Source organism: Micromonospora sp. NPDC051925 (assembly GCF_044548625.1).
Taxonomy (GTDB): Bacteria; Actinomycetota; Actinomycetes; order Mycobacteriales; family Micromonosporaceae; genus Micromonospora.
This window is the reverse complement of record NZ_JBIUCH010000003.1, coordinates 55,913-171,255: the sequence shown is the minus strand read 5'-3', so window position 1 is coordinate 171,255 and position 115,343 is coordinate 55,913. Positions and strand designations below refer to the sequence as shown.

98 protein-coding genes and 5 pseudogenes (2 of these 103 running past the window's edge) are annotated in these 115,343 nt (G+C 71.3%); 55 read left to right on the top strand and 48 right to left on the bottom strand.

The genetic code is table 11. The features are described from left to right. The 7 genes and pseudogenes from ACIG87_RS05385 to ACIG87_RS05355 all read right to left on the bottom strand — a co-directional run. Window positions 1-219, bottom strand: partial view of a succinate dehydrogenase/fumarate reductase iron-sulfur subunit gene (locus ACIG87_RS05385; protein WP_396848431.1) — the 5' portion only. It extends 849 nt beyond the left edge of the window; 219 of the gene's 1,068 nt are visible here — the first part of the coding sequence; its start codon is at window positions 217-219; the stop codon falls past the left edge of the window. Continuing rightward, window positions 219-2,135: a fumarate reductase/succinate dehydrogenase flavoprotein subunit gene (locus ACIG87_RS05380; RefSeq protein ID WP_396848430.1), complete on the bottom strand. Its 1,917-nt coding sequence runs from the start codon at window positions 2,133-2,135 to the stop codon at window positions 219-221. Before ACIG87_RS05380 ends, ACIG87_RS05385 begins: the two co-directional genes overlap by 1 nt. Window positions 2,136-2,148: 13 nt before the next feature. Then, entirely contained in the window at window positions 2,149-2,955 is an 807-nt protein-coding gene (locus ACIG87_RS05375; protein WP_396848429.1) for a hypothetical protein, read from the bottom strand. A gap of 409 nt (window positions 2,956-3,364) precedes the next feature. Next, window positions 3,365-3,703: pseudogene (locus ACIG87_RS05370) on the bottom strand (metallopeptidase TldD-related protein); the annotation flags it as partial. 210 nt (window positions 3,704-3,913) lie between these two features. Then, window positions 3,914-4,936 (bottom strand): annotated as a pseudogene (locus ACIG87_RS05365) (metallopeptidase TldD-related protein); the annotation flags it as partial. 20 nt (window positions 4,937-4,956) lie between these two features. Beyond that, a complete protein-coding gene (locus ACIG87_RS05360; protein ID WP_396848427.1) occupies window positions 4,957-6,393 on the bottom strand; it encodes a TldD/PmbA family protein in 1,437 nt (478 codons plus the stop codon). A 32-nt stretch (window positions 6,394-6,425) separates the two neighbouring features. Then, window positions 6,426-6,974 carry a Uma2 family endonuclease gene (locus ACIG87_RS05355; RefSeq protein ID WP_396848426.1) on the bottom strand — a complete coding sequence of 183 codons (549 nt, stop codon included), beginning with the start codon at window positions 6,972-6,974 and terminating at the stop codon, window positions 6,426-6,428. Window positions 6,975-7,203: 229 nt separating this feature from the next. Between ACIG87_RS05355 and ACIG87_RS05350 the strand changes: the two genes are divergently transcribed. The 6 genes from ACIG87_RS05350 (at window position 7,204) to ACIG87_RS05325 (ending at window position 15,872) form a co-directional block, all read left to right on the top strand. Beyond that, window positions 7,204-8,247 (top strand): ABC transporter ATP-binding protein, encoded by a 1,044-nt coding sequence (locus ACIG87_RS05350; protein ID WP_396848425.1) that lies wholly within the window; start codon window positions 7,204-7,206, stop codon window positions 8,245-8,247. Between the two features lie 53 nt (window positions 8,248-8,300). Further along, on the top strand, window positions 8,301-9,308 hold the full coding sequence (locus ACIG87_RS05345) for an ABC transporter ATP-binding protein (RefSeq protein ID WP_396848423.1): 1,008 nt from the start codon (window positions 8,301-8,303) through the stop codon (window positions 9,306-9,308). Further along, a complete protein-coding gene (locus ACIG87_RS05340) occupies window positions 9,305-10,309 on the top strand; it encodes an ABC transporter permease (RefSeq protein WP_396848422.1) in 1,005 nt (334 codons plus the stop codon). Before ACIG87_RS05345 ends, ACIG87_RS05340 begins: the two co-directional genes overlap by 4 nt. Window positions 10,310-10,321: 12 nt before the next feature. Continuing rightward, window positions 10,322-11,308 (top strand): ABC transporter permease, encoded by a 987-nt coding sequence (locus ACIG87_RS05335; RefSeq protein ID WP_396848421.1) that lies wholly within the window; start codon window positions 10,322-10,324, stop codon window positions 11,306-11,308. Window positions 11,309-11,438: 130 nt separating this feature from the next. Beyond that, window positions 11,439-13,181, top strand: coding sequence for an ABC transporter substrate-binding protein (locus ACIG87_RS05330; RefSeq protein ID WP_396848419.1), 1,743 nt, complete (start codon window positions 11,439-11,441; stop codon window positions 13,179-13,181). A gap of 219 nt (window positions 13,182-13,400) precedes the next feature. Then, the gene (locus tag ACIG87_RS05325; RefSeq protein ID WP_396848417.1) at window positions 13,401-15,872 is read left to right on the top strand and encodes an ABC transporter permease; all 2,472 of its coding nucleotides are present in this window, start codon (window positions 13,401-13,403) and stop codon (window positions 15,870-15,872) included. A gap of 136 nt (window positions 15,873-16,008) precedes the next feature. On the opposite strand, the pseudogene ACIG87_RS05320 reads toward ACIG87_RS05325, so the two are convergent. Continuing rightward, a pseudogene (locus tag ACIG87_RS05320) lies at window positions 16,009-16,637 on the bottom strand (XRE family transcriptional regulator). 196 nt (window positions 16,638-16,833) lie between these two features. Between ACIG87_RS05320 and ACIG87_RS05315 the strand changes: the two are divergent. The 4 genes from ACIG87_RS05315 to ACIG87_RS05300 all read left to right on the top strand — a co-directional run bounded on the left by ACIG87_RS05315 (window position 16,834) and on the right by ACIG87_RS05300 (window position 20,025). Next, entirely contained in the window at window positions 16,834-17,049 is a 216-nt protein-coding gene (locus ACIG87_RS05315; protein WP_396848415.1) for a helix-turn-helix domain-containing protein, read from the top strand. A 190-nt stretch (window positions 17,050-17,239) separates the two neighbouring features. Then, the gene (locus ACIG87_RS05310) at window positions 17,240-18,469 is read left to right on the top strand and encodes a helix-turn-helix domain-containing protein (RefSeq protein ID WP_396848414.1); all 1,230 of its coding nucleotides are present in this window, start codon (window positions 17,240-17,242) and stop codon (window positions 18,467-18,469) included. A gap of 217 nt (window positions 18,470-18,686) precedes the next feature. Further along, window positions 18,687-18,845, top strand: a complete 159-nt coding sequence (locus ACIG87_RS05305) for a hypothetical protein (protein ID WP_396848412.1) — start codon at window positions 18,687-18,689, stop codon at window positions 18,843-18,845. A 4-nt stretch (window positions 18,846-18,849) separates the two neighbouring features. After that, window positions 18,850-20,025 carry a helix-turn-helix domain-containing protein gene (locus ACIG87_RS05300; protein ID WP_396848410.1) on the top strand — a complete coding sequence of 392 codons (1,176 nt, stop codon included), beginning with the start codon at window positions 18,850-18,852 and terminating at the stop codon, window positions 20,023-20,025. Between the two features lie 161 nt (window positions 20,026-20,186). Here the strand turns inward: ACIG87_RS05300 and ACIG87_RS05295 are convergent, their stop codons facing one another. Then, window positions 20,187-20,627, bottom strand: coding sequence for a DUF5980 family protein (locus tag ACIG87_RS05295; protein ID WP_396848408.1), 441 nt, complete (start codon window positions 20,625-20,627; stop codon window positions 20,187-20,189). A gap of 176 nt (window positions 20,628-20,803) precedes the next feature. Then, window positions 20,804-21,262: a MarR family winged helix-turn-helix transcriptional regulator gene (locus ACIG87_RS05290; protein ID WP_396848406.1), complete on the bottom strand. Its 459-nt coding sequence runs from the start codon at window positions 21,260-21,262 to the stop codon at window positions 20,804-20,806. Window positions 21,263-21,325: 63 nt separating this feature from the next. Between ACIG87_RS05290 and ACIG87_RS05285 the strand changes: the two genes are divergently transcribed. Continuing rightward, entirely contained in the window at window positions 21,326-21,694 is a 369-nt protein-coding gene (locus tag ACIG87_RS05285; RefSeq protein WP_396848404.1) for a VOC family protein, read from the top strand. A 325-nt stretch (window positions 21,695-22,019) separates the two neighbouring features. On the opposite strand, the gene ACIG87_RS05280 is transcribed toward ACIG87_RS05285, so the two are convergent. Beyond that, entirely contained in the window at window positions 22,020-22,469 is a 450-nt protein-coding gene (locus ACIG87_RS05280; RefSeq protein WP_396848402.1) for a hypothetical protein, read from the bottom strand. Window positions 22,470-22,667: 198 nt separating this feature from the next. Next, on the bottom strand, window positions 22,668-24,812 hold the full coding sequence (locus ACIG87_RS05275; protein ID WP_396848400.1) for a prolyl oligopeptidase family serine peptidase: 2,145 nt from the start codon (window positions 24,810-24,812) through the stop codon (window positions 22,668-22,670). Between the two features lie 86 nt (window positions 24,813-24,898). On the opposite strand from ACIG87_RS05275, the gene mshB reads away from it, so the two are divergent. From mshB to ACIG87_RS05260, 3 genes are all read left to right on the top strand, one after another. Beyond that, a complete protein-coding gene (gene mshB / locus ACIG87_RS05270; protein WP_396848399.1) occupies window positions 24,899-25,822 on the top strand; it encodes an N-acetyl-1-D-myo-inositol-2-amino-2-deoxy-alpha-D-glucopyranoside deacetylase in 924 nt (307 codons plus the stop codon). Window positions 25,823-25,839: 17 nt separating this feature from the next. Continuing rightward, the gene (locus ACIG87_RS05265) at window positions 25,840-26,283 is read left to right on the top strand and encodes a hypothetical protein (protein ID WP_396848743.1); all 444 of its coding nucleotides are present in this window, start codon (window positions 25,840-25,842) and stop codon (window positions 26,281-26,283) included. A gap of 82 nt (window positions 26,284-26,365) precedes the next feature. After that, window positions 26,366-26,830 (top strand): hypothetical protein, encoded by a 465-nt coding sequence (locus ACIG87_RS05260; protein ID WP_396848397.1) that lies wholly within the window; start codon window positions 26,366-26,368, stop codon window positions 26,828-26,830. Between the two features lie 106 nt (window positions 26,831-26,936). On the opposite strand, the gene ACIG87_RS05255 is transcribed toward ACIG87_RS05260, so the two are convergent. Beyond that, the gene (locus ACIG87_RS05255; RefSeq protein ID WP_396848396.1) at window positions 26,937-27,971 is read right to left on the bottom strand and encodes a GNAT family N-acetyltransferase; all 1,035 of its coding nucleotides are present in this window, start codon (window positions 27,969-27,971) and stop codon (window positions 26,937-26,939) included. Window positions 27,972-28,050: 79 nt separating this feature from the next. Here ACIG87_RS05255 and fdxA point away from each other — a divergent pair, with 79 nt between their 5' ends. The 5 genes from fdxA (at window position 28,051) to ACIG87_RS05230 (ending at window position 32,027) form a co-directional block, all read left to right on the top strand. Next, a complete protein-coding gene (gene fdxA / locus ACIG87_RS05250; protein ID WP_396848394.1) occupies window positions 28,051-28,377 on the top strand; it encodes a ferredoxin in 327 nt (108 codons plus the stop codon). Window positions 28,378-28,484: 107 nt separating this feature from the next. Next, window positions 28,485-29,582 (top strand): succinyldiaminopimelate transaminase, encoded by a 1,098-nt coding sequence (gene dapC / locus ACIG87_RS05245; protein WP_396848392.1) that lies wholly within the window; start codon window positions 28,485-28,487, stop codon window positions 29,580-29,582. Between the two features lie 11 nt (window positions 29,583-29,593). Continuing rightward, a complete protein-coding gene (locus ACIG87_RS05240) occupies window positions 29,594-30,616 on the top strand; it encodes a prephenate dehydrogenase (protein WP_396848389.1) in 1,023 nt (340 codons plus the stop codon). A gap of 125 nt (window positions 30,617-30,741) precedes the next feature. After that, a complete protein-coding gene (locus tag ACIG87_RS05235) occupies window positions 30,742-31,386 on the top strand; it encodes an SIMPL domain-containing protein (protein ID WP_396848387.1) in 645 nt (214 codons plus the stop codon). Further along, window positions 31,386-32,027 (top strand): nucleoside/nucleotide kinase family protein, encoded by a 642-nt coding sequence (locus ACIG87_RS05230; protein WP_396848386.1) that lies wholly within the window; start codon window positions 31,386-31,388, stop codon window positions 32,025-32,027. Before ACIG87_RS05235 ends, ACIG87_RS05230 begins: the two co-directional genes overlap by 1 nt. On the opposite strand, the gene ACIG87_RS05225 is transcribed toward ACIG87_RS05230, so the two are convergent. Further along, on the bottom strand, window positions 32,010-34,589 hold the full coding sequence (locus ACIG87_RS05225) for a hypothetical protein (protein ID WP_396848384.1): 2,580 nt from the start codon (window positions 34,587-34,589) through the stop codon (window positions 32,010-32,012). The genes ACIG87_RS05230 and ACIG87_RS05225 overlap by 18 nt on opposite strands. Window positions 34,590-34,681: 92 nt before the next feature. Further along, window positions 34,682-35,239, bottom strand: a complete 558-nt coding sequence (locus tag ACIG87_RS05220; RefSeq protein WP_396848382.1) for a sugar O-acetyltransferase — start codon at window positions 35,237-35,239, stop codon at window positions 34,682-34,684. Between the two features lie 140 nt (window positions 35,240-35,379). On the opposite strand from ACIG87_RS05220, the gene ACIG87_RS05215 reads away from it, so the two are divergent. Continuing rightward, complete coding sequence (locus ACIG87_RS05215) at window positions 35,380-38,745, top strand: S8 family serine peptidase (RefSeq protein WP_396848381.1); 3,366 nt, start codon at window positions 35,380-35,382, stop codon at window positions 38,743-38,745. Window positions 38,746-38,895: 150 nt separating this feature from the next. On the opposite strand, the gene dapD is transcribed toward ACIG87_RS05215, so the two are convergent. Beyond that, window positions 38,896-39,852: a 2,3,4,5-tetrahydropyridine-2,6-dicarboxylate N-succinyltransferase gene (dapD, locus tag ACIG87_RS05210; protein ID WP_396848379.1), complete on the bottom strand. Its 957-nt coding sequence runs from the start codon at window positions 39,850-39,852 to the stop codon at window positions 38,896-38,898. Window positions 39,853-39,934: 82 nt separating this feature from the next. On the opposite strand from dapD, the gene dapE reads away from it, so the two are divergent. Further along, the gene (gene dapE, locus ACIG87_RS05205; protein ID WP_396848377.1) at window positions 39,935-41,008 is read left to right on the top strand and encodes a succinyl-diaminopimelate desuccinylase; all 1,074 of its coding nucleotides are present in this window, start codon (window positions 39,935-39,937) and stop codon (window positions 41,006-41,008) included. 458 nt (window positions 41,009-41,466) lie between these two features. On the opposite strand, the gene ACIG87_RS05200 is transcribed toward dapE, so the two are convergent. After that, window positions 41,467-41,634 carry a hypothetical protein gene (locus ACIG87_RS05200; RefSeq protein ID WP_396848376.1) on the bottom strand — a complete coding sequence of 56 codons (168 nt, stop codon included), beginning with the start codon at window positions 41,632-41,634 and terminating at the stop codon, window positions 41,467-41,469. Window positions 41,635-41,789: 155 nt separating this feature from the next. On the opposite strand from ACIG87_RS05200, the pseudogene ACIG87_RS05195 reads away from it, so the two are divergent. From ACIG87_RS05195 to ACIG87_RS05165, 7 genes and pseudogenes are all read left to right on the top strand, one after another. After that, window positions 41,790-42,611, top strand: a pseudogene (locus ACIG87_RS05195) (TIGR00730 family Rossman fold protein); the annotation flags it as partial. Window positions 42,612-42,822: 211 nt separating this feature from the next. Beyond that, entirely contained in the window at window positions 42,823-43,368 is a 546-nt protein-coding gene (locus ACIG87_RS05190; RefSeq protein ID WP_396848741.1) for a TIGR00730 family Rossman fold protein, read from the top strand. A gap of 694 nt (window positions 43,369-44,062) precedes the next feature. Beyond that, entirely contained in the window at window positions 44,063-47,407 is a 3,345-nt protein-coding gene (locus ACIG87_RS05185; RefSeq protein WP_396848374.1) for an ATP-dependent helicase, read from the top strand. Continuing rightward, a complete protein-coding gene (locus ACIG87_RS05180; RefSeq protein ID WP_396848373.1) occupies window positions 47,404-50,949 on the top strand; it encodes an ATP-dependent helicase in 3,546 nt (1,181 codons plus the stop codon). The genes ACIG87_RS05185 and ACIG87_RS05180 overlap by 4 nt, the downstream gene beginning before the upstream one ends. A 200-nt stretch (window positions 50,950-51,149) precedes the next feature. Next, window positions 51,150-51,353: a cold-shock protein gene (locus ACIG87_RS05175; protein WP_007464836.1), complete on the top strand. Its 204-nt coding sequence runs from the start codon at window positions 51,150-51,152 to the stop codon at window positions 51,351-51,353. A 220-nt stretch (window positions 51,354-51,573) separates the two neighbouring features. Beyond that, on the top strand, window positions 51,574-52,890 hold the full coding sequence (locus tag ACIG87_RS05170) for a DEAD/DEAH box helicase (protein WP_396848371.1): 1,317 nt from the start codon (window positions 51,574-51,576) through the stop codon (window positions 52,888-52,890). Between the two features lie 387 nt (window positions 52,891-53,277). Continuing rightward, window positions 53,278-53,478, top strand: coding sequence for a hypothetical protein (locus ACIG87_RS05165; protein ID WP_396848370.1), 201 nt, complete (start codon window positions 53,278-53,280; stop codon window positions 53,476-53,478). A 182-nt stretch (window positions 53,479-53,660) separates the two neighbouring features. Here ACIG87_RS05165 and ACIG87_RS05160 read toward each other — a convergent pair whose 3' ends face one another. From ACIG87_RS05160 to ACIG87_RS05140, 5 genes are all read right to left on the bottom strand, one after another. Continuing rightward, window positions 53,661-54,128 carry an RrF2 family transcriptional regulator gene (locus ACIG87_RS05160; protein ID WP_396848739.1) on the bottom strand — a complete coding sequence of 156 codons (468 nt, stop codon included), beginning with the start codon at window positions 54,126-54,128 and terminating at the stop codon, window positions 53,661-53,663. 124 nt (window positions 54,129-54,252) lie between these two features. Next, complete coding sequence (locus ACIG87_RS05155; protein ID WP_396848368.1) at window positions 54,253-55,137, bottom strand: ABC transporter permease; 885 nt, start codon at window positions 55,135-55,137, stop codon at window positions 54,253-54,255. Beyond that, complete coding sequence (locus ACIG87_RS05150; RefSeq protein ID WP_396848366.1) at window positions 55,127-55,906, bottom strand: ABC transporter ATP-binding protein; 780 nt, start codon at window positions 55,904-55,906, stop codon at window positions 55,127-55,129. The genes ACIG87_RS05155 and ACIG87_RS05150 overlap by 11 nt, the downstream gene beginning before the upstream one ends. Continuing rightward, window positions 55,903-56,967, bottom strand: coding sequence for an ABC transporter substrate-binding protein (locus ACIG87_RS05145; RefSeq protein ID WP_396848738.1), 1,065 nt, complete (start codon window positions 56,965-56,967; stop codon window positions 55,903-55,905). Before ACIG87_RS05145 ends, ACIG87_RS05150 begins: the two co-directional genes overlap by 4 nt. 1,322 nt (window positions 56,968-58,289) lie before the next feature. After that, window positions 58,290-58,649, bottom strand: a complete 360-nt coding sequence (locus ACIG87_RS05140) for a group II intron maturase-specific domain-containing protein (RefSeq protein WP_396848736.1) — start codon at window positions 58,647-58,649, stop codon at window positions 58,290-58,292. A 325-nt stretch (window positions 58,650-58,974) separates the two neighbouring features. Here ACIG87_RS05140 and ACIG87_RS05135 point away from each other — a divergent pair. The 5 genes and pseudogenes from ACIG87_RS05135 to nudC form a co-directional block, all read left to right on the top strand. After that, window positions 58,975-59,472 (top strand): annotated as a pseudogene (locus tag ACIG87_RS05135) (LLM class flavin-dependent oxidoreductase); the annotation flags it as partial. A gap of 97 nt (window positions 59,473-59,569) precedes the next feature. Beyond that, entirely contained in the window at window positions 59,570-60,061 is a 492-nt protein-coding gene (locus ACIG87_RS05130; RefSeq protein ID WP_396848364.1) for an LLM class flavin-dependent oxidoreductase, read from the top strand. Window positions 60,062-60,116: 55 nt separating this feature from the next. Beyond that, window positions 60,117-61,427 carry a M16 family metallopeptidase gene (locus ACIG87_RS05125; protein WP_396848362.1) on the top strand — a complete coding sequence of 437 codons (1,311 nt, stop codon included), beginning with the start codon at window positions 60,117-60,119 and terminating at the stop codon, window positions 61,425-61,427. Between the two features lie 115 nt (window positions 61,428-61,542). Beyond that, window positions 61,543-62,868 (top strand): M16 family metallopeptidase, encoded by a 1,326-nt coding sequence (locus ACIG87_RS05120; RefSeq protein WP_396848361.1) that lies wholly within the window; start codon window positions 61,543-61,545, stop codon window positions 62,866-62,868. Then, complete coding sequence (gene nudC, locus ACIG87_RS05115; RefSeq protein ID WP_396848359.1) at window positions 62,865-63,815, top strand: NAD(+) diphosphatase; 951 nt, start codon at window positions 62,865-62,867, stop codon at window positions 63,813-63,815. The genes ACIG87_RS05120 and nudC overlap by 4 nt, the downstream gene beginning before the upstream one ends. A gap of 105 nt (window positions 63,816-63,920) precedes the next feature. Here nudC and ACIG87_RS05110 read toward each other — a convergent pair whose 3' ends face one another. Beyond that, complete coding sequence (locus ACIG87_RS05110) at window positions 63,921-64,142, bottom strand: DUF397 domain-containing protein (RefSeq protein ID WP_396848357.1); 222 nt, start codon at window positions 64,140-64,142, stop codon at window positions 63,921-63,923. 76 nt (window positions 64,143-64,218) lie between these two features. Beyond that, on the bottom strand, window positions 64,219-65,190 hold the full coding sequence (locus ACIG87_RS05105; RefSeq protein WP_396848356.1) for a helix-turn-helix domain-containing protein: 972 nt from the start codon (window positions 65,188-65,190) through the stop codon (window positions 64,219-64,221). A 235-nt stretch (window positions 65,191-65,425) separates the two neighbouring features. Here ACIG87_RS05105 and ACIG87_RS05100 point away from each other — a divergent pair, with 235 nt between their 5' ends. Then, window positions 65,426-66,715, top strand: a complete 1,290-nt coding sequence (locus tag ACIG87_RS05100) for an MFS transporter (RefSeq protein WP_396848355.1) — start codon at window positions 65,426-65,428, stop codon at window positions 66,713-66,715. A 61-nt stretch (window positions 66,716-66,776) separates the two neighbouring features. Here ACIG87_RS05100 and ACIG87_RS05095 read toward each other — a convergent pair whose 3' ends face one another. Beyond that, window positions 66,777-67,019 carry a mycoredoxin gene (locus ACIG87_RS05095; RefSeq protein WP_396848353.1) on the bottom strand — a complete coding sequence of 81 codons (243 nt, stop codon included), beginning with the start codon at window positions 67,017-67,019 and terminating at the stop codon, window positions 66,777-66,779. Between the two features lie 89 nt (window positions 67,020-67,108). Between ACIG87_RS05095 and ACIG87_RS05090 the strand changes: the two genes are divergently transcribed. The 3 genes from ACIG87_RS05090 to ACIG87_RS05080 all read left to right on the top strand — a co-directional run bounded on the left by ACIG87_RS05090 (window position 67,109) and on the right by ACIG87_RS05080 (window position 70,169). Next, complete coding sequence (locus ACIG87_RS05090) at window positions 67,109-69,289, top strand: ATP-dependent DNA helicase UvrD2 (RefSeq protein ID WP_396848352.1); 2,181 nt, start codon at window positions 67,109-67,111, stop codon at window positions 69,287-69,289. Window positions 69,290-69,413: 124 nt separating this feature from the next. Then, window positions 69,414-69,671, top strand: coding sequence for a hypothetical protein (locus tag ACIG87_RS05085; RefSeq protein ID WP_396848350.1), 258 nt, complete (start codon window positions 69,414-69,416; stop codon window positions 69,669-69,671). A 132-nt stretch (window positions 69,672-69,803) separates the two neighbouring features. Beyond that, window positions 69,804-70,169 carry a WhiB family transcriptional regulator gene (locus ACIG87_RS05080; RefSeq protein ID WP_396848348.1) on the top strand — a complete coding sequence of 122 codons (366 nt, stop codon included), beginning with the start codon at window positions 69,804-69,806 and terminating at the stop codon, window positions 70,167-70,169. Between the two features lie 300 nt (window positions 70,170-70,469). On the opposite strand, the gene ACIG87_RS05075 is transcribed toward ACIG87_RS05080, so the two are convergent. From ACIG87_RS05075 to ACIG87_RS05065, 3 genes are all read right to left on the bottom strand, one after another. Further along, the gene (locus ACIG87_RS05075) at window positions 70,470-71,801 is read right to left on the bottom strand and encodes an ABC1 kinase family protein (RefSeq protein WP_396848347.1); all 1,332 of its coding nucleotides are present in this window, start codon (window positions 71,799-71,801) and stop codon (window positions 70,470-70,472) included. A 140-nt stretch (window positions 71,802-71,941) separates the two neighbouring features. Further along, window positions 71,942-73,021: a ThiF family adenylyltransferase gene (locus tag ACIG87_RS05070; RefSeq protein ID WP_396848345.1), complete on the bottom strand. Its 1,080-nt coding sequence runs from the start codon at window positions 73,019-73,021 to the stop codon at window positions 71,942-71,944. A gap of 279 nt (window positions 73,022-73,300) precedes the next feature. Beyond that, on the bottom strand, window positions 73,301-73,468 hold the full coding sequence (locus tag ACIG87_RS05065; RefSeq protein WP_007464795.1) for a DUF5679 domain-containing protein: 168 nt from the start codon (window positions 73,466-73,468) through the stop codon (window positions 73,301-73,303). Window positions 73,469-73,980: 512 nt separating this feature from the next. Here ACIG87_RS05065 and ACIG87_RS05060 point away from each other — a divergent pair. Together ACIG87_RS05060 and yidD are read left to right on the top strand one after the other, a co-directional pair. Further along, a complete protein-coding gene (locus ACIG87_RS05060; RefSeq protein ID WP_396848343.1) occupies window positions 73,981-74,511 on the top strand; it encodes a M48 family metallopeptidase in 531 nt (176 codons plus the stop codon). A 202-nt stretch (window positions 74,512-74,713) separates the two neighbouring features. Next, entirely contained in the window at window positions 74,714-75,097 is a 384-nt protein-coding gene (gene yidD / locus ACIG87_RS05055; protein WP_396848341.1) for a membrane protein insertion efficiency factor YidD, read from the top strand. A gap of 113 nt (window positions 75,098-75,210) precedes the next feature. Here yidD and ACIG87_RS05050 read toward each other — a convergent pair whose 3' ends face one another. Further along, entirely contained in the window at window positions 75,211-75,429 is a 219-nt protein-coding gene (locus ACIG87_RS05050) for a hypothetical protein (RefSeq protein ID WP_396848734.1), read from the bottom strand. A 152-nt stretch (window positions 75,430-75,581) separates the two neighbouring features. On the opposite strand from ACIG87_RS05050, the gene ACIG87_RS05045 reads away from it, so the two are divergent. The 4 genes from ACIG87_RS05045 (at window position 75,582) to ACIG87_RS05030 (ending at window position 82,662) form a co-directional block, all read left to right on the top strand. Continuing rightward, window positions 75,582-76,307, top strand: a complete 726-nt coding sequence (locus tag ACIG87_RS05045; protein WP_396848339.1) for a TetR/AcrR family transcriptional regulator C-terminal domain-containing protein — start codon at window positions 75,582-75,584, stop codon at window positions 76,305-76,307. 633 nt (window positions 76,308-76,940) lie between these two features. After that, the gene (locus tag ACIG87_RS05040) at window positions 76,941-77,558 is read left to right on the top strand and encodes a phosphotransferase family protein (RefSeq protein ID WP_396848338.1); all 618 of its coding nucleotides are present in this window, start codon (window positions 76,941-76,943) and stop codon (window positions 77,556-77,558) included. 173 nt (window positions 77,559-77,731) lie between these two features. Beyond that, window positions 77,732-82,069 (top strand): AAA domain-containing protein, encoded by a 4,338-nt coding sequence (locus ACIG87_RS05035; protein WP_396848336.1) that lies wholly within the window; start codon window positions 77,732-77,734, stop codon window positions 82,067-82,069. Between the two features lie 35 nt (window positions 82,070-82,104). After that, window positions 82,105-82,662, top strand: coding sequence for a class IV adenylate cyclase (locus tag ACIG87_RS05030; protein ID WP_396848334.1), 558 nt, complete (start codon window positions 82,105-82,107; stop codon window positions 82,660-82,662). Here the strand turns inward: ACIG87_RS05030 and tmk are convergent. From tmk to ACIG87_RS05015, 3 genes are read right to left on the bottom strand one after another with little or no spacing between them, the layout of a single operon-like run. After that, complete coding sequence (gene tmk / locus ACIG87_RS05025; RefSeq protein ID WP_396848332.1) at window positions 82,620-83,276, bottom strand: dTMP kinase; 657 nt, start codon at window positions 83,274-83,276, stop codon at window positions 82,620-82,622. The genes ACIG87_RS05030 and tmk overlap by 43 nt on opposite strands. Then, window positions 83,273-84,787, bottom strand: coding sequence for a B12-binding domain-containing radical SAM protein (locus ACIG87_RS05020; protein WP_396848330.1), 1,515 nt, complete (start codon window positions 84,785-84,787; stop codon window positions 83,273-83,275). Before ACIG87_RS05020 ends, tmk begins: the two co-directional genes overlap by 4 nt. Continuing rightward, entirely contained in the window at window positions 84,720-85,523 is an 804-nt protein-coding gene (locus ACIG87_RS05015) for a hypothetical protein (protein WP_396848328.1), read from the bottom strand. The genes ACIG87_RS05020 and ACIG87_RS05015 overlap by 68 nt, the downstream gene beginning before the upstream one ends. 256 nt (window positions 85,524-85,779) lie before the next feature. On the opposite strand from ACIG87_RS05015, the gene ACIG87_RS05010 reads away from it, so the two are divergent. Next, entirely contained in the window at window positions 85,780-86,781 is a 1,002-nt protein-coding gene (locus ACIG87_RS05010; protein ID WP_396848326.1) for a hypothetical protein, read from the top strand. Window positions 86,782-86,795: 14 nt separating this feature from the next. Here ACIG87_RS05010 and ACIG87_RS05005 read toward each other — a convergent pair whose 3' ends face one another. Beyond that, a complete protein-coding gene (locus ACIG87_RS05005; protein ID WP_396848324.1) occupies window positions 86,796-89,858 on the bottom strand; it encodes a DUF3427 domain-containing protein in 3,063 nt (1,020 codons plus the stop codon). A gap of 533 nt (window positions 89,859-90,391) precedes the next feature. Here ACIG87_RS05005 and ACIG87_RS05000 point away from each other — a divergent pair. The 3 genes from ACIG87_RS05000 to ACIG87_RS04990 are packed head-to-tail and all read left to right on the top strand — an operon-like array spanning window position 90,392 to window position 93,927. Continuing rightward, entirely contained in the window at window positions 90,392-90,673 is a 282-nt protein-coding gene (locus ACIG87_RS05000) for a CU044_2847 family protein (protein ID WP_396848732.1), read from the top strand. Then, entirely contained in the window at window positions 90,670-93,249 is a 2,580-nt protein-coding gene (locus tag ACIG87_RS04995; RefSeq protein WP_396848322.1) for a serine protease, read from the top strand. Before ACIG87_RS05000 ends, ACIG87_RS04995 begins: the two co-directional genes overlap by 4 nt. Before the next feature lie 54 nt (window positions 93,250-93,303). Further along, window positions 93,304-93,927, top strand: coding sequence for a hypothetical protein (locus ACIG87_RS04990; RefSeq protein WP_396848320.1), 624 nt, complete (start codon window positions 93,304-93,306; stop codon window positions 93,925-93,927). Window positions 93,928-94,039: 112 nt separating this feature from the next. Here ACIG87_RS04990 and ACIG87_RS04985 read toward each other — a convergent pair whose 3' ends face one another. The 3 genes from ACIG87_RS04985 to ACIG87_RS04975 form a co-directional block, all read right to left on the bottom strand. Then, window positions 94,040-94,891 carry an inositol monophosphatase family protein gene (locus ACIG87_RS04985; protein ID WP_396848318.1) on the bottom strand — a complete coding sequence of 284 codons (852 nt, stop codon included), beginning with the start codon at window positions 94,889-94,891 and terminating at the stop codon, window positions 94,040-94,042. Between the two features lie 85 nt (window positions 94,892-94,976). Beyond that, a complete protein-coding gene (locus tag ACIG87_RS04980; protein WP_396848317.1) occupies window positions 94,977-95,903 on the bottom strand; it encodes a phosphotransferase in 927 nt (308 codons plus the stop codon). After that, complete coding sequence (locus ACIG87_RS04975; protein WP_396848315.1) at window positions 95,900-97,396, bottom strand: helix-turn-helix domain-containing protein; 1,497 nt, start codon at window positions 97,394-97,396, stop codon at window positions 95,900-95,902. Before ACIG87_RS04975 ends, ACIG87_RS04980 begins: the two co-directional genes overlap by 4 nt. 516 nt (window positions 97,397-97,912) lie before the next feature. Here ACIG87_RS04975 and ACIG87_RS04970 point away from each other — a divergent pair. From ACIG87_RS04970 to ACIG87_RS04960, 3 genes are read left to right on the top strand one after another with little or no spacing between them, the layout of a single operon-like run. Continuing rightward, window positions 97,913-98,191, top strand: a complete 279-nt coding sequence (locus tag ACIG87_RS04970; RefSeq protein ID WP_396848314.1) for a hypothetical protein — start codon at window positions 97,913-97,915, stop codon at window positions 98,189-98,191. Continuing rightward, complete coding sequence (locus tag ACIG87_RS04965) at window positions 98,188-99,003, top strand: FAD-binding oxidoreductase (protein ID WP_396848312.1); 816 nt, start codon at window positions 98,188-98,190, stop codon at window positions 99,001-99,003. Before ACIG87_RS04970 ends, ACIG87_RS04965 begins: the two co-directional genes overlap by 4 nt. Beyond that, on the top strand, window positions 99,003-99,245 hold the full coding sequence (locus ACIG87_RS04960) for a hypothetical protein (protein ID WP_396848311.1): 243 nt from the start codon (window positions 99,003-99,005) through the stop codon (window positions 99,243-99,245). Before ACIG87_RS04965 ends, ACIG87_RS04960 begins: the two co-directional genes overlap by 1 nt. A 71-nt stretch (window positions 99,246-99,316) precedes the next feature. On the opposite strand, the gene ACIG87_RS04955 is transcribed toward ACIG87_RS04960, so the two are convergent. Continuing rightward, window positions 99,317-99,817, bottom strand: coding sequence for a macro domain-containing protein (locus ACIG87_RS04955; RefSeq protein ID WP_396848309.1), 501 nt, complete (start codon window positions 99,815-99,817; stop codon window positions 99,317-99,319). Window positions 99,818-99,924: 107 nt separating this feature from the next. On the opposite strand from ACIG87_RS04955, the gene ACIG87_RS04950 reads away from it, so the two are divergent. Further along, complete coding sequence (locus tag ACIG87_RS04950; protein WP_396848307.1) at window positions 99,925-101,235, top strand: AAA family ATPase; 1,311 nt, start codon at window positions 99,925-99,927, stop codon at window positions 101,233-101,235. A 284-nt stretch (window positions 101,236-101,519) separates the two neighbouring features. Continuing rightward, window positions 101,520-102,029, top strand: a complete 510-nt coding sequence (locus tag ACIG87_RS04945) for a hypothetical protein (RefSeq protein WP_396848305.1) — start codon at window positions 101,520-101,522, stop codon at window positions 102,027-102,029. A gap of 22 nt (window positions 102,030-102,051) precedes the next feature. On the opposite strand, the gene ACIG87_RS04940 is transcribed toward ACIG87_RS04945, so the two are convergent. Next, window positions 102,052-104,481: a hypothetical protein gene (locus ACIG87_RS04940; RefSeq protein WP_396848303.1), complete on the bottom strand. Its 2,430-nt coding sequence runs from the start codon at window positions 104,479-104,481 to the stop codon at window positions 102,052-102,054. 247 nt (window positions 104,482-104,728) lie between these two features. On the opposite strand from ACIG87_RS04940, the gene ACIG87_RS04935 reads away from it, so the two are divergent. Together ACIG87_RS04935 and ACIG87_RS04930 are read left to right on the top strand one after the other, a co-directional pair. Then, complete coding sequence (locus tag ACIG87_RS04935; protein WP_396848302.1) at window positions 104,729-105,655, top strand: S-4TM family putative pore-forming effector; 927 nt, start codon at window positions 104,729-104,731, stop codon at window positions 105,653-105,655. 69 nt (window positions 105,656-105,724) lie between these two features. Next, complete coding sequence (locus ACIG87_RS04930) at window positions 105,725-106,099, top strand: globin (protein WP_396848300.1); 375 nt, start codon at window positions 105,725-105,727, stop codon at window positions 106,097-106,099. Window positions 106,100-106,104: 5 nt separating this feature from the next. Here the strand turns inward: ACIG87_RS04930 and ACIG87_RS04925 are convergent, their stop codons facing one another. The 6 genes from ACIG87_RS04925 to ACIG87_RS04900 all read right to left on the bottom strand — a co-directional run bounded on the left by ACIG87_RS04925 (window position 106,105) and on the right by ACIG87_RS04900 (window position 111,433). Next, window positions 106,105-106,989 (bottom strand): cellulose binding domain-containing protein, encoded by an 885-nt coding sequence (locus tag ACIG87_RS04925; protein ID WP_396848299.1) that lies wholly within the window; start codon window positions 106,987-106,989, stop codon window positions 106,105-106,107. A 199-nt stretch (window positions 106,990-107,188) separates the two neighbouring features. Further along, entirely contained in the window at window positions 107,189-108,040 is an 852-nt protein-coding gene (locus ACIG87_RS04920; protein ID WP_396848297.1) for an aldo/keto reductase, read from the bottom strand. 178 nt (window positions 108,041-108,218) lie between these two features. Beyond that, complete coding sequence (locus ACIG87_RS04915) at window positions 108,219-109,415, bottom strand: endonuclease (protein ID WP_396848296.1); 1,197 nt, start codon at window positions 109,413-109,415, stop codon at window positions 108,219-108,221. A gap of 160 nt (window positions 109,416-109,575) precedes the next feature. After that, window positions 109,576-109,797 (bottom strand): TM2 domain-containing protein, encoded by a 222-nt coding sequence (locus tag ACIG87_RS04910; protein ID WP_396848295.1) that lies wholly within the window; start codon window positions 109,795-109,797, stop codon window positions 109,576-109,578. A 248-nt stretch (window positions 109,798-110,045) separates the two neighbouring features. Next, the gene (locus ACIG87_RS04905; protein WP_396848293.1) at window positions 110,046-110,504 is read right to left on the bottom strand and encodes a Rho termination factor N-terminal domain-containing protein; all 459 of its coding nucleotides are present in this window, start codon (window positions 110,502-110,504) and stop codon (window positions 110,046-110,048) included. Beyond that, window positions 110,501-111,433 carry a ParA family protein gene (locus tag ACIG87_RS04900; protein WP_396848291.1) on the bottom strand — a complete coding sequence of 311 codons (933 nt, stop codon included), beginning with the start codon at window positions 111,431-111,433 and terminating at the stop codon, window positions 110,501-110,503. Before ACIG87_RS04900 ends, ACIG87_RS04905 begins: the two co-directional genes overlap by 4 nt. A gap of 56 nt (window positions 111,434-111,489) precedes the next feature. On the opposite strand from ACIG87_RS04900, the gene ACIG87_RS04895 reads away from it, so the two are divergent. After that, window positions 111,490-112,374, top strand: a complete 885-nt coding sequence (locus ACIG87_RS04895; RefSeq protein ID WP_396848289.1) for a hypothetical protein — start codon at window positions 111,490-111,492, stop codon at window positions 112,372-112,374. Here the strand turns inward: ACIG87_RS04895 and ACIG87_RS04890 are convergent. The 4 genes from ACIG87_RS04890 to ACIG87_RS04875 all read right to left on the bottom strand — a co-directional run. Continuing rightward, a complete protein-coding gene (locus ACIG87_RS04890; protein ID WP_396848287.1) occupies window positions 112,320-113,747 on the bottom strand; it encodes an amino acid permease in 1,428 nt (475 codons plus the stop codon). The two genes, ACIG87_RS04895 and ACIG87_RS04890, sit on opposite strands and share 55 nt — an antisense overlap. Before the next feature lie 104 nt (window positions 113,748-113,851). Beyond that, window positions 113,852-114,415 carry an SOUL family heme-binding protein gene (locus tag ACIG87_RS04885; protein WP_396848285.1) on the bottom strand — a complete coding sequence of 188 codons (564 nt, stop codon included), beginning with the start codon at window positions 114,413-114,415 and terminating at the stop codon, window positions 113,852-113,854. A gap of 40 nt (window positions 114,416-114,455) precedes the next feature. After that, entirely contained in the window at window positions 114,456-115,175 is a 720-nt protein-coding gene (locus ACIG87_RS04880; protein ID WP_396848284.1) for a hypothetical protein, read from the bottom strand. Between the two features lie 2 nt (window positions 115,176-115,177). Continuing rightward, window positions 115,178-115,343, bottom strand: the final stretch of a protein-coding gene (locus ACIG87_RS04875; protein WP_396848730.1) for an ABC transporter permease. Its footprint extends 572 nt past the window's final position; 166 of the gene's 738 nt are visible here — the last part of the coding sequence; the start codon falls outside the window, past its right edge; it ends in the stop codon at window positions 115,178-115,180.

Sequence of the window (115,343 nt, the reverse complement as noted above, 5' to 3'; positions counted from 1 at the left end):
ACAGCTCAACCGGGGCTTGCCGTTGATCTCCATCGAGCAGGAGCCGCACTTGCCGGCCTTGCAGTTCCACCGGCAGGCCAGGTCCGGCGCCTCGGTCGCCTGGAGCCGGTGGATGACGTCGAGGACGACCTCGCCCTCGTTCACCTCGACCGTGTAGTCCTGCAGGTCACCGCCGGTCTCGTCGCCCCGCCAGATGCGGAACTCCCTCTTGTTTCCCATCAGTTGCTCGCCTCCTCGGTGAGGGCGTCGAAGTCGGCCAGCTCCTCGTCGGTCAGGTACTTGGCCAGCTCGGTGCGGTCGAAGAGGCCGATCAGCTCGGCCCGCATCTTCGGCAGCGGCTTGTGCTCCAGGCGTACGGTGTCGGCGTCCAGCGCGCAGACCAGGTTGACCCGACGCCACCGGGGGTCCATCGTCGGGAAGTCCTCCCGGGTGTGCCCGCCGCGCGACTCCTGCCGCTCCAGCGCCGCCTTCGCGGTGCACTCCGAGACGACAAGCATGTTGCGCAGGTCCAGGGCCAGGTGCCAGCCCGGGTTGTAGCGCCGGCCGCCGGCCGCGCTCACCTTCGCCACCCGCTCGCGCAGCTCGGTCAGCCTGCTGAGCGCGTCCTCAAGCTCGCCGTGACGGCGGATGATTCCTACTAGATCTCCCATGACCGCCTGGAGGTCCTGCTGGAGGGTGTACGGGTTCTCCCCGGTGTCCCGCTGCAACGGCGCCAACGCCGTCTCCACGGCGGTCTCCACCGCGCCCATCGGCACCTTCGGCCGGGAGACCAACTGATCGGTGTACGACGCCGCGTGCCCGCCGGCCCGCTTGCCGAAGACCAGCAGGTCGGACAGGGAGTTGCCGCCGAGCCGGTTGGAGCCGTGCATGCCACCGGAGACCTCACCGGCGGCGAACAGCCCGCGCACCGTGCCGTGCGCGGCCCCGGAGTCCGGGTCCACCTCGACGCCGCCCATCACGTAGTGGCAGGTCGGCCCGACCTCCATCGGCTCGGCCGTGATGTCGACGTCCGCCAGTTCCTTGAACTGGTGGTACATCGACGGCAGCCGGCGACGGATCTCCTCCGCCGAGCGCCGGGAGGCGATGTCCAGGTAGACGCCGCCGGCCGGCGTACCCCGACCGGCCTTGACCTCGCTGTTGATCGCGCGGGCGACCTCGTCGCGGGGGAGCAGCTCCGGCGGACGTCGGTTGTTGTCCGGGTCGGTGTACCAGCGGTCCGCCTCCTCCTCGGTCTCCGCGTACTGCTTGCGGAAGACGTCGGGGACGTAGTCGAACATGAACCGTTTGCCGTCGGAGTTCTTCAGCACGCCGCCGTCGCCGCGCACCGACTCGGTGACCAGGATGCCCTTCACCGAGGGCGGCCAGACCATGCCGGTCGGGTGGAACTGGAGGAACTCCATGTTGATCAGGGTCGCTCCGGCCCGCAGGGCCAGCGCGTGCCCGTCCCCGGTGTACTCCCACGAGTTCGAGGTGACCTTGTAGGACCGGCCCACGCCGCCGGTGGCCAGCACCACGGCCGGGGCCTCGAACAGGATGAACTCGCCGGACTCCCGGTAGTAGCCGAACGCCCCGGCCACCCGGTCCCCGTCGAGCAGCAGCTCGGTGATGGTGGTCTCGGAGAACACCTTGATCCGGGCCTCGTAGTCGCCGAGGTCGCGCTTGTCCTCCTGCTGGAGGGAGACGATCTTCTGCTGGAGGGTGCGGATCAGCTCCAGGCCGGTCCGGTCACCGACGTGCGCCAACCGGGGGTACTCGTGCCCGCCGAAGTTGCGCTGGGAGATCTTCCCGTCCTTGGTCCGGTCGAAGAGCGCCCCGTACGTCTCCAGCTCCCAGATCCGCTGCGGCGACTCCTTCGCGTGCAGCTCGGCCATCCGGAAGTTGTTGAGGAACTTGCCGCCGCGCATGGTGTCGCGGAAGTGCACCTGCCAGTTGTCCCGGCTGTTCACGTTCCCCATCGCGGCTGCCGCGCCGCCCTCGGCCATCACGGTGTGCGCCTTGCCGAAGAGCGACTTGGAGATGATCGCGGTCTTCTTGCCGGCGAGCCGGGCCTCGATCGCCGCGCGCAGGCCGGCGCCGCCGGCCCCGATCACGACGACGTCGTAGTGGTGTCGTTCGATGCGAGTGGTAGTGGTCATGTCGCCGCGCCCTCTAGTTGATGAACCGCAGGTCGGTGAACCAGCCGGCGGCGATGGCCATCACGTAGAAGTCGGTGAAGGCCAGCGTGCCGAGGGTGATCCAGGCGAGCTGCATGTGCCGGGTGTTCAGCTTGGACACGAACGTCCAGGCCCGGTACCGCACCGGGTGCGCGGAGAAGTGCTTCAGCCGCCCGCCGATGATGTGCCGGCAGGAGTGGCAGGAGATGGTGTACGCCCAGAGCATCACCACGTTGCCCAGCAGGATGATGTTGCCCAGCCCGAAGCCGAAGCCCTCCGGCGAGTGGAAGGCCAGCACCGCGTCCCAGGTGTTGATCAGCGAGATGATCGCGGCGGCGTAGAAGAAGTAGCGGTGCAGGTTCTGCCCGAGCAGCGGGAACCGGGTCTCCCCCGAGTAGGTCTTGTGCCCGTCCGGCACCGCGCAGGCCGGCGGCGACAGCCAGAACGACCGGTAGTACGCCTTGCGGTAGTAGTAGCAGGTCAACCGGAACAGCAGCAGGAACGGCAGGGTCAGCGCCGCGTCCGGGATGATCCACCAGCCGGGCAGGAAGCTGCCGAAGTGCGAGGAGCCCTCGACGCACCGGTCGGTCACACAGGGGGAGTAGAACGGGGTCAGGTAGTGGTACTGGTCCACCCAGTACCACTTGTGCATGAACACCCGGACGGTCGCGTACGCCACCCAGGCGCTGAGCCCGACGACGGTGATCAGTGGGGCGAACCACCAGCGGTCGGTTCGCAACGTCTTCGCCGTGATGGCGGCGCGCGCCCGCGCCCCCCGCGGCTTCGTTGCCGTTGATGTCATTCGAGTCGTCTTCCTGACGGGACGGGCCCTCGCGGGCGGCGGTTCACGTTCCGTGCCGGTCAGCGGACCGGCCGGACCGTGTCCACTGCCACGTCTTGCGCACGCAGCGACCGCGCCGGGACATCGGCGCAGCTAAGTGACACACGTTACGCCGATCATCACGGCCGGGCCGCGCAACGCAGTGTCCCGTGTGTCCCGCACCTTGGAAAGACCCGAACCATGATCAGTATTTGGCCGGTCGGGCCGCAGGTCGGTCCGGGCAGCATCGGTGCCGGGCGGTTGATTGTGCTGCGGTGCCCGGTCTGGCTGCGGTGTCCGCGAGCCGGCGGTCCGTGCCTGCGAGCGTTCGTGCCGGCGATGTTGCCGGCATCGGCCATGGTCCCGCGTATCCGCAGGGGCCGGGGATCGGTCAGCCCGACGCGCCGCCGGTGAAGTTCCAGGAGGCCAGCCGGAGTGGCGGTGCTTCCCACCAGCCACCGTCGATCCGGTCCGGCTGGCGGACCGGCCGTCGGCCCACGCCGAGCACCGCGCCCGGCCCCAACGCCCGGGGGTACGCCTCGGTGAAGCGGAAGTTCCGCACCGCCCGAACCGGCACGCCGTCCTCCACCAGCCACACCCCGTTGCGGGTCAGCCCGGTGATCACCAGGCTCTTCGGGTCGAGCACCCGGGTGTACCAGAAGTCGCTGACCAGCAGCCCTCGGGTCATCGGCGCGACCAGCTCGGCGGTGTCCGCATCCGCCACCCCGCCACGTGCCGCTGGGCCATGCGCCACCCCGCCACGTGCCGCTGGGCCATCCGCCACCCCGCCACGTGCCGCTGGGCCACGTGCCACCTCGCCGCTCGCCAGGGATCCGGGGGGCACGGCCTCCCCGCCCGCTGAGGCGCTGCCGGCCCGGGTGCCGCCCAGAGCCGCGCAGCCGGGAACATCCCCGCCGGTCGGGGCGTGAGCGGTCACCGCGCTGCCCGCCTCAGCCGCTCCGAGCAGGCGGACGTTGTGCGGGATCGGGCCGAAGGTGGACCCGCCGGGCATCCCGTGACCGGTCGACGTCGTACCCGCCCCGGCGGCGCTGCGCCGATCGTGGGCCACCGCGCGGGTGGTGCCCGCCTCGACCAGGGTGAGCGACTGGCGTGGGGTGCCCTCCAGGTCGAACGGCATCGTGGCGCCGTACGTGGGATCGTCGACCAGGGTCACCGCCGGGTCGAACTGGGCGGTGCCGGGGCGGGCGAACGACTGGCGTTCGGCGTGCCGCTTGCCGTTGAAGCCGTACCAGGCGAGATTCTGCAACAGGTCGGCCACGGCGGCCGGTTCGAGGACCACCTGGTACCGGCCCGGTGGCAGTTCGACCGGATCGGCGGCGGCCCGTGCCTTCGCCGCCGCACGGGCACCGAGGGCCGCGCCGTCCAGCCCGTCGAGGCGGCCGGCGCAGAGCCGGGCCACCCCGTCCGCGCCGTCGGCTCGGGCGATGCCGTCCATCGCCGCCTCGGTGGTCCGCCCCTGCGCCGACTGGCCGGCCGAGTTGGCGAACGCCCCCGACCGGTACGAGGTACGGCAGTAGCCGGCCGCCTCCAGCCCGCCCACCGCGTCGACGAAGGCGCGGACCCGGTCGGCTCGGGCCGCCGGCTCGGCGTACGCGGTGGCCTCGTCGAGCAGGCCGTTGGAGTGCACCGACGACGGTGGGGTCAACCCCGGCCAGGCCGGGTCGGGCGGGCAGAGCCGGGCCGCGGTGAGGGTCCGCCCGACCAGGGCACGCAGCCCGTCCGGGTCGACCAGGCTGCCGCCACCGGCGGCCGTCCGGCCGTCGACGTGCACCCGCAGCCGGACCGTCACCCCGGACTCGGCGACGTTCTGGTGGATGAACGAGTTGGCGAACCGGGTCAGCGCCAGGTCGTGCCGGACGACCGTGACCTCGGCCTCGGCGGCCGGCCCGGCGATCTCGTGGACCAGCTCCACCACCCGGGCGGCGACGTCCAACTCGGTCATCCCGGCGCCCCGCAGGTCGCTCATGCGCGTACCCCCACCCGGACGCCGCGGAACCGGGCCGGGGCCGCCGGATGACCGGTGTGGCCGATCTGGCCGGGCTGGCCCTTGCCGCAGTTCGGGGTGCCCCACGGGACGATCTCGGCGGAGAGCATGTCCATCGACCGCCAGAACAGCGGCCCGATGCCGGTGTACGTGGGGTTGCGCAGCATCCGCCCGCGTCGGCCGTTGCGCACCTCCCAGCCGATCTCGCAGCCGAACTGGAAGTTGAGCCGCCTGTCGTCGATCGACCAGGACCGGTTGATGTCCATCAGCACCCCGTCGTCGGTGGCCGCGATGATCTCGTCGAGGGTGTGCGGGCCGGGCTCCAGGCCCACGTTGGTCATCCGCACCATCGGCAGCCGGGCCCACCCGTCGGCCCGTACGCTGCCGCCGTAGCCGAGACCGGCGACGGCGGCCGAGTCGCGGCCGGCGAGCACACCGACCCAGCGCCCCTCGCGTACCGCGTCGCGCTTGACCGCCGGGGAGCCCTCGTCGTCGAAGCCGAAGCTGCCCAGCGCGCCGGGGATCGTCGGGTCGATGGTGACGTTCATCAGCTCGGAGCCGTACCGCAGCGACCCGAGCTGGGCCAGGTCGAGCCAGGAGGTGCCGGCGAAGGCTGCCTCCCAGCCGAGGATCCGGTCCAGCTCGATGGCGTGCCCGACCGACTCGTGGATCTGCAACGCGAGCTGCTCGCCGCCGAGGATCAGGTCGGTCTCGCCGGCCGGGCACTCGGGCGCGGTGAGCAGCGCCCGGGACTCGTCGGCGATCCGGGCGGCGTGCGCGGCGAGATCCAGCGACTCGACCAGCTCCCACCCGGTGGTGCCGTACTGGCCCCGGTAGCTCGGCCAGGAGCGGCGCTGGGTCTCGTGCTCGCCGATCGAGGTGGCCGAGATGCCGCCGCCGCACTCGCGGACGTGCTGGTCGATGCGGTGCCCCTCGCTGGAGACGAACCACTTGCGGGTGTCCCAGATCTGGTAGAGCCCCTCGGCCAGGTCGGCCCCGTGCGCACGGGCTGTCTCGGTGGCCCGGACCAGCAGGTCGCCCTTGTCGGACAGTGCCACGCCGAGCGGGTCGACCACGCAGCCGGAGGCCCAGCTCGCCACCGCCGGCTCGGCCGGGGTCAGCTCGATCGGTGGGCCGGGCACCCGGGCGCTCGCGGCAGCGACCGCCGCCGCCCGCCGGCCGGCTCCGCGCGCCGCCACGTCGGACAGCTCGGGTACGGCGTGGAAGCCCCAACCCGAACCCACCAGCGCGCGAACCCCCAGGCCGATGCTCTCGTCCTGGGTCAGTTCCTCGATCGCGCCGTTGCGGGCGGACATCGACTCGTAGCGGCGGTGCATCACCCGGGCGTCCGCATACCGGGCGCCTGCGTCGAGGGCGGCCTGCACGGCGGCGGCAGCCGCGTCGAACTCGGTCATGGACCGACCCTAGGCGAGCCCACCGACATCCGTCAGGGCACCAGATCCTCGGGGCGGATCGTGGCCCGCACCGGCTCAAGCAGGTGCAGCGTCCCTCCGCGTTTGGTTGCGGAGTGTTCCGTGTAGTGGCGGCCCCGCCGTCGGTAGAGGCGTAGTGCGCCGGTCTTCTGCTCCACCAGCAGATACCACTCGATGCCGGCTGCGGCGTAGTAGTGCATCTTCAGGACCTTGTCGGTGGACGCGTTGCTCGGCGAGATGATCTCGCAGATGAGGTGCACCTCATCTGCCTCGATCATGAGCTCGTCCAGATTCACCGGGTCGGTGATGATGAGGTCGGGGATGGGGATGCGGCCAGGCCGGAGTCGAACGTTCACCGCCTCGAGCAGTTCCAGGCCGGCCTTCTCGGCCGCTGGTTCGAGTATGTTGCCCAGTTTGCGCGAGATGCGCTGGTGGCGGGGGGTGGGGGCTGGGGTCACGTGGAGGCTCCCGTCGAAGAGTTCGACGCGTTGAGACGTCTCATCGAGGGCGAGGTACTCCTCTTCGGTCCACGGTCCGTCGTGGCCGAACACCGCTGCGGTCATGGTCGGTCACCCCCACCTCGTGTCGCCGGGCATCCTCCGCTGGTCACCCCGTTCATGGTCGCACCCCGGGTGCGATCGGCAGGTACGGACAGCAGCCCGGCGGGTCGTCGCGGGCGCACGGCGGGTGGGCTGACTCGTTACGCTGGGACCGCTGACAGCTCCTGCCCCGTAGCTTATTTTCAGCCTCGTTTCTTTGTTGTAGGTTCCCTACAACCTGAGGGAGGCGGCCGTGGACAGTCCGCAAGCTGGTGACGACCCGTACCTGCGGGTGGACGACCTGCGGGTCCAGTTCGCCACCACCGACGGCGTGGTGCGCGCGGTCGACGGGGTGTCCTTCGCGGTGCGGCGCGGCCGGACCCTCGGCATCGTCGGTGAGTCGGGCTCCGGCAAGAGCGTCACCTCGCTGGCCGTCCTCGGCCTGCACGATCCCCGGCGCAGCACCGTCAGCGGCGGGATCACCGTGGGCGGCCGGCAACTCGTCGGCCTCCCCGAGGAGCAGGTACGCCGACTGCGCGGCCGGGACCTCGCGATGATCTTCCAGGACCCGCTCTCCGCGCTGCACCCGTACTACACCGTCGGGCGGCAGATCGCCGAGGCGTACCGGGTGCACCATCGGAGGGTGGGCAGGCGGGCGGCCCGAGCCCGCGCGGTGGAGATGCTGGACCGGGTGGGCATCCCGCAGCCGGCCCGCCGCTACGACCAGTACCCGCACGAGTTCTCCGGCGGCATGCGGCAACGCGCGATGATCGCGATGGCGCTGGTCAACGACCCGGCGTTGGTCATCGCCGACGAGCCGACCACCGCGCTGGACGTGACGGTGCAGGCGCAGATCCTCGACCTGCTCGCCGACCTGCAGGCCGAGTTCCGCACCGCGATCGTCCTGATCACCCACGATCTCGGCGTGGTCGCCCAGGTCGCCGACGACGTGCTGGTCATGTACGGCGGCCGGGTGGTCGAGCAGGGCAGCGTGGCGCAGGTGCTCCGCCGGCCGCAGCATCCGTACACCTGGGGGTTGCTCTCCAGCGTGCCGTCGTTGCACGGCGACGCGGACGCGGACCTGCTGCCCATCCCGGGCAACCCGCCCTCGTTGATCAACCTGCCGCCCGGCTGCGCGTTCCACCCGCGCTGCCGGTACGCCAGCGACCGCTCGCGCACCGAGATCCCGCAGCTCGGCCCGGCCGGCGACGACGGCCACCTGGTCGCCTGCCACCTACCCCCCGACGATCGCGCGCAGCGGAGTCCCGCTGTCGCGAGTGGAGGGTCGGCTCGGTGAGCGCGAGGAATGTAGCGCAGCGGAGTCCCGCAGTCGCGAACGACGGTGGCCCCGTGAGCGGTGAGCCGTTGTTGCGGGTGCGGGGGTTGACCAAGCACTTCCCGGTGCGGACCGGCTTCCGGTCGAAGGGGCTGGTGCGGGCGGTCGACGGGCTCGACTTCGAGGTGCGGCCCGGCGAGACGTTGGGGCTGGTGGGGGAGTCCGGCTGCGGCAAGACGACCACCGGGCGGATGCTGGTGCGGCTGCTGGAGCCGACCGCCGGGACGATCGAGTTCGCCGGGCGGGACATCACCCACGCCCGTCGCCGTGAGCTGCGCCCGCTGCGGCAGGACCTCCAGATCATCTTCCAGGACCCGTACGCCTCGCTGAACCCCCGGCACACGGTCGGGCGGATCGTGGCGATGCCGTTGCAGGTCAACGGGATCGACCCGCCCGGCGGGGTGAAACAGCGGGTACGGGAGCTGTTGGAGCTGGTCGGGCTCAACCCGGAGCACTACAACCGTTACCCGCACGAGTTCTCCGGTGGGCAGCGGCAGCGGATCGGCATCGCCCGCGCGTTGGCCCTGCGGCCCCGGCTGATCGTCGCCGACGAGCCGGTCTCCGCGCTGGACGTCTCGATCCAGGCGCAGGTGGTGAACCTGCTGCGGGACCTGCAACGCGACCTCGGCCTGGCGTTCGTGTTCATCGCCCACGACCTGGCCGTGGTGCGGCACTTCTGCCAGCGGGTCGCGGTGATGTACCTGGGCCGGATCGTGGAGATCGGCGACCGGGACGACATCTACCAACGGCCCCAGCACCCGTACACCCGGGCGCTGCTGTCGGCGATCCCGGACGTGACCACGCTCGGCCCGGTCGGGCGGATCCGGCTGACCGGGGACGTGCCGACGCCGCTGGACCCGCCGTCGGGCTGCCGGTTCCGTACCCGGTGCGGGAAGGCCCGGGACGTCTGCGCCACCGAGGAACCGGCGCTGGTCTCCCGCGACGGCGGCCGGCAGGCCACCGCCTGTCACTTTCCGGAGGCCGGGCCGGTGGACGCGGGCGTCGAGGAGGTGGCGACATGAGTGTGTCCCCGGTCGATCCGGCGACGCTGGCCGAGGCCGAGACCGGCGGGGACCGGCCCGAGGCGGGCAGGGGGTTCGTCGGGCGTTCGCCCGGCCAGCTCGCCTGGGCCCGGCTGCGGCGCGACCGTACGGCCGTGGTCAGCGGCGGCATGCTGGTCTTCTTCGTGGTGGTGGCGCTCGCCGTACCGCTGATCGAGTGGGCGTACGGGATCGGCCCGCGCGAGCAGTTCCAGTCCCGGCTGGACGGCTTCGGCATGCCGCTCGGGTACGCGGGCGGGGTGACCGGGGAGCACTGGTTCGGGCTGGAGCCGGGGCTGGGCCGGGACATCTTCGTCCGGATGGCGCACGGGCTGCGTACCTCGTTGTTCATCGCCTTCGCGGCGGCGGTGACCACGGCGGTGATCGGCGTCGTGCTGGGCACCGTCGCCGGATACCTGGGCGGCTGGGTGGACGCGGTGATCAACTGGGTCACCGACCTCACCCTGGCCATGCCGTTCCTGATCATCGCGCTGGCGTTGACCCCGACCATCGCGCTGCGCTTCTACGGCCAGCGGGAGGAGGTGCCGGCGGCGTTCCAGATCGGCGTGCTCATCGCGATCTTCGCGCTGTTCGGCTGGACGAGCACCGCCCGGCTGGTCCGGGGTCAGGTGATCGCGCTGCGCGAGCGGGAGTTCGTGGAGGCGGCGCGGGCCAGCGGCGCGGGGCTGGGGCACATGCTGTTCCGGCAGTTGCTGCCGAACATCTGGGCACCCATCCTGGTGTCGTTCTCGCTGGCGGTGCCGGCGTACATCACCGGCGAGGCGGCGCTGTCGTTCATCGGGGTCGGGCTGACCGACGCCACCCCGAGCTTCGGCCGGATGATCTACCGCAGCCTGGACTACCTCCAGACCGACCCGGCGTACGTCTTCTTCCCCGGCATCACGATCTTCGCGCTCGTGTTCGCCTTCAACCTCTTCGGCGACGCGTTGCGGGACGCGCTCGACCCGAAGTCGTCCCGGTAGGAGGGTGCGGCGGTGGCGCGGTTCCTGGTCAAGCGGCTGTTCTCCGCGACGCTGACGCTCTTCGCGGTCAGTGTGCTGAGTTTCCTGATGTTCTTCGCCCTGCCCCGCGACCCGGTGACCGGCATGTGCCCGAAGAACTGCAACCCGGAACGGTTGGAGCGGGTCCGCCAGGAGCTGGGCCTGCGCGACCCGCTGATCAGCCAGTACGCCGGCTACATGAAGGGCATCGTCACCGGGCGGGACCTGGGCAGCGCCCAGGGTGGCCGGTGCGACGCGCCCTGCCTGGGCTGGTCGTACGTGTCCAACGAGGCGGTCTCGGACACCATCGCCCGGGTGCTGCCGGTGACGTTGAGCATCGTCGTCCCGGCGGCGGTGCTCTGGCTGCTGCTCGGCGTCGGCCTGGGCATGGTCTCGGCGCTGCGCCGGGGCACCTGGCTGGACCGGGCAGCGATCGGCTTCTCGCTGGCCGGGGCCTCGTTGCAGCTCTACTTCGTGGGCGCGGTGCTGCTGCTGGTCTTCGTCTACACGCTGCGCTGGCTGCCGGTGCCGAGCTACACCCCGTTGCTCGACGACCCGGTCAGGTGGGCCAGTGGCCTGGTGCTGGCCTGGCTGGCGCTGGCGTTCCTGTTCTCGGCCATCTACGCCCGGCTGTCCCGGGCGCAGATGCTCGAGACGCTGTCGGAGGACTTCGTCCGGACCGCGCGGGCCAAGGGCCTGTCCAAACCCACGGTGTACGGCCGGCACGCGCTGCGCGCCGCGATCACCCCGGTGGTGACCATCGCCGGGCTGGACGTCGGCGGCGCGCTGGGCGGCACGGTGATCACCGAGACGACCTTCGGCCTCAACGGCATGGGGCGGACGGCGGTCGACGCGGTCCGCTCCGGCGACCTGCCCACCATCATGGCGACCGTGCTGATCGCCGCGGTCTTCGTGGTGCTGGCGAACGTGCTGGTGGACCTGTTGTACGCGGCCATCGACCCCCGGGTGCGGCTGCGCTGACCCGGGCCGGGGGACCGCGCTGCTGACAGAATCTATCGACAACTGTTATAGAACCCGAAGTTTTTCTTCTTTACGATCCTCGGGACGTCGGCGTTCCCGCCCGACGGCAGCGGGGTGGAGGAGGTAGGAGATGCGACCACGCGCAGCAGCCGCCGCAGGCGGCGCGATCGCCCTGGTGGTGGCGTTGGGGGCCTGCTCGGAGAACACGGGCGAGGGCACCACCGTGGACACCGACCGGCAGCAGACCGGGGTGATCGCGACGGACCCGAAGGACTCGCAGGGCCCGGCGGCGGAGGTGGCCGGGGCGGCGAAGGGCGGCACCTTCACCATCATCCGGGAGACGCCCATCTCCCACCTGGACCCGCAGCGGACGTACTCGTTCGCCGGTCTGATGGCCAACCCGTTGTTCGCCCGCTACCTGACCACCTGGAAGGACGACGGCAAGGGTGGCCTGGTCCTGGTCGGCGACCTGGCCGAGACCCCCGGCACCAACGTCACCAACGACTGCAAGGTGTGGGAGTTCAAGGTCAAGGACGGGGTGAAGTTCGAGGACGGCAGCCCGATCACCTCGAAGGAGATCGCCTACGGCATCGCCCGCTCCTTCGACCCAGACCTGACCGGTGGCCCCACCTACCTCCAGGAGTGGCTCGCCGACAGCCCGCAGTACGACACCAAGTGGGACTTCAAGAAGAACAAGGCCGGGTTGCCACCGGGGCTGACCACGCCGGACGCGAAGACGCTGCGGTTCGAGTTCGCCAAGCCCCGCTGTGACCTGCCGTTCGCGGTCTCGCTGCCGACCACCGCGCCGCTCAAGCCCGAGCAGGACACCGGCGTCAACCTGGACCAGCGGCCGTTCTCGTCCGGGCCGTACAAGATCGCCAAGAACCAGGCCGGCGTGCAGCTCACCCTGGACCGCAACCCCCACTGGGACGCCGGGACCGACCCGGTCCGGCACCAGTACCCGGACCAGTTCGTCTGGGCCTTCGGGCCGACCGCCGACGCGGCCGTCAACCGGGTGATCGCCGACAACGGCGCCGACCAGAGCGCGCTGGCCTGGAACTTCGTGCCGGCCTCGCTGGTCGCCCGGGTCGCCCAGGACGCGGCGCTGAAGTCGCGGACCATCCTGTCGCCGACGCCGAGCGCCAACCAGCTCGTCATCAACAACCAGCGGGTGACCGACCTGAAGATCCGTCAGGCGCTCAACTACGCCATCGACCGGGACGGCCTGGTCAAGGCGCTTGGCGGGCAGACCGTCGCCCAGCCGATGACCACGCTGATGCCCTCGTCCACCATCGGCTACCAGGCGTACGACGCCTACCCTGCCGGTGCCAACGGCGACATCGACAAGGCCAAGGAACTGCTCGGCGGGAAGACCCCGGAGCTGGTCCTCGGCGTGGCCGACAGCACCACCGAGCAGCAGATCGGCACCCAGCTCAAGGGCAACCTGGAACGGGCCGGCTTCAAGATCACCCTGCGGAACATCCCGGACGACGCGAAGCTCGACGAGATCAAGAAGAAGAACAACCCGTGGGACCTCTACATCGGCAACTGGGCGGCGGACTGGCCCAGCGGCGCGTCGATCCTGCCGGTGCTCTTCGACGGTCGGACCATCAAGGCCGAGGGCAACAGCAACCAGGCGTACTTCAACGATCCGGCGGTCAACGCCGAGATCGACCGGATTCTGGCCCTGCCCCCGGCCGACCAGGGCCCGGAGTGGGGCAAGCTCGACCAGCGGATCATGACCGAGCAGGCTCCGGTGGTGCCGCTCTTCGTGGACGTGGCCTACAGCGTGCACGGCTCCAAGGTCGGCGGGGTGTTCATCTCCAGCGTCTTCGGCTACCCGTCCTTCGTCAACGCCCACGTCAAGCAGTGATTCCGTACTGACACCCCTGCCGGCAGGCGAGCGGGTTCCCCTCCCCGGCCACGCGGTCGAGGAGGGGGAACCGTCCTTCCCGGTACCGCATGCGCCATCAGACAACCGGCATGACGCTCCGACCCTGAGGCGTGCTCCGGGAAATCCCCCGGCCGCGCCCCCACCGATCTACGACCCAGGGTGGACGCGGGCACGGGTGCGGCCGGTGACGATGACCAGGTGCTGCGTATGTCGATCAAAGGAACGTTCTCCCGCTGGCAGCGGCTGGTCCTGTCCGGGCTGGCTGTCGTGCTTGGAGTCATGTTCGTGTCCGGCGCGCTGGTGCTCACCGCGACGCTCGGCGGCTCGTACACCGACACCGCCCGCCGCGCCCACGCCGGCACCGACGTGGCGGTGAGTTCCGCCGACACGATTTCCGCCGCCGGCGCGCCCGCGGCGCTCGTCGAACGGCTGGCAGGAGTCGATGGCGTGGCCCGGGCGACCGGTGTCGTGTCCGCCGACGGCGCCCGGCTGGTCGACGCCCGCGGCAAGGTCGTGCCGTCGCCCGATCTGCCCCGCCTCGGGGTGAGCTGGCCGGGCCAGGCCGGGTCCGTGCAGCTGCGTGCCGGGCGGGGTCCGCAGCGCGACGACGAGGTCGCGATCAGCACCATGCTCGCCTCGGCGGCCGGTGTCCGGGTCGGCGACCGGGTAGCGGTGCTCACGCTGCGGCCGAAGCAGACGTTCACGCTCGTCGGCACCTTCGCCTACGCCGACCCGGAGCAGCAGGTCGTCGCGTTCACCGAGCCCGTCGCGCAGGCGCTGATGCTGGGCACGCCCGGCGCGTTCACCTCGGTCGCGGTCACGGCCCGTCCGGGCGTCAGCCCCGCGCAGTTGCGCGAGCGGATCACCACCGCGCTCGGCCCCGGCTACCGGATCCGCACCGGCGAGCAGCTCGCCCGGGCCGAGGCCGCCACGCGTGGCCGGTCGCTGGGCCTGACCGGCGACCTGCTCCTCGGCTTCGCCGGTGTGGCGCTGCTCGTCGGCGCGTTCCTGATCCTCAACACGTTCTCGATGCTGGTCGCGCAGCGCACCCGCGAACTGGCCTTGCTGCGGGCCGTCGGAGCCGGCCGCCGCCAGATCGTCGGGTCGGTGCTGACCGAGGCGGCCGTGGTCGGGCTCGGCGGCTCGGTCGCCGGCCTGGCGGCCGGGGTGGCCGTGGGCGCGCTCGTCGCCCGCGAGCGGGTGGTCGTGCCGGCGGACGCGGTGGTCACCGCATTCGCCGTCGGGCTGCTCGTCACGACGGCCGCCGCGCTGCTGCCCGCGTTGCGCGCCGCGCGAGTGCCGCCGGTGGCGGCGCTGCGCGACGCCGCCGCACCCGAGCGGCCACTGACCCGACTCACCGTCGTCGGTGCCGTCGTGCTCGCCGCCGGCCTCGGGCTGGTCGGCTTCGGCCTCGCCGCCAGCGACCAGGGCGCCGCCCCGCTGATCCTGAGCGGTGTGCCGGTGGCGTTCACCGGTGTCACGCTGCTGACGCCGGCGCTCGCACGCCCCGCCGCCGGGCTGCTCGGCCGGGCCTTCGCGTGGTCGGTGTCCGGCCGCCTGGCCCGGCTCAACGCCGGCCGCAACCCGCGCCGCACTGCGGCGACGGCCGCCGCGCTCATGGTCGGCGTGGCGCTGCTCGCCGGCATCTCCACCGTCTTCGCCTCGGCCACGACGAGCGTGGGCCGCCTCGTCACCGACCGGTTCAAGGCCGACCTGATCGTCAGCGGCGACGCCAACGGCTCGAGCCGTACCGGCTTCGACCCGGCCGTGCTCACCCGGGCCGCGGCGCTGCCCGGCGTGCTGGCCGTCACCGGCGTGGGCGAGGGCGGCGCGGTCATCGACGGGCAGCCGGCCTACGTGGAGACCGTCACCGACGTGCCGGCCCTGCGCGACATGCTGAGCCTGACCCCGGCCGAGGGAACGATCGGCGCGCTGGCCGACGACCAGATCCTGGTCGACCAGCGGGCCGTCACCCCGGCGGGACCGCACGTCGGCGACCGGGTCACGGTGCGACTGCCCCGCGGTGAGCCGCGCCAGTTCACCCTGGCGGGCATCTACACCGACACCGACCTGCTCACCGGCTGGCTGCTGCCCGCGTCGGCGGCCAGCGGCCTCAAGCAGCCGCTGCCGAGCCGCGCCTTCGTGCGGCTGGCACCCGGCACCGACGTTGCCGCCGCCCGCGGCCGGCTCGACAGGCTGCTCGCTGACAGCCCCGAGGTGGGGGTGAGCGACCGCGCCGAGTACACCGCCCAGGAGAACGCCAAGGCCGACCGCCTCCTGCGGACCGTGCAGGTGCTGCTCGGCCTGGCCATGGTCATCGCCGTGCTGGGCATCGCCAACACCGTCACCCTGTCGGTGCTGGAGCGTACCCGCGAGCTGGGCCTACTGCGCGCCGTGGGCCTGCGCCGGTTCCAGACCATGATGATGACCGCCGCCGAAGCCACCGTGATCTCCGTCTTCGGCGCACTGCTGGGCGTGGCGGTCGGCGTGGCTCTGGGCGCTGCTACGGTCCGCGCCCTGCAGACCCAGGGGGTGACCGAGCTGTCGGTGCCGATCGACCAACTGCTGGTCTACCTGGGCCTGGCCGCGCTGGCCGGGACCCTGGCCGCGATACCCCCGGCGGCCCGCGCCGCCCGTCTGAACATCCTGACCGCCATCGCCCACGATTAGCAGTACGTGGCCAGGTGGGCGGCTCCGACGACCATCATCCCGATCCCGCTGACCGAGCTGCGCGGCGAGGGGGGCCGGTGACTACACCGACCTATGTGCGTCACGGGCCACGGTGGTGGCATCTGCTCGGCTGTGCCTACCCGGGCGGGGTGTTGTAGTGGTCGAGCGTCGCCTTAAAGGTCGAAGCGTCCTGGAAGGTCAGTTCCCAGGGGCCGGTGTTGACGTCCATGTCCTGCCGAACCCGACCCACTTTCCGGCCATCCGCCGGCCGGTCGGCTCCACCATCAACTGGATCGCGCCGTGGTACCGGGCACCCCGGTAGTAGCCGGCGGGGTCGGTCTGCTCCACCCATGTTCCGGTGACGACGGCACCGTCCACGGTGAGATCCAGCGACAGCGACGAGGCCGCCGAGCCGGGCAGGCTGCGCGCGGTCAGCCGGTCGCCGTGCTGGAGCACGACCACGAAGTGCTGCCCGGCGAACGACTCTCCCCGGCCGCTGGAATGGTACTGGTACCGGCTGAGCCAGACCCCTTCGTAGGACCCGTGAACGGCGGCGGGCCTGGGTGTCGGTGCCGGTGTGGCCAGGTTGGACATGGGTGAGGTCAGGTCGTGGCCGCCGTGCTGATCGTCGACGACGTGACCGTCGTCGGGCTCACCGATGCGGTGGCCGGCGGCCTGGCTCGCACCCGCGACGTCGTCCTGGCTCATGCGCATCCCGGTACGGACGACGCGCAGGGCGGTGTTCGGTGCGGTCATGCACGCCACGTTAACGATCGTGCCGCCCCGCTGTCGCCGCTGAAGGAGATAGTTCGTCACCATTTGCCATGCAGGACCGGCGAGACCCGAAGGTCATGGAGATGTCACGTGGCGGAGCTGCCGCCGGTGTCGTTCGACGTACTGTCCGTAGTAGTGGTCCATCGATCCGGTCTGGTTCTGCTGGCCAGAACCTGGGGGCATCGTCGTGTCGCATGTCGATCCGCGTTTCGCCGCCCAGCTGCGCGCGCTTCGGACCGAGCGTCGGCTGTCCCTGCGGGCCCTCGGCCAGCTCGCCCATCGGGGTAAGAGCCATCTGCACGATCTGGAGACCGGCGCGAGGCATACCGGCCGGCTGCTGCACAGCGGACAGCGCACGCGCCAGCGGACTCCGCAGTCCTTCGGTGACGGTATGGGCTCTTGACCCGATCATGCTGCCGTGCCCCTGCCAGCGGAGGCGAGCGAGCGGCAAGCACGACTGATGGCAATCACTAGAAGCTCTGGCTCGGACTCTCAGCGTCACTGTCTGAGGGGCGATTCGGTGTACCGTCCGAAGTGGTGGCCCGTCGGACGGCCGGCGTGGCCGGGCTGATTCCGCTACCTGGGAGGCTGCCATGCCCTCGACCATCGGTGATCACCTGCGCAAGCTGCGGACCGAATCCACCTTGACACAGGAGCGGTTGGCCGAGCGCGCGAGCGTGAGCGTCGAGACGATCCGCAAGCTGGAGCAGAACGAGCGGACCAGTGCCCGTATGTCAACCCTGAACAAGTTGGCTACTGCGCTAGGGGTGCCCACGTCGGCGCTGATGGGGTCTGCCGCTCACGCTCAGGCGATGCGGGAGCCTGACGCCGAACCGCTCGGCCTGGTCGATGTCCGTCGTGCCCTGACTCCGGTCTCCGGTCTTGACGGGCGTTCCGTGGTTGACGATCTGGAGATCGGGCCGCCGACCGCCACCGACGTCCGCCGTTCGATCCGAGCGGCGAACACGATCTACCACGCCAACGACTATGCCGCCGCCCTCACGTTGATCCCCGGCCTGCTCGACGAGGCCCGGACTTTTGTCGAGGTCGCCGACGGTGACGAGCGGTTGGGCGCGCACGCGCTCGCGTCCCGGGCCTACCAGTTGGCTGGCCGGCTCCTTATTCAGCTTCGCAGCGTTGACCTTGCGCACGTAGCCCTGACTGCGGCCCTCGATCATGCCCGCCGTAGTGGTGATCAACTGGTGGGTGCCGCAGCGGTCGCGCCGATGTGCTGGCTGTTGTTGCGGCAGGCCCGGTTTGCCGAGGCCGAAGTCCTCGCGGTGCGCACTGCCGACCATGTGGAGCCGAGGCTGTCCACGGCGTCACCGGCCGACCTTGCCGCGTGGGGATTCTTGCTGATCAAGGGGGCGTCGGCGGCGGTCCGGGATGCCCGGCACGACGATGCCCGCGACATGCTCGACCTGGCGGCGGCCGGCGCGCACCGGCTGGGCGACCGGCCGAGCCCGGACGCCGACCTCACGGGCAACGACTACTCCGTCGAGGGTGTGCACCTGATGCGCGTGGAGGCGGCGGTGATCGCCGGCCGCCCCGACGAGGCGCTGGCCCTGGCGCAGCAGGCGCAGCGGTCTCCGCAGGTGAGCCCGTCGTCCCGACAGCGGCATCGTCTGGACGTCGCGTTCTCCCATGCGCAGACCGGCGCGTACGCCGAAGCCACCGGTGTGCTGCTCGACCTGCGAGACCAGGCGCCGGCTTGGTTGCGGCAGCAGCGGTACGCCCGCGACATCGTCCAGTCGATCTCCGAGCGGCGTCGGCGGGCGATGACCAAGGAGTTGGCAGAGCTGGCGTCTCTGGTCGGCGCGTAGTCACCCGGGACGTACGACCTTTCCCGGAAGGCATTTGGCCTGGTCTGTCGCGTACCTGGCTGCTGTGATCCCAAGGCGTGAGCATTGGATCACCGGGTGTGATCGAAGGGTGGAGCGGCTACCCGTTCTGCCGCGAGTTGCGACCCTCAGCCGGCGCGGCGGCCATCCTCCCAGAGCACCGCCGCCGCGCCTTCCAAGAGGGTTGCAGGTGGACGAGATGCAGCACGAGCCGATACAGAGCCGAGGCGAGCAGATCGAGCAGGCGGAGCGGGAGGCCGTGCGGCAGCGGATTCTCGCCCAGGCCGAGGCGAAGCGGATACCGGTGGAGGAGACGACCCGGGCGGTACCGGATCGGCGGTGGCGTGGTGGGCGGTGATCCGATGCCGATCGGTCGGCGGGTGGCGTACCTGCGGGCGCGGCGGAGGCTGTCGCAGCAGTCGTTCGCCGACCGGTTGGGCAAGTCGAAGAGCTGGGTGGACGAGGTCGAGCGCGGGGTCCGTTCCCTGGAGAAGGCGTCGACCATCCGGGACGTCGCGGTGGTGCTCCAGGTCGATACCGCGACCCTGCTCGGTCGGGACGTCCAGCCCGCCGGGGTGGCCGAGCGCGGGGAGGGTGTCGCGCGGATTCGGGCGGCGCTGTCGACGTACGAGATGGCTCTTGGCCGACCGGCGGCGGGCCGGGTGGTGATGTCGGCGGATCGGTTGGCTCGGGAGGTGGGGCATGCGTGGACGACGTACCAGCATGCCCGGTATCCGCGCCTGGTGGAGCTGTTGCCGGGGTTGTTGACCGAGGTGCATCGTGCCCACGTGCAGGACCCGGAGGCGGGTCGGGTGGCGGTGGTGCAGGCGTACCGGGTGACGGCGGCGCTGCTGGTGAAGCTGGACGAGGGGAGTCTGGCGTGGTTGGCCGCTGATCGGGCGATATCCGCCGCTGCCGGTGACCGGGTGTTGCTGGCGGGCGCGGCGGTGCAGGTCGGTCAGGTGTTGCGGGCGGCGGCGCGGGCGCGATCGGTGATGCTGGCCGCCGCGTACCAGATCGCCCCGGCCGATCTCGACGCCGGTGCGCCGCAGGAGTTGTCGCTGTGCGGGTCGTTGCTGGTGCAGGCCGCTCTGATCGCGGCGCGGGCGGGTGACGATCGGGCGGCCGGTGACCTGTTGGACGAGGCCGCCGAGATGGCCGCCCGGGTGGGTGACGGTCAGGATCATCATCGGACCGGGTTCGGGCCGGCGGCCGTCGAGGTGGGGCGGGTCGCCGCCGCCGTGGAGTCGGGCGACGGCCCGCAGGCCGTCAAGCGGCACGAGGATTTGATCGGGTGGGACGGGTGGCGGTGGCTGCCGGTCGAACACCGCGCCGCGCACCTGGTCGACGCCGCTCGCGCGTACCTGCGGACCGACGACCCGGTCAGCGCGGCCCGGGTTCTGATCCGGGCCGACGGCATCGCGCCCGCCGAGGTCCGGCACCGCCCGGTGGTGCGGGAGGTGGTCGCCCAGGTCGCCCGCGACCCGGACGCCCCCACCACGATCATCCAACTCGCCATCAGCCTCGGGCTGCTCTGAGCAGGAGCGGCAGGTGGTGTCCGGCGTACCACCCCGGCCGGCTGAGTCGTTGACGTCATCAGGTCCAAAGGGTCCGCATGCCCCATGTGTGTGTCTGCCGGCAGTTGCCCCGCCGAGCCGGCGGGACCACTGCCATCAGGCCCGGGGTCACTCGTGCCGCCTCAGCAGGACGACTGGATGTCGAGGGTGACCGGGACGCTCTGCGTGACGGTGCCGTCCGTGGCCTGGAGTTGGGGGACATAGTGGCCGACTGGGGCACCGTGCAGCCGGAACGCGGCCAGGATCTGCACGACGTGACCATTCCCCGAACCGGGCGGTGTGGTCTGCGGGCTGTAGACCTCGGTTCCGGCCGGCATGCCGGTGTAGCTGGCGGTGATCGTCGTCGACCACGTCCCGTCGAGGACGACGAAGTAGTACAGGGCGCGCGGGTCGTTGGGGGTGGCGCAGATCCGCTGCGGCAGGTCGACGAGCGTCCAGGTCGCCGTGGTGCCCCTGGCCGTCGTGGTGGGCGCAGCCGATACCGGCGTGCCGCCGACGAGAGCGAGCAGCGTCGCCGCCAGTGTGGTGGCGGCGATCCGTCGGGCGGTGGGGGAGAGCTTCACATCGACTCCTTGCCTCTCTGGCGTTACTCGGGTACTGGCCAGATTGGCAGGTCGATCTCAGTGGGTTCTGAGAAGAAGCTCGGGCCAGTCGATCCGCCGGCAGACCTCGTGGCCCGGCCGGCCCCGCACGGCTGCACCTGTGTCCGGGCGCGGCGGGACGTGGGCCGAGGAAGGAGCTAGGCGCCTTCGTTACCATCGCGCAGAGAACGGATCATGCTCTGCAGGATCCGGAACGCGTCTGACTGCTCGGCCTCGGTCATGCCGGCCAGCATTCTCACCTCGACGGACCGGACCGCCACGGTCGCCTTCTCCAGGCTTCGTTGGCCGCGCGGCGTGAGTCGCGCGGGAAGAACCTTCCCGGTGGGCGCCTCCGCAGGTCTGGTCACGTAGCCCTCTCGTTCCAGGGCTTGGAGCAGCACGTTCATCGACTGTCGTGTCACGAACGCGCCCCGCGCGAGCTCGGAGTTCGACAAGCCCGGCCGTTGAGCCAGCAGCTCCAGGCAGGCGTAGCGCGTCACGCTCATCCCGAGCGGCCGCAGCACCTCCTCCATGGCTGCGCGCAGGACGCTCGACGTCTCTTTCAGCAGGTAGCCAAGTGACTTGTTCAGTTCGACCCCGGCGCCGTCTTGACTCATGTCAGAATTCTGACATACATTGTTCTGTGTCAGGAAGCTGACACGAAGAGAAGGAGCATCACCATGCCCGTCACCGGCCCCGACTTCATCTCGCTCCAGGCGCGCGACCTCGACGCGTCGCGGACGTTCTATGAGCGGTACCTCGGCCTCGTCCGCTCGCAGGCCGGACCTCCGCACGCCGTCGTCTTCGAGACGAAGCCGATCGCGTTCGCACTCCGTGACGTCGTCCCCGGCACCGATCTGGCATCCGTCGCCCAGCCCGGCATCGGTGCCGCGATCTGGCTACACGCCACCGACGTCCAGGCCATTCACGATGCTCTCGTCGCGGACGGTCACACCATCGTCTCCGCACCGATCGACGGCCCATTCGGCCGGACATTCACCTTCGCCGACCCCGACGGCTACCAGGTCACTCTCCACGACCGCGCCTGACAAGCCACACGCCACCGGACGATCACCGTTCCCCGAGGGCGCCGGCCGGCGTCGGCGGTCGACACCGGAGAGGTCGGTCAGGAGGGGAGCGCGGGCACAAGAGCTATGACCTTGTCGGCGAGGGTCGACGGCGAATGCCTGCCGGAGTCGAGGAAGATCGTCTCTGGTGGCAGTAGCGGCGGCGCGGCAAGACAGCGGGCCATCTGAGCGACAGCAGGTGGCAGGGACGACGGCAACCGCCAGCAGTCGGGCGAGGGTGGCTGGCCCCAAAACGGCACGAGCCGCCCCCGCCCACGAGAGGGCTGGGAGCGGCGCGTTCGAGGGGCTAACAGGCGACGAGATGGCGCACAGCTTCCCGCGCCTTCTTGAAGTCTGCTCTCCTGCTGGCCGGTAGGCCCTCGTCAATGGCAAGTTGGAGAGCTGCCGTGACATCCTCGATAAGAGAATGGACGATCTGGCCGTGCTTTGCTTCAACCGGAATGATCCACTCGCGTTCGAACAGGAGCCGGTAGTAGTTGGCGACGCCGACGGTCACGTAGCGCTGCCTCGGCGAGTGGTAGACGATCTCCTCCAGAGGGCCGGGGCCTTCGTCGTCTTCCAGGGTCTCCTCATCTCCGTCTGACAGCGGAACATAGAGCCAGAGAGAGATGTCGCCGGTGTAGCCAAGCGCGCGCCAGAACAGATGAGACTGGCTGCCCGTTCTGAAAACGCCCAATGAAGGCACGCCGTTGTGGCGGTCGAAGATCTCGACCTCCTCTACCGAGGTGACCGGCACACATGCCAGGTTTCCCAGCGTTGGGACAACGGACTTACTCACGAGTGCTGGACCTCGGCTTTGCTGTCTTTCCACCGGACACTCCGGTCCACCTGTGGTAACTTCACCGGCCACGGTTGCTAGAAGTTACCAAAAGCGCACCGCAGGTAGTGTCGGAAATCCGATATTCTGTGTGCGATAGATCGTTCGCGCCTTCGTTCAGCCCAGGTGGGTACGGAGGAAGTCGAGTTCCAGGCGGAGCAGGCGTTCGGACAGCCCACCGGCTGCCATGTGGGTGGCCCCGGTCAGCGGCAGCACCGCGTGCGGCCGGCCGGTGGACAGCAGCGCCGCCGACAGCCGCAGGGTGTGCGCCGCCACCACGTTGTCGTCGACCATCCCGTGCACCAGCAGCAGCGGTCGGGCCGGCTCCCCGGGATACAGCGGCTCCGCCGCCAGCTCCACCAGCGAATGGTGCCCGTACACGTCGATGCCGTCGTCGGGCAGGCCGAGGTAGCGCTCGGTGTAGGCGGTGTCGTACAGCGCCCAGTCGGTGACCGGGGCGCCGGCGATGCCGCACCGGAACAGCTCCGGGTGCCGCAGCACCGCCAAGCCGGCCAGCCAGCCGCCGAACGACCAACCCCGGATCGCCACCCGCTCCAGGTCGAGGTCGGGGTGTTTGCCGGCGAGCGCGGTGAGCGCGTCCACCTGGTCGGTCAGGATCACGTCGGCCACCCGCCGGTGGATCGCCTTCTCGAACGAGGGTGCCACGCCCGGCGTACCCCGGTTGTCGATGGTGACCACGGCGAACCCGTTGTCGGCCCACCACTGCCGTTCCAGCCAGGCCGACCGGGCGGCGACCACCTCCTGGTGGCCGGGGCCGCCGTAGACGTCCAGCAGCACCGGCAGGCGGGTGCCCTTGACGTGTTCGGTCGGGTACAGCACCGCCGTCGGCAGCCGCCGGTCGGTCACCCGGACCAGCATCGGCCGGGGCGCGTACGACGGGGTGGCCGCCAGCGACCGCAGCCGCGCCACCTCCCGGTCGCCGCGCCACACCGACCAGCTCGTCCCCGCGTCGTCCAGCGAGGCGGTGCCGACCACCAGCGTGTCCCCGCCGACCACCGCGGTGTGCCAGCCCGGGGCGCTGCTCATCCGGCGGGCGTCCACCCCACCGCCGATGACGGTGCGGACCCGGTAGAGGTGCCGCTGGCTCGGTTCGCCCTCGCTCGCCTCGACCAGCAGGTCGGCCGGGCCGGGACCGGTGGGCAGCCGGCCCACCACCCGACGGACGTACAGCGAGGGCGGGGTGAGCAGGGTGCCGTCGGCGAACAGGCAGCGGGCGTCGTACCCGTCGTGGGCCAGCTCGCCGCCGACCAGCACCCGGCCGTCCGGCAGGTGGGCCGGGGTGCCCGGGATCGGCTCCACCCAGCGCGGGTCGGCCAGCTCCGCGTGCACCTGGGTCTCCCCGGTCCGTGGGTCCACCGCCAGGACCAGGCCGTGCTGCTGCGACCGGCGCAGCACCGTGACCAGCGGGTTGCCGTCGGCCCAGTCGACCGAGGCCAGGTACGGGTAGGTCTCCCGGTCCCAGTGCACGTCCACCCAGCCGTCGTCCAGGTCGAGCAGGTGCAGGCTGACCTCGGCGTTCGGGCCACCCGCCCGGGGGTACGCGATGGTGGTCGGCGGGGTCGCCGGGTCCGCCGGGTCGTGCAGGTGCCAGCGGGGCAGCCGCGACTCGTCGACCCGGGCGGCGAGCATCGACCGCCCGTCCGGGGCCCACCAGTAACCCCGGAACCGGCCGAACTCCTCCGCCGCGACGTGCTCGGCCAGACCCCAGGTCACTCCGCCGTCCTCGCCGGCCAGCAGGGTGTCGGTGCCGTCCGGGTCGACCACCCGCAGCTCGCCCCGGCGTATCCCGTCGGCGGTGTCGGTGACGTACGCCAGCCGCTGCCCGGTGGGGTCCGGTCGTGGGTCGATCACCGGGCCGACGGTGGTCACCTCGACCACGTCGCCGTGCACCAGGTCGGCCCGGAACAGCCGGCCGGCCAGCGCGAACACGGCCACCCGCCCGGCGCTGTCCAGGGCGTACGAGCCGATACCGGCAGTGCTGAGCCGGCGTCGTTCGCGCAGCGCCCGCTCGCCCGGGGCGAGCACCACCGGGTGGGCGTCGCCGCCGAGCAGCACGGCCGGATCGGCGATCAGCCGTTCCTCGCCGGAGGTGGTCTCCACCGCCCAGAGCGCGTCGGCCGGGTCCTCCGGCCCGCCCGAGCGGAGGAAGACCACCCGGGAGCCGTCGTCGGCCACGGAAACGGCGCGCGGCGCCCCGTGGCTGAACCGACGGGTACGGGCGGCCAGCTCGGGAAAGTCCACAACCCGGATCGTAGAGCGGTGTCGGGCGTGATGTGGTCGACCTGCCTGGACGCGTCCGCCTCGGGGGCGACGGACCGCCGGTTAGAGTGACGGTCGTGACGACGCTGCCCGACCGACGCCTTCTACTGGTCCACGCGCATCCCGACGACGAGTCCATCGGCACCGGGTCGACGATGGCGCACTACGCCGCCGCCGGTGCCCACGTCACGCTGGTGACCTGCACCCTGGGCGAGGAGGGCGAGATCCACCTGCCGGAGCTGGCGCAGCTCGCCGCCGCCGAGGCCGACCAGCTCGGTGGCTACCGGATCGGCGAGCTGACCGCCGCCTGCGCCGCGCTCGGCGTCACCGACCACCGCTTCCTCGGCGGCGCGGGCCGCTACCGGGACTCCGGCATGATGGGGATGCCCACCAACGAGCACCCTCGGGCGTTCTGGCAGGCCGACCTCGACGAGGCCGCCCGCCAGTTGCTGGACGTCATCCGCGAGATCCGCCCCCAGGTCCTCGTCACGTACGACCCGAACGGCTTCTACGGGCACCCGGACCACATCCAGGCGCACCGGGTGGCGATGCGGGCGCACGAGTTGGCCGACGCGGAGGGCATCGCCCCGGCCAAGGTCTACTGGACGGCGCTGCCGCGTAGCGTCCTGGCGGCCGGGATGAGCCACTTCACCGAGTCGTCGGACAACCCGTTCGACGGCATCGACGGCATCGACGACCTGCCCTTCGGCACCCCGGACGACCAGATCGCCGCCCGGGTCGACGGCACCGAGCAGGCCGCCGCCAAGGAGGCGGCGATGCGGGCGCACGCCACCCAGATCCCGGCCAACTCCTGGTTGTACGCGATCGCCGGCAACTTCGGCGCCGAGTTCATGGGCGTGGAGTACTTCACCCTGGCGGTGGGGGAGAAGGGCCCGGGTGGCGGCCCGAACGGCTGGGAGAACGACCTCTTCGCCGGAATCGACGCCCCCAGGTCGGAGCGGGCCGCCGCGGCGACGGCCGGACTCCGGTGACCCTGCCGGCCACGCCGATGCCGGTCGTCGAGGAGGAGGCCACCGCCGTCCCGCCACCACCCGGCCGGACGGTACGACTGCTCGACGTCGCGTTGCGGGTGGTCGGCGGGCTGGTCGCCGTGGTCGGTGGGGTGCTCACCGCACTGATCGGCCTGCTGCTGTCCACCGTCCGGGTCGGCGGGCAGCTGATCGGGGTGTCGGTGCTGTTCACCATCCTGGCGGCGATCGCGGTGAGCTGGTTCGCGTACGCCACGGTCGGCCGGAAGTGGGCGGTGGCGCTGCCGGCGCTGCCGTGGTTCGTGCTGATGGCGGTGGCAGCGGTCCGCACCGCCGAGGGCGACCTGCTGGTCGCCGGGGACAACTGGGTCGGGTTGGCGATGATCACCACCGGGGCGATGACCTTCGCGGTGATGGCGTTCCGGCAGATCCTCAGCCCGCAGCCGCGCAGCCTCGACGGTTGATGACGACACACAGCAAGCGGTGGTAGATATTCCTGCCAGGATTCCCGTCGAGGCGGCGGGGCGGTACGGCGGGAGGCGTGTGATGAGAGATCGGTGGCGGGCGGTCGGCCTGCTCGCGGCGGCACTGTTCGCGGTCAACGTGGTGGCCCGGGTGATCATCAAGCTCGGCTTCGACGGGACCGACACCGCCGCCGACCGGGTCTCGCTGGGCATGTTCCTCGTGGTCGGGCTGGTCCTGGCCGGGGTGGTGTTCGCCTGGGGTCGGGTCGTCCCGGCCGCGCGGTGGGGAGCCGACGTGGCCGCCGCGGTGGCCGTGGCGCTGTTGCTGACCGTGCTCGTCGGCCCGTTGCTGGTCGGGAACAACCCGTTCGCCGGTGGTGCCGGGCTCTTCTTCGCCCAGATCTGGCTCTACCTCGCCGCCGCCGCAGCCGGCGTGGCGATCGGCTACCTGGTGCTCATCGCGCTCGGCCGCGATTACCGCTCGCAACAGCTCAAGCGGTACGCCGAGCGCAACGCGGCCAAGCCCCGCCGAGTCGTCCGCCGCTGACCTCTCACCCACCCCCACCCGGCCCTGGCCCGGCTTGATCAACCTGCGGTATCCGCCCGGCGGGACACCGACCTCGGCCCAGGGGAGTCGATCAAGGCGATCCGGGTCAGGTCGGCGGGGCGACCCGGGTGAGGTAGGTGTGGTGGGTGGTGAAGCCGAGCTTGCGGTAGAGCGACACCGCCTCGGTGTTGCGCTGCTCCACCTGGAGGAAGGCGTGCGTGGCGCCCTCGGCCGCGCCCCAGTCGACCAGTGCCCGGATCACCCGGACGGCCAACCCCTGCCGGCGTGCCTGCGGGGCCACCTCGATCAGGCTGAGCCCCAGCCATCGGCCCTGCCCGGTGACCGTGCCCCGACCCGTCGCCACCAGCACGCCGTCGGCGCACACCTGGGCGAAGCGGACCCGGTCCACGGCGGTGAGGATGTGCCGGGCGGAGTCCGGCAGGCCGCCCTTGCGGCCGGCGGCGACCGCGAGCCACTCCTCGGACGGCGCGACGGCCAGGGTGACCGGCGGGCCGGCGATCGAGCTGGTCCGGTCCGCGTGAGCCCCGTTCGGCGGGTTGGCGGCCGGTCCGGCCCGGTCCGCGTCGGGCGTCTCGGCCGGCTCTGCCGGTGGCAGCGCGGCCAACGCGATGGTCTGGACCAGGGTGAGCGGTCGGGCGCTCCAGCCCCGGGCGTCCAGTTCGGCGCCGACCGGCACGGCCAGGGGCAGCGGAGTGTTGACCATCGCGGGCTGGCCGCGCTCGGCGTACCAGCGTTCGATCGCGTCCACGGCCGCCGGCAGGGGCCGGTCCGGGTCGCCGACCGGCAGCGCCGAGTTGGCTCGTCCGGTCCAACCGTCTGCGGAGCGCAGCAGCCAGTCGCCGAGCCGACCGCGTACCGGCGCGGGCCACGCCTCGTCCGCCGCCAGTTCCAGCTCGACCACGGCGGTGGCGGTGGGCCGCCGGGTGGGCGGCACCCGTTTGGCCCGGTGCACCTCGGCCACCGGCACCCGGACCCGGCCCTGGGCGGTGGCGATGGTGAGATGCGTCTCGCTCAGCTCGACCAGCTCACCGAGGGCGTCCGAGAAGAGGGGCCGGCCCTCGCGAATCCCCACAATGCGGCGGACCACGATCCGGTGTCCCACATCCTGCTGTCGGAGCACGATCGACCTCCTCCCCGGCGAGATACTAGGCTCTTAGCGTCGCGGGTGATCGCGGCGAGTCTTGCGGAGGAGAAGACCGGTGACCTACATCATCGCCGAGCCGTGCGTGGATGTGCTCGACAAGGCATGCATCGAGGAATGCCCGGTCGACTGCATTTACGAGGGCAATCGGATGCTCTACATCCACCCCGACGAGTGCGTCGACTGTGGTGCCTGTGAGCCGGTCTGCCCGGTGGAGGCCATCTTCTACGAGGACGACGTCCCGGAGCAGTGGAAGGACTACACCGGGGCCAACTACGAGTTCTTCGAGGACCTGGGCTCGCCGGGTGGCGCGTCGAAGGTCGGCAAGGTGGAGAAGGACGCGACGTTCGTCGCCGGCCAGCCGCCGCGCGGCGAGGGCAGCTGAACCGGCCGACAGCGCCGCGGCGCGGGCCACTGAACCGGCCCGCCGCCGCGGCGCAGGGGTCACCGGCCCGGCCCGCGCCGGGGTCGGGGCCGGTCGGGTCCGGGCCGGTGTCGGCCCGGTTGCCCGAGTTCACCTGGGACACGCTGGACGCCGCGGCCACCCTGGCCGCGGCGCACCCGGACGGCCTGATCAACCTCTCCATGGGTACGCCGGTCGACCCGGTGCCCCCGCTGATCCGGCAGGCGCTGGCGGACGCGTCCGACGCGCCGGGCTACCCGCTGACGGCGGGCACCCCGGCGCTGCGGGACGCCATCGCCGGCTGGGTGGCCCGTGCCTGCGGAGCGGGCGTCGACGGGCTCGGGGTGCTGCCGACGATCGGGTCCAAGGAGCTGGTCGCCTGGCTGCCCACCCTGCTCGGGGTCGGCCCCGGCGACGTGGTCGTGGTGCCGTCGATCGCCTATCCGACGTATTCCGACGGGGCCCGGCTGGCCGGTGCCACCGTCGTCCGCGCCGACTCGCTGACCGCCCTCGGCCCCACCCCCCGGGTCCGCCTGGTCTGGGTCAACTCGCCCGGCAACCCGACCGGTCAGGTGCTGCCCGCCGCCCACCTGCGCAAGGTGGTCGACTGGGCCCGCGAGCGCGGTGCCGTGGTGGCCAGCGACGAGTGCTACCTGCCGCTGGGCTGGACGGCCGACGCCGCGCCGGTGTCGGTGCTCTCGCCGGAGGTCTGCGGCGGGTCGTACGACTCGGTGCTGGCGGTGCACTCGCTGTCCAAGCGGTCCAACCTGGCCGGCTACCGGGCCGGGTTCGTCGCCGGTGACCCGGCGCTGGTCGCCGAGCTGCTGAAGATCCGCAAGCACGCCGGCATGATCGTCCCGGCCCCGGTGCAGGCCGCGATGGTGGCCGCGCTCGGTGACCAGGGGCACGCCGACGAGCAGCGGGAACGCTACCGGGCCCGGCGGGAGACGTTGCTCGCCGCGTTCACCGGGGCGGGGTTCACGGTCGAGCATTCCGAGGCGGGTCTCTACCTCTGGCTGACCCGCGACGAGGACTGCTGGGACACCGTCGACTGGCTGGCCAGGCGGGGCATCCTGGTCGCCGCCGGGGCCTTCTACGGCCCTGCCGGGCAGCGGCACGTCCGGGTGGCGCTGACCGGGTCCGACGCGCACGTCGCGGCGGTCGCGCAGCGGCTCGCCCAGCCGTAGGGGCGGGTGCAATGGCTGACGACGTCGACCGGCCCCGGGTCGCCGTGGTGGGCACCGGCCTGATCGGCGGTTCGATCCTGCTGCGGCTGCACGAGGCCGGTACGGAGGTGACCGGCTGGGATCCCGACCCGGCGACCCGGGTCGAGGGCCGACGCCGGGGCCTGGCCTTCCCCGACGAGTTGGCCGACGCGGTCCGTGACCGGGACGTCGTCTTCCTCGGTGGCCCACTGCCCAGCCTGCCGGAGACCCTGCTCGCCGTGGCCGGGCTGACCGACGACCGGTGTGTCGTCACCGACGTGGGCAGCACCAAGGCGGCCGTCGCCGAGTTCGCCGCGGCGCACGGGTTGACCGGCCGGTTCGTCCCCGGTCACCCGATGGCCGGCGCGGAGCGGGCCGGCCTCACCTCCGCGCTGGCCGGGCTCTTCGTCGACGCGGCCTGGGTGCTCTGCCCGAGCGCCGACGGGCTGGGGCCGTTCCGGTCGCTGGTCGGGCTCATCGTCGACGTCTTCCACGCGCACGTCGTGCCGATGTCGCCGGCCGTGCACGACTCCGTCGTCGCGCTCTCCTCGCACGTACCCCACCTGCTGGCCGGCAGCCTGGCCGGGGCCGCCGCCGACTCGGCGGTGCGGGACGCGGTGATCAAGCTCGCGGCGGGCAGCTTCCGCGACGGCACCCGGGTCGCGACGACCCCGGCCCGCCGCACCGCCGACATGCTGCTGTCGAACCGGGAGCAGGTGCTCCGGCAGTTGGCCGAGGTCCGGGCCGCGCTCGACGGGCTGGCCGAGGCGGTACGCGCCGACGACCTGCCCGCGCTGGTGGCCCGGTACGAACGGGCCCGGACGGTACGGCTGACCGGGCCGGACCGCGCGCAACCCGTCCGACGGCAGTTCGACGTCGGCGGCGACCCCGCCGACGAACTGGTGTTCGTCCGGTCGGTCGGCGAGTCCGGCGGACACCTCACCGGGTGCACGGTGGCGCAGGGAACGGTGACGTACACCGGCCGGCGACCCGCCGACGCCCCCGGCCCGGCCTGACCGTCGAGGACGCCGCCGGCCCGTGCCGGCCGTCGGAGGACGCCATCGGGCCGTGCCGGCCGTCGGAGGAACGCGCTGCCCGGGGGAAGCCGGCGGTGCGCCGGCTGCGCCGCTAGGGTGGGTGCGTGGCGGACGGACCGGTGGTGGCGGTACGCGGTGAGGCGTACCGGGAGGTGGCACCCGAGCTGGCCCGCTTCGAGGTGACCGCGACAGCCCGGGAACGGGACCGCCAGGTCGCCCTGGCCCGGCTCGCCGAGCGGGCCGCCGCCGTCCGGGTGCTGCTCGACGAGCACGAGCCGGCGGTGGACCGTCGGGAGGCCGGGGAGCTGCGGGTACGCCCCGAGACGAACCGGTCCGGTGAGCGGGTGGTCGGCTACCTGGGCAGCGTCTCCACCACGGTTACCGTCACCGACTTCAGCACCCTCGCCGAGCTGATGCTGCGCCTGGCCGAGCAGGACCACGTCGAGGTGGCCGGCCCCTGGTGGTCGCTGCGCCCGGACAGCCCGGCCCACCGGGAGGCCCGGCACGCGGCGATCGCCGACGCGTTGCGCCGGGCCCGGGAGTACGCCGAGGCGCTCGGTGCCCGGGTGACCGGGCTGCTGGAGCTGGCCGACACCGACGAGGGCTTCGGCGGCGCGGGCGGCGGGGCGATGTACGCCCGCCAGGCCCGGCAGGCCGGCCCGCCGGAGCTGGAACTCGACCCCCGCCCGCAGCCGGTGCACGCGGTGGTGCGGGCCCGGTTCACCATCAGCGAGCCGGTCCTGGCCTGATGCCCGAGGCGCGTCCGTTCTCCCTCGACGACCTGGTGGCGCGGGCCCGGTCGCTGGCCGACGCCGGCCCCCGCCAGCTGCTGGGGATCGCCGGTGCGCCCGGGGCGGGCAAGTCCACCCTGGCCGAGCGGATCGTCGCGGCGGTCGGCCCGACCGCCCGGTTGGTGCCGATGGACGGCTTCCACCTCGCCCAGGCGGAGCTGGTACGGCTGGGCCGGGCGGACCGCAAGGGCGCGGTGGACACCTTCGACGCCAACGGGTACGTGTCGTTGCTGCGCCGGTTGCGCCGGCTGGAGCCGACCGCCGTGTACGCGCCGCTGTTCCGCCGCGATCTGGAGGAGCCGGTGGCCGGGGCGGTGGAGGTGCCGCCCTCGGTGCGGCTGGTGGTGACCGAGGGCAACTATCTGCTGCTCGACCACCCACCCTGGGACGAGGTGCGGCAGCTGCTGCACGAGGCGTGGTTCCTGGACCTGGACGCGGAGCTGCGGCTGCGCCGGTTGGTGCAGCGGCACATGGCGTACGGGCGGTCCGCGGAGGCGGCGGAGACCTGGGCGTACGGCAGCGACGAGGCGAACACCGCCGTGGTGGTGGGCACCGCCGACCGGGCCGACCTGGTGATCCGGTCAACCGACCCGGGGTGACGGTACGGCGCGGCGCAACAGCCGGGCCACCAGGGCCCGTTCCCGCTGGAACTCCAGCGCCTCCGGGTAGCCGCTGTGGTTGCGGATCGGCGGGTCGGCGACCTCGCCCCCGCTGGGATGCAGTGCCTCCGGGTCGCTCACCGGCACGTCCCGTTCCCCGGCGTTGACCGGCCAGCCGAGCGGGTCGGTGTCGCGCCAGAAGTTGGTCCACGCGACGTAGCCGGAGGGCCAGGTCAGGGTGTCGGCGAGCACCCGGAGCCGGAACGGTCCGAAGTAGGCCGGGAAGACCCGTCCGTAGAGCCGGGTGAACTGGCAGCCGTACGAGAGGAACCAGATCCGCCGTCGCCACCGGGTCGGCAGTTGGAACAGCATCGCCGCGCAGATGACCGTGCCCTGGCTGTGCCCGGAGAGGATCACCCCGTCCATCCGGCGCGGGTCGTGCTCGGTCAGCGCCAGGATCCCGGCGACCCGGGTCTGCAACTCGGGGACGGCCCGTTCCGCGTAGCTGGGCGGGGCGAGCGGATGCGCGGCGCGGGGCCAGAAGGTGCCGACGTCCCAGAGCACCCCGACGCTGCGCCGGACGGTGTCGTTGCGGTAGACCAGCAGCCCGAGGCCGGCGACCACCAGGGGCAGCCAGCCCAGCATGGTGTCGCCGAGGTCGGCGGCGGTGTGCACCAGCCCCGGCCAGCCCGATGCGCCCGCCGGTGCCGGGCGGGTACGGGTGAGCGCCGCCGCGCAGGCGAAGGTCACCAGCACCGCCGTGACGGTGGCGTAGCAGCCGATCAGCCGTACCGCGTGCTCGCCGACCAGGCGGTGCAGCGCACGGAACGTGCTGACGTCCCGGCAGCGGCGCAGGTCGTGCGCGGAGCGCGCCTGCCCGCCGGCGGTGAGCCGGGTGTACTCGGCGTGGCGCAACCGGCGGAAGAGCACCCCGGCGCGAATCAGCGTGCCGACCAGGGCGGCCGTGGCGATGGTGAAGGCCAGTCCGGCCCAGATCACCGGCAGCGGCGGCACGATCGGCGAGAACCCGCTGGGGGAGGTCGGACCGTCGAGCCGGTCGGTGATCCAGTAGAGCAGGCCGGCGCTGTAGGAGATGGCCATCATCCAGCCGAAGCCGGCGAGCACCGCGGCCCCCCGACCGCCCCAGGCCACGTCGCTGTGCGCGCCGAGCGGTTGTTGGCCCGCGTCGCCGTCGGTGCGGGGCAGCAGCAGCCCGATCGCGGCGACGGCGATGGCCGGTGCGACGAGCATCCAGATCCGCAGCCCGCCGGGGGCGGCGGGGACGCCGGGCAGCCGGCCGTCGAGCCAGGCCATCCCGAGGGGCAGCAGCACGCCGGCGGTGGCGGGAGCGAGCAGGGCGCGTCGTCCGGACCGGGCGACCGTGCCGATGGCGACCAGCAGTAGCACCTGGTAGGTGGCGAGCCAGGCGACGATGCCGTCGTACCCGGGCAGGGAGTGGTCGGAGCGGCAGCCGGCGAGAGCCGGATCACGGATGCAGCCGACCGGTGGGCGGAAGTGTGCGAGCGGGGTGCCGGCGGGGCCGTCCGGCAGCAGCAGGAGCGTGAAGGCACCGGCCAGCGCGAGGCCGGTGAGCACCCCGACGGCGATGCTCCACCGCCCGAGCGGGGTGGCCCCACTGCGTCGGGTCAGCCAGGGGCGGCCCACCGCCACCACCGCGATCACCACCACCGCGACCAGGGCGGCGATGGTCGGGGCGGCGACCATGGCCCGGATGCCCCGGGGCGGGTCCATCGTCAGCACCGCGCCGACCGGCACCGCGGCGGCGAGCACCGCGCCGACGCACAGGTGCAGGACGGCGGCGCGGCGCAGCTGGCCCTCACCGCACCAGAAGGTGCGGTCCTGCAACGGGTTGGCCAGGGTGGGAGCTTCCTCGGCGGGGTGTTCCCCGTCGTCCGCCGGGGAGCGGTGCGGGCGGGGTTCGGCGGGCATCTCGGCCTCGTACTGGTAGGTGCGCCAGGCGACGATGCCGAGCACCGACAGCATGGCCAGCGGTAGCAGCAGGCCGACGGCGAGCGCGTGGGCGTCCGCGTGCCACCAGCCCCGGCCGAGGAACTCCCACGGGCCGGGCAGCTGCCGCAGGCACTCCTGGTCGACGCACTGCCAGGCGACCAGGTCGACCCCGACGCCGGTGGCGGCGAGCACCAGGGTGCCGGTGAGGCTGAGACAGAACAGCCGGATCAGCCAGGCGGTGATGCCGGAGCGGCTGCCCCAGCGTTCGGTGTCCGGGTCGGACGGGATGTCGGGTCGGGCGTACAGGGCGACGTTGGCCAGGGTGAACGGCAGCAGCAACGTCCACAGGGCCCGTTCGACGTCCCGCGCGGTCCGCGCCCCCGACGTCAACTGCCCCCAGCTGTACGCCTCCACGACGAGGGGATCGTCCGGGGCGGACGTGCTGGCGCGGTAGAAGCCGGTGACGTCGCCGCCGGAGACGAGCCGGGGCTGCGGACCGTCACCGGCCGGGTCGGTGCGCAGTCCGAGGATCTGATCGGGCGGGGTGTTGGACACGCCGTGCACCCGAAGTTCGAGTACCCGCTCGGCCATCGGTGCCCCCTGGTGACGTCGTCACTACCCAGAGTGCATCGGATTTCACGATTCGCCCACCGGTCCGACCGAGGTTTTCGCAGCTCAAGCTGTTATTCCAGGGTACGTATCACCCGTGCGGGGTTACCCACGGCGATTACGTTGGGCGGTAGGTCGCGGGTGACCACCGCGCCTGCGCCGACCACCGTGTTCTCCCCGATGCTCACCCCGGCGAGGACGATCACCCCGCCGCCGAGCCAGACGTTGTCGCCGATCGTGATCGGCTGGGCGGCCTCCCACTTGGCGCGGCGTGGATCGGGCTCGACAGGGTGGGTGGCGGTGAGCAGTTGCACGTTCGGTCCGATCTGGACGTCCGCGCCGATGGTGATCCGCGCGACGTCGAGGAAGACGGCGTTGAAGTTGACGAAGCTGCGTGGGCCGATGTGGGTCTGCCAGCCGTAGTCGCAGTACAGCGGCGGGCGCACCCAGGCGTCCTCGCCGACGGTGCCGAGCAGTTCGCGCAGGGCGGCGAGTCGGCCCTCGGGGTCGTCGGCGGAACTGCGGTTGAAGCGTTCGGTGCGCCGGGCGGCGCGGTCCAGGTCGGCGAGGATCTCGGGTTCGTTCGCGATGTACGGCTCGCCGGCGAGCATGCGTTCCCTCATGGACGTCACCAGGTGATCGTCGCTGATCGGCTGCCCCGGTGCCCGCCGCCGGGTCGGTCGTGTCTCGGCAATGTGGCTAGACGGTCATCTTCCGGACTTCTTTTTGCATACCGAGTATGCAATTCTGGGACGTCGATGTGACTCCTGTCATGAAGACGCTCCCCAAGGAGGATCCGTTGCACCGAAGCAGAAGAACCGCAGCCGGTGGGCTGGTGCTCGCCCTGGCCCTCGGCCTACCGGCGACGGGCGCGAGCGCCGCGCCCGCCGCCCGGACCACGCCCCGGCCCGCCGCGCCGGCCGTGGGCTCCACCACGGTCACCCTGATCACCGGGGACCAGGTAACCGTCACCCGCACCGGTGACGCCGCCGTCCGCCCCGGCGTCGGCCGCGAACACCAACAGTTCGTGGTACGCCGCGAGCGCGGTCACCTCTCCGTGGTGCCCCGCGACGCGGTGCCGCTGCTCCGCTCGGGGCAGGTCGACCGCCGCCTGTTCGACGTCACCGCGCTGATCGCCGCCCGCTACGACGACGCCCACCGCGACAACCTGCCGCTGCTGGTGTCGTACCGCTCGGCGCAGGCCCGGCGCGGCGCGACCGCGCTGCCCGGCACCCGGGTGACCCGCGACCTGCCGGCGATCCAGGGCGCGGCCCTGACCGCCGGCAAGTCCTCGGCCGGCGCGGTCTGGTCGACGCTCACCGGCGGCCCCACCGGGGCCCGGCTCGACGCGGCAGGGGGCGTCGAGCGGATCTGGTTGGACGGTCGCCGGGCGGTCGCCCTCGACCACAGCGTGCCCCAGATCGGCGCACCCACCGCCTGGTCGGCCGGATACACCGGCAAGGGGGTGACCGTCGCGGTGCTGGACACCGGCATCGACGCCACCCACCCGGACCTGGCCGGCACGGTGACCGAGGCGCACAACTTCAGCGACGCGCCGGACCAGCGGGACACCGTCGGGCACGGCACCCACGTCGCGTCCACCATCGCCGGCAGCGGCGCGGCCTCCGGCGGCAAGTACAAGGGCGTCGCGCCGGACGCGAAGCTGCTCGACGGCAAGGTCTGCGAGGACTTCGGCTGTGCCGAGTCGGCGATCCTGGCCGGCATGCAGTGGGCCACGGTCGACAAGAAGGCCGCCGTGGTCAACCTGAGCCTCGGCGGCGGCGACACCCCGGAGGTCGACCCGCTGGAGGAGGCCGTCCAGACGCTGACCGCCCAGACCGGCAGCCTCTTCGTCATCGCCGCCGGCAACGACGGCGTGGACGGCTCGGTCGGCTCCCCGTCCACCGCCGACGCCGCGCTCTCCGTCGGCGCGGTCGACCGGGACGACGAGCTGGCAGAGTTCTCCAGCCGGGGCCCCCGCGTCGGTGACGACGCGATCAAGCCCGACATCACCGCCCCCGGCGTCGACATCGTCGCCGCGCGGTCCGTCGACGGCCAGATCGGCGACCCGGTGGGGACGAAGTACGTCACGCTCTCCGGCACCTCGATGGCCACCCCGCACGTCGCCGGTTCGGTGGCGCTGCTCGCCCAGCAGCATCCCGGCTGGAAGGCCGGGCAGCTCAAGGCGACCCTGATGGCCGCCGCGAAGCCGCACCCGACGCAGACCGCCTACGAGCAGGGCGCCGGTCGGGTGGACCTGACCCGGGCGATCACCGAGCAGGTCACCACCGACCCGGTGAGCGTCTCCTTCGGCCGTGCCCTCTGGCCGCACGGCGACGACGCGCCGATCATCCGGACGGTCGCCTGGCAGAACAGCGGGACCGCCCCGGTCACCCTCGATCTGACCGTCGAGGCGACGGGGCCGGGCGGGAAGGCCGCGCCGGCCGGCATGTTCACCCTCGGCGTCAACCGGCTCACCGTCCCGGCCGGCGGTCGGGCCGAGACCACCGTCACCACCAACACCCGGCTCGGTGTCGACGGCTACTGGACGGGCCGGGTCGTGGCCCGCTCCGGCGGCACCGTCGCGGTGACCCCGCTGGCGGTGCACCGGGAGGTGGAGAGCTACACCGTCACGCTCACCCACCTCGGCCGCGACGGCAAGCCCTACGGCGACGTCTCCACCACCCTGAACAGCCTCGCCAGCTTCGACCTGCGGGACGTCTTCGACCCCGACGGCGTCGCCCAGGTCCGGCTCCCCAAGGGCCGGTACGGCCTGAGTAGCGTCTTCTTCGAGGAGGGCCCGGACGAGGAGTCGGGCGGGCTGGCCATGCTCGCCCAGCCGGAGCTGGTGGTCGACGGCGACAAGGCGGTCACCATCGACCTGCGTCGGGCCAAGCCGGTACGGATGACCGTCCCGCAGGCCGACGCGAAGCTCGCCCTGGCCGACATCAGCGCCAACTTCTTCTCCGCCGACGGCGGCAGCTACGGTTTCGGCATCGTCTCCTTCTACACCTTCGACGGGCTGTCCACCGGGCAACTCGGCAGCCCGGTGTCGGACGAGCAGTTCGTCTCCACCTTCAGCAGCCAATGGGCCGACCTCGACGCCGCGTACAGCCCCTACCTGTACGCGCTGAGCGAGGCCGTGCCGGGCAAGCTGCCCAGCGGCTTCGTCCGCGACTACGGCCGACGTGACCTGGCCACCGTGGTGCACAAGTTCCGTGACCCGTACCCGGGGACGGAGGCCGAGCGGATGATCTTCCCGGACGCCGGCTACAACACCGGCGGCTGGGCGGTCGTGCTCCCCACCGACGTGCCCGGCCAGCGTACCGAGCACTACAGCACCAAGGGTGTGCGCTGGGAGTCCGAGCTGGGCTTCGGCACCCGCGACCCGGAGGGCTGGCTGAACACCGAGGCGATCCTCCAGGGGTCACCGACCGCCTACCGGGCCAATCGGAAGGTCACCGAGACCTGGGGGGCCGCACCGCTCGGGCCGTCCCTGCCCACCCCCCGCTGGCCGGAGCAGAACGTCACCCGGATCGGGGACACCATCATGGTCGGCGTGCCGCTGCACAGCGACGCCGCCGGGCACTCCGGCGCGTCCCTCAACGACAGCTCCCGAACCGCGCTGTGGCGCAACGGGACGCTGGTGGAGGAGACCGACAACCCGGGGTACGGCGATTTCACCGTGCCGGAGGCGGCCGGTGACTACCGGCTGACCGTCGGGGCCAGCCGCAGCCTCACCGACCTCAGTACCGAGGTCGAGGCGAGCTGGACGTTCCGCTCCGGGCACGTGGCAGGTGACACGCCGAAGCGGCTGCCGCTGTCGGAGATCCGGTTCACCCCGCAGCTGGCCACCGACAACAGCGCCCCGGCCGGGCGGGTCTTCGCCATCCCGGTCCAGGTGCGGCGGCAGGCGGGTGCCGGCACCGCCAAGGTGGCGAAGCTGAGCGTCGACGTGTCGTACGACGGCGGGAAGACCTGGCGGCGGGCGACCGTGGTGAAGGTGCCGGGCCAGGGCACGGTGGCCCTGGTCACGCACCCGGCGGGCACCGGGTACGCGTCCCTGCGGGCCACCGCCCGGGACACCGACGGCAACACCGCGAGCACCCGGATCATCCAGGCGTACCGCCTGAAGTGAGCCGGCGTCCGGGCCCGCGGCGGGGTACGCCGCGGGCCCGGACCGCCGTTCGTCGAGATCGGCCGCGCGATGCCGAGCAGTGCCGTTCGCGCGTGCCGAGCCCTTCAGCCGTCGGCGTGCGGAGCCCGCAGCCGTTGGCGTGCCGAGCTCTCAGTCGTTGGCGTGCAGGGCGGCGTTCAGCTCGATGCCCCGGCCGGTGCGCGGCTTCGCCTCCAGCGCCCCGGTGACCGAGTTGCGCCAGAACAGCAGGCCGTCGACGCCGGACAGCTCGCGGGCCTTGACCACCCGGCCGTCCGGCAAAGTGATCTTCGAGGCGGCGGTGAGGTAACAGCCCGCCTCCACCACGCAGTCGTCGCCGAGCGAGATGCCGACCCCGGCGTTCGCGCCGACCAGGCTCCGCTCACCGATGCGGATCCGGTCGGTGCCGCCGCCGGAGAGGGTACCCATGATCGACGCGCCGCCGCCGATGTCCGAGCCGTCCCCGACCACCACGCCCTGCACGATCCGACCCTCGACCATCGAGGTGCCCAACGTGCCGGCGTTGAAGTTGACGAAGCCCTCGTGCATCACGGTAGTGCCGGTGGCCAGGTGGGCGCCGAGCCGGACCCGGTCCGCGTCGGCGATCCGCACCCCGGCGGGGACCACGTAGTCGGTCATCCGGGGGAACTTGTCCACCCCGTACACGGCCAGGTGGCGGCCGGCGGCCCGCTCGATCACCCGTAGCTCGTCCACCCGCTCCGGCGGGCACGGCCCGGCCGAGGTCCAGGCCACGTTCGCCAGTTGGGCGAAGATGCCGTCGAGGTTCAGCTCGTTGGGCCGCACCAGGCGGTGGGAGAGCAGGTGCAGCCGCAGGTACGCGTCGGCGGCGTCCTTGATCGGCTCGTCCAGCGCGCCGATCACGGTGACCACCTGCACCGTACGCAGACCGGGCAGGGACCGCTCGCCGATCGCGCCGGGCGGCAGGTCGAGCACGTCGGCCTGGTCCTCGCCGGGGACCAGGGGCAGCTCGCCGAGCCCCAGCTTGCCGGTCGGGTACCAGGTGTCGAGCACCTGCTCGGCACCGGTGACGGTGGCCAGGCCGATACCCCAGGCGGATTGGGACGTCACTGTTCTACCCTCTCGTTCGCGGCTGCGGGCCTGCGTGGGCTCACCCCTCGCGCCCACCGTTCAGGACGGTACCGTGCGAACCATGGAGAACCCGCTGACCCCCGAGGTCCTGGCCGATCCGGTGGCGCTGACCCGTGCGCTGGTCGACATAGAGTCCGTCTCCCTCGACGAGAAGGCCATCGCCGACTGCGTCGAGGACGTCCTGCGCCGGGTGCCGCACCTGAGCACCTTCCGGCACGGCAATACCGTGATGGCGCGAACGGACCTCGGCCGGGCCTCCCGGGTGGTGCTCGCCGGGCACCTGGACACGGTGCCGCTCAACGACAACTTCCCGTCGACCATGCGCGGGGACCTGATGTACGGCTGCGGCACCTCCGACATGAAGTCCGGGGTGGCCTTCGCGCTGCACCTGGCGGTGACCCTGCCCGAACCCCGGTACGACGTGACGTACTTCTTCTACGAGGCCGAGGAGATCGAGTCGCGGTACAACGGGCTCACCCTGGTCTCCCAGGCTCACCCGGAGTGGCTCCTGGCCGACTTCGCGGTGCTGCTCGAACCGACGTACGGCATCGTCGAGGCCGGCTGCCAGGGCACCATGCGGGCGATCGTCACCACCCACGGCGAGCGGGCCCACGCGGCCCGGTCCTGGCACGGGGTCAACGCCATCCACGGCGCGGGCGAGGTGCTGCGCCGGCTCTCCGGGTACGAGGCACGGCGGGTCACCATCGACGGCTGCGACTACCGCGAGGGCCTGAACGCGGTACGGATCAACGGCGGAGTGGCCGGCAACGTCGTCCCCGACCGCTGCGAGATCGAGATCAACTACCGGTACGCCCCGGATCGTGACCCGGCGGCGGCCGAGGCGCACCTGCGGGAGGTGCTCGCCGGCTTCGAGTTGCGGGTCACCGATGCGGCTGCCGGCGCACGCCCCGGGCTGGACTCGCCGGCGGCCCAGGAGTTCCTGGCGGCGGTGGGCGCGGCACCGATCGGCAAGCTGGGCTGGACGGACGTGGCCCGGTTCGCGGCGATGGGCATCCCGGCGCTGAACTTCGGCCCGGGAGACCCCAACCTGGCCCACCACAAGGACGAACACGTCGAGCTGACCAAGATCCGCGACGGCGCCGCCACCCTCCACCGCTGGCTCACCCCCGCCTAACCGCCCCCTCCCTCCCCTGCCCCCGCTCCCCGCCTGCCCCGCCGGCCCCCCTGCCCCGCCGGTCCTCGGTGATCAAGAGGTTTACGTCAGGGAGAGCGCTCGCTGGTGCTAAAACCTCTTGATCACCGGCCCGGTGAGGGTGGCGGGCTGTGCAGTGGCGCTCGCCGTAGGCGATTTCGGGGTCGTGGGTGTCGATGTTCGCGCGCGGGGTGTGGCGTGGGGGTGGGGATGCCCTGGGGGTGGAGTGGCGAGGCATGGGGGTGGAGGTGGTGGGGCATGGGGGTGGAGGTGGGGGTGGGATGGTGGGGCTTGGGGGTGGGCGTGGTGAAGCCCGGCCCTGGGCGGGCGTGTGGGTGGTGAGGCTTGGGGTGGGTGTGGGGAGAGGGTGGGGGTGAGGTCCCCGGAGGTGGTGGAATGCCGGGAGCTGGGTTCGGGTGGGGGTGGGGTGACCGGTCAGGTCAGACTGAGGTGAGGCGGGGATTGTCGGGTTCGGTGGGCTCGGCGGGCTTGGCGGCGGGCTCTACCGGCACCTCCAGCTGTCGGGCGCGGCGACGCTCGGCCACCACCTCGTTGATCCGTCGCTGCATCTGCCGGCGGATCCGCATCCGCTCGTTGTTGCTGATCACGCTTGCTCCTCCCCCGAAGGCGCGTGCCGGGCCATACCCGGTATGTGAATAGTAAGACGTACGGGCGACAGAATTAGTTGCCCAAGATCGCGAACTTTTTCTCCGGCTCGCCGGCCGCCACCGCCCTGACGTGCGCCTCCACTACGGTGGCTGTCATGAGTCAGACCAACGGGCGGCAGCCGGGCCGCGATCCGGAGCGGCATCGGGGAGCGGTCACGCTGCGCCGCGGTGCGATCCCCGCCAGCACCGCCGACCAGCGGTTGCTGGACTCCCGGGGGCGCAGCGACTGGAAGACCAAGGACGCCTGGCGGGCCCTGCGGATACTCTCCGAGTTCGTCGAGGGTTTCGACACGCTGGCCGACCTGCCGCCTGCGGTGAGCGTCTTCGGCTCCGCCCGCAGCACCCCGGACAGCCCGGAGTGCCGGCTGGCCGAAGAGTTGGGCGGAGCCCTCGCCCGAGCTGGTTACGCGGTCATCACCGGCGGTGGCCCCGGCGTGATGGAGGCGGCCAACCGGGGTGCCAGGGAGGCCGGTGGCCTCTCCGTCGGGCTGGGCATCGAACTCCCCTTCGAGCAGGGACTCAACGACTGGGTCGACCTGGCCATCGACTTCCGTTACTTCTTCGCCCGCAAGACCATGTTCGTCAAGTACGCCCAGGCGTTCGTCGTGCTGCCGGGCGGCTTCGGCACCATGGACGAGCTGTTCGAGGCGCTCACCCTGGTGCAGACCGGCAAGGTGACCCGCTTCCCGGTGGTGCTCATGGGCACCGAGTACTGGCGGGGGCTGCTCGACTGGCTGCGGAACAGCATGGCCGCCGAGGGCAAGATCGGTCCGGTGGACCTGGAGCTGATCTGCCTCACCGACGACGTCGACGCGGCGGTACGGCACATCGTCGCGGCCGAAGCGGCGCTCGCCACCGACCAGGAGGCGGTCCGCGAGGAGGCCGTCGCCCGCACCGCCGCCGACCAGCGGGCCGCCCGCCAGGCCGCCGACACCGCCGAGCCCGGCGCTACGAAGTCCGGCGCTACGAAGTCCGGCGGCACCAGGGCCGGCGGGGTGTCCGGTGGTGCGGCGTCCGTCGGTCCGGTGTCGGGCGGTCCTGCTTCGGGCGGTCCTGCTTCGGGTGGTGTGGCCGGCGCGTCCGGTGGGGCGGGCCGAGGTGTCGTCGACGGTGGGGAGGGCTGAGCGGGTGGCGGCGATCTGTGTCTTCTGCGCGTCCTCCCGTACCCTCGACCAGCGCTGGCTGGACCTGGCGGCCGAGACCGGGGCGGAGCTGGCCCGGCGCGGGCACACGTTGGTCAGCGGCGGCGGCTGCGTCGGCATGATGGGCGCCCTCGCCGACGGGGCGCGGGCGGCCGGTGGGCGTACCGTCGGGGTGATCCCGCAGGCGCTGATCGACCTGGAGGTCTCCGACCTGGCCTCGGACGAGTTGCTGGTCACCGACAGCATGGCCAGTCGCAAGACCCTCATGATCCAGAAGTCGGACGCGTTCCTCACCCTGCCCGGCGGGTTGGGCACCCTGGACGAGCTGTTCGAGGTCTGGACCACCGCCACGCTGGCCATGCACACGAAGCCGATGGTGCTGGTCGACACCGACGGCTTCTACCGGCCGATGCTCGACTGGCTCGCCGCGCTCACCGACCAGAACTTCCTCAAGCCCGCCGGCCTGGGGCTGCTCGTCGTCGCCCCCACTGTCTCCACCGCGCTGGACGCCCTGGAATCCCGCCTGACCTGATCCCCCCACCCCACTCCGACCGGTCGTCCCCGACTACTGGCATGTCGTCGTCACCTCCGCCCCCAACTGGGCCGGCGGCGGGAAGCACCCCGCGATCTCGGAGATGGTCAACGGCGCGCCGCGCCGGGACCACCGCGCTCCGGCCACCGCGCTCCGGCCACCGCGCTCCGGCCACCGCGCTCCGGCCACCGCGCTCCGGGCCGTTTCACGGCCTTCGGCATACGAGGGCGGTCGGGGTGGTGGGCCGGATGGTGTCGTACCGGCGTGGTGGGATGTGGGGGTGCAGGGGTACCGGCTGGTGCGCCGGCCTGCCGGATCTGGCCCGGATGACGGGCGGTCCGCCGGGAGCGTTCGGGGGGACGCTCGGCGCGGCGGGACAACCGAGGAGCCAGGTCCGGGCGGGTCGGCCGTCGAGGGGGAGCCGCGGCCCGGGGGGTCGGCGGTCGATGCCGCGCACCTCGACGGTGCCCGCCGACCCGAGACCGTGGCGGACCCGCGCGCCACCTCGTCGGCTGCGACGGCGGCTGCCGGCTCGCGACACGATCCGCGCCGGGCCGCGAATGTCGTCGACCCCGGCGGTCCTGATCCGCGCCGGGCCGAGGCCGCGGGGCAGGCGGGTGGCCGGCGGCCCGATTCGCGCCGGGCCGGGGCGCGGCCGGGCGGCCGGCGGCCCGATCCGCTTCAGGACGAGGTCGTGGCGCACACCGACGGGCCGATGCTGGTCCTCGGCGGGCCGGGCACCGGCAAGACCGGCACCCTGGTCGAGGCGGTCGCCGCCCGGGTCGCCGAGGGGGTCGACCCGGAGCGCCTCCTGGTGCTCACCTTCAGCCGTCGGCAGGCCACCGAGGTACGGCACCGGATCGAGGCCCGGATCGCCGCCGACGGCCACCGGGTGCTGCGCGAGCCGTTGGTGCGCACCTTTCCGGCGTTCGCCTTCGGTCTGCTGCGCCGGGCCGCCGCCGAGCGGGGCGAGCCGTCCCCCCGGCTGCTCACCGGCCCCGAGCAGGATCTGATCATCCGCGAGCTGCTGGACGTCGTCGGCACCGAACCCGACGACGACCCGGTCGGTTGGCCCGACGACCTGCTCCCCGCCCTGCGTACCCGGGCCTTCGCCGCCCAGCTGCGTGACCTGCTGATGCGGGCCGCCGAACGGGGGGTGGGCCCGGTCGAGCTGGCCCGGCTGGGGGAGAAGCTGGGCCGCACCGACTGGCCGGCCGCCGCCCGGTTCCTCCGGGAGTACGTCGCCGTCCTCGCGCTGCGCGACGTCGGCAACCGGGGCTCCGTGGCGTACGACCCGGCCGAGCTGGTCCGCGCCGCCACCGGCATGCTCCTCGACGATCCGGAGCTGCTCGAGACCGAGCGCCGCCGGCTGGCCCACGTCTACGTCGACGAGCTGGCCGACACCGACCCGGCCCAGCAGGACCTGCTGGCCGTCCTGGCCGGCGGTGGCAGGTCCCTGGTGGCCTTCGCGGACCCGGACTCCTCCACGTACGCCTTCCGGGGCGCCGACCCGGCCGTGGTGGCCGCCTTCCCCCACCGGTTCCGTACCGCCTCCGGGGCACCGGCGGCGCAGGTCACGCTCACCACGTCGTACCGGGCCGGTGCGGTGCTGCTCGGGGCAACCGGCCGGCTGGCCCGGCGGCTGCGCGGCCCGGCCGGGCACCGGCGGTTGCGACCCCTGCCCGACGCGCCGCCCGGCAGCGTCGAGGTGCGGACCTTCCGCTCGGCCACCAGCGAGGCCGCCTGGCTGGCCCACGCGCTGCGCTCCGCCCACCTGCTCGACGGGGTGCCCTGGTCGGCGATGGCGGTGCTGGTCCGCTCGACCCACCTGCACCTGCCCTCGCTGCGGCGGGCGTTGCACACCGCCGGGGTGCCGACCGTCGTGCACGGCGAGGATCTGCCGCTGCACCTGCAACCGGCTGTGGCCCCGCTGCTGCTCCTGCTGCGTTGCGCACTCGAACCGGCCCGGCTGGACGAGGAGTCCGCGGTCGCCCTGCTGCACTCGCCGCTGGGTGGGGCCGACCCGCTCGCCGAGCGGCGGTTGCGGCAGGGGCTGCGGGCGCTCGCGCTCGCCCGGGGCGACCGACGGCCCTCCGGTGAGCTGATCGTCGAGGCGCTGGCCGACCCGGCGGAGCTGGCCGGCATCGAGCGCCGCTGGGTCGAACCGGCCCGTACGGTGGCGGAACTGCTGGCCACCGCGCGCACGGCGGCGGCCGTTCCCGGGGCGACCGCCGAAGACGTGCTCTGGGTGGTGTGGAGCGCCAGCGGGCTCGCCGAACGCTGGGCCGGGGCGATCAACCGGGGGCGAGCGGCCACCGGCGAACACGAGACCGCCCAGCGCTGGCGGGCCGAGGCCGCCGACCGGGACCTCGACGCGGTGCTGGTGCTCTTCGACGCGGCGGCCCGGTTCGTCGACCGACTGCCCGGCGCACGGACCGAGGTCTTCCTCGACCACGTCCTCGGCCAGGACCTGCCGGCCGACACGCTGGCGGCCAGCGCCGACCGGGGCGAGGCGGTCCGGTTGCTCACCGCGCACGCCGCCAAGGGGCTGGAGTGGGATCTGGTCGCGGTGGCCGGCGTGCAGGAGGGCGTGTGGCCCGATCTGCGGCTGCGTGGCAGTCTGCTCGGCTCCGAGCGGCTGGTCGACGTGCTGGCCGGCCGGGCGGACGGCACCGGCACCCGGGCCAGCCTGGTCGGGCAGACCTCCGCCCTGCTCGACGAGGAACGTCGGCTCTTCCACGTCGCGGTGACCCGGGCCCGGCGTCGGCTGCTGGTCACCGCCGTCGCCTCGGCTGCCGTCGGCGGCGACGACCACGAGGAACAGCCCAGCCGCTTCCTGCACGAACTGGGTGTCCCGGGTGTCCCGGGGGAGGGACGCACCCCGGGATCGCCCGACGAGGGATCCGGCGAGCAGGCTGGCCGGACCGAGCAGGCCGGTCCGGGCGAGCAGCCCGGTCGGGGTGGGGATGACGACGAGGGTGCCGGGGTGTCCGGGGAGGCGGGCGACGACCCGCCGGGGGAGCTGCCCGTCGGACGACCGCCCCGGGCGCTCACCCTTTCCGCGCTGGTGGCGGAGCTGCGTACCGCGATCACCGACCCGGCGGCGTCGGTGGCCCGGCGGCGTGCGGCGGCGGCCGAGCTGGCCCGGCTGGCCGCCGCCGGTATCCCCGGCGCGCACCCGGACGACTGGTGGGGGCTGCGTGGTCTCTCCGACGACCGGCCGCTGGTGGACGAGGGCGAACCCGTCCGGGTCACCCCGTCGGCGATGGAGAGCGCCCTGCGGTGCAGCCTGCGCTGGCTGCTCGAACGGCACGGCGGCAGCGGTCCGGCCAGCGCCGCCCAGGGCGTCGGCAACCTGGTGCACGCCGCCGCGATGCTGGCCGAGGACGCCAGCGCCGACCGGACCGCCCTGCTGGAGTACGTGGCCGCCCGGTTCGACGCGATCGAGCTGGCCGCCCGGTGGATGGTCGGCCCGGAACGGGAGCGCGCCGAGGCCATGGTGGACAAGCTGCTGCGCTGGCTGGCCGGCAACCCGCGTCGGCTGCTCGCCATCGAGCACGAGTTCGCGGTCCGCCTCGACGATCCTTCGCGCCCGGTGGAGCTGACCGGCCGGGTGGACCGGCTGGAGGTCGACGCCGACGGTCGGCTCGTGGTGATCGACCTGAAGACCGGCAAGTCGACGGCGGTCACCGAGCGGGAGATGGCCGAGCATCCGCAGCTCGGGGCGTACCAGGCGGCGGTGGAGGCGGGTGGGTTCGCCGAGTTCGGCGACGAGGCCGGGGGAGCGGCGCTGGTGCAGCTCGGCACCGGCGCGAAGGACGCCAGGGAGCAGACCCAGGCCGCCGCCGGGCAGGGCCCCGAGGCCGGTTGGGCCACCGCCCTGGTCCGGCGCACCGCCGATACGATGGCCGCCGCGACCTTCGCCGCCGTCGCCAACTCGAAGTGCCGGGTCTGCCCGGTACGGACCAGCTGCCCCGTCTCCGGGCAGGGCCGTCAGGTCGTCGAGCCACCGGCCACCGGCCACGAGGGGGAGCGGTGACCCAGCCGACCCTGTTCAGCGCCGCCACCCCCGCGCCGCGCGCCGCCGACGCCGGGCCCCGCTACACGCCGATCGAGCTGGCCCGGCTGCTCCGGCTGCCCGCCCCCACGACCGAGCAGGCCGCGATCATCTCGGCCCCGGTCGCGCCGCTGCTGGTGGTGGCGGGCGCTGGTTCGGGCAAGACCGAGACGATGGCCGCCCGGGTGGTGTGGCTGGTCGCCAACTCGTACGTCCGCCCGGAGCAGATCCTCGGGCTGACCTTCACCCGCAAGGCGGCCGGCGAGCTGGCGCACCGGGTGCGTACCCGGCTCGACCAGTTGGTCCGACGGCTGGGGCGGCGGGCCCGCAACCCGTTGGACGATCCACTGGCCGGTGAGCCCACCGTCTCCACCTACCACTCGTACGCGGGGCGGATCGTCACCGAGCACGGGCTACGGGCCGGCTACGAACCGACCACCCGGCTGCTCACCGAGGCGTCCCGCTGGCAGCTCGTCGACCTGCTGGTGCGTAACTACGACGGCGACATGTCCGAGGTCGACCGGATGCCCAGCACCATCACCGACGCCGTGTTGGCGCTCGCCGGCGAACTGGACGAGCACCTGGTCGACCCGGACGAGCTGGCCGCCTGGACGGGGCGGTTCTTCGCCGAGGTGCAGTCCCACCCGGGGCGGGTCTACGCCGACGTCCGCAGGGCGCTCCAGCTCCAACGGACCCGGTTGAAGCTGCTGCCGCTGGTCCGGGCGTACGCCCGACGCAAGGACGACTTCGAGGCGATGGACTTCGCCGACCAGCTCGCGCGGGCCGCCCGGGTGGCCCGGGACCACCCGGCGGTCGGCGCGGTCGAGCGGGACCGCTACCGGGTGGTGCTGCTCGACGAGTACCAGGACACCAGCCACGCCCAGGTGGTGCTGCTCAACCACCTGTTCGGCGGCGGTCACCCGGTCACCGCGGTCGGCGACCCCTGCCAGTCGATCTACGGCTGGCGCGGGGCCAGCGCCGGCACGCTGGACCGGTTCCCCACCGACTTCGCCCGCGCCGACGGCAGCCCGGCCGAGGCGATGAGCCTCACCACCAGCTGGCGCAACCGGCCGGAGATCCTCGGCGTGGCCAACGCGTTGTCGGTGCCGCTGCGGGCCGCCGGGGCGCGGGTGCCGGAGCTGCACGCCGCGCTGAGCGTCCGCGACCCGATCCCGCACCGCAGCCCCGGTGGCCGGGCCGCCGGCACCGTGCACTGCGCGCTGCTGCCCACGTACGTCGGCGAGGCCGACTGGATCGCCGACAGCGTGCTCGCCGCCTGGCGGGGGGCGGCCCGGATGCCCGACGCGCTACCCGAGCACATCCCGGTGCCGCAGCGTCCCTCCACCGCCGTGCTGGTCCGGTTGCGCAGCCAGATCCCGGCGATCGAGGCGGCACTGCGCGCCCGCGGGCTGCCGGTCGAGGTGGTCGGCCTGGGCGGGCTGCTGGACACCCCCGAGGTGCGGGACGTGGTCTGCACCCTGCGGGTGCTCGCCGACCCGACCGACGGCGCGGCGCTGCTACGCCTGCTCACCGGGGCGCGCTGGCGGATCGGGCCCCGTGACCTGGTGACTCTGCACCGGCGGGCGCGGACCCTCGCACGGGCCCGCCGGGAGCTGACCGGCGACGACGGGCCGGAGATCACCGTGGACGTGCTGGACGAGGCCACCCTGGTGGAGGCGCTGGCCGACCTGGGGCCGGCGCAGGCGTACTCGGCGGAGGGGTACGCGCGGCTGCGGTCGTACGGGATGGAGTTGGCGCTGCTGCGCTACCGGCTGGACCAGACGTTGCCGGAGCTGATCGCGGACGTCGAACGCACCATCGGCCTGGACGTCGAGGTCGCGGTGCGGGCCGGTCGGGACGGCACCGGTGACGCCGGGCTGGCCCGGGGACACCTGGATGCCCTCGGTGACGTGGCGGCCCGGTTCAGCGGCGAGACCCCGGCGGCGACGCTGGCCGGCTTCCTGGCGTACCTGACGGCGGCGGAGGACGAGGAACGCGGGCTCTCCCCGGGCGAGGTGGAGGTGGTGGAGGGCGCGGTGCAGGTGCTCACCGCGCACGCCGCCAAGGGCCTGGAGTGGGACGTCGTGGCGGTCGCCGGGCTGACCCGGGGCGGCTGGCCCGGCCAGGTCCGCAACTCCGACCACTGGCTGGGTGGGCTCGGGGTGCTGCCCTTCCCGCTGCGCGGTGATGCCGACGGGCTACCCGTGCTCGACCTCGCCGAGGTGACCGACCAGCGCGGGGTGGCTCGGGCGGTGGCCGACTTCACCGACGCCTGGCGGTCCCACGACGAGCGGGAGGAGCGCCGGTTGGCGTACGTGGCGGTGACCCGGCCCCGGCGGTTGCTGCTCTGTTCCGGGTACTGGTGGGGCGAGGGGACCAAACGCTTCCGGGGGCCGTCGGTGCTGCTCCGCGAGGTGTACGACGCCTGCCTGGCCGGCGGGGACGGCCTGCTGGTCGACGAGTGGGCGCCCGAGCCGGCCGGCGACGCGGTCAACCCGACCACCGAGCTGGTGTTGCGGGCCGACTGGCCGGCCGACCCGCTCGGCCCGCGACGGCCGGCGCTGACCGAGGCGGCGGCCCTGGTCCGCCGCTACCTCGCCGACCCCGAGGCAGCCCGCCGCGAGGCCGTGACCACCCCACCCGTGGAGCCCACCCCACCCGTGCCCGGCGGTGCGCCCCCGACCGGCGATGGGCTCGTGAGCGGCGATGCGCCCGGGACTTCGGCAGCCGGGGGAGACCCGGAACCCGGTTCCGGCGGGCTGTCCGGTCCCGGTTCCGTCGGGCTGGAGGCGCTCGCCGGTGACCCGGAGGTGGCGCGGTGGCGACGGGAGGCGGATCTGCTCCTGGCCGAGCGGGCGGAGCTGCTGCGGCAGGCCGAGGCGGTCGAGGTGGTGCTGCCCGGACACCTGTCGGTGACCCAGCTGGTGGCGCTGCGCCGGGATCCGGCGACGCTGGCCCGTACGCTGCGCCGGCCGATGCCCACCCCACCCAGCCCGTACGCCCGGCGGGGCACCGCCTTCCACGCCTGGCTGGAGTCTCGGTTCGGAGCCGACCGGTTGCTCGACGTGGACGAGTTGCCGGGTGCGGCCGACGCGGACGCCGCACCCGACGGGGCGCTGGCCGAGCTCCAGCAACGCTTCCTGGCCAGCGAGTGGGCCGACCGGGTGCCGGTGGAGGTGGAGGTGCCGTTCGCCACAGTGCTGGCCGGCGTGGTGGTCCGGGGCCGGATGGACGCCGTCTTCTCCCGCCCCGGCGGCCGGTACGACGTGGTCGACTGGAAGACCGGCCGGCAGCCGACCGACGGGGAGGCCGAGGTGGCCGCAGTGCAGTTGGCCGTCTACCGGCTGGCCTGGGCGGAACTGGCCGGGGTGCCGGTGGACCGGGTGGGTGCCGCCTTCCACTACGTCCGGGACGGGGTGACGGTACGGCCGGCCGACCTGTTGGACGCCGACGGGCTGACCGCGATCATCGCCGGGTTGCCGGAAAAGCCGGCGGGGGGTGGCGCGCCGGAAGATCCGTGGTAGGTTGTTCCTGTTGCAGTTTTGGTTTCCAGAGACTCTGTGTGCGCCTGGCGGATTGTGGCCCCAGGCGCTCTTTGTTGTGTCCGGAGCTCTCCGGGCGGGGCGACCAAAAACAACAGGCGATTCGCGCATCCCGCGCGGAGCGCTCCTCTTCGGGCCCGCAACAAGTGCGGGCTCGACGTTCCGTCAAGGAGACGAAACAGATGGCAATTGGCACCGTCAAGTGGTTCAACGCTGACAAGGGCTTCGGCTTCATCACCCCGGACGGCGGCGGCGCCGACGTCTTCGCCCACTTCTCGGCGATCCAGTCCTCCGGCTACCGGAGCCTGGACGAGAACCAGCGGGTCGAGTTCGAGGTGACCCAGGGCCAGAAGGGCCCGCAGGCGGAGAACATCCGCCCGCTCTGATCTTCGGATCGTCCGGTAACACCCACCGGGTCCTCCGGACCCGGTGACGGACCGGTCCGCCGCGCCGCCCCCCGCTCCGGCGGGACGCGGCGTGCTGCGGCGGACCGGCCCGTACCCAATCGGTTCGTGCTTGTGAGTCCCGACGGACTGGTCCGTCGGAGACCGCGCCGACTCTCGGCGCCCTCCCTCGACACGTGCCGCGTCGAGGAAGGCATTTCGCATGACCATGACCATTCCCACCTTCGCCGCGACCGGCCTCGCGCCGGCGCTGCTCGCCGAGCTGACCACGCAGGGCATCACCGAGCCGTTCCCGATCCAGACGGCCACCCTGCCGGACTCGCTGGCCGGCCGGGACGTGCTCGGCCGGGGTCGTACCGGCTCGGGCAAGACCCTGGCCTTCGGGCTCCCGCTGCTGCACCGCACCGCCGGCCACCGGGCCCGCCCCGGCCGCCCGCTCGCCCTGGTGCTGGTCCCCACCCGGGAACTGGCCGCGCAGGTCACCACCGCGCTCACCCCGTACGCCCGGGCGCTGGGGCTGCGCTGCGCCACCGTGGTCGGGGGCCTCTCCCTCCAGCGGCAGGCGGACGCGCTGCGTGCCGGCGCCGAGGTGCTGGTGGCCACCCCCGGCCGGCTGCACGACCTGATCAACCGGGGTGACGCCCGGCTCGACCAGGTCGCCATCACCGTGCTGGACGAGGCCGACCAGATGGCCGACATGGGCTTCCTGCCGCAGGTGACCAAGCTGCTGGAGCAGGTCGCCCCGAACGGCCAGCGGATGCTCTTCTCGGCCACCCTGGACGGCGGCGTGGACCGGCTGGTCCGCCGCTTCCTCACCAACCCGGTGTCGCACTCGGTGGACCCGGGCACCGCCACGGTGACCGCGATGACCCACCACGTGCTGCACGTCGACGCGGCCGACAAGCCCGCCGCGCTCACCCAGATCGCCGCCCGCGAGGGCCGCACCATCCTGTTCATGGCGACCAAGCACCGCGCCGACCGGATGGCCCGTCAGCTCCTCGCCAAGGGCGTACGCGCCGCGGCGCTGCACGGTGGGAAGTCCCAGCCGCAGCGCACCCGGATCCTGGAGCAGTTCCGCACCGGCCAGGTCACCGCTCTGGTCGCCACCGACGTGGCGGCCCGGGGCATCCACGTGGACGGGTTGGACATGGTGGTCAACGTGGACCCGCCGACCGAGGCGAAGGACTACCTGCACCGCGGCGGTCGGACCGCCCGGGCCGGTGAGGCCGGCCAGGTGGTCACCCTGGTCCTCCCCGAACAACGCCGGGACGTCTCCCGGCTGATGAGCGTGGCCGGCATCAAACCGCAGTCGACCCAGGTACGCCTCGGCGACGGAGCGCTGGCCCGGGTGACCGGTGCCCGTGAGCCGTCCGGTGTGCCGGTGACCATCGTCGCCCCGACGCCCACCCCGGCCGCCCGCCCCCGTGCGACCGTCGGCGGCGGCAACGGTGGCGAGGCTGGCCGGTCGCACCGGGCGTCGGGCCGTTCCCGTCGCCCGCGTCGCCCCCGTACCGCCTGATCGGCGGGGCGGTAGCTCCTGACCGGCGGGGCCGTGCCGCCTGATTGGCACGTTGCCCGGCGGGGCCGGGCCGCCTGCCGGCGGCCTGCCCTGCTCGGCGGCTGATCGACTCAGTTGAGGCGATGTTGCGGTGTCGGAGTGACGATGATGCCGCAACATCGCCACCACTGAGTCGATCTTGTTGTTGAGGTGCTGTGGTCGGGCCGGTCGTCTCACTTCGTGGACGCTGCGGGGTCGGGTGCGAACCCTCGGTGATCATGCTGCTCGATCGGTCGGCTTGCCGGCTCGATTGCGTCCGATCGGTGACTGTTCCACCGGGCACGGCTGGTCGAAGCTTGCTGCCGGGGGAAGAACCGGCCGGCACGGCCGGACACGGGAGGGGTGACCATGGCGGGCGACGCCGAGTCGGGGGCGGGGCGCGAGCTGCTGGTGGTGTTGGCCGTGGCGGGTGCCGGGCTCCTGCTCGCCGTGGTCGCGGCGTTCGCGCCCTGGCACCCGAGGCCGGGGCGGGCCGCCCCGGCCGGGCTGGTCGAGTTGCACAGCCCCGACGAGGGGCACCAGCCGACGGTCGAGCTGACCGCCGGCTGAGCTGGCCCCGACGGGACCGGTGGGACCGACGGGGGCCCGATGTCCGGGTGTCCGTCCGACCGTCGAATCCTGGGGGGTCGACGGTCGGACGGACACCCGACGGACGGCTGCCGATGCTCCGACGGACATGCCGCCCTTGCGCGCCGGGTGGCGGGCCGGTCGACCGGCCCGCCCGGTGTCTGTCAGCGGGCCGACGTCTGTTCCTGGCGGACCAGCAGGTCGGTCAGCGTGGTCCGGTCGACCACCACGGCGATGGCACCGTCCACCGCGAGCCACACGTCGCGCAGGCCGGTGGCCACCCCGTGGTAGCCGGCGTCCTCGGCGGGCAGCCCGCGTACGGTGGTCAGTGATCCACCGACGGCGCGCAGCACGTCCCCGACGCTGATCTGCGAGGCGGGACGGGTCAGCGCGTAGCCGCCCTCGGCGCCCCGGTGACTGTGCAGCAGGCCGGCGCGGCGCAGGTCGAGCAGGATGCCCTGGAGGAAGCTCAGCGGGATGCCCTGCGCCTCCGCCAGGCTCGCCGCCTTGACCAGTTCCCCGCCACCGCCCCCACCATCGGCCCGGCCGCTCCTGTCGCCTCCGGCGTCCGCCCGGACGCCATCGCTTTCAGCGTCCGCCCGGACGCCGTCGCTTCCGGCATCGGCCCGGATGCCGTCGCTTCCGGCATCGGGGCGGATACCCCCGTCGACGGGGCGGGTGGTCTCGCCGTCGCCGGTGGCGGCGACGGCGAGCATGGCCCGGAGCGCGTAGTCGCTGCGCGCGGAGATGTACACGTCACTGACCAGCCTGGTCCAGCACGCCCCAGCGGCGGCGGATCGCCCGGTCGGCCGCCCCGAAGGCCGCGTCGACCACCAACCCGACGACCAGGATGACGATCATCGTGGCGAGCAGCCAGGGCGCGTCGGACAGCTCCCGTGAGTAGGTGAGCTGGGCCCCCAACGACGTCTGTGAGATGCCGGCCACGAGCAGCTCACCGGCCATCAGGCTGCGCCAGGAGAAGGCCCAACCCTGCTTGAGCCCGGCGACGATGGCGGGCAGCGCGGCGGGCGCGATGACGTACCGGTAGAGGTTCAGCCCTCTGGCGCCGAGGTTGCGGCCGGCCCGGACCAGCAGCGGCGGTACGTAGTCGACGCCACTGATCACCCCGTTGGCGATGGACGGCGCGGCACCGAGCACCACCACGAAGAAGATCGCCTTCTCGCTCAGCTCGAACAGCAGGATCGCCAGCGGGAACCAGGCGATCGACGGCATGGTCTGCAACGCGGTGATCATCGAGCCGATCGCCGCGCGGAGCACCCGGAACTGGGCCACCGCCAAGCCGACCAGCAGGCCGACCGCGACGGAGAAGACGTAGCCGAGCGCGGCCCGTTGCAGGGTGGTGGCGAGCCCGTCCCAGAGTTGCCGACCGCCGGCCTGCCGGGCCAGTTCCTCGGCGACGGTGACCGGTCCGGGCAGCGAGTACGGCGGCTTCCAACCGCTCCAGACCACCACCTGCCAGAGCCCGATGGCGATGGCGAGCGCGGCGAGCTTGGGCCAGGTGGACGCCCAGAGCCGGGCGCTCCGGGAGACCTCCTTCTCGCGGCCGGCGATCTCCAGCGCGTCCAGCCCGGAGATCTCCGCGTCGGTGCGTGCCGAGTCGGTCAGGGTGTCACTTGCCATGGCGGCCCACCTCCGTGCGGAGCCGGTCGGTGACCTCGGAGGCGATCGCGGCGACCTCGGGGGAGTCGATGCGCCGGGGTCGGGGCACGTTCACCTCCGTGGACCAGATGATCCGGCCGGGCCGGCTGCTGAGCAGGATGATCCGGTCGGCGAGCCGGGCGGCCTCCCGGACGTTGTGCGTCACGAACAGGACGGTGAGCTGCCGTTCCGTCCAGATCCGTTCCAGCTCGTCGTGGAGGATGTCCCGGGTCATCGCGTCGAGCGCGCCGAACGGCTCGTCCATCAGCAGCACCGGGGTGTCCAGGGCGAGGGTGCGGGCCAGGGCGACCCGCTGCCGCATGCCGCCGGAGAGTTCGTGCGGGCGCTTGCGGCCGAAGTCGGACAGGTGGACGGTGCGCAGCAGCTCCGCCACCCGTTCCCGGCGGGCCGCCCGGGGCAGCCCGCGCAGCTTCAGCGGCACCTCGACGTTGGCCTCGACGGTCAGCCACGGGAAGAGCGCCGGCTCCTGGAACATCAGGCCGGGGTGGGCGTCGTCGGCCACCGTGATCGTGCCGCCCTGCGCGCGGTCCAGCCCGGCGACGAGGTTGAGCAGGGTGCTCTTGCCGCAGCCGGACGCGCCGACGAGGCAGACGAACTCGCCGGGCCGGACGTCCAGGCTCACCCCGTCCAGGGCGAGGACGGCACCGTCGCCGCGCCCGTACACCTTGGTCACGCCGCGCAGCGCGACCGCACCGGTCGCGCTGCGCGGGGTCGTCGTGGTCGACGTCACGGCTGGGTTACCTCGGGCTTGCCCTGGGCCTTGAGCACCTCGTTGAGGTACGTCAGGTCGTACAGCCCTTTGAGGTCGACCGGCTGGGTCAGCTCGACCGCGACGGCGTGGTCCAGCCCGGTCTTCAGGGAGGAGGCGATCGGGTCGTTGGTGAACTCCAGGGTCGGCCAGGCCTGCTTGATCAGTTTCAGGTCCAGCGGCTTGCCGGTGATCCTGCCGAGGTGGTCGGAGATGGCCTGCTGCGCCTCGTCCGGCTTGGTGTTGACGAAGTCGTTCGCCGCCACCTGCGCCTCGACCAGCTTCTTCACCACGTCCGGGTGTTCCTTCAGGAACTTGGTGCTGACGATCAGGTTGGTGATGACGAACTTGCGGTCCGGCCAGAGGTCCCGCTCGTCAACCAGCACCTTGCCGCCGGCGTTGACCAGCCGGGAGACGAACGGTTCGGGCACCCACGCGCCGTCGATCGCACCGCTGTTGAAGGTCTCGACGGTCTGCGCGTTCTCCTGCGGGACGATCTTGACGTCGCCGCCGCCCTCCTTGGTGGTGGCGATGCCCTTCTCCTTGAGCCAGAACCGCAGCGCGACGTCCTGGGTGTTGCCGAGTTGCGGGGTGGCGATCTTCTTGCCCTTGAGCTGCTCGACCGAGGTGATCTCGGGCTTGACGACCAGCGCCACGCCGCCGGAGGCCGCGCCGGAGATGACCCGGACCGCCTCGCCCTTGCTCTTGGAGTGGGCGTTGACCGTCGGGTTCGGACCGATGTACGTGGCGTCCAGCGCGCCGGAGAAGATCGCCTCGATGGCGGCCGGGCCGGCGTTGAAGGTCTTGGGGTCCAGCTTGACGCCATCGCCCAGCTTGTCCTCGAAGATCTTCTTCTCCACCCCCACCACTGCTGGAGCGTGGGTGATGTTTGGAAAGTAGCCGAGCCGCAGGGTGACCTTGTCGGGCTGGCTGCCAGTGCTGTTGCGATCGCTGCCGCAGGCAGCGGTGTTGCCCAGGGCCGCCGCGCCGATGACGGCGACGGCTGCCAGGGAGACCAACCGGCGCAAGGGGGTGCGTTCCATATCCATCCAATCCGATTTTCTCTACCGAATAAGTAGGAATTAACAGTCCGGACGAGGGTTCGTCAAGACCTGACCACATGTTGGGATGCCATGTTTAGGGATAGAAGAATTCGAAGTTCATTGATAGGTTGAGTGGGTGATCGAGGCGTGGCAGTTTCGGTGTTGGGGGGAGGTTGCTGTCGAATCACTGCTGTGAGTCCTTGCTGATCAAGGGATCGCTGAAGATTGCTCGCTATGTTGGCTGCTGTCGCAGAGTGGAGCGGTTTTCTAGGTCTGATCTGGCGCGACTCTGCCTTGGGTGCCCCTCGTCGCACAGTGGAACGACGTTTGGAATGAAGGGATGCGAGTGAATGGGAACAAAGGGCAGGATTGCGGTGGTTTTCACTGTTGTTGCAGCGATTTTGGGTTTGGCGGCGACGCCTGCTTTGGCCTATGACACTGCGTGCTCGACTTATTCTGCGTCAGTCGGGTGTGCCACCTCGTCGGTGGCGGCGCGATCCGACAACACCATTGCGTATAACTTGGATTGCTTGTACTGTAGTGCGGCCGTTCCGTTTCGAATCATCGATATAAATAACGGCGCAACTATCAAGAGTGGAACTCTCACCGAGACGGGCTGGGTCACTCTCCCCAATGTATACAGCCGCTATCAGTTGATCATTTCCCCAGGTATCCAGGGTAACAAGGGGACCCTGAGGGGCGATTTCTAGCCAAGAGAGTCCGAAGGTTTGATCTTAGAGGACGTCTGATCCTGATTCACGTTTGCCGTTTTGAGACCCTACCCCCTATACGGGCGGGCCAGCCGGGCGATACATGAGGGCGCCGGCCCTTGTAGTGTGCCGGCCGTTAGCAACTTGCGGACAAAATCTAGCCAGATACTCATGGCGTAGCAAAAGCGCCAAAGTTAGACGTTCGTCGAATGCTGTCGATCGGGGCAAAATTGCAATGAAACCGGCAAGAAGATCGATGATCTTCAGTTGTCAGGTCGGGCTAACCAGGCGCAAGGTGAACAAGACGTCCAGTTAGAGAGCGTTTCGCATGTCTGTCAGTCGGGTGTGTTGAGGATGCGGCGTTGTTGGCGGGTGGCGGGTCTGCCTCGGGTGAGGCGGGCGAGCATGCCGGAGATCGCGGCCCAGCGGATCATGGCTTCCGAGGTCGCGGGTTGGGTTTCGTAGTCGCGGGCGAGCCGGCGGTGGGCGGTCAGCCAGGCCAGGGTGTTGGGTCGGGTCCGGGCGCGGTGCCTGGATTGCTCCAGGTCTGTTTCCCGGACCCGCCCGCCGAACCCGGCGTGCGACTCTCACCGCACCGGGCTCTCCACGAGGTCATGCCGTTGGGGGTGGGCTTGTCGGTGTGGGCTGCCAGGGGTTCGGGATCTTGGTGCCGCGATAGCGGTATCGGGTCACGGGGACCTTCGCTATCTTAAACAACTCGACCCCGTCGAACGCGATCGGCTGCCACCCTTGCGGGGTGCGCAGCCATCGCTGGATGGCTCTCCAGGTCATGCGGTTGCGGCGCATCACCCAGTTGATCATTCGCCACCAGATGAAGTTCTGCAGGTGGGAGAGGGTGTGCTTGGCGACCGCGTGCTTGAAGTAGTTGGCCCATCCATGCTGGATGTAGTTGATCCTCACCAGCGTTTCCCGGTAGCTCAGATGCGACAACCGGCGGGTCAGTGACTTAATCTTCCGTCCGGACTGCGTTGCTCTGGTGGTTGGCGCGGCGGTGCTGTGCGACGTCGGTATTCGATTGGAGTTGGCGGGCGGCCCATTCGACGGTTCTATTGGCTGGACTGCGCCGACTGCTGCGGGACGCGGTCGAGCGGCATAGTGGAACGAGCGTTGTTGCTGAAAGCGCCGACCGGATCGCGGGAAAGCGCCATCAGGGCTATCCCGCTTTCCCTATCTCTTCGGTAGGTTAAGCGGACGCGGAACGGGCCCGCCCGGCGGTGACCCCGCCGGGGACGACGGCCGTCCCGACGACCCCACGACGACGAGGGAGCGCGGCACGATGACCTTCCACTGGTTCCTGCCCACCTCCGGCGACGGCGACCAGGTCGGCGCAGCCACCGTCACCGCCGGCGCGGCCCGGCACGACCGGGCCGCCACCGTCGGATATCTGACCGAGGTGGCCCGCGCCGCCGAGGCGGGCGGGTTCCGCGCGCTGCTCACCCCGGTCGGCTCCGGCTGCCCCGACCCGTGGATCGTCTGCGCGGCGGTCGCCCAGCACACCGAGCGGATCGGCCTGCTGGTCGCCGTCCGCGCCGGCTTCGCCCTGCCCACCCTGGTCGCCCAGCAGGCCGAGGCGTTCCAGGCGGTCTCCGGCGGGCGGCTCGCGCTGAACATCGTCACCGGCGGCGACCCCGCCGAGCAGCGGGCGTACGGCGACTTCCTCGACCACGACGACCGCTACGCCCGTACCGGCGAGTTCATCGAGGTGCTCCGCCGCTCCTGGCGCGGCGGCCCGTTCGACTTCACCGGCGCGCACTACCGGGTCGACGGCGGCGGGCTGGCCACCCCGCTGGCCGACCCGCCGCCGGTCTACCTCGGCGGCGCGTCCCCGGCCGCCGAGGCGGGTCGCCGCCCGACAGGCCGACGCGTACCTGATGTGGGGGGAACCGCCCGCCGCGATCGCCGCCCGGGTGGCCCGGGTCCGGGCCCGCGCCGCCGAGCAGGGCCGCACCCTGCGCACCGGGCTGCGGCTGCACGTCATCGCCCGACCCACCGCCGACGAGGCGTGGGCCGAGGCGGACCGGCTGCTGGCCGGGATGAGCCCGGACCGGATCGCCGCCGCCCAGGCCCGGTTCGGCCGGATGGACTCCGTCGGCCAGGCCCGGATGACCGCGCTGCACGACGGCCGCGCCGACGGCCTCACCGTCGCGCCGAACCTCTGGGCCGGGATCGGCCTGGTCCGCGAGGGCGCGGGCACCGCCCTGGTCGGCAGCTACGCCCAGGTCGCCGCCCGGATCGACGAGTACGCCACGAACGGTGTCGACGAGTTCATCCTCTCCGGCTGGCCGCACCGGGAGGAGGCGGAACGGGTCGGCGCAGAGGTGCTGCCCCGGGTCACCGCGCTGCCCGTCCCGCTGCCGCGCTGAGTCGCAGCCCGAGGACGGCCGTTGGCGCGGGTGACGACACGCTAGGGTCGATCACGTGCCGACCCGGAGAGCCAGAATTCCCGCGACGAAGTACCCGGTCGAGCGGTTCACCCTCGACAACGGTCTACGGGTGGTCCTCACCCCGGACCGCAGCGCCCCGGTGATCGGTGTGGCGGTCGTCTACGACGTCGGCATCCGCTCCGAGCCGCAGGGGCGCACCGGCTTCGCCCACCTCTTCGAGCACCTGATGTTCCAGGGCTCGGAGAACCTGGAGAAGCTGGCCCACTTCCGGCACGTGCAGGGTGCCGGCGGCACCTTCAACGGCTCCACCCACCTGGACTACACCGACTACTACGAGACGCTGCCCGGCAGCGCCCTGGAACGGGCGCTGTTCCTGGAGGCCGACCGGATGCGCGGCCCCCGGCTGACCGAGGAGAACCTGCGCAACCAGGTCGACGTGGTCAAGGAGGAGATCCGGGTCAACGTGCTCAACCGGCCGTACGGCGGGTTCCCCTGGCTGACCCTGCCGCCGGTCATGTTCGACACCTTCCCCAACGCGCACGACGGCTACGGCTCCTTCGACGACCTGGAGTCCGCCACCGTCGCCGACGCCGCCGACTTCTTCCGCCGCTACTACGCCAGCGGCAACGCCGTTCTCGCGGTCAGCGGGGACATCGACGTCGCGGAGGCGACCGCCCTGGTCGAACGGCACTTCGGTGACGTGCCGGCCCGGCCCGCCCCGGAGCGTCCCGACTTCACCGAGCCCGACCTGACCGTCGAGCGGCGCACCTCGTACACCGATCGGATGGCGCCGTTGCCGGCGGTGGCCTCGGCGTGGCGGGTGCCCGACCCGGTCGGCGACTTCGCCGGCTACCTCCCGTTCGTGGTCCTCGCCGAGGTGCTCACCGACGGGGAGGCTTCCCGGCTGGTCGAGCGGATGGTCCAGCGGGACCGCAGTGTGACCGGTCTCGGCGGCTACCTCGGCTTCATGGGCGACCCGTTCGACGTCCGCGACCCCACCGCGCTGCTGCTCCAGGCGCACCTGCCGCCCGGCGGCGACGTGGACAAGGCGCTGCGCACCGTGGACGAGGAACTGGACCGGCTGGCCACCGACGGGCTGACCGACGGTGAACTGGCCCGCACGCAGGCACGAATGGCCACCCACCTGCTGCGGGAAACCGACGCGGTGCTCGGCCGGGCGTTGCGGATGGCGGTGCTGGAACAACAGCGTGGCGAGCCGGGACTGCTCAACGAGCTGCCCCGGCTGGTCGGCGAGGTCACCGAGGAGCAGGTCCGGGCCGCCGCCGCCACGCTCCGACCGGAGCGCCGCGCGTCCATCGAGGTCATCCCCGGAGGTGCCCGGTGAGCGCGAGGAGTGAGCCGGGGTTGCGAGCCCCGCAGTCGCGAACGAAGGTGGCCCGGTGAGCGCGAGGAGTGAGCCGGGGTTGCGAGCCCCGCAGTCGCGAACGGAAGGTGGCCCGATGACCACCACCACCCGGGTCCTGCCGCCGCTCGGCCCCACCCGCCGGCTCAAGCTGCCCAGGCAGGCCGAGCGCCGGCTCGGCAACGGGCTCACCGTGATCGCGGTACGCCGGCCCGCCGTCCCCCTGGTCGAGCTGCGGCTGTGGATGCCGTTCGGCCGGACCCACCTGGCCCGGGGCGCGATGCTCGCGGAGACCGTGCTCGCCGGCACCGGGGCCCTCACCGCCACCCAGATCGCCGCCGAGTTGCAGAAGGTCGGTGGCGGGCTCTCCGCCGGGGCCGACCCGGACCGGCTGATGCTCTCCGGCGCGGGCCTGGTCACCGGGCTGGACCGGATGCTGGAGATCCTGGCCGACGTCTTGACAGATGCCAGCTACCCGACGGACTGGGTGGAGACCGAGCGGGACCGGCTGGTCGACCGGATCCAGGTGGCGCAGAGCCAGCCCGCCCACCTGGCCCGTACCGCGCTGCTGCGACGGATCTACGGGCGGCACCCGTACGCGGTGCAGACCCCGGAGCCGGAGCAGGTCCGCGCGGTCCGTCCGGCGGTGCTGCGCCGACTGCACGCCGAGCGGGTGCACCCGGCCGAGGCGGTGCTGGTGCTGGTCGGCGACGTGCAGCCGGAGCGGGCGCTGGACGCCGCGGAGAAGGCCCTGGCCGGCTGGACCGGGGACAGCCGGGGCGTCGACCTGCCGCCCGCGCCACCGTTGGAACCCGGTCCGCTGCTGCTGGTGGACCGACCCGGCTCGGTGCAGTCGTCGCTGCGCATCGCGCTGCCGGCGGTGCCCCGCACCCATCCGGACCACGCCGCGCTGCAACTGACGAACCTGATCTTCGGGGGTTACTTCTCGTCCCGTTGGACGGAGAACATCCGCGAGGACAAGGGCTACACCTACGGCCCGCACTCGTCGGTCGAGCATTCCGTCGCCGGGTCGGTGCTGGTCGCCGCCGCCGAGGTGGCCACCGAGGTGACCGGTCCGGCCCTGCTGGAGACGACGTACGAGCTGGGTCGGCTGGCCTCGCTGCCGCCCAGGCCGGACGAGTTGGAACAGGCCCGCCAGTACGCCCTGGGCACCCTCCAGCTCGGCATGTCCACCCAGGCCGGGCTGGCTGCGCTGACCAGCGCGTACGCCGGTAACGGGCTGCGTCTGGACTTCCTCGCCGAGCACGCCGCCCGGCTGGCGAAGGTCACCGTCGACGACGTCGCCGAGGTGGGTGCCCGGTATCTCGCCCCGGCGCGGGCGGTCGTCGTGGTGCTCGGTGACGCCGAGCGGGTCGCCGGTCCGCTGGCCGCCCTCACCCCGGTCCGTACGGAGTCGGCGTGAGCGGTGAGAGCGCGCCGCCGCTGGCCCGGTCCACCACCCTGGACCGGGCGGCGTACCGGCGTACCGACCCGCAGTGGTTGGCGCAGGCCTGGCGGCGGGCCCGGGTGCTGGTGCTGGACTCGACCAGGGACGGGCGGGCGCTGGTCCGCACCGACGTGAACCCGCCGGTGCTGGTGCTGCGGGACGCCGTCGACGTCGGCTCGCCGGGGGAGGCGTACCCGCTCTTCCTCGGGGTGGAGCCCGACGGCGTGCCGGTCTTCGCGGTGGACGCTCCGCTGCCCGACCTGCCGGGCACCCGGGAGGCCAACCTGCGCGAGATCGGCCACCTGCTCGGTGATCGGGACGCCGCGATCTTCACCACCGCGTTCGCCCTGGTCAACTGGCATCTGGGGCACGGTTGGTCGCCCCGGACCGGGCACCGGACCGAGATCGCCGAGGGCGGCTGGTCCCGGGTGGACGCGGACGGCCACCGGGCCTGGCCGCGTACCGACCCGGCGATGATCGTCCTGGTGCACGACGGGCTGGACGGCCCGGACGGTCGCTGCCTGCTCGGCAACAACGCCACCTGGCCGCGCACCCCGGGGCAGCGGCGCTTCTCCTGCCTCGCCGGCTACGTCGAGCCGGGGGAGTCGGCCGAGGCGGCCGTGCTGCGCGAGGTCCGCGAGGAGGTCGGCGTCGGGGTCGAGCGGATCACGTACGCCGGCAGCCAGGCCTGGCCGTTCCCCGGCTCGCTGATGCTGGGCTACCTGGCCGAGGCGGACCCGGGGGAGCCGGTGCGGGTCGACCCGACGGAGATCGCGTACGCCCGCTGGTTCACCCGACGGGAGATCGGCGCGGTGCTGGCCGGCCGGGCGGTGGACGCCGGGGACGGCGACCGGGTGATCCTGCCGCCACCGTCGTCGATCGCGCTCTTCCTGATCCACCGCTGGCTCGACGGCCACTGCTGACCCCATCCTGGTCAGGTCGGTTGCCGTCCGGAGGCGACAGTTGCGGTGACCCGGACGACGCGGGGCCGCCGGCAACCCTGCCGACGGCCCCATCCGTTCCGCGGATCAGTCCAGTGCGAACTGTCCGTTCTTCGTGCCCTCGATGAAGCCGAGCCAACCGGCCCGCGGGAACAGCAGGATCGGGCCGCTGGGGTCCTTGCTGTCCCGCAGCGCCACCTCGGCCGTTCCGGTGTGCAGCTGGGCGACCTCCACGCAGTTGGAGGTCTGGCTGCGGGTGCTCTTGTGCCAGCGCGCGTCGGCGGGCACGGTCTCCTGGATCTCGTTCATGGTTCTGCTCCTGGTTCCTGGAACTGCTTCGACGGAACGAGTGGCGGTCGCCCGGCCCGGACGGGGCCGGTGCGGATCACCGTTCCGTCAGGCGCCCGGGTTGTCGGCGGCGCTGGGCCGGCGCTGCCGCCGGACCCTGGACCGCCATGGACGAGGCCGCCGTGTCGGTCAGCCGTCCCGTCGCCGTGAAGAGCCAGGTAAGGGTGTCCGATGCGGAGAGCGCCGCCGAGCATAGCCACTCAAATGCCACTTTATAGCGATTTACCGTGGATGCCTCGGTCGACATGACGTCGATGAAGCCTCCTTCGATCGCCAGCGTCTCCGGATCCTGCGGATCGGCGAACCGGTAGAGCGAGAAGGCCGTCGGCGGCAGGTAGAAATCGCCGATCGGGGTGTCCCGCAGGAGCAGGTGCAACGTCACGTTCGGGAGCATGGCCAGCTCGCTGAGGTGGTCGAGCTGATCCCGCAGCACGTCCGGCGGGCCGGCCCGCCGGCCCAGCGCCGCCTCCTCCAGCACCGCCGTGTACCGGGGGGCGTCCGTGCGGTCCAGCAGGGACTGCCGGCCCAGCCGGGCCTTGACCTCGGTCTCCGGGTCGTCCCCGGCGGACGGGCCGGCCAACTCGGCGGCGTTGGCCGAGACGATCCGCAGCCGGGCGTACCCCTCGGTCTGCAACAGACCCGGCACCAGCACCGGGTTGTACTCGCGGATCTGGGCGCAGCCCGCCTCCAGCTCCGCCCACCCCAACTGCTGCTGGGTCATCACCGGGTACGACCTGCGCCAGGCCCGCATGTCGCCGGCCTCGTCGGTGATGACGAGCAGTTCTTCGCGCAGCTCGGCGTCGGCCTCGTAGAGGTCGAGCAGGACGCTGACGTCCTCCGGGTCGGGCCGGCTGCGGCCGTTCTCCAGCCGGGAGAGCTTCGATGCCGACGCCCAGCCGATCCGCTCGATCACCTGGTCGCCGGTGAGTCCCGCCGCCTCGCGCAGGCGACGCAGGTCATTGCCGAGCCTGCGTCGACGCAGGATCGGACTCGGTACGGCAGGAGGCACGGTGTCCTCGATTCCGTCGACCGCCGCGGACGCGACGGTAACTGTATGAAATTCGCCCCCCACGGTCAGTATGGACGGCGCGGCCGGCGTCGGAGGTCCCGGCGAGGGCGTGTCTTGCGACAAAAAGAGGACTGTGGAACCTGCCAGCCGAGCTGCGGGACGATGTCGTCCCCACCCGGCGGCAGCTCCCCCGTACGCGTCCACCCGGGCGCCACCCCCCGCCGGAGGGAACCCCATGCGCACCGTCCTGCGCCGCCCCGACTTCCGTCTGCTCTTCGTCGCGCTGCTGGCCAGCATGGCGGCCGAGTCGATGCTGCTGCTCGCCCTCGCCATCTGGGTCAAGGATCTGACCGGCTCCGACGGGCTGGCCGGCGCGACCATCTTCGCGATCATCGCGCCGATGGTGCTGGCCCCGCTGGTCGGCTGGGTCGTCGACCGCTACCCCCGCCGGCCGTTCTTCGTGGCCGCAAACCTCGGCACGGCACTGCTGCTCACCCCGCTCTTCGCGGTCCGCGACCGGGCCGACGTCTGGATCATCTACGTGGTGGCCGCCCTCTACGGGCTGTCCTACCTGACGCTGCACGCGACCCTGAGCGGGCTGCTCCGCCAGCTCGTGCCGAGCGAACTGCTGGCCGACGCGAACGGGGCGTTGCAGACCGTGCGGCAGGGCCTGCGCCTCGGTGGCCCGCTGGCCGGAGCGGCCCTGTACGCGGCGGTCGGCGGCTGGCTGCTCACCAGCCTGGCGATGACCGGCTTCGTGGTCGCCGCCGCCGTGGTGGGACTGCTCCGGGTGACCGAGCACCCGCCCGCCACCGCCACCCTGCGCTGGCCGGCCGAGCTCGGCGCCGGGTTGCGCCACCTGACCCGTGAGGCGGCCCTGCGTCGGGCCCTGCTCGGTTACGGTTTCGGCTCACTCGTGATGGGCTTCACCGAGTCGCTGATCTTCGCGTACGTCGACCAGGGGCTGCGCCGCGACGCCGCCTTCGTCGGGGTGCTGATCACCGTGCAGGGGATCGGCGGCCTGGTGGGCGGTCTGATCTCGCCGACGGTCGTCCGCCGGGTCGGCGAGCTGGGGGCGCTCGCCGCCGGGGTGACCCTCTTCGGCCCGGCCGCGCTGGCCCTGGCCCGGCCGGACCTGCGGCTCGGCGTGCTGGCCCTGCTGCTCGCCGGGCTGTCCCTGCCGCTGACCATGGTCGGGCTGACCACGCTGGTCCAGCGGCGTACCCCGCCGGGGCTGCTCGGTCGGGTCACCGCGGCCTCCGAGGCGCTGGTCAGCGCGCCGCAGGCGGTCTCCATCGGGACCGGGGCGCTGCTCGTCGGCGTGTTCGACTACCGGCTGCTCTTCGTTCTCGTCGGGGTGGTCACCACGGCCGCCGGCCTCTGGCTCTGGCAGGGCCGCCGCCTCACCCCGCCGAGCGCCCTCATCCCGCCGCCCCCACCCGCGCCCACTCCGGCCGCCCGTATCCCGGCCCCCCGCCGGCCTCTTCCCGACCCCTCGGCCACGCACCGTCTCCCCGGCCGGTGACCCGAAACCCCGGGAGCGGCCGGCCCGGGTGGGCAGGCCGCTGCCGGGGCGGGCCGCGGGGTCAGCTGGGGAGCGCGGCCAGGTGCTGCTTGACCTGGGTGATGGAGGGGTTGGTGAGGGCGCTGCCGTCGGCGAAGCGCAGCGTCGGGACGGTCTGGTTGCCGCCGTTGACGCTCATCACGAAGTCCGCGGCCTTCGGGTCCTGCTCGATGTCGACCACCTCGTACCCGATGCCTTCCCGGTCCAGCTGCGACCTCAGCCGGTGGCAGTAGCCGCACCACGGGGTGGAATACATGGTCAACATCGTCGGATCCTCCAAGGGTCGCCGCACCCGGCCGGGTCAGGCCAGGCTAACGGGTGCAACATCGGCCGGAGCTGAGATGATTCCTCGCTGTGGTGGTTCACTCAGCGGCGGAGTCGGTGCTCGCCGGGCTGGATCCGGAGCAGCGGTCGGCGGTGACCGCCCCGGCCGGCCCGGTCTGCATCCTGGCCGGCGCCGGGACCGGCAAGACCCGCGCGGTGACCTCCCGGATCGCCCACCGGGTGCTGGCCGGGGAGATCTCCGGCCGGCACGTGCTGGCGGTCACCTTCACCGCGCGGGCCGCCGCCGAGATGCGAGCCCGACTCGCCCTGATCGGAGTGCCGGGGGTGCAGGCGCGGACGTTCCACGCGGCGGCGCTGCGCCAGGTGCGCTACTTCGCGCCCCGGCTGCTGTCCGGGCGGGCCATGCCGGAGTTGCTGGACAGCAAGGTCCGGGTGGTCACCCTGGCCGCCGCCAAGGTCGGCCTGCGGGCCGACCGGGCCGCCGCCCGGGACCTGGCCGGCGAGATCGAGTGGGCCAAGTCGTCGCTGGTCGAGCCGGGGGAGTACGCGGTCGCCGCGGCCAAGGCACTGCGTGAGACGCCGTACGAGCCGGCGAAGGTGGCCGAGGTCTTCACCGCGTACGAACGGCTGAAACGGTCCTCCGGGGTGATCGACTTCGAGGACATGCTGCGGGCCGCGGTCTGGGGGATCGAGGAGCACCGGGACGTGGCCGAGCAGGTACGCGGCCAGTACCGGCACTTCGTCGTCGACGAGTACCAGGACGTCAACCCGCTCCAGCAACGGCTGCTCGACGCCTGGCTGGGCGGTCGGGACGACGTGACAGTGGTCGGCGACGCCAGCCAGACCATCTACTCGTTCACCGGGGCGACCTCGGCGTACCTGATCGACTTCCCGCGCCGGCACCGCGCCGCCACGGTGGTCCGGCTGGTCCGCGACTACCGGTCCACCCCGCAGGTGGTCGGCCTGGCCAACGCGGTGATCGGTCAGGCCCGGGGCACCGAGGCGCGGCTGCGCCTGGAGCTGCACGGCCAGCGCCCGGCCGGCCCCGAACCGGAGCTGCGGATCTTCACCGACGAGCCGGCCGAGGCGAACGCGGTGGCGGCCCGCTGCCGGACGCTTGTCGACGCGGGCACCCCGGCGAAGGAGATCGCCGTGCTGTTCCGCACCAACGCCCAGTCCGAGGCGTACGAGAAGGCGCTGACCGAGGCCGGCGTCCCGTACGTGGTGCAGGGCGCGGAGCGGTTCTTCGAACGGTCCGAGGTCCGCCAGGCGATGGTGGCGCTGCGGGCCGCCACCCGGTCGATCCCCGGCGAGACCCCGCTGCCGATCGCCGTCCGGGAGGCGCTGACCGCCGTCGGCTGGGCCCCCGACGCCGCCCCGCCCGGTGGGGCCGCCCGGGAGCGCTGGGAGGCGCTCGCCGCCCTGGTCCAGCTCGCCGAGGAGTACGCGGCCACCCCCGAGGTGCTGCCGATCGGCGAGGCGGCGGCGGTGGAGCGCCCGGTCACCCTGGCGGACTTCAACGACGAGCTGGCCCGGCGGGCCGCCCAGCAGCACGTGCCGACCGTCGACGGGGTGACCCTGGCGTCCCTGCACTCGGCCAAGGGGCTGGAGTGGGACGCGGTCTTCCTGGTCGGCCTCTCCGAGGGCACCCTGCCCACCTCGTACGCCCGTACCCCGGAGCAGGTCGAGGAGGAGCGGCGGCTGCTCTACGTCGGGATCACCCGGGCCCGCCAGTGGCTCTGGCTGTCGTACGCCTCGGCCCGCTCGCCGGGTGGGCGGGCCCGCCGCCCCTCGCGGTTCCTGCCCCAGCTGGACCGGACGGGCGGCGGCGAACGGGCCGGCACGGGCCGGGCGAGCGGGGTGAGCGGGGCGAAGCGGGCGGTGGAGCGCCGGCGGACCCAGGTGGTGTCCTGCCGGATCTGCGGCGCGACCCTGCTGGCCGGCCCGGACCGCAAGTTGGGCCGCTGCCCGACCTGCCCGTCCGACATCGACGAGGATCTGTACGAGCGGCTGTGTGACTGGCGGGCCCGGGTGGCCGGGGCGCAGAAGGTCCCGGCGTACGTGGTGTTCACCGACGCCACCCTCGTCGCGCTGGCCGAACGGCGGCCGGGCCGGGTCGAGGAGTTGATCGCGATCGCCGGCATCGGCCCCCGCAAACTCGGCCTGTACGGCGAGGCGGTGCTGGCGTTGGTCGACGGTGCGGCGGTGGACGACATCGGCCCGGAGAAAACTTTGGAAATCTCGTCGTAAATTCGTTTGCCCTCGCCCCGGGGCGAGGAATAGCCTCAGAACACACCTCGGGAGCAGCGCCATTCCGGCTGCTCACGGGGGCTGAGTCCGAGTCGGCACGAGGAACGTGAGGGAGGTGGCACCCGTGGAGATCTTGACCTATGAGCGTCCGGCGGCGATGCCAGCTGCCTTCGCTCCGCCGTCGGCTGTCCGGGTGGCCCCTGCCGCCGCCCGACCGTCGAACCCGCAGGTGCACCAGGTCTCGGTTCAGGCCGAGCTGAACCTGACTGCTGCGCCCACTGCGGGAGCCGAGGGGACCAGTGGCTTCACGGGTCTGGGCATCGATGTCGCCAAGAAGCGCATGGATGTCCGCGGCGTTCCACCTCGAGGTAGACCGGTCTGATACCCAGACCACCGGCTCACCTCGAGGCCGCGGAACCCGCTCACCGGGATCCGCGGCCTCAGTTTTTTTGCCCGTCGAAGTACGTCGGAAATGCGATCCACGAGATCGAAGTGAGAGAGAGGTGACCGGGAGATGAGTCTGGCGTTGGCCCCCCTCGACGTGAGCGTCGAGTTGGAGGCGAACCTGCCCTGCCGGAAGTTCGACCCCGACCTGTGGTTCTCCGACTCGCCCACCGACCTGGAGCTCGCCAAGTCGCTCTGCGGGGACTGCCCGCTGCGCGTCGAGTGCCTGGCCGGCGCGGTCGAGCGGGCCGAGCCCTGGGGCGTCTGGGGCGGCGAGATCTTCGAGCGTGGCGCGGTCGTCCCGCGTAAGCGGCCCCGTGGCCGTCCGCGCAAGGAGGACCTCGCCCGCGACGCGGCCCTTCAGGTCGAGGCCGAGGCGCGACTGGCCGCCAGTGGTGTGGCCACCTTGCGCAGTGCGGTCCGGCTCGCAGCCTGACACCTACCCGATCCGTTCCACCCACCGCCGATGATCATCGGCCCCGAGAAAGTTGACACCGATGCTGCACCTGCCGAACGGAACCGAGATGCAACTACTCCACGAAGCGTTGTCCCGGGCTCGAATGCGCCGGCCTCAGGCCGGTCGTACCACCACGAGCACTGAGGCGCACCGTTCCGCCCGTACCGTCGCGATGAAGAGCCGGAGCCAGTCGGCTCGCGACCTGGGCGTTCTCTAGACCACCAGCGATACGCAGGGGCGGTGACCGGATTCCGGTCACCGCCCCCACGTCGTTCGTCGTCAGGGCACCGGCGCGAAGCCGGGCAGCCACCGTTCCAGGATGCCCCGGTACGGCGCCTTCGCCTCCAACTGGCAGAGCACTCCGATCGAGCCCAACGTCACCCGGTGGATGAGCAGGTACGACGGCGGCAGGTTGAGCTGCCGGCTGAACTGGAAGGCGGGCGACTTCGGGCTGGCCAGCCGGGTCGCCTCGGCGCGGAGCCAGGCCCGGGTGAACCGGAACTCCTCCTCGGCCACCGGTGCCAACATGGGCCGGATGTAGTCCAGCAGCGCCTGGGCGTCGATCGGTTCGGTCGGGTTGACGAAGCCCTCCTCGCGCAGCCCGGCGACGACCGCGTCGGCGTTACCGCGCAGCGACAGCCCGAGGAGCCGGCCGATCGGCTCGGGGGTGCCCTCGGGCATCCGGGCCACCGCCCCGAAGTCGATCACACCGAGCCGGCCGTCCGGCAGCAGCCGGAAGTTGCCCGGGTGTGGGTCGGCGTGCAGCAGCCCGGCCCGGGGTGGGGCGGACAGGTGCAGGGTCGCCATCAGCCGACCGGCGGCGTTCCGCTGCTCCTCGGTGCCCTCCCGGATGATGTCCGCCAGCGGTGTTCCCTCGATCCACTCGGTGACCAGCACTCGGGGCGACGCGGAGAGCACCGCCGGGATGAAGATCTCCGGATCGTCGGCGTACGCGGCGGCGAAGGCGCGCTGCGACTCGGCCTCCAGTTCGTAGTCCAGCTCCTCGGTGATCCGTTCCCGCAGCTCGGCCAGGAGTGGCTTGACGTCCAGGCCGGGTTGGATGGCCCGGAACATCCCGCCGAGCCGGGAGAGCTGCTTCAGGTCGGCGAGCAACGCGTCCCCGGCCCCCGGATACTGGATCTTGACGGCGGCGGTACGGGACACCCCGGTCTCCGGGTCCCGCCACACCGCCCGGTGCACCTGGCCGATGCTGGCCGCTGCAGCCGGGGTGTCGTCGAACTCCACGAACCGGTCCCGCCAGTCCGGCCCGAGTTGCTCGGTGAGCACCTTGTGCACGCTCGCCACCGGCAGCGGCGGGGCGGCCTCCTGGAGCTTCGTCAACGCCTGCCGGTAGGGCGCGGCGATCTCGTCCGGCAGCGCCGCCTCGAACACCGACAACGCCTGGCCGAACTTCATCGCCCCGCCCTTGAGCTGCCCGAGGACGCTGAAAAGCTGCTCGGCGGTGCGTTGCTGGATCTCGGCGGAGATGACGTCGGAGGCGATGCCGGTGACGCGCTTACCCATCCCGAGGACGGTCCGACCGGCGAAGCCGAGCGGCAGAGCGGCGAGCTTGGCGGTCCGGGAGACGGCGCGGCGCGGGATGTCGGTCACCCGGCCATTGTTACCGACTTCGTGCCCTCGGTGCTGCTCCGAAGCCGGGCCGGGTGCCCGCATACCCCTTCCGCGCCCCCTTTCCCGCTCCCGGCCCGGTCGGGCCGTGGTCACCGCCTGCGGCCGGTGCCGGAGCAGGATCACCGCCTGCGGCCGGTACCGGAGCAGGAGCAGGAGGGGTGCGGGGCCCAGGCCCGCCGGCGGAACCGGCCGGCCGGCCCGATCTCCACCGCGCAGCCCAGCGTCTCCGGGGTGCCGCCGTCGAGGTGGGTCAGCGCCTCGGCGACCGCGTAGCCGACGGCGGCGAGCAGGGTGGCGGTGCCGCAGGACTGGTCAGCGGTACCGGTGGCGAGCTGAGCGGCCAGGCCGGGCCAGCCCGGGTCGCGATCGGTGCGGTGCAGGTCCAGACAGTTCAGGCAGGGACCGACCGGTGGCCGGACCAGGGGACCGACCACCGGCACCCCCTCCCGGAGGGTGAGCAGCAGGTGCGGTTGGCGACGCCGGGCGTACCCGGTGGCGAGCAGGTCCGCCGGGCGGTCCGCACCGAGTTGCACCACCAACTCGACCCGGCGTCGGCCGGGCGAACGGGTCCGGGTGCCCGGGGCGGCACGCTCGATGGCGGCCCGGACCGCGGCGGCCAGCGGGTGTCCCACGTCGGAGGCGGCCAGCCCGGTCCCGACCAGGTCGCCCGGGTGCACCGGGCCGGTCAGCTCGGCTGTCACGTGACCGACGCCGGCCTGGGCCAGCGCCACGGCGACGGGTGCGCCGAGCCGGCCCGCCCCGGCCACCACCACCCGGGCGACGCGCCGTCGGCGGAGCACCTGGGCCGGGGTGCCGGGCAGGGCGGGCGCGGCCAGGGCGAGCGCCCCGGCCTCCGCGGCGAGCCGGCTACGGTCCGGGCCGGTCAGGTCGCGGGGAAGCAGGGTGTGCGCCGGTACGACCAGCCCGGCGGCGTGCAGCGTGTCGATCAGCCCGCGCGCCTGGCCGGGGTCGACCCGGGCGCTCGCCGCGTCCGCCAGGACGCCACGCTCGCTGCGGGTGCCGTCGAGCAGGTCGAGCAGCCGGGTGACGCGCGAGTCGGTCACCTCCAGCAGCACCGCCCGGCCCGGGGCCAGCCCCAGTTGCAGGGTGTGCCGGTCGCGCCAGAGCCTGGTCAGACCGGGCAGCAGAACAGGGCGGGACAGCGTCGGGCGAGGCGGCGTGGGGCGGGACAGGCTCATGTTGACTGATCGTGACCGAATCTCTGCGGTGAGTCGATCGTTGTCCACAGGTGCGCAGCGCTGGGTCCAGCGTTGTCCACAGGATTCGGCGAGATATCCACAACCCGCCGGTAGTCATGTCGGGCAACCGACAGTCGGTCGGGCCGGAGCGCCCGACCCGCCCCGAGCCCGTCAGCCCGCCCCGAGCCCGACGGCACGGTTCGGGTCGACGGCACGGTTCGGGTCGACGGGCGGGAGGGGCGGCCGGTGGCCGCCCCTCCCGCCCGTCACCCGGACGGGTCAGACCTTGGCCTTGCCCAGGATGCGGTTCACTGTTGTGCCACACACCGGACACTTGCCCTTGGCCATGTTCATCCCGGTCTTCGAAACCTCGACGTGCCCCTCGAAGTCCCGCTTCTCCTTGCACTTCACGCAGTAACCGTTGTAGGTCTGGGCCTGGTCGGCCACGGTAGCCTCCTCGTCTCGTCCGCCGGGCACGTCGGTCCGGCGGTTCTCCCGACGGCGGGCCACGCGGGGCGCCGGCGTCGGGTGCTTCTCCGCGGCCACCCACGTGACCGCCGGTTGGCGGACCCTACCCAGCTCTGGGCGGTTCCATGTCAGCTGTGCATCGACACTGTGAGCAAGTCGACGTCGAGAGTGTGCATCCCGAAATAGGCGGGATAAGTGAGTTTGCCGGGGACACGCCGTGTAGATCCCCGCAGGAGGTCCCCCGGACGGGGGTGCGGCGACGCCGTCCGGCTCGATCACCTACCGTGGAGATCGCGGCCGGCGGACGCCGTCGGGCTCGCCACGAAGGGTGACGGGGTCCGAAACTCATGGTCACCACCAGTTTTTTTCGGACTCCTTACTACCAACCACCATTTTCCGGGCGCGTGTCGGGGTGTTGACCCTTGCGGACCCCTGGTCAGTACGCATTAGCTTTCCTTCGTGGCAGGAAACCACGGCTGCGCGGCCCACTGATGGCGGCGTCGCGGAAGCCAGTCGTCGAGGTACGGCGCAGTCAGCGCCGGCGACGCACGGTGTCCGCCTACCGGGACGGCGAACGGGTCGTGGTCCTCATCCCGGACCAGTTCTCCCGGGCCGAGGAGAGCGAGTGGGTCGACCGGATGCTCGCCCGGCTCGCCGCCCGGGAGGGCCGGCTGGCCCGCAACGACACCGAGCTGCTCGACCGGGCGCTGCGGCTGATCGGCCTGTACCTGTCCGACCAGGGCGCCGACGCCCTGCCGGCCAGCGTCCGCTGGGTCACCAACCAGAACGGCCGGTGGGGTTCCTGCACCCCGGCCGACCGGACGATCCGGATCTCGCACCGGCTCCAGGACATGCCCGACTGGGTGCTCGACTACGTGCTGCTGCACGAGTTGGCGCACCTCATCGTGCCGAGCCACAACCCCCGCTTCTGGGCCCTGGTCGGCCGGTACGCCAAGACCGAACGGGCCCGGGGCTACCTGGAGGGGGTCGCCGCCGCCTCCGCCGTCCCGGTCGCCGGCTGACCCCGCGCCTCCGCCGCCCCCGTTCTCGCCGGGCGGCTCCCGTTCTCGCCGGGCCGGCCGCGTTCTCGCCGGGCCGGTCGGGTCGGGCGGCGCCCTGATCGACGACACCGTCCGGCGCTGCGGGCCAGGGTGGTCGCCGGCGCGAGCGGCTCCGCAGCCGTCCGGCCGCCGATCTTCGTCGGGGTGGCGGGGCCGTCGCATCATGTACGGCGTGATCCATCTCAAGCGGAAGCCGCACAAGAAGAAGCGCGACTGGTGCGACGCAGACTGTGACGGCTGCGACTGCGACGGCCCGGCCTGCTGCGACTTCGGGCTCTTCTCCTTCCTGCTCACCCTGGGGGCGACCACGGCCCGGGTGAGTCGGGCGCCGGTGGTGGACCGGGCGGGCCGGGCGGCGATCATCGGCTACCGGCGTTGGTTGTCGCACCGCTGGCCGGGCCGGTGTCGCTACACCCCGACGTGCAGCGCCTACGGCCTGACCGCCGTCGAGCGGTACGGCCTGGCCGTCGGTGGGCGGATGGCGGCGGATCGGCTGCGCCGTTGCCGGCCGGGCGTCCCATGCGGCACCCCCGACCCGGTCCGCTGACCGTCCCGCCGCTACCCGGCCGCCTTGACCACGGGCCTCAGCGGGAAGACGGCGCATGCGGTACGGGCCTGGCGGGCGACCGCCCGATCCGGGTGAGCGACGTGGCGGCGGGCTCACGACGTCACGTCCCGGTGGACCTCGACGTCATAGACCAGGTGGACGGGCTCGCCATTCGTGGTGCCGACGAAGACGGGCTCCGCGGCGGGGGTGCGCCCGCGCCGCCACACCTCGTCGCGGGCGGCGTCCCGGGATTCGCGGTGGACCTTTCCGGCCCGGTGCAGCGCCACCACCCGGCGCGCGGTGTACCTGTCGCTGTCCAGTTGTATCCGCATCAGCGGCACGGGTCGCCACCGTCCTTGCGCAGAGCGAACGCCACCACGCACGGTGGGGCCACAGCCGGTGAGTTGGCCCGCCTATTTCCTTACCGGCGGAAAGCTGACCTAACACCGTTAAGTTAACTGTGTACGGTACTAGGCTGACGCGGGTGGACGCGACGGAATTCAGTGGGCCAGCGGCCGAGCGGCGAGATGGTCGACCCGAGAGCAGGGCCGGCACGGTCTGGTTGCGCCAGGAGCCGGCCCGCAACCGGCGGGCCACCCCGCTGACCCGGGAGCGGATCGTGGCGGCGGCCGTGGCCCTGCTCGACCAGCAGGGTGTGGACGGACTGACGATGCGGCGGCTGGCGGAACGCCTCGCGGTCACCTCGACGGCGCTCTACTGGCACGTGGCGACGAAGGAGGACGTCCTCGACCTGGCCGTCGACCAGATCTTCGGCGAGGTGCCACTGCCGGTCGCCGGCACCGACTGGCGCGACGACGTGCGCACGTTGACGTCCGGGTGGCGGGCGGCCATGCTCCGCCATCCCTGGGCGCCCAGCCTGATCGGACGACCGATGCTCGGCCCGCACGTCCTCGCCCGCACGGAGTTCCTGCAATCGGCGCTGGTCCGCGCCGGATTCGCGGGCGTCCACCTGGCCGTGGTCACCCGGCTGGTGGCCAACTACGTGATCGGCGCGGCGCTCACCGAGGCCACCTGGCACCGGACCAGCGACCCCGAGGTACGCGCCGAGGCCCGCCGGCACCTCGTGGCGAACGCCGCCGCCTACCCCACCCTTACCGCCTCCGGCCACCTCGACGACGGCCAGTGGAGTGACGACGACCTGTTCGCCCGAGGCCTCGACGCCATCCTCGCCACCGACCCGGGGCGCTGACCACCGGCAGGTCGGCGGGGCCACCACCCGACGGGCCGCACGGGTATCCGTCTCGTGGACACGGACCGGGCGTCGTTACCCTCCCGGACACGTCCCGCACCGTGAACCTCATCCTGGTCGACGCCGCCGGCCGGACCCTGGGCGCACTGCCCCGCTTCGACGTGCCGGTGCCCTGGTGGCAGGACACGACGGCGGTCGTCGCCGGGGCACGCGAGGCGTACGGCGTCGAGGTGACGGTGCTGCGGTTGCTCCCCGGGCAGCGTGGCGGGCCGTCCGGGGGCGAGGTCGGTTACCTGGCGGAGGTGGCCGGCCCGGTGGGCGTACCGCTGCTGCCGGCGCGGGCGGTGGAGCCGGCGGCGCATCCGCTGCGCGCGCCCTACGCGCAGCCGGGCGGGCCGGCGGCGAGCCTGGCCTGGGCCGGTGAGCAGCTCGACCGGCTGGGCCGACCGGCTGCGCAAATGACGCAGCAGCGCACCTGTAACCTGTCGGCGATCTGGCGGATCGACGGGCCGCACGGCACCGCCTGGCTCAAGCAGGTGCCGGTGTTCTTCCGGCACGAGGCGGTGGTGCTGCGGCACCTGCGCGACGATCCGGCCACGCCGACGCTGCTCGCCGGCCGGCGACGACGGGCGGATGCTGATCGACCACGTGCCGGGGGAGGACTGCTACGACGCCGACGCCGCCGAACGCGCCGCCGCCGCCGTCGTGCACCACACCATCCAGGTGGCCACGGTGCCGGCCGTCGACCGGTTGGTCGCCGCCGGGGTGCCGGACCTGCGCGGCCCGGCCCTGGCCCGGTGGACCAGGTCGATGCTCGCCCCGCACCACGCCGACGGGCAGCTCGCCGGCCTGGAGGCACGACTCGACGAGGTGGCCGGCTGCGGGCTGCCGGACACCCTCGTGCACGGCGACCTGCACCCCGGCAACATCCGCGCCGACGGGCAGCGGCACACCATCATCGACTGGGGGGACTCGTTCGTCGGGCACCCGGCCTTCGACATCCTCCGGCTCACCGAGCGGGTTCCCACCGAAACCGCCGACGCCCTGGTCGCACAGTGGTGTGCGCGCTGGCGGGCCGGCGTGCCCGGCTGCCGGCCGGAGCGGGCGGTGGCCCTGCTGCGGCCGGTGGCCTGGCTGCGACTGGCGGCGGTGTACGCGATGTTCCTCGCCGGGATCGAACCGAGCGAACGGATCTACCACCAGAAGGACGTGCCGAACAACCTGGCGAAGGCGGCGGCCGAGACCGGCTGACCGTCACTGCGGCCGGTGGCAGACCGCCTCGACGTTGTTGCCGTCCTCGGCACCTCCCGTGTCCGGGCCGTCGACACAGTGGAACCGGGTGCGGGATCGCCGACCGGAGGTCCATTCCGGAGGAGATCGCCGGTAGGGTGCGCGGGGACTGCCACAGCCAGCAAAGGTGCCGCATGCTCTCCCGCGCCACGTCCGTCACTGAATCGCCCGCGCTGATCCTGAAGCGCACCACCTCGCTGGTCGACTACCTGATGGCCGTGCGCGCCCAGCTGGAGAAACCGGCCCGCGCGGTGCCCACCGCGGAAGCGTTCTGGCAGCACGACCTGCCCGACCACCCCGACTGCCACGTCGGCGTCTCGGCCGACGGGATCAGCTGGCTACAGGTCGGGTTGCCGGCGGCTCCCCGGCGACTCAAGACCCCGGTGGAGTTCGTTCCCCACCTCGCCGGCACCCCGTCCTACCCGGCCGAGCCGCAACTGGCCGGCGACCAGGAGACGGTCGAACGGCTGCGACCCCGCTTCGACCAGTGGCGCGAACTGCACTGGCGGCCCTGGGCCGAGCAGGCCGCCCGCACCGACCGGGTACGCCAGCTGCACCGCGCCCTGTTCGACCTGATGCACCGGGTCGACATGACCGCCGCCAGTCACGAACTGGTCTGGGGCCACGGCGTCCTGCGCACCGAGGTCGACGGCCAGCGGGTGCAGTACCCGCTGGTGGTGACCCCGGTCGCCGTCGAGTTCGACGCGGACCGGTCGGTCGTCCGGGTCGCGCCGCAGGGGCCGGCCCGGTTGCAGACCGATCCGCTGACCGGCCTCGACGAGCGCTACCTGCGGCAACTGCTGGCCCTGGCCGGCGTCGGCGGGCAACTCGACCTGGACGTCTGGTCCGAATTCGACCGGCGGGAGTTCTTCGAGCGGGCGCTGCGCCGACTCGGCCACGACCCGGTGCTGCGCGACGCCGGAGCACCCGCCCCCACCGGCCCGTACGTGCACGACACCGGGGTGCTGTTCGTCCGGCCCCGGCAGCGGATGCTGCGCCGCTTCCTGGAGGAGCTGCGGGCCCGGCTGCTGGCCGGCGACACCACCGGCATCGGCGCGCTGGCCGCCATCCTCGCCCACGAACCGAGCCGCCTGGAGATGCCGCAGGACCAGCCGCAGCGGTGGCAGCCGCTGGGCGAGCGGCTGCTCATGCCGCTGCCCACCAACGAGGCGCAGGAGTCCATCGCCCGCCGGCTGGCCCAGCACCGCAACGTGGCCGTGCAGGGGCCGCCGGGCACCGGCAAGACGCACACCATCCGCAACCTGATCTGTCACCTGATGGCGCACGGCAAGCGGGTGCTCGTCGTCGCCCAGAAGGAGGACCCGCTGCGGGTCCTGCGCGACGGCCTGCCGCAGGAGATCCAGCCGTTGTGCCTGGCGGTGCTCGGCCGCTCCACCGACCAGCTCGTGCAGTTGCAGCTCGCCGCCCGGGAGCTCTCCGACCGGGGCGCCACCCTGGACCGCCGCGCCGAGCAGCAGAAGGTCGACCGGCTGCGCCGGCAACTGGAGGAGGCCGAGCGGGACCTGGGGCTCGCCCTGGGCGGCCTGCGCGCCCTGGCGGAGAACGAATCCGCCCGGTACGAGATCGACGGCATCCGGTTGTCCCCCGGTGACGTCGGCACCTGGCTGCGGGAACGGGCCGACCGGTACGGTGACATCCCCGATCCGCTCGCCCCCGACCTCGACGCCCCGCTGAGCGTCGAGGAGTTCAGCGACCTGCTCGACATCGCCCGGCGTACCGGCCGGCAGGATCGGGTCCAGGCGCTGCGTGAGCTGCCGACGGCGGCCGACCTGCCCACCGCCGAGGCGGTCCGGGCCGACCGCCGCGAGCTGGCCACGACCCGGCGCGAACTGGACCGGCTCGCCGACGCCGGGGTGCTGGTGGCCGAGGTACGCGCCTTCGGGCAGCCCGCCCTGGAGGAGCTGGGTGGGCAGCTCCGGGAGGCGCTGACCCTGCTCACCGAGCGGGAGGGGGCGTGGACCGACCGGCTCGGCGCGTTGCTGCAGGCCGACGCCAACTGGCGGATCCGGTGGGAGGACCACGTCACCGCCAGCCAGCAGGCGCTGGCCGACCTGGCCGCCGCTGCCCGGGTCATCGCGGGGCACGAGGTCACCGTCGCCGACGCCCACCTGACCGAACCGCGCCGGCTGCTGGCCCTGCTCGACGAGCTGCGGCAGCGGTTCGCCGCCGGCAAGGGCGTCAACAAGCTCTTCCAGGGCACCCTGGCCCGGATCGTCACCGACTGCCGGATCGACGGTGAGGTGTTGCGCAGCGCCGACGACGTCGACATCGTCGTCGCGTACGTCACCCGCCGTCGGCTGCGCCAGGCGCTGGCCACCCGGTGGGCGGAGTGGCGGGCGCCGCTCGGCCTGCCGCCCGAGGTGGGCGACGATCCGGAGTACTGGACCGGCCAGTTGCTCACCGCCGCCGCCACCGCGCTGGACTGGGACCGGCGACGCTGGCCCACCCTGCTGCGCACCGTCCGCCGGTTGCTGCCGCGCGCCGAACACACCATCGACGTACGCCGGCTGACCGCGCTGGTCGCCCTGCTCGACCGGGGCACGGCGGTGTTCGTCCACGACGAGCTGGTCGCCGAGGAACACCGGCTCGACGCGCTGCTCCAGCACGGCATGTCCGGTGCCGACGCCAGCGACCTGTGGCGGCTGCTCGACCAGACCTACCAGGGCGACCTCGACGGCTGGGACGGCATCCTCGACGAGGTGCGCCGGCTCGCCGCCCTGCGCCCCGAGGCGCGACGCCTCGCCCACCTCACCGACCGGCTGCGACCCGCCGCCCCCGACTGGACCGCGCAGATCGAGGCCGGCTCCGCCGTCGCCCTGCACGGCACCGGCGCCCAGTGCCTCGACCGCTGGCGGTGGCGACGCGCGCAGACCTGGTTCGACCAGGTCGTCGGCAGCGTCGACCCGGTCGCCCTGGGCCGGCGCGTCGACCGCACCCGGGAACGCATCCGGCAGCTCACCAAGGACCTGGTGGTCGCCTCCGCCTGGCTGGAGGTGTCGCTGGCGCTGGACGACCGGCGGCGGGCCGCCCTCGCCGACTGGACCACCGCGCTCCGCAAGATCGGCAAGGGGACCGGCAAGAACGCCGCCCAGTGGCAGGCCCACGCCCAGAAGGCGATGGCTGCCGCCGTGGACGCCGTACCGGTGTGGGTGATGTCCGTCGACCGGGCCATCGAACAGTTCGCCGGTGGGGCGCAGTTCGACGTGGTCATCGTCGACGAGGCGTCCCAGGCCGACCTGTTCGCGCTGCCGATCCTCAGCCTCGCCGAACGGGCCGTCGTCGTCGGCGACGACCAGCAGATCGGGCCGCAGCTCTCCTTCGTCGGCAGCGTCACCGGTCTGGTCAACTCACACCTGGTCGACGTGCCGTCGGCCGAGCATTTCGACCCGGAGAGCAGCCTCTACGACCACGCGGTCCGCCGGTCGCCCGAGCGGATCCTGCTCACCGAGCACTTCCGGTCCGTACCGGCGATCATCGGTTTCTCCAGCGACACCTACTACGGCGGCGAGATCGAACCGCTGCGCACCGACCGGCCCGCCGGCATCGGCGACCCGGTCGTCGCCGTGCACGTGCCCGAGGGCATCCGCCAGGACCTGCCCGCGTACGGCAACGTCAACGTCGCCGAGGCCGAAGCCCTCGTCGCCCGGGTCGCCGCGATCGTCGCCGACCCCGCCTACGCCGGACGCAGCATCGGCGTGGTCAGCCTGCTCAGCACCAGCGGACAGGCGCTCTACCTGCTGGCCCGGTTGCGGGAGGAGGTCGGCGAGGAGGAGATGGAGCGTCGCCGGCTGCGCGTCGGCGACCCGTACACCTTCCAGGGCGACGAACGCGACGTCGTGCTGGTGTCCACGGTCGTCTCCCCGCACAACGGGGTCGTTTCCGCCTTCACCAAGCGTGACCACCACCGCCGGGTCAACGTCGCCGCCTCCCGGGCCCGTGACCAGCTCTGGGTGTTCCACTCCGTGCAGCCCGACGACCTGCGCCCCGACGACGCGCGGGGGCTGCTGCTGCGCTACTGCCAGAACGTCAACACCGCCGAGGAGGCGTACGACGACCTGGAGCAGCGCTGCGACAGCGACTTCGAACGGGAGGTGCTGCGGCGGATGCTACGTCGGGGTCACCGGCCGCTGCCGCAGTTCCGGATCGGCTCGTACCGGATCGACTTCGTGCTGCCCGCCCCGGACGGCCGGCGGCTCGCCATCGAGTGCGACGGCGACGCGTACCACGGGCCGGAGCAGTGGGAGAGCGACATGCGCCGGCAGGCGGTGCTGGAACGGGTCGGCAACTGCGTCTTCGTCCGGATCCGGGGGAGCGTGTTCAGCCGCGACCCGGAGGCGGCGCTGGCACCACTGTGGCAGCGCATCGAGGAGCTGGGCATCGGGGCGTCCCCTGACCGGGAGGGGCCGGCCAGGGTGTCGGCCGTCCAGCGGGTCGACGCTGTGATTGAGTGACCCGGTACGAGACCGATCCGGATCATGGAGATGCGATGGCCACCGCCCTGCGGGAGATCGAGGTCAAGTACCGGGTGGTCGAGCCGTCGGCGCTGATCCGAGCCCTGGCCGCCCGGGGCGCCGTCTTCTCCGCGCCGATCCGTCAGGACGACCAGGCGTACGCGGCCAACGGCTGGACCTACGGGCAGAGCAAGGCGGGCGCGGCGTTCGCCCGGCTGCGTACCGAGAACGGCCGGCACACCTTCTGCGTGAAACGGCCCCTGGAGAACGAGCTGGCCTGCGCGGAACACGAGACGGAAGTCCTGGACCGGGAGCCGATGCACGCGGCGATCCTCGCGATGGGGTTCTACCCGACCACCCGGATCGTGAAGAACCGGCGGACGGCCCGTCTCGACGACATGCTGCTCTGCCTCGACGAGGTCGACGGCCTCGGCGCGTTCTTCGAGATCGAGGTGATGGTGGGTGGCGACCGGTCGGCGACCGAGGTCCAGCAGGAACTGGACCGGTTCGCCCGCGCTCTCGGCGTGGAGCTGGCGCGCAGCACCGAGACCTACGATTCGCTGCTGCGTTCGGCGTTGCCGGTCGGTAGCTGAGTGCCGTTCGTGGCGAGCAGCCGCCTGACTTGTTGCAGCAGTGCGGCCGCCACCTCTTCGGGGTTCTGCTCGCCGACTTCGTGCCGGTGGACGGAGAAACCCGCCCTCGTCAACTCCACCGCCGCCTGGTCGTAGCGTTCACGTTCCTGTCGCCCCGCCTCCGGACCACCTCGATGGAACCGGCTGTGGATGCCGCGAGCGGCGGCCCTGGCTCTGGAACGGGCCGGATCGCCGGTGAGGATGATGGTCAGGTCCGGACGATCGACGTACTGGTTGAGTGCCCAGATGAAGTCGCCTTCCACACCGTCGAGTCGTTGCAACACCAGCGAGGTTGCCAGGTAGCGATCACAGACGACGACTTTCCCGGCGGCAAGCGCGGGCCGGATCTCGGTCTCCAGATGGTGGTAGCGGTCGGCGGCCACCAGGCAGGCGAGCGTCAGACCACGGTAGTCGTCCGTGCCGTGCCGCGCCGTCTCACCCAACCTGGTGTGGCTCGGTTCCTTGGTCTGGTGGACCTCCCATCCGTCGGCGGCCACGAGACTGGCGAGCAACGCGGCAGCGGTCGTCTTGCCGACGCCGCTCGGACCATCCAGAACGATGAATCGGCCGGTCATCGTGTCGACGACCGGTCATGTTGGATACGGGCCAACTCGACCAGTCGGCGTCGGACATGGGACAACTCGACCTCCCCGAACTGAAGGTTGACCGAAAAGTTGAACTCGTCGCGGGCGCGCATCGCCTCATCCAGTCCGTCGTCGGTCAGGTCCACTGCCGTGTAGTCGAGAAGATCGGCCGGGTCGTACTGGCCGGTCGCCATCAGCCGGTGCCACTCGGGCGTGCCCGGATAAGGCCGGAATTCGAAGACACTCGCGCGGAATCCCCCAGGCATGTTGTCAGTGAGGTCCCAGAGTTCGTGGACGTGCCGGACGGTCGCTTCCAGTTCGTGGTACGTCTCGGTGGGTAGGCCGAGGATGAAGTAGCCCTTCACGCTGATACCCAGGCGAGTGAGGCGGCGGACCACCTCCCGCGTCAGGTCCGGTCTGATCCGCTTGCCGATATGGCCCAGCAGGCGCTCACTACCGGACTCGATGCCAAGGGCCACCTCACGACAGCCGTTGCTGGCAAGCGTCTCCAGCAGGGCGTCGTCGACGCGGGCGAGGATGTTGATGCGTCCAGTGGCGTCCCAGACGTACCGGCCGCCAACGCCCACCTCGGAGAATGCCGCCATGCATCGCCGGATGAAGCGTTCGTGGCCGAGGAAGAGGTCGTCGACGAATCGGAACGCTGTCACGCCGTAACGGGCATGTAGCTCGTCCATCTCGGCGATGATGTTGGCCGGCTCCCGGGTGCGGATGGTGACGTCGGGGTTGGCGCTGACGGCCGCCCCGCAGAACGAACAGTCGTACGGGCAGCCACGAGCGCCCACCATGGCCGCCTCAAGCGGTCCACCTTCCGACCGGTAGGGGTCGGCGGCGAAGAACCGGCGGTCGACGAACGGTAGGGCGTTGATGTCGGGAGCCAGGTGCCACGCCGTCCCCGGAATGCCGCCCGTGACCGGCGTACCCAGCACGGGATCCCGCCACATCACCCCTGGCAACCGCACCCGGTGGTGGTGATCTTCTAGGAGTTCCGCCACCCGGGTTTCCCCTTCGCCGACGACCAGCGCTTCCAGCCGGGCGAACCGGGGGTCTTCGATCACGGCCTGCGGCATCGCCTTCGCCTGATGCCCGCCAACCATGATCTGGATCGCCGGATCGAGTCCGGCGGCGATGCGCGCACTCAGGTGGTAGGTCGGTGCCAGCAGATTGAAACCCACCCAACGAGGTGCGACTTCATTGACGATCGCCTGAATGCGGCCGATGCCAAGACCGAGGGATTCGCCGTCGAGCACGCCGACGGTGAAACCCTGTGCTGCGGCGTATGTCGCGAGGTAGCCCATCCCGAGCACCGGCAACGTGAAGTCGTTGACCCGGGGACGGAGCGTGTAATCCCGCAGCGGGGCGTTGACCAGCAGAAGATCGATCGGTGTGCCGGGGATGACGCCGAGGATGGGATGGTCAGACAGCTCCGGCCTGTTGGGTGCCGTAGGCGAGGGTGAGGAGGGTGTACGTGGCCAGGTGGTCACCGGTCACCCGCCGCCATTGCCGGCCGAAGGTCGGCTCGTCAGCGGCCCAGGGGTGGTGGGGATTCGCGTGTCGCGCCCAGGTGCGGACAGCCAGGTCAGCGTAGGGGTAGAGAGCCCAGTCGTTGCTCCAGTCGGCCACCGCGGCGCCGGCGCTCCACGGGCCGATGCCAGACACGGTCTGGAGTTCCTTGACCAGGACCGACGGTGATAGCTCCACCCAGGACGGCCCGTGGGTGAGGAATGCGGTGGCGGCGTGCCGAAGTGGTCTGCGTTTGAACGACATGCCACTCTCGGTGAAGTCGTCATCGCTCAGGGTTAGTACACGTTCGGCGGATGGGAAAGTGTGAAGGTCCGTCTCAACGGATAGTGCGATCACGTCTCCGAAGCGACGGCAGAAGTCCCGGTAGAGTCTGCGGGCCTGTCCCGCGCGGATCACCTGCCGGATGATCGCCGTCGCGAGTGCTTCCCACAGGCTGGGGTTGCGAAGGCGGGCCACTGATCCCATCCCGGCCAACGAAGCGAGGATCGGTTCCGCTTGCGGACGGGGCACCGCCGGGAGCGAGAAGACGTCCAGGGGAGGCGGTGTCTGTTCGCCGTACACGTGGGTCGTGGTCACCTGCTGGCCTCGGACCTCGATGATCCAGGCAGCGCCTGCGTCGAGGGTCAGTATGCGTGACCTGCGAAAGCCCTCCGAATGCCAGGCCGGATGGTCGGTCATGAGAAAGTCGAAGCTCACGACGCCCTCCGGCATGATCGTTTGTGACCGACCCGGCGATTGTTTCATCGTTGCCCCTAGGTAGCTGCCCGGCTCGCCGAGCTGACCCCTTCGAGTCCTTCCGTCGAGGTGGACGTCCGTCGCGTAGCCGAACGTCGACGCCGTTCAAGTTCCGTCGTCCAGACCGAAGGTCCCCCAGATGGTGACCTCACTCCCTGCCGGTCCCTCCCTGCGGCGGAGCACGCTGAGGGGAGACCGATCCGCGGGGAGGCGCACCATGGCCACGCAGCTCACCACCCGCCCGGCGGCACGGGCCGTCGACCCGTACCGGCCGCTTGCCGTCGTGCTCACCGCGCTGGCCGTCGCGATGGCGACCAGTTCGCTGCTCGGTCCGGTCGGGGCGGGCCTGATGCGCTACCGCACCTCCCCGACCACCCTGCACCAGCTGGTCGGCAGCGACGCCGCCGCGCTGCTGGTGGTGGCACCGCTGGCCGTGGCCGCCGCCGCGCTCGCCCGCCGCCGGCATCCGGTCGCGCCGCCGCTGGCCGCCGGTGTCGCCGGCTTCGCCCTCTACACCTACGCCCAGGTCGTGATCGGTCAGGAGTACCTGCGGCTGCCGGGAAACGTGGAGCGGTTCTTCCCGCTGCTGCTGGCCGTCTTCCTGCTCGCCGGGGCGACGCTGGTGCTCGCCTGGCGAGCGTTGCCGCCGCATCCGCCCGCCCCGTCGCGTCGGCTCGCCCGTGCCGCCGGTGTGACACTTCTCGGCGCGGCGGCGTTCCTGCTGTTCGGGCTGCACCTGCCGGCCATGGTGACGGCGTGGACCGACCCGAACTCCATGGTGGAGTACGCCGCCAGCCCCACCCCGTTCTGGCTGGTCAAGCTGATGGACCTGGGTGTCGTCGTCCCGGCTGCCGTGGTCGTCGGCCTGGGCGTGCTGCGCCGGGCGGCGTGGGCGCAGCGGATGGCGTACCCGTTGCTCACCTGGCTGACCTGCCTGGGCGCTTCGGTGACCGCGATGGCCGTGGTGATGCTGGTCGACGGCGACCCGGACGCGTCGCCGGCGCTGGCGGTCGGGTTCGCGGCGGTGACGGTGGCGCTCGCCGGGTTGACGGTGGCGTTCCACCGGCCGTTGGCGGCGCGCCCACGGCCGACGGCGAACGCCCGGTGCTGCTGTGCGCCGGACCTGCCGTGGGACCTCGTCGCGCCAGCGGCGGGGAGGGCAGCGCCCCTGCCGCCGGGCAGCGCCTCAGCTGAGCGGGCACGCTCGCTCAGAGCCTGACACCTGTGGGCTGCTCATGCGGCGATGGTGCGGGCCGCCGCGTACAGGTCGGCCGGCAGTGGGGTCGCCAGCTCCCACACGATCCGCATCGGCCGGTCCCCGGTGTGCTCCCGGTACGTCATCGGCCCGGCATAGAGGTAGGCCGGCGCACCGAGGTCCCGATCCGGCACCCGGGTCTCCCGCACGAACAGGTGCACGCTCGACCCGCGCCGCGCATGGTTGACGTAGCGCTGCCCGGTCACCGAGCCGGCCGAGGTGGTGCTCTGGGACTCCCATTGGAACAGCCGCTCGGTGATGGCCCGGTCGGCGTACATGGTGGTGGGGGAGTAGTGCTGCTCCGACTTGACCAGGGTGACGAAGAACAGGTCCACCTGCTCGGATTCCAGCCACTTCACCCCCTCCCGCAGCGACCCGGGGTTGGGCATGCCGAACGCCGCGCACGCCTCGTTGCGGCTGTACCGGGCGTGCACCCGCAGCGCGCCGACGGGGGCGGTGACCCGGTGGATGCGGTCCCGCAGCACCTCGGCGACCTGGCGCAGCTCGGCGCAGCGGGCCGGCGTCGCCCAGAGCCGGGCCAACCGGTCGTCCCGCGAGGTCAGTGGAGCCTGCGGCCCCCACAGGTCGAAGTGCAACATGTTCCACAGCCGCCCGTCCGGCGGTGGGTCACCGGCGGCGACCCGGGCCAGCAGGTCGAGCCGGTCGACGTCGTCCAGGTGCAGCATCCGGCCGATGGCCCGGCCCAACTCCCGGTCGTCCGCGCCGGGGGTCGAGGTGTCCAGGCCGGCGAGCCGCCGCAGTCCGGTCCACCCGCCGACCGACGCCGACCGGTACACGTCGGCCACCTCAAGGCCGGTCTCCCGCAGGAACTCGGCGAGGCTGACGTCGCCGAGCTGCCGTAGCTCGGCCACCAGGCCCTTCTTCGAGGTGGGTAGCGCCGTGCGCAGGTTGCCGAGCACGATCTCCTTGGCGACCCGGTCGAGTTGGACGTGGCAGCCGCTGGGCAGCGACGGGAAGTCCTGCTCGACGGCCGCCGTGACGGCCCGACGGCTGACCCCGGTCAGTGCCCGCCACCGCAGGTCGAACCGGAAGTTGGCGTGCTGCCCGCCGATGAAGTCGAGCACCGTCAGGCACGGCTTGTCGTCGTCGAGGCGCAGGCCACGGCCGAGCTGCTGGAGGAAGACGGTGGCGCTCTCGGTGGGCCGCAGCATCAGGATCGTGTCGACCATCGGCAGGTCGACACCCTCGTTGAACAGGTCGACCGTGAACAGCACCCGCAGCTTCCCGGCCTTGAACTCCCGCAGCAGCCCGTCGCGGGCCGCGCGGTCCGCCCGCGAGGTGACCGCCGCCGACGGTACGCCGTGCCGGGTGAACCAGTCGGCCATGAACTCGGCGTGCCCGATGCCCACGCAGAACCCGAGCGCCCGCATCCGGCCGGCGTCCACGGTGTCCCGGACGGCCCTGAGGATGATCCGCGCCCGCGCGTCGTCACCGGTGTAGACGCCGTCGAGGTCGGCCAGGTCGTACCCCTGGCCGCGCCGCCACCGCAGGTGCGACAGGTCCGTGTCGTCGTGCACCCCGAAGTACTGGAACGGTGCGAGCAGTTGCCGCTCCAGCGCCTCCCACAGGTGCAGCTCCACGGCCGCGCGCCCGTCGAACCACCGCCGCACGTCGCCGCCGTCGGCCCGGTCGGGCGTCGCCGTCAGCCCCAGCAGTACGCGCGGCGAAAGCCGTTCCAACAACCGGGCGTACGTCGGCGCTTCCGCGTGATGGAACTCGTCGACGATCACCATGTCGTACGCCTGCGGGTCGATCTCCCGCCGCTGTAGCGACTGGATGGAGGCGAAGACGTGCGTCCAACTCGTCGGCACCTGGCCGCCCACCAGCGTCTCGCCGAAGCTGCCGTCCCCCAGGACCTGCCGGAACGTCGACATGCTCTGCCGCAGGATCTGTTCCTGGTGTGCGACGAACAGCAGCGAGTCGACGCTTCCGCTCCTGCGTAGGCGTCGGTAGTCCAGGGCGGCGACGATCGTCTTGCCGGTGCCGGTCGCCATCACCACCAGGTTGCGGTGCCGGCCGTGCACCTGCCGCTCCGCGTCCAGGTCGGCCAGGATCTCCGCCTGGTACGGGTACGGCCGCACATCCAGGTTGGCGATCTGCGTCGGCGCGTCGGTGCGGCGTTCGCCGCTCAACGCCCGCCGCAACCGCTCGGCGTCCCGGCCGGGGTCGTACGCCTCGAACGCCGGGTCGTTCCAGTAGTCCTCGAAGGTGGCGGTGAACGTGTCGATGACGTGCGGCTGCTCGACGTTCGAGATCCGGACGTTCCACTCCACCCCGTCGACAAGCGCGGTCCTCGACAGGTTGCTCGATCCGACGTACGCGGTGGTCATGCCGTTGTGGCGGCGGAACAGCCACGCCTTGGCGTGTAGCCGGGTGGTCCTGGTCTCGTAGGAGACCTTGACCTCGGCCCCGAGTTCGACGAGCCGGTCGAGGGCGCGCTGGTCGGTCGCGCCCAGGTAGGTGGTGGTGATGACGCGTAGCTTGCCGCCGCGCTGGATCAGCTCACGGATGGCCGGTTCGACGACGCGCAGGCCGTACCACTTGATGAACGCGCAGAGCAGGTCGACGCTGCCCGCCGAGGTCATCTCGTGGTTGACCTCGTGGCCGATGCGGGGCTGGTGCCTGCCGTTGACCAGCAGCGCGCCGGTGGAGAGCGGGGTGGTGGGGCGCTGCGGGAATGCCGGTTGCGCCGGGGGTGTGGGTGGGGCGGCGATGGCGTGCAGGAGGTTGCGGGCGTCGGCGATCTGGTCGTCGGTGCTGGCCGCGTCCGGATCGAGATCGGTGATGGCCTGCGCGATCCGGTTGGCGAGGTCGACCTGGCGGTGCAGCTTGTCGTCGCCGCCAGGGACGGCCTGGAGGGCGCGACTGATGAGGGCAATGAGGTGCCGGGTCAGGGTCTGGTGGGAGTCGGCGGGGTCCAAAGGACGATGCTGGACGTGGACCGGGTCGAGGTGGTGGAGCCGGGTGGCGAGCTGGCGGGTGATCAGATGCTCGTAGATGCCCCGTTCAAGATCAGCCACATGGGCCACCGTAGTGAGATGCCGCGATCGCTTTGAACGTCTGTCGGGTCTTTGACAGACAATTTCCTCGCCCTTCTTCGGAAGATCCAAAGATCTCTTGCCTTCATGCCATCAAGGTAGGCTCCCCGCCTCAATGAGCAGCAATAACCCCTGATGATCTCAGGTGGAGAGATGGGGAAGGTGCGGGAAGGCGCTCCCCCTGGAAGTCGGAGCTGAAACCTCCAGGAGTCGGGGTGGGGGTCCCAGTGGTGAGCTACTGACGGTAATGTCTGAGAGTGCCCATGTTGAGAAGGTGGGAGGCATAGCTAGACGCGATTGGCTGCCCTGCTAGTTGAGTCGTGGCCTGAAGGGGCGCGCGAAAAAAGAAACGCGACCCGTTTCAGATTCCCTGCCTGTGCTTCTGGTCTTTCGAATAAACAAGATTGTGTGAGGTGTTTAGCTTGGCGGTAACGCGTATTCCTGCCGAGATTGACGGCATAGAGATTGAAATAGAGGTGCCTATTGACCCCGGTACTCAGCCGACTGCTCGTAGGATGCCTGGCGATAGATTTAGGTCCATGCTGCCTGAGGCTGAGGAGGTGATTGGAAAGTTTGCCGTAGTGGCTGCTCGAATTGCAAAGCAAGTGGCTGATCAGGCGGGGAAGCCGGACCAGCTCGAATTGCAGTTTGGGGTGAAGTTCTCTGCGCAAGGCAAGATCGTCTTGGGTAGTGCCTCTGCTGAGGGAAATATATCCGTGAAGGTCATCTATGGAAGTGCAGCACGGGTTGAGTTCGAAGCGCAAGATTCGGTCGATGTCAAGGATGTAGTTGAGTGAAGACTGGTGGCGATTTCATCTCGACCGGATCCGATGCATTCCTAGGTCGCATCCTTAACCAAGATGGCGTGAGTGTCGGTACCTGCTTCCAGGTTCATCCCGGCGTTCTTGTTACTGCATTCCATGTGCTCCAGCAGGCTCTGGCTATCGATCTCGACCTAGAGTTGGAGGTCGGGCGGGTTGTGTCCTTTTCGTCGCTTGATGGTCCGGATTCTCTTCATTTTCCTGCTGAAATATTTGCTGTCGACAAGCGGGCAGATCTTGCGGTGTTGAAGGCGGAGAATGCGCTCTCGGGCAGTATCAGCCATTTGATGAGATCTGACATACCGCAGCCGGGCGATGAGTTTCAGATGGTCGGGTTTGGTACGTTGCGTGAGTCCTACTTTGACGCCGAATACATGCGATTGTCGGCAAGAGGTAGATGGAATGGAGTCGAGCGGCAGGGCGATGGTTTCCAGATCGCTTCCGGCGACGCCCCAGGAACTGCCCAAGGTATGAGTGGTTGCCCGGTCATCCGTGGCGTGGATGATGCAGTGATCGGTGTTCTGAGCGGTCGGTACAACAGTGTAGATGGATGGTCGCACGGCCGGGTTTGGATCAGTAGAGTTGAATCTCTGCTACCTCTTATTCCTCCAGGCGTGCCTGTGCCGCTGCAACAGTTTCCCGCGCCTGCTGTGCCGACTGGGGTTTCCGCCTTAACCGTTTCCGAGCTAGATAGGACTTCGCTTACGAGCGACGAAAGGTTCTTCCTGCCCGAAGCATGGAGGGATGCATGGGAGGACGCAACCTCCGCATTTTCTGCTGGCCAGATAATAGTCGTAAAGGCGTCTCCGGGAGTTGGTGCTACAACCTTCGCGAGCTGCCTTCTCGCTCGCATTACTCCTGACCAAACCAGCATCGTCCAACTAGAACCCGGCGACTGGGACTCACCGACTGCGAGTGCGATTCCTTCGAAACCTCACTGCGCTTATCTGCTTGACTTAAAAGATCCCGATCATGATTTGCCTTCGACTGCATTTATGCGTGATCTAGAAAAGACTGCCGAATTGCTGAATGGCCTTCAGTCGAGGCTTGTATTAACAATACGAGAGTCGCTATTGCGTGGTCTAAGTTTGGCAGAGTTTTCCCACGTTCATGTGGTCCGCTTGGTCGATCCACCTGACCCTCGTACCCTGGTGTTACGCCACCTTGGCGTCCAAGCTCCGCAACTCGTCTCCGTAGCGAAATCTGAAGATGTTGCCCGCCATCTGGACGGAATGAATGCAGTCCAGGCGGCAGTGGGAGCTGCGGAAATCGAGAACCTTGCCGAGGGCTGGAGTGGAGACTCTGCCGAAATAGGCACCCTGGTTGCTCGTATCGCCCAGTCGTTGGATAGCTATGTAGGAGTTTTAGACCTCGCCTTTACTGATTCATCGAATTCTCATTCTGCCCCTGGCGGGGAAAAGGCTGCTGATTCTCCACAGCAGAACCTGTCTGCTGCGGATCGCTGCCTCCTCCTGGCTCTGTCGTTCAAGGGAAAGTCGCGAATTGCGCTGCTTGAGGAAGATGCGCAGCGCTTGTCGAGCATGCTTGCTGGTAGGGTAGAAAGCTCTGGAAAGAGGTCTTTGTATGATGTTCTTGCGGGTCCCGGTGTAAGAGGGCGACTCAGGACCATCGGTGCGAAAATCGCATACGGTGAAATCGCAGTGATGGCTCGGCCGGCGATGGCCACCGCCGTAGTTCGTTACGTCTGGGACAATTACAAATCTCTCCGAGAGGCAGTAGTTGACTGGCTGCTGCAAGCAGAGATTTCAGATAGCAGCGAGTTCCCAGATGCGGCTAGCTGGATTTCCGGTCTTATCAAGCATGGCCAAGATATTGATTTTGTCAAGAATGAGTTGAAGCGGGTGGCGCGAAGGCAGTCCGATGATGCTGTGCTAGCTGCGGTTCTTTCTAGCTTGATATCGGATCCTCATTTTCGTCGACAATGTGATCGTTTGCTGTATGACTGGGCTGAGCGGGTAGAACTTCAGCCGGTAGTGATTGAGGTGGCCCGGCGGGAGTACATTAGCAGCCTTCGCCCAATCGTGCTCCGACGTTTGCAGCGCGTGGCGGACGCAGAGAAGACTCACCAGAAAGTTCCAGACCTTATTCTTCAAGCCTTCCGGGCCTTCATCGCGTCCGATAGGTCGAGAAATAGCTTCGAGAACGCGGTGGAGTTTTGGGTTCGAGATTATCCAACCAATATGTGCGCACAGTACGCTGCGGTGGCGATGATAGGTTCCGGGCGTAATGTTGAGTGGCTCATTGGGTTAGAGGGCCGCGGAATTAGAGTTGGTGGTCTGCTTGCTCAACTAATGTTGGACCCCGCTGGTCATGCATCGATAGGTAGTCTTTTTGCGTCGACTGCAGGTGATCTGGAGAGATATGAATGGTTAGTAGTGAAGCTTGCTGAAGCGGCCCAAGAGGACGGAGCAATTCTTGGCATACTTGGCCTTTCGAGCATGTTGCGAGGTCTGGGCATAGCCCAAGATCCTATGGCTGACCTTGCTGATCGGCTTGAGCTGCGGCTCCCCAGGATTTCTGAAGGTAACTGAGTGAAATGGGCACGCCTTAGGCGTCTAGAGGCTGTCGTCCCTTACCAGACATCCTTGCCTTCCAGTACCGGCAGCTTCCAATTCACTGCCGTGATATCAGGTTCTTTTAGAAAAGGTGAACGATATCACCTTGACCGTTTGAGTGCTGCGCGGAACTATCTGAGTAGAACTGCTTGCAGAATTTCTTATCAGTTTTCGGCGGACCAGCCTGCTGAGGCTCAGGACGCGATAAATGCTGTGTTTGGCGAGGAGGTGGATTGCCCGTCCGGTTCTTATAGATTTCTCGTCGCCTCTAGCTCTCTGCGGTCTACTCCCGAAGGGCTCTCGGCGGCGATTAAGATGCGTCAAGATAAGTCTCGAATCGAGCGGCTTGAGGCGCTGCGCGTAGGGCTCTACAGTGACCCCGGTTTGATGCTGATTGACTTTCTAGATAGAAATCCCGACGCCCTGCATGATTGTGATGCTCTTCTCGCAAAGTATCGTCAGGCGGCTTCTTCTCTGCAGGGCTTCGAAGTGTGGTGGCTTCCGCTAATGGCCGCATGGAATGAACTGGCTGCCCAAACCTCTACGCATGCGGGCGTTGATGCGTCCTTCGCCATACTTCTGAATGCCATACGCAAGCTGGATAAGAGGCTCGCTGAAGCTCATCGCCTTCCGCCACTCAATGATCGGCTTTGACCAAACAGTCATTCAGTCTGGCTATATTCGAACCTGAGTTTGGTCACTGGCTCGCGGCGCGGCCGTTGAGCAGCGCGTTGATCTCGGGTCTTGGTGGATTGTTCTTGGGGCACTAAAGGGTAACTTGCGCTCGGGTTCGTGGCGCGGATTCGGCGGGTGCGGATGGCTTCGGGTGCGACGGCGGTGCGGATCGCCGAGTCCGTTCGTGGGCGTTGGCGCCGACCAGCGCCCGCACCTGTTCGGCAAGGCCGGGAGTGATGCCGAGGGTGACGGACGAGCCGGGGTGGTGGGCGCTGCCGTCGTGGTCGATGACGACAGCGCCCGCCTCCCGCGCGATAGCCGTTCCACCCGTCATGTCCCACGGATGGTTGGACAGGGTGAGCGCCGCGTCGATCCGGCCCTTGGCCAGCCAGGCCAGATCCAGGGCGGCGGTGCCGATCATCCGGACCCGCTGCACAGTCTCGGCCAGCCGGGCGGTCAGGGCGAGCCGGGGCTGGTTCCTGGCGGCGGCGTCCTCTCCGACGGCATAGTCGCCGATCGCCACGATCGCGTCGCTCAGCCGGGTGGTGTTGCTGACCCGGATGGGTTTGCCGTCGACAGTCGCGCCGTTGCCACGGGCGGCGGCGTACCGGTTGCCCAGGAAGGGTGCCTCGATGACGCCGAGTACGGCGTCATCCCCGTGCAGCAGCCCCAGCGACACCGCGCACAGCGGGACGCCGCGGACGAAGTTCGCCGTCCCGTCGATAGGGTCGAGCACCCACTGCAATACGCCGGTGGACTGGACCCCGCCCTCCTCACCGAGGAAGCCGATCTCAGGGTTGGCGCTCCGGAGGAAGGCACGAATCTCCCGCTCGATCTCGTAGTCGAGTTGTGTGGCGAAGTCGCGCTCACCCTTGGTAGTGAGGGGGCCGGGGGAGCGGTGCCGAATCATCCCGGCTGCCCGCGCCACTGCCTCTTCTGCCACGGGAAGCAGAGGAATGTAGTCGTTCATACCCGCTGACCGTTGCCCGGTCGAACCAGGACCTCGTAGAGGGGGCCAGCGTCGGGCGTCATGGTGTCACCGCCTTCTTGGCCGGCGTGGTCAGGTCGGCGAACGGTGTCCAGCCTGCCCCCTGGTCATCTTCGCGGATTGACTGGAGACGCCTGTTGAACTCGGCGGTCACCTGTTCGGACCCCGCAAGATGAGGTACGGCGGCGACGATCATCTTCAACTCGCGTGCCTCCCGCAGCAGTGGCCACGAGGGATCAGAGGCCACGTCCTGGCCGTAGGCGGCGGCCAACGTCTCGTGCGCCCCCGTGCGCCCGAACCGACGTTCACCCACCGCGACCGCCACCAAGTCGACCTGCCAAGGGCCTACACAGGTGGCATCGAAGTCGCACAGCACCGTCCGCCCCGATGGCCCGCTGAGCAGGTTGCTCACATGGGCGTCCCCGTGGATAAGTCTCTGTTCCGTGCGCTGACGGAGGGCGACGAGCTGCGGCTCCAGGCGGTCGCACCACTGCACCAGGAAGTCACGGTCACTCTCACCGAGGCCATCGGCGTCGGCCAGCCGTCTGCGCGCGTCAGCTACCGGGTCCCAGGCGGGGAGCGGAAACGGTGGCAGGCCGAGAGAGTGGAACTCCCGCAGGACACGGCCGAGGTCCTCCACCGTCGGGGTGGGCGACCCGGCCAGGAGGTATTCCCAGACGGATGCGGCCAGGGTGCCGACCTCGACCGGCTGCTCGACGCCTGGTGCCAGACGGATTGTCGGGCCGTCGATATCGGCGAACCAGTGCGCGAGTCGGACGACCTTGACCACCCGCCCACGGAGTTGGTGAGTACGTGCGATCCGAATGACGATGCCGGAGCTCGGCAGGGCGAAGACGGCGTTGTTGGTCAACCGCAGCAACTGCGCGTCTTCTGATGGAACGCCGAGGCCGACCGCGATTTCTCGCATTGCCTCCCTCATCACCCCCTCGGAGAACCGTCCGCTCATACAGCGGCCACTGCACGGGCGGTGAGGGCACGCTCGAACGCGACCACCTCCGGGAGCTCCCGATGGCGTTCCAGATCGCGCCGAAGGTTGACGACTCGATCGAGCACCCGTCGAGAACTGATCCCACGGGACCGTTCCATCACCCGGGCACCCACGGCGAGGGCTCGCTCCGGCTCGTCGGCGAGGAACAGCGCACTGCACAGGCCGACCTCGTTCAGTACCGTGCTCCGTACGTTGGCAGTGCCGAACGACGCGATAGCGGCCTCGACCCAGCGCACCGCCTCAGGCGCATGTCTGCTGTCCTGCCGTGCCCTGTCCCGGTACACGCGGCCGTACTGGGCGAGCAATTCGCCCTGGTCGTAGAAGCCCATCCAGTCCGGCTCGCGTTCCTGACTGATGCGGTCGAATTGATCGCTCGCCTTGCCCAACGTCGTCACTGCGGTCCGGTTGTCGCCGAGGGCGGCGGCCGAGGCGGCTTCCGCACCCCAGAGAAGGGCCTTGACCGCCGGGGTGGCCTGCGATCCGAGTTGGGCGTGCGCGAGTTGGAGCGTCGCGAGAGCATCCCGGTTGTGTCGCAGGTGTTGAAGCTGCTTGGCCTGCGCATAGCGGATCATCGCCGCCAACGGTGCATCTCCGGCGGTGAGTGCGGCCCGTTCACCGGCGACGAAGTGCCGTTGGGCGTCATCGTGTCTGCCCGCATCGAGGGCCGTCCAGCCGGCCAAGTGGCGGGCTGCTGCGACCGCTGCCACCAGGTGCGGGGTGAGCCCGGCCGGGTGCGTCCAGTCGAGCATGCGGTACACCGACTCGGCGAAGCGAGCCACCTCTCGATACAGCAGGCCGCCGCCGCTCTCGCGGTCCACGGATCGGTATAGGGTCAGCACGGCAGTCAGGCGTGCGACATCCGCAGCGCCGATGCGTCGGGGCTGGACGAGGTCCGTGCTGCCGATCAGTCCGGCTCCCGCCGCCACGGCGGCGATGGCAGCCAACAGTGCTCGCCTGCCCTCGTCCGGTCCCGGGAATTGCGGCTCGCCTGTCACGACAGCACCCGTCATGTGGTTCCGGCCTGGCGGGGTGAACCACAGGTAGGCCCCGGGGATACCGAACAGCTGCGCCCAGTGGGCCAGCCGATCCAGATGTACCAGCGGTGGGCCGGTCTCCACTCGGCTCAACTGGGCCTGGGTGATCCCCATCCACCCCGCCACAACGGTCTGCGACAACGGGTGTCGACCGTGGTACGGATGGCACCGGTACGCCCTGATCACCCGCCCGAGGTGCCGTTCGGCCAAAGCCTGTCGTACCGGCTGGTGGTCCCAGAAGGAAGCCGGCACCTCGGGTGGCGCGCTGAGCCGGTCGCGCTCGGCGTTCTGGCAGGGGGCGCAGCGGCCGCTGTCGTTGTCGCGGGCGAGTCGTCCGCCACAGCGTGGGCAGTTCGCAGATGTCACCGGCAACCTCGCCAATCGCGGGCGGCTGAGTCCGAAGTCGAGCGTATCCATCCAACCTGTTCCGTGGGGGAGCGGTATACGCAGCGCGCATATTGAGGACATGCGTGCTTCTCAGTCCGCCAGCTGCCTCGCGTGCCGGAGGGGGTCGACCACGGTCGCCCAGCGGTCGGGAAGCATCTCGTTGCCGGGGTGCAGGAAATCGTTGTCCCGGTCGGGCTGAGTAGTCGGCCGGATACCGATCGCGCATGGTGCTCACGATCATGGGGGCATAGCAGAACCCCTGTTCAGCGGTGATTGTCGACCGCATGGCCCGGGGCGGGTGCTGGGCTCCGGGGGCGTGTTGACCCGAACGACACGACCTCGTCCCCGCCCGCCCCGGTGCCCGTCATCCTTCCGCCGACGACGCACAGGGGCTGCAGACACCATGAACACCGCCGTAACAGACCTCCCCGTCCCCACCACCGACCAGGAGGTCACCGGGCCGCAGGGAGCGCCGCACCCCAGCGAACAGACCACGTACCCGTGTCGGCTGTCCGGCCAGTTCACGCCCGGGTGCGGTGGGCAGGCGTGACGCCGGAGGAGATCGTCCACCGGTGGCTGCGGTTGGTGACGGCGGACGCGGAGCTGTCGCCGTACCTCGTGGGGGTGGATCGGGTTCGGCTGGCCGCGCACCTGACGGCGAGCGTGACCGCCGCGCTCGCCGGGGAGGCGGCGGACGCCTGGGGTGGGCTCGGCCTGTCCGAGGAGCAGCGTCGGCGCATCGGTGACTACCTGGTCGGGGTGTGCTGGGCGGCCGACCTGCCCGACGAGCGGATCGCCCAGGTGCGCCGGGCGGTGGCCCGGTGAGCGCCGCCCACTACCCGCCGCTGGACGGGTCCGTCGGGCCGGCGGAGACGGCGCGGGCCGACGACTGCGCTGAGCTGGCGGGGTGGGCCGGTAGCGGCGTGCCGGCCAGGGTGATCGGTCACGACCGGCCGTGCCCCGGCATCGCCATCCTGACCGTCCGCCCATGGGCGCGGCTGCGGTACCACCCCGGCCAGGCCGTTCCCGTCCGTACCCCACGCCGCCCCGGCCGGTGGCGCTGGTTCTCCCCGGCCAACGCTCCGCGCCCCGACGGCACCATCGAACTACACATCCGCGCCGTCCGTGCCGGCACCGTCTCCCGCAGCCTCGTCCATGAGGTACGCCCCGGCGAGTTGCTGCACCTCGGCCCGCCGCGCGACACCGGCCAGCACCTGCGCGACGGTGACCTGCTGCTGGTGGCCGGCGGCACCGGCCTGGCCCCGCTGCGCGCCCTGGTCGAACAGGTCGCCGCCGACCCCGACGGTCGCCGGGTCACCCTGGTCGTCGCCGCCCGCACCTTCATCGAGCTGTACGACCCGATCGCCCTCGACAAGCTCCAGCAGACCCACGACTGGCTGACCATCGTGCCGGCGTTCTCCCACGACCCGCAGGCCACACCGGCCGAACAGGGCGACGCCCTCACCACCGCCCTGCGCCACCACCAACCTCACCACCAGGTGTACGTCTGCGGCCCACCCGCCATGCTCCACGACGCCCGCCGCCGGCTACCCCTCGCCGGAGTGCCCGCCGACCACCTCCACCTGCCCGACCTGGCCGGCGCCGGAGGCGCACCACTGATGGAGGTCCCGCACTGATGGGCGTCTACCACAGCCGACACGCCCTGACCGACCCGCTCACCCCCGAACAGGTCCGCACCCTGGCCGTGCCCCTCGCACCCCGCCACCGACGCGGCTACCGCACCGACGACGTCGATGCCCTGCTGCACCGCCGCATCCGTGAACGCGACGAGGCGTTCACCGAGAACCAACGCATCAAGAATGCCCTCCGCACCTGGCAATCCGCCCGAACCGTCGAACGTCAGGACCAGATCCGATGACCGCATGCCTCAACCAACCGCGTGGCGAGGTGGCCTCGGGGAACGGTCTCCAAGGCTGACCGACAGTGCACTCAGCGAGGGCTTCGGGTGGTGACCGGCGTGCCCGTCGGGCTCGGGATGCCTTCCGGTGGGAACACCAGCACCCGCATGTCGGGCAACTCGGCGAACGCCTGCGCGATCATCGGCTGGACCACACTCCAGCTGAGCCCGCCGTTGCCGCAGCCGAGGGCGGGCAGCGCCACCGAGCGGATCTGCCGTTCCCGGATGACCTGGGCAAGGTCGGCCAGGCCCGACTGGATGTCGGACAGCTTCGAGCCGGCCCGCCAGTGGCCCTTGGTGGGGAAGTTGATGACAAAGCGGTGGCGACCGGGTCGGCCGGAGTCGAACACGAACATCCTGCCCAGCTGCACGTCGTTCGCCGCGCAGGCGGCGCGGTAGGCCGCGTAGTTGGCGGGGTGGGCGTGCTTGAACTGAAGCGCGATGCCCTTGCCCATCACCCCCACCGTGTTGACGGCGTTGACGAGTGCTTCGGCATCAGCGGTGAGCAGGTCACCGTCGCTCAAGACGATCATTCGTACACCCCCTTCCTGGTAGGGCTGTACTACCAGTCCGGTGTGACGACAATGTCCTGTCAGTGCTGGCAGGTAACGTGCCGGGCGACTGCGGGGAGGTGAGGGCGATGCTCGGGCTTGAGGTGCCGCCCGCCGTCGAGGCGGAACGGGTCGTTACGGCCGTGCTGGCCGACCTGCGCACAGGTGACCACCGGGGCGTGGTGGTCGACTCCCCGCCCGGTGCCGGCAAGTCGACCCTGGTCGTCCGGGCTGCCGTCGAGCTGGCCGCCGCCGGCGAGCCGCTGATGATCGTGGCGCAGACCAACGAGCAGGTCGACGACCTGATCGACCGGCTCGCCAACAAGGCCCCCGAGCTGCCCATCGGTCGGCTGTCGGCGACCGACTACCGGCCGTCCGAGCGGGTCCGGGGCCACGACACGGTCCGGGTCGCGTCGAAGGTCGCCGACCTGGGCGGTCCGGCCGTCGCCATCGGTACGGCGGCGAAGTGGGCCACGGTCACCGAGGGCTGCTGGCCGTGGGCGATCGTCGACGAGGCGTACCAGATGCGGTCGGATGCACTGCTGCGGGTGGCCGGCAGGTTCGAGCGGGCGCTGTTCGTGGGTGATCCCGGGCAGCTCGACCCGTTCTCCACCGTCGACACCGTGCGCTGGACGGGCCTGAGCTGGGATCCGATGCAGGCGGCGGTGGCGGTGCTGCTGCGCCACAACCCGGAGCTGCCGGTGCACCGCCTGCCGGTGTCCTGGCGGCTGCCGGCGTCGGCGGCGCCGGTGGTCGCGGCGGCGTTCTACCCGTTCACCGGCTTCCGGGCCGGCACCGGCCCGGCCGACCGGGCGTTGACCCTCACCGCGCCGGGGCCGGGCGACGCGCTCGACGCGGCGGTGGAGCGGGCTGCCGGCACCGGTTGGGCGCTGCACGAGCTGCCGGCCCGGCACACCCTGCGTACCGACGGGGAGGCGGCTGCGGCGTGCGCCGCGCTCGCCCTGCGGGTGCTGTGCCGGGGCGCGGTCGCGGTCTCCGAGCACGCGCCGGCCGGCAGGCCGGTCATCGCGGACCGGATCGCCGTCGGTGCCGCGCACCGCGACCAGGTCGCCGCGATCCGCGCCCACCTCGGTGCGGCCGGGGCGGGCGTCACCGTGGACACCGCCAACCGGCTCCAGGGCCGTGAGTACGACGTGACGATCGTGCTGCACCCGCTCTCCGGCCGGCGGGACGCGACGAACTTCCACCTGGAGTCGGGGCGGCTGTGTGTGCTGACCTCCCGACACCGGCACGCCTGCGTCGTGGTGGCCCGCGCCGGCATCGGTGAGCTGCTGGACGCCCACCCCTCGACCGAGTCGGTGCACCTGGACGTGCCGGTGAAGTTCCCGGACGGCTGGGCCGCCAACCAGACCATGCTCACGCACCTCGGGGCGCAATAACGGCCGTCTTGGCGAGCCCCACCCGCACCGGTGTCGCCGGATAATTGCATAATGCCGGGTGCAATTCGACTGGTGTGCTGGAACTTTCACGGCTCCGTCGATTACTCCCGATGAAGACCTGACGCTTTGGCGACAAAAGTTCGATGGCCTGCGGGGCTGGTGATCTGGGTGGACGGCTTCCTATCCTGATCGCAGGCTAAGAAGGCAATCAATTCCTTCCGGCCCCCTCCGGCAACCATGTCGGGTTCCTGGTCCCGTTCTGCGCTCACACACCGAGGTGCTGAATGGCTCTTTCCCGTAATTTCCGTAGTGCCCTCGCCGCTCTGTTCGGCGCGGTGCTGGCGACGGCGGTCGTCCCCGGCCCCGCGCTCGCGGCCTCGGCTGAGCGTGCCACGCACCACCGGGAGATGGCTGCCTACCTGGCCGCCCATCCTGGTGGAACGGTGATCAACGACAACGAGGTCAGCTACGGCGACGGCGCTTTCGTCGTCACCCTGCGGGCACCCGTGCGCGCCAACGCCGTCGCGGACTGCCCGCTGGGGTGGTACTGCTTCTACGACCGACCCCAGTTCGGCTACCCCCGGGGCAAGCTCTCCTCGTGCGGCCGACAGAATCTGGCGACCTGGGACTGGCAGTTCCGGATCGAATCGGCCCACTACAACATGGGCAGCGGATCGGTCACCTTCTATTACTACGACACCCGACTGTTCAGCATCGGTGCGGGCGACCGGACCCGGACGGACGCCTCGCCCAATCGGAACTGGGCCAACTATGTCAGCCGCACCTGCTCCTGACGGGAAGGTCCCGGGGGCGGACTCACCGGTCGTCCGCCATGGTCTCGGTCCGGGCGGCGGTGAGGAACAGGTAGTAGCTGAGTACGGCATCCGCGCGACCGATGGTCTCGTGGCTGAGCAGGCGGCCGGTGCTCTCCTCGATGGTCAGGATCTCCCTTCGCCCCTGGCCGTCGTCGGCGCTGATCGAGAACCCGGACCGATGCGCCCAGTCGGAGGATCTGCCCTGAAGGGTGATGCCCGGTGTTTCGGCCAGCAGGTTCAGTAGGGCGGAGCGCTGCCCCGGGGTGAGCGGACGGAACTGGTGCAGCAATCCGACCAGTTGCAGGATGCCGGCCGCGTTCTGCAATTCCGGGGGCTTGTCGTTGAGTAGTTCGTCGAAGTAGGCGCGCAGCCGGGCCAGGTCCTCAGGCGGATTCGGTGGGACGTCGGTGAGTTCACCCGCGTCGTACATGGTGATCACCGGCTCGGTCGAGCGGTTACCGCTGACATCCACCACGATTCTGCGGCCGGATCGCTGAACGGTCCACCACAGCCTCTCTTCCTTGTACCGGTCCAGATCATCGGAGTGCGGCTCCAGATCATCCGGTGACCAGACCCGCAGGAAGATGTAGGCGTATCTGCCATCCATCACCGGTTCCGACTGTTCCGCCGCGGTCGCCGCGAGCTGGTGCAGCTTCCTGCGGGCTGCGCTGACGTCCGGCGACGGGGTGTCCGGTTGCAGGCCGTGACTCGGCAGCGGGGTGACCTTCCATTCGTTCGGCACGCGTTCCGCAGTGGCTCCGGGTAGGCCGACGGAGACCAGGCTGCCGCCCAGCGCGGCGATCGCGATTCGCTTCAGCAGCCCCTTCCAGGCTGGACCGCCCGGGACGGAGAGGGAGAACTGGCCCAGGTTCGTCCGTTGTCGCGGTGGGGAGAGGCGTGCTGACGAGTTCGGAGCGGGTGATCGCCGACCCCTGGTCGGCTGGTTGTCACCAGCGGCTGCGCCCGGCTCCCTGACCTCGTCAGCGGCGGAACGACGGAACCCGAGTGAGGGCAGTCCGTTGGATCGGGCAGCGACTGGGGCCCGGTGTCGTCCCCGGCGGCCCGGAGTGGCGGCCTCGTCGAGAGCCGGGGTGTGCGGGTACTCCGACACGATCGCGGGGGTGATCGGCCAGACCCCGTCCCAGGACGAGACACCGGTGCCGGCCGGCTCCGGTGCCGGGCGCGGCAGGGTGGGCACCGTCTCCGGTGGTGGCGGTACGCCCTTCGACGCGAGTTCCCGGTGGAAGGCCTGCGCCGCGTACGCGGCCAAGCGGAAACACCACAGACGTCCGGCATCACCGAGGTTGTCGAAGGTGGCGCAGGCCAGAGCCTGGCTGACCAGAGAGAGGCGGTACTGCGCCCGCCACTCCGGCTTCCAGTTGCCCTTCGTGGCGTAGGTGACGCCGCCTTCGTGGATGATTCCGATCAGCTCGCTGAGCGTCGGAAGCACCGGATCGTCTGCGAGGCTCTCCGGGGTCACCAGTCGACGTAACAGGGCATCGGCCTGATCGCGGGGGAGCGGGTCGCGCCGCGATTCGTCCTCCTTTGGATGCGGCGCCACCCAGCGGAGCACGGTGGTCAGCAGGAACCACACCAGATCACGGGTCAGTGGCGCCTCGTGCTCGTAGTTGTCGAGATCGACCAACAAGAATCGGTGGGGGTCGATGCCGTCGGCGGTGGCAGCCACGAGTACGTTGCCGCCGTGCAGGTCGCCGTGGGAGAAGCCGTACGCGTAGTCGATCTTGATCCGGCCGAGGGTCGAGTCGTCGTCGGCCAGCCGCAACGGGTTCGGCAGCGACTTGCCGTCGACGTTCAGACAGTCCCTGTCGAGAGTCAGTCTCAGCCGGCGGGCCGCCGCGTGAACCTCCGGCAGGCTCGCGGCCACCTTCAACTCGCGACGGACGTACTCACCGACCGTGCTCGGGTTGATCGGCAGCCCGGAACGGGTGGGAGAACCGCCGCCGTTCCAGGTGTCCAGTAGGGCGGCCACCAGGTTCCGGGTGGTCCTGACGAGGTCGGCACCGTTGAGTTCGCTCAGCTCTCGTACCGGGTCGCCGGCGTTGGCGACGTCCTGGAACGTCAGGTACCGACCGTCGCCCACCTGGTGGCAGCCGAAGTGCTGTTCCACCAGGTGGTCAGCGGCAAAGGTGGGGGAGGCTGTCCGGGCCCGCGCGTGCCGATCGGCCTCGTCCGCAGCGGGCTGGGACGGCAGCACCTTGACCAACAGCTTGTGACTGCGAAGACGTCCCTGACTGTCCGGTTGATCCATCATAATGGTGAAGCTGAATGCCTCGGTGTATCCGCGCATCCGGCGGGGATGGGACAGCACCCGGACCGTGCCGCCGAATCCCTTGGCCCAGGCGACCAGTGCGGCCAGCAAGTGGGTGTCCCGCACGAACCCTGCCAGGCTGGCGTCGGAACCCTGGTTCATCGTCGTCGTTGGACCTTCTGCTACGAGGATTGAAGCGTTTCAGGGCGAGTTGTGCGTCGCCGGGAGGAAGTGCGGATGCGCGGAACTGAATTTACCTCAAGTCATCCCGAAGGCATTACTAATTCCCGTGTCAGTGAAAATGGCTACTTAGTGGTAACTGGTTGATCACCGTGAGGTGTTTCGGCTTCACTTCGGGTCACATCTAGCGAGGTGGATGTAAGCTTGGTCACCGAATCGGGAGGTGGCTGTGACCGAGCGTACTGATTCCCTGCTCAGGCGGCAGAACGAGCCGGAGATGATGGCGTTGCTCCGGGCCATGTCGGTCTGCCACTCCCGCGCCCAACGGCTCGACAGTCTGCGGATGTGGATCTCCGTGGGGGTCGGGGTGGCCGGCGCGCTGGTCGCTCTCACCGGCGTGTCGGGCACGGCGGTCACCGCCGTCGGCGCACTGTGGGCGGTGGCCAACGCCGTCGGGCTCGGCTCCTGGTCCAACGGCCAGATCCGGCGGGCGGCCACCCTCCAGGAAATGTTCGACGTGGACCTGTTCGGGCTGCCGTGGAACACCGTGGCGGTCGGCGAACGGATCGGCACGCACGAGGTCAGCCGCCTCGACCGCGCCTACCGGGGCGGTGAGCGCTACCTGCGCGACTACTACGAGGTGCCGCCCCTGCCCGCGCCGTGGGACGTGCTGGCCTGTCAGCAGCAGAACCTCGGCTGGGGCGCACGGCTCCGACGCCGCTACGCCCACGCCGTGCTCGCCGGGGTGGCGGCCTGGGTGCTGTTCGGGATGGTCTTCGGCGTGCTGGCCGGCCTGACCGTGTCGCAGTTGCTGCTCCAGTGGTTCGTGCCGTCGTTGGGAGCCCTGCTGTTCGGCCTGGAGATCTACCGGGGCCAGCGGGACGCCGCCGCCGACCGGGACCGGGCCATGGCGATCCTGCAGACCCGCATCACCTCGGCCGTACGCCAACCTGACACGGCCACCACCACCGACCTGCTGACCGTGGCCCGGCAGATCCAGGACGTCATCTTTCACAGTCGACGGGCGCAGGCGCGGGTGCCCAACTGGTTCTTCCGCCGGTTCCACGCCGCCGACCGGGTCGACTTCCAGTCCACGATGGCCAGCCTCGCCGATCTGCTCAACACGCCTGCCCCCGTCGCCCGCCTCGAGGGCTGAACACCGTTGGTGGGTGGCCGGTGACGGCGCGGTGCCGGCTGAACTGGTGACGGTCGATGGTCCGTACTGATGGGCGTGCGGACGACGGAGTTGGTCACCTGCCCCCGGAACGCGTTCGACTGGCTCGGGCCGGCCGGGGTGCGCGGCGCGGTGATCCGCTGGCTGCGCCTGGTCGCGGCGGACGCCGAGTTGGCGCCGTACCTGATCGGGCTGGACCGGCCCCGGTTCGCCTGCCGGCTGACCGCCCAACTGACCGCGGCCCTCGGCGGTCCCGGCCCCGCCGGTGTGCGGGCGGCCGACGGTGCGTGGCGGCGGCTCGGGTTGACCGACGAGCAGCACTGGCGGGTGCTGGACTACCTGGCCGCGGTGCTCTGCGGGCTCGACCTGCCGGCCGCCACGATCGTCGCGGCCCAACGCGTCGTAGCCGGCGAAGCCCAGGCGTGACGCGGTCAGCCCCAGTTGTCGCCGTACTCGCGCACGCCGCCGACGTCGAGGGTGATCCGGCTGTTGGCGGTCCACGCGCCGGTGGCCGCCTGCCAGCTCGGGTCGTCGCGCTCGTCGATCGCCGTCCAGTTCGGGCGGTGCAGCCGCAGCTGGATCGGCCCGGAGGACGCGCCGGGGGCGAGCACGCCGGTGGTGAAGGTCAGCTCCACCCAGCCGGGGAACGGGGTGCCCGGCACCGGGAAGACGGTGGGCGTCGGCGTCGGACCGGGCCCGCCGGGCGGCGTGGGCGGCGGGAAGTACTGGAGGGTACGCCGTACCTGGTCGCAGCCCAGCACCGCCCAGTCGCACTCGGTGGTCAGCGAGGCGTTCCCGTCCTCGAAGCGCAGGTGGTACCGGACCCGCACGGTGGCCAGGTCCAGCGGGGTGGCGCCGGTGTTGGTGACGGCGATCCGGAACTGGGCCTGGTTGTCGGTCGGTGACCAGTCGAGGTTGAGGTAGTCGACCTTCGCCCGCCCGTACGCGGTACGCACGGCGGTGACCGGCGAGGTGTCGGAGTAGCCGCCGACGGCGTACGCCTGGAGGGCGATCCGGTAGTCGGTGCCGGGGGCCAGGTCGGTCAGGGTGATGGTGTTGGTCTCCGAACTGCCCAGGCCCCGGTAGGCGTTCGGGCCGAGCGGCGAGCGCACGTCGTAGGTGATCGGCCCGCCCGGTTCGCCCCGCCACGTCGACGGGGTCCAGCTCAGGGTGAGCCGGTGCGGGTCGTTGGCGACGACTGCCGGGGCGCCGGGGGTGGTCAGCGCCGGGGTGTCGTCGGCGCGGGCGGCGGTGACCGCGACCAGGCTCACGAGCGCGGCGACGGTGGCGGTGGCGGTGACGCGGCGGGCACGCATGCCGGGGATGTTACGGACCTCGATGTACGTCTATCAATGACCGATGTGGTGGCTGATTCGTTTCCGTCATCAGCTCGACAGCGTCGTGACCCACCACAGGTCCTCAGCGGCCCGGCGGTGACGAGCCGCGCGGGGGGACGCTCGCAGCGGCCGCCGGAGCGGAACCCGCGATCGGGTTCCGCTCCGTGGATCGTGTCGCTCAGGCGGGGATGTAGTCGAAGACGTCCGGGTTGGGGCCCTGCCGGCCTGGCTCGCCCTTGTCCAGCCCGTTGATCCGTTCCATCGCGGTGTCGTCCAGCGTGAAGTCGAAGATGTGGAAGTTCTCCTCGATCCGCTTCGGGGTGGTCGACTTCGGGAAGATGATGTCGCCGCGCTGCACGTGCCAGCGCAGCACCACCTGGGCGGGGGTACGGCCGATCTCCTCGGCGAGGTCGACGACGGTCGGGTCGTCGAGCACCTTGCCCTGGGCGATCGGCGACCATGCCTCGGTGGGGATGTTGTGCGCCCTGCCGTACGCGCGCACCTCCTCGTTGGCGAAGTAGGGGTGCACCTCGATCTGGTTGACCGCCGGCACCACGTCCGCCTCGGCGGCCAGCCGCTCCAGGTGGGCGACCTGGAAGTTCGACACCCCGATCGAGCGGGCCCGGCCGTCGCGCTGGAACTCCTCCAGCGTCTTCCAGGTGGAGACGAAGTCGCCGTCGTAGCGGGTCGGCAGCGGCCAGTGGATGAGGAACAGGTCGATGTAGTCCATCTTCAGCGCGGACAGCGTCGACTCGAACGCCGCGCGGGCGTCCTCGGGGCGGTGGAAGCCGTTGTTCAGCTTGCTGGTCACGAAGACCTCGCTCCGGTCCAACCCGGAGGCGCGGATGCCCTCGCCGACCTCCGCCTCGTTGCCGTACATCTCGGCGGTGTCGATGTGCCGGTAGCCGATCTCCAGTGCTCGGCCGACAGCCTCGGCGGTGTCCTTCGGCGCGATCTGGAACACCCCGAAGCCGAGCTGCGGAATGGTGTTGCCGTCGTTGAGGCTGATGTCGGGAACGGTGTTCGCCATGTCGGCTGTCTCTCCCATCGTCGGTGTTCGCCCGGTTCGGCACCGATCATCCGCCGGAGCCGCAAGCGCCCGGAGGCGACGCGCGGGCACCCGCCGGGCAGGTGCCACGACAAGGGGTGTACCCGGTCGGGCCGCGTCCTCACGGCCCGACCGGGGTGATCTGCGACAACCGGGCCGCTCAGCCCCAGATCGCGGTGGCCCACTCCGGGTGGTCGACGAACGGGTTGCGGTTGCCCTGCCAACGCTCGTAGATGCGCTGGTTGCGGCGTTGCTCGAAGGTGTCCGGGGGGTCCTGCCGACTCCACTGGAGCAGCACGGACTGCCGGCCCAGGTACGGCGTGGTGCCGTTGGTGACCGAGTTGTTCATCTCCAGGTTCGGCCAACCGTCGTCGCCCTCGTACCGGATCGCCATATACATGATCATGCGGGCGACGTCACCCTTGACCGCGTTGCGCGGCTCGAACGAGTCGGCGTCGGTGTAGCTGCCGGGGGCCTCGGAGACCGCGCTGCCGCCGGTGTCGAAGTCCTTGTTGCCGCGCGAGGAGTTGACCGACACGTCCTCCGGGCGTAGGTGGTGCACGTCGGTGCCGGGCCCGGTGGCGGTGCCGAAGTCACCGTGCGACTTGGCCCAGACGTGCTCCCGGTTCCAGTCGTTGGCCCCGCCGCCGTTGCTGGTCTTGCTCTGCGACCGTCCGCTGTAGAGCAGGATGACGTTGTTGGCGTTCGCCGGGTCCTGGTCGGTGTCCTTCAACGCCTCCCAGACCTGGTCGTAGCTGAGTTTCGTCTGGGTCTTGACGATCGAGTGCAGGGAGCTGCGCAGCGCGCTGCCGCTCTTGCCCACCGCGCTCGCGTAGTACGTCGAGTCGTACGGCCCGGTGGAGCCGGTGGGCGCGGGGGTGGGGGAGGTGGTCGCGGTGGGCGTCGGGGTGCCGCCCCCGCCGAGGCTCATCGCGGTGGGACTCTTCAACCCGCCATGGCTGAAGTACGCGGTCAGCGTCCCGGTGGCGGTGACCTGCCGGCCGCGCAGTGACGGGTTGGTCAGCAGCCCGAAGGCGCTCCGGTACTCGGCGGTGATCTGGACGTAGAGCATCCGGCCGGTGCTGGTCTCGGTGGCCGCGTCGGCCAGGGCGATGGCGGTGTCGGCGGTGTAGCCGGAGGTGAGCACCGTGCTGGTGGCGGTCGGCTGACCGATCACGTATCCGGTGACGGTGGCGGTCCGGCCGTCCTGGGCGGCGAGGGCCTGCGCCACGGTCGACGTGGCTGCGGCGGACGCCGACGTCGCGGACACCGCCACCGTGGTCGCCAGGGTGACGGCGAGGGTGATCGCGGTGACCACCCGCCCGGGTCGCGGGCGGGTACTGCGCTTCGTATTCATGCTCGGCGATGTTATCGGTCGGAACCCGGCCGGCGGGAGGTCGACGAGGTGAATTCCCGTCCACGGCCGATCCGGCACCCGCCGCGCAGCGCCCGCACCTGCGGGTGGTGGGCGACCCGTGGTGGGGGCCGGGTCGGCGGTGGACCCGGCCCCCGGCAGGTCACTTGGCGAGCGGCTGGCCCTGCTTGTCGCGGAACGCGCCGACCAGGATCATGATCAGATCGATGAAGGCCCAGATGCCCAGCCCGCCGATGGTGATCAGCTGGAGCACGCCGGTGCCGACCTTGCCGGTGTAGAACCGGTGCGCACCGAGCACACCGACGAAGAAGCAGAGCAGCAGGGCGACGGCCCAGGACTTCTGGGTGGTGACAGGAGCGGTCACTGCGGTCCTTTCTCAGGTGGAGACAGCCGCGGGAGCGTATCCACCGGCCCGGTGTCGCACAAGATCGAAAACGGCGGCTCCGGCCGGACGGACGACCAGGCCCCGGCCGGTCAGGTCGCCGTCATGTCCCGCAGGGCCAGCACCGACTTCCCGCTGCGGGTGGTCGCCACCACGCCGGGCTGCGGGTGTCGCTGCTCCTTGCCGTGGTCGAGTGCGCTGATCCTCTCGAACGGCTCGGCGCCGCTGGTTCAGCGCGCGCGGACCGCGGTGGAGGCGAGGCGGAAGCCGATCGTCCGGTCGACCAGCCGCTCGACCAGCTCCGCCTTGCGCAGTCCGGCCACCCCGCGCAGCCCGAGCCGGGCGGCCAACGCCCGCAGGTCCCGGATCGACCAGGAGGTCAGGTACGCCGTACCGTCCCGGCGGTGCGTCAGCGTGCCGAGCGTGGCCGACGCGGCGTCCAGCTCGACGCCCGACGGGGTGGGCCGCGTCGGTGCGACCCGTACCGGCGCGGCCCGTGGCGGCTCCGGCGGGACGGCCCGCATCGTCGCGTCCGGCGCGTCGTCCGGTGACTCCACCGGGATGACGGCCAGTCGGGCCCGGCCCTGCGCCAGCGCGGCGACGTCGGCGGCCGACAGCCCGGTCAGCAGCTCACCCACCCGTGCCAGGACCCCGGCCGCGAGGTCCTCCGTCGGCGGTGCCCCGGTCATACCGCGACCTCGCGCGGTTGCAGGTGGGCGATGAACTCGGTGGTGATCTGCCGCAGCTCTTCCTGCACCACCGGCGAGGTGACCCGGTGGCGCAGCACCACCGGCACCCCGCGCGGGGTGTTTCCGGCGAACACCGTGATGTTCTCCCGCAGCGCGGTGGGGAAGACCGGCAACCCGAGGGCGCGTACCTGGTCCAGGTAGCCCTGGTGGGCGGAGATCGGCCGCTGCGCCGCCAGTTGGATCATGGTGAAGACCACCCCGGCGATGTCCGGGGCCACCTTGTGGTGGCGACGGCTGGTGGCGAAGCGCCGGGCGTCGGCGTTGTACCGGTCGACCAGCTCCTGGACGCTGCCGCAGAGGTGGTCGATGCCGAGTGTGGACAGGTAGTCGGCCTTCGCCGGGATGAGCAGGTGGTCGCTGGCGATGACGGCGGACTGGGTGACCACGTTGAAGTTCGGTGGGCAGTCGATCAGCACCAGGTCGTAGCCGTCCAGCGCCGCGTCGTGCAGCCCCTCGGCGAGCGAACCGCGTACCCGGAACAGCTCCCGGTCGTAGTCCTCCCCGTCGGCCACGCCCCGGGCCAGCGCCAGGTCGATGTCGGCCAGGCCGAGGTGCGAGGCGATCAGGTCGAGCCGGCCGGCTCCGGACAGGTGGGCGTTGGCTGGTCCGGGGGAGACCACCAGCTCACCCAGGGTGACCGCGGAGGTGTCCCCGCGCAGGCCGTCGTACCAGCGCTTCACGGTGCGTCCGTCGCGCAGCCGCTCCCGCCAGTCGTCGGGGTCGTAGAAGCTGAACGTCAGGCTGGTCTGCGGATCGAGGTCGATCAGCAGCACCTTCATCCCCCGGTTGGCCAGCTCGGCACCGAGGTTCGCGGTCACGGTGGTCTTACCCACCCCGCCCTTGTAGTTGATCACGGACACCACGTACACCGACGGCACCTCCCCAGAGGGGGAACCGTAGCCGCCCGGATGGCGTCTGACCATCCATGATGCCCACCCCGGCCGGTCACGCTCCGCGACCAGGAGTCGGGCTCGCCGCCGTCGGCACCGGGCTCGCCGCCCTGGCCGTGGTGTTCTGGGCGGTCGGCATGACGGTGCTGCAACCGCTCACCGAACCCCTCGGCCCGTGGTCGGAGAAGCTGCCCGGCGACCGCAGCCACTGGCCCCGCGACCTGCGTTTCCTGGCGCTGATGGCGGTCGCGTCGGGGTTGGTGCTGGCCGGTGGTGGCCGACGGTCCCGGGCACTGCCGGCCGTGCTGCTCGGCGGTGGCGCGATGGCGGTCGACGTCGCCGTCGACCGGATCGACCTCACCGGCCCCGGTGCGACCGTGCTGCTCGTCGTCCTCGGCTGGCTGGCCGTCGGGGTCACCGTGGTGCTCGGCGTACGACGTGACACCGCGGCCGGTCCGGCGGCGGTGGCCGGTCCGACTGGCGCGGCGGGTGGGGCCGGCCCGTACCGTGCGGGCGGCGTCGTGGGCCGGGACCGAGCCGTACTGACCGGGGTGTCCTGTGTCACGGCGGTGCTGGCGGTGGTCGCCGTCCTGGCCGGGGCGCCGACCGACCGGGAACCCGAACTCGGCCCGGCTGCGCTGACCACCGGGCTGCTCCTGCTGGCGTCGACTGTGGCGGGCGCACTGGCAGCCGCCCCCGCACGAGGTCAGACCCGGATCGCGGCGGCGGTCGGGCTGGCCGTCGCCGGTGTGGTCGGCCTGTGGCTGGTCCGGCTCGTCGGGCCGGGGGACCGGCTGATGCCGGCGGTGGTGCTCGGCACGGTGCTGGTGGTGGGGGTGATGCTGCTGGCCCGGCCGGCAGCGGGTCAGGGACCGGGGCGCGTGGCGTCGTCGCGCTCGGCCAGGGCCGAGCGGCGGTAACCATAGAACGCGTAGATCAGCCCGCCGATCAGGAACCAGACCGCGAACCGCAGCCAGGTGACATGGTCGAGGAAGCTGATCAACCAGACCGAGAAGACCACGCCCAGCGCCGGCACCACCGGCATGCCCGGCAGCCGGAACGTACGCGGGGTGTCCGGGCTGCGGTAGCGCAGCACGATCACCGCGATGCAGACCACCACGAAGGCGAGCAGGATGCCGATGTTGGTCAGCTCGGCGGCCTGCCGGATCGGCAGGAAACCGGCGATCAGCGCCGAGCCGCCCCCGACGATCCAGGTGACCCGGGTCGGCACCCGGCGCACCGGGTGCACCTTGGCGAACCAGGCCGGCAGCAGGCCGTCGCGGCTCATCGAGAACCACACCCGGGTCACCCCGAGCATGAAGGTGAACATCACCGTCAGGATGCCGATGATCGCCCCGACCGCGATGACGCTGGCCAGGCCGGACAACCCCACCGAGGCGAACGCGGAGGAGAAGCCGCTCTCCGGGTCGATCTCCCGGTAGTTCTGCATCCCGGTCAGCACCAGGGTGGCCAGCACGTAGAGCACCATCGAGATGGCCAGCGACCAGACGATTGCCTTCGGCATGTGCCGTCGGGCGTCGGTGGACTCCTCGGCGGCGGTGCTCATCGCGTCGTAGCCGAAGACGGCGAAGAAGACGGTGGCCGCGCCGGTGAACGCCCCGCTGAGCCCGAACGGGAAGAACGGCGAGTAGTTCGCGGTGCGGACGTGGAAGAAGCCGACCACGATCACCAGCAGCACCACGGCCACCTTCAAGCCGACCACGATCGTCTCGAACCGGGCCGCCGTCCTGATGCCCAGCGTCAGCAGGAAGGCGATGAGCAGGCAGAGCAGCACCGCGAACAGGTCCACCACGTGCCCGTCACCGGTGCCCGGGGCACCCAGCATCCAGGCCGGCAGGTCGACGCCGAGCTGGCCGACGAGGAACCCGAAGTAGCCGGAGACGCCGATCGCCACCACCGCCACGATCGCGGTGTACTCCAGCAGCAGGTCCCAGCCGATGAACCAGCCCACCGCCTCGCCGAGCACCGCGTAACCGTAGGTGTATGCCGAGCCGGCCCGGGGGATCATGCCGGCGAACTCGGCGTACGACAGGGCCGCCGCCGCGCTGGCCAGGCCGGCGATCAGGAACGACACCAGTACGGCCGGCCCGGCGGTCTCGTTGGCCACCGCCCCGGCCAGGGCGAAGATGCCGGCGCCGATGATGCCGCCGACCCCGATCGCGGTGAGTTGCCACAGCCCCAGTGAGCGGGACAGACCCGGGCCGGTCTCGTCGGCGATCTCCTCGACCGGCTTGCGGCGGAAGATCCCGCCGCGGTCGACTGTGGAGGCCATCGTCGTCCCCTTCCGCCGGGAGACATCCACCTTGGTTGATACTCCGTGTGGCGTGGATGCACAATCGCTACGACGCGACGACAGTCGAAGGCGCGCGGCGGTGGTCACTCGACGACCGGCAGCACCACCTCGTTGTGGCGCAGGAACCACGGCTTCCACGGCGGGTCGAACCGGGCGTACCGGATCGCCCCCGACGGGGTGAGGCCGGCGTCGGTGACCGCCCGGCCCAGCGCGGTGGCCCGCTGCTCGAATGCCTGGTCGGTCCACCGCCCGGCGAACCGGACCGCCGCGGCGAGCTGCTCCGGGATCTCCCGGACGGTGATCCGGGGGTCCTCCGGCTCGGGCACGGTGGCCGGGGTGAACCGCGCCGGCAGCACGAACCACACCCGCCAGGTCTCGGGCCGGTCACCCTCCTCCTGGACCACGGGCGCGGTCATCGCGATCTGCTCGGACCCGGCCGCCTCCTGGACGACGGGCGCGGTCATCCCGACCCGCCGCCGGGACCGGTTGGCCCCGGACAGGTAGGCGGCCAGCGGCCGGAACGCGGCGTTGCCGGCGTCGGCGAAACCACCGTCGATCCGCAGCTCGGCGACCAGGTGGGCCGGGTACCGGCGCAGCTCGAAGCCGGGGTGCCGGCCCAGCACCCGGTACGGCTGCTGCTCGGTCATGAGGCACGCTCCGGTCCGAGGAATCTCCTCCACCGTCACGCTACCGCTCGTGCGGGGTTTCCTCCCGGGGAAGCGGAACCCGCCGCCAGTACTGTCGCCTGTCCTCGTCCCGGACGACCACCCCGAGCCGGGCCAGCTCGTCGCGCAGTTCCCGGGCGTCGCCCTGCCGGTCTGCGTCGACGGCCCGTTGCCGGGCGCGCAGCAGCGGGTCCGCTCCCGGCGGCAGGTCGGGCAGCCCGTCGACCCACCGCCGGTACGCGTCCCGGTGCGGGTCGGCGTCCTGCCACGGCCAGCCGTGCTCACGGAAGGCGTCCCGCAGCCGCCGCCGGCTCAGGTCGGACCGTTCCCGGGCCAGTTCCGCCCCGTCCGGGCCGAGCAGCACCAGCTCCTTGCGATCGGTGAAGACGGCGGTCACCGGTTGGCGGGCCAGGTCACGGTCGGCGCCGTCGCGGCGCAGCCGTGCCCCGCCCCGGTCCACCGAGACGATCAACCGCTCCCGGGTGCCGACGTGGGCGACGAGCAGCCCGGCCAGCACGCCGAGCAGCACGCCCCCGACCAGTGCCCGCCGGTACGGCAACCCGGCGACCAGCTCGAACCAGCCCTGCACCGGGGCCCAGGGCAACCCGGCCACCCCGTCGGCGACCAGCGGCAGCAGCCCGCCCGCGGCGGCGCCCAGCAGTGGGAAGCCGGCCCACATCACCACCAGTTCCCCGACGTCACCCCCGACCGTGGTCGCGGTGCCCGGCTCCCGCGCCCGCATCGTCAGTGCACCTCCCGCCGCAGCGTGCGCACCAACCCGGCGGCGAGCGGCGCGGCCACCCAGACCAGCAGGGACACCCCCAGCCGGCCCCACTGCCCGGCGGTCACCTCCAGACCGAGCAGCGGCTCCATGGTGACCGAGGTGTCCAGCCAGCGGGCCGGGCCGTGC

Excerpts from the sequence above, each read along its gene's own strand:
- ACIG87_RS05010 (WP_396848326.1), top strand. The coding sequence starts at position 85,780 with ATGGCCACGCAGCTCACCACCCGCCCGGCGGCACGGGCCGTCGACCCG.
- ACIG87_RS05070 (WP_396848345.1), bottom strand. The coding sequence starts at position 73,021 with ATGAGCCTGTCCCGCCCCACGCCGCCTCGCCCGACGCTGTCCCGCCCT.
- ACIG87_RS04975 (WP_396848315.1), bottom strand. The coding sequence starts at position 97,396 with ATGGATACGCTCGACTTCGGACTCAGCCGCCCGCGATTGGCGAGGTTG.
- ACIG87_RS05120 (WP_396848361.1), top strand. The coding sequence starts at position 61,543 with ATGACCACCACCACCCGGGTCCTGCCGCCGCTCGGCCCCACCCGCCGG.
- ACIG87_RS04920 (WP_396848297.1), bottom strand. The coding sequence starts at position 108,040 with ATGGCGAACACCGTTCCCGACATCAGCCTCAACGACGGCAACACCATT.
- ACIG87_RS05000 (WP_396848732.1), top strand. The coding sequence starts at position 90,392 with ATGCCTGGCGATAGATTTAGGTCCATGCTGCCTGAGGCTGAGGAGGTG.
- ACIG87_RS05375 (WP_396848429.1), bottom strand. The coding sequence starts at position 2,955 with ATGACATCAACGGCAACGAAGCCGCGGGGGGCGCGGGCGCGCGCCGCC.
- ACIG87_RS05080 (WP_396848348.1), top strand. The coding sequence starts at position 69,804 with ATGAGTCTGGCGTTGGCCCCCCTCGACGTGAGCGTCGAGTTGGAGGCG.
- ACIG87_RS04940 (WP_396848303.1), bottom strand. The coding sequence starts at position 104,481 with ATGAACCAGGGTTCCGACGCCAGCCTGGCAGGGTTCGTGCGGGACACC.
- ACIG87_RS05300 (WP_396848410.1), top strand. The coding sequence starts at position 18,850 with ATGCCGATCGGTCGGCGGGTGGCGTACCTGCGGGCGCGGCGGAGGCTG.
- ACIG87_RS04905 (WP_396848293.1), bottom strand. The coding sequence starts at position 110,504 with ATGACCGGGGCACCGCCGACGGAGGACCTCGCGGCCGGGGTCCTGGCA.
- ACIG87_RS04955 (WP_396848309.1), bottom strand. The coding sequence starts at position 99,817 with ATGATCGTCTTGAGCGACGGTGACCTGCTCACCGCTGATGCCGAAGCA.
- tmk (WP_396848332.1), bottom strand. The coding sequence starts at position 83,276 with ATGACCGGCCGATTCATCGTTCTGGATGGTCCGAGCGGCGTCGGCAAG.
- ACIG87_RS05145 (WP_396848738.1), bottom strand. The coding sequence starts at position 56,967 with ATGGAACGCACCCCCTTGCGCCGGTTGGTCTCCCTGGCAGCCGTCGCC.
- ACIG87_RS05230 (WP_396848386.1), top strand. The coding sequence starts at position 31,386 with ATGCCCGAGGCGCGTCCGTTCTCCCTCGACGACCTGGTGGCGCGGGCC.
- ACIG87_RS04925 (WP_396848299.1), bottom strand. The coding sequence starts at position 106,989 with ATGCGTGCCCGCCGCGTCACCGCCACCGCCACCGTCGCCGCGCTCGTG.
- ACIG87_RS05240 (WP_396848389.1), top strand. The coding sequence starts at position 29,594 with ATGGCTGACGACGTCGACCGGCCCCGGGTCGCCGTGGTGGGCACCGGC.
- ACIG87_RS04885 (WP_396848285.1), bottom strand. The coding sequence starts at position 114,415 with ATGACCGAGCAGCAGCCGTACCGGGTGCTGGGCCGGCACCCCGGCTTC.
- ACIG87_RS05130 (WP_396848364.1), top strand. The coding sequence starts at position 59,570 with ATGTGGGGGGAACCGCCCGCCGCGATCGCCGCCCGGGTGGCCCGGGTC.
- ACIG87_RS05040 (WP_396848338.1), top strand. The coding sequence starts at position 76,941 with ATGCTGATCGACCACGTGCCGGGGGAGGACTGCTACGACGCCGACGCC.
- ACIG87_RS04890 (WP_396848287.1), bottom strand. The coding sequence starts at position 113,747 with ATGGCCTCCACAGTCGACCGCGGCGGGATCTTCCGCCGCAAGCCGGTC.
- ACIG87_RS04930 (WP_396848300.1), top strand. The coding sequence starts at position 105,725 with ATGGGCGTGCGGACGACGGAGTTGGTCACCTGCCCCCGGAACGCGTTC.
- ACIG87_RS04945 (WP_396848305.1), top strand. The coding sequence starts at position 101,520 with ATGGCTCTTTCCCGTAATTTCCGTAGTGCCCTCGCCGCTCTGTTCGGC.
- ACIG87_RS05170 (WP_396848371.1), top strand. The coding sequence starts at position 51,574 with ATGACCATGACCATTCCCACCTTCGCCGCGACCGGCCTCGCGCCGGCG.
- ACIG87_RS05310 (WP_396848414.1), top strand. The coding sequence starts at position 17,240 with ATGCCCTCGACCATCGGTGATCACCTGCGCAAGCTGCGGACCGAATCC.
- yidD (WP_396848341.1), top strand. The coding sequence starts at position 74,714 with ATGTACGGCGTGATCCATCTCAAGCGGAAGCCGCACAAGAAGAAGCGC.
- ACIG87_RS05360 (WP_396848427.1), bottom strand. The coding sequence starts at position 6,393 with ATGACCGAGTTCGACGCGGCTGCCGCCGCCGTGCAGGCCGCCCTCGAC.
- ACIG87_RS05165 (WP_396848370.1), top strand. The coding sequence starts at position 53,278 with ATGGCGGGCGACGCCGAGTCGGGGGCGGGGCGCGAGCTGCTGGTGGTG.
- ACIG87_RS04960 (WP_396848311.1), top strand. The coding sequence starts at position 99,003 with ATGGGCGTCTACCACAGCCGACACGCCCTGACCGACCCGCTCACCCCC.
- ACIG87_RS05330 (WP_396848419.1), top strand. The coding sequence starts at position 11,439 with ATGCGACCACGCGCAGCAGCCGCCGCAGGCGGCGCGATCGCCCTGGTG.
- ACIG87_RS05260 (WP_396848397.1), top strand. The coding sequence starts at position 26,366 with ATGAGAGATCGGTGGCGGGCGGTCGGCCTGCTCGCGGCGGCACTGTTC.
- ACIG87_RS05060 (WP_396848343.1), top strand. The coding sequence starts at position 73,981 with ATGGCGGCGTCGCGGAAGCCAGTCGTCGAGGTACGGCGCAGTCAGCGC.
- ACIG87_RS05225 (WP_396848384.1), bottom strand. The coding sequence starts at position 34,589 with ATGGCCGAGCGGGTACTCGAACTTCGGGTGCACGGCGTGTCCAACACC.
- ACIG87_RS05215 (WP_396848381.1), top strand. The coding sequence starts at position 35,380 with ATGAAGACGCTCCCCAAGGAGGATCCGTTGCACCGAAGCAGAAGAACC.
- ACIG87_RS04950 (WP_396848307.1), top strand. The coding sequence starts at position 99,925 with ATGCTCGGGCTTGAGGTGCCGCCCGCCGTCGAGGCGGAACGGGTCGTT.
- ACIG87_RS04880 (WP_396848284.1), bottom strand. The coding sequence starts at position 115,175 with ATGCGGGCGCGGGAGCCGGGCACCGCGACCACGGTCGGGGGTGACGTC.
- ACIG87_RS04915 (WP_396848296.1), bottom strand. The coding sequence starts at position 109,415 with ATGAATACGAAGCGCAGTACCCGCCCGCGACCCGGGCGGGTGGTCACC.
- ACIG87_RS05110 (WP_396848357.1), bottom strand. The coding sequence starts at position 64,142 with ATGAACGAGATCCAGGAGACCGTGCCCGCCGACGCGCGCTGGCACAAG.
- ACIG87_RS05380 (WP_396848430.1), bottom strand. The coding sequence starts at position 2,135 with ATGACCACTACCACTCGCATCGAACGACACCACTACGACGTCGTCGTG.
- ACIG87_RS05355 (WP_396848426.1), bottom strand. The coding sequence starts at position 6,974 with ATGACCGCAGCGGTGTTCGGCCACGACGGACCGTGGACCGAAGAGGAG.
- ACIG87_RS05305 (WP_396848412.1), top strand. The coding sequence starts at position 18,687 with ATGCAGCACGAGCCGATACAGAGCCGAGGCGAGCAGATCGAGCAGGCG.
- ACIG87_RS04895 (WP_396848289.1), top strand. The coding sequence starts at position 111,490 with ATGATGCCCACCCCGGCCGGTCACGCTCCGCGACCAGGAGTCGGGCTC.
- ACIG87_RS05050 (WP_396848734.1), bottom strand. The coding sequence starts at position 75,429 with ATGCGGATACAACTGGACAGCGACAGGTACACCGCGCGCCGGGTGGTG.
- ACIG87_RS05265 (WP_396848743.1), top strand. The coding sequence starts at position 25,840 with ATGCCGGTCGTCGAGGAGGAGGCCACCGCCGTCCCGCCACCACCCGGC.
- ACIG87_RS05175 (WP_007464836.1), top strand. The coding sequence starts at position 51,150 with ATGGCAATTGGCACCGTCAAGTGGTTCAACGCTGACAAGGGCTTCGGC.
- ACIG87_RS05285 (WP_396848404.1), top strand. The coding sequence starts at position 21,326 with ATGCCCGTCACCGGCCCCGACTTCATCTCGCTCCAGGCGCGCGACCTC.
- ACIG87_RS05155 (WP_396848368.1), bottom strand. The coding sequence starts at position 55,137 with ATGGCAAGTGACACCCTGACCGACTCGGCACGCACCGACGCGGAGATC.
- ACIG87_RS05030 (WP_396848334.1), top strand. The coding sequence starts at position 82,105 with ATGGCCACCGCCCTGCGGGAGATCGAGGTCAAGTACCGGGTGGTCGAG.
- ACIG87_RS04980 (WP_396848317.1), bottom strand. The coding sequence starts at position 95,903 with ATGAGCGGACGGTTCTCCGAGGGGGTGATGAGGGAGGCAATGCGAGAA.
- ACIG87_RS05095 (WP_396848353.1), bottom strand. The coding sequence starts at position 67,019 with ATGTTGACCATGTATTCCACCCCGTGGTGCGGCTACTGCCACCGGCTG.
- ACIG87_RS05290 (WP_396848406.1), bottom strand. The coding sequence starts at position 21,262 with ATGAGTCAAGACGGCGCCGGGGTCGAACTGAACAAGTCACTTGGCTAC.
- ACIG87_RS05340 (WP_396848422.1), top strand. The coding sequence starts at position 9,305 with ATGAGTGTGTCCCCGGTCGATCCGGCGACGCTGGCCGAGGCCGAGACC.
- dapE (WP_396848377.1), top strand. The coding sequence starts at position 39,935 with ATGGAGAACCCGCTGACCCCCGAGGTCCTGGCCGATCCGGTGGCGCTG.
- ACIG87_RS05100 (WP_396848355.1), top strand. The coding sequence starts at position 65,426 with ATGCGCACCGTCCTGCGCCGCCCCGACTTCCGTCTGCTCTTCGTCGCG.
- ACIG87_RS05035 (WP_396848336.1), top strand. The coding sequence starts at position 77,732 with ATGCTCTCCCGCGCCACGTCCGTCACTGAATCGCCCGCGCTGATCCTG.